We start from the raw sequence: 115343 nt of genomic DNA on the forward strand, positions 1-115343 counted from the left end.
CAAGCGCCGCAAGGTCTAGTCCCTTCTCACAGCCCTGCACGATAGGATCTAACTTAGCGTAGCCTGTATCGATAAAGTTTTTTTGGGGATATAGCTGCTGCAGACGCTTGAGGCGATATTCCCCCTCGACAAAGCGCACATCCATATCTGATTCGGACACTGTGTAATAGCAAGCTTTAGGCCCGATACCATGTTGCATCAGCGCCGTTTTGCAACAGCCCTTTAGCTTAGTGGCGGCATCAAAACTGTTGCCGAAGATCACCCAGCTCGGTTTCTCCGTCAGGTAGTAGGCCAATGCCTCTTCCTCAGAGTTAACCCACTCGACTTCTAACTCATGCTGCGCTACCAGCGCATCGAGGGCTGCCTGCTGATCTTGGCTGCGATAAATAACGAATCGCACCGCTTCACCCCGAGCCTTCAGCTCCTGCATAACGGGCAAATACTGCGGCAAGTAGTATGGATGCAGAACATCAAAACAGATCACTATCAATCTTCTCGCTGGTTATCGAAACCTAAGGTTTAGCTTGATTGTGCAGCGGCACCCCGCCACCAAACACTTATCAAGCAGACACTAAGTCTATCAATGGGCATACTGGCGCAGATTGTAACACATTCCATTAATACTACAGCCCATTTGTCGCGCAGCCGCGTGAAACCATGACAAAGCCCATGATATCGTGATCTGTCACCCACAGCTTGCCCATCCTCAAGAACAATTAACAAGGGCAAGGTTTTCAGTGTCATCAAAGCCATGTATCCTTAGGCCAACCTCATTATATCGGCTAGGGCACAATGTCTCTTATACCACTTGAGCGATTAGCACAGGCAAAAAGACTCCTCTTTATATCACCACTGGCACTGGGCGACTTTCTCTATCTCAAAACCTTTTTAGCGGCCCTTAAGTGGCAGAACCCGCATCTAGAGGTAGATATTTGGCTCGATGACAATCGAAATAATCAAGATAGCTGGCGCTTATCCCGCAGCAAGATCATGCTGCAATGGATAACAGCCGAGCCCGCTTTCAGTCGCAGCTATGGCTGCTGCGACAGCAAGGCGATGCAAGACAGTCAAATCGAGACCGCCAAGGCGCTAAATTATGATTTGGTGATCACTCACTCAGGTAGCAAGAGTGAACAGTTCTCCCAGCTCGCCAGGCGCATCAGTCCCAAGGGATTTATCGTCACAAGCCTGGCCAAGTCTAAATTTGGCGGGCTGCTCGATGCATGGTTTTTCCGTCACAGCGACAAGACCTTTAAGATAGACGTGGATGCCCTCGGCGAGCAACACCACATTACCGATCGCTACTATCAGCTACTGCACCGCATTACAGGACTCACAATGAAAAAGCAGGACTTTATGCCCTCTTTAACCATTGCCCCTGAATTTGTGCAAACGGTTAACGATTGGCTTACGAAACAGTTTAACGCTAGCGCCCAGGGCCCTGTGTATTTCCTCAACCATCTATCGACCAATAAGAAGCGTGACTGGCATCAATCACAACTCTTTGAATTGATTGCACGCATCACAGAGCAGTCACCCGACAGTCGCTTTATCGTCAACAGCACGCCTGAAAACTATGGGGCGCTCAAAGACGCTATTGCACAAGAGAAACAGCTGGCTAACTCGCATGTCGCCGTGTTTACCGTCGAGAACAATTTCTTCGAGCTTCCGGCCTTAATAGCCGCCGCCGATAGAGTGATCACGGTCGAAACCGCCATCATGCACTTTGCCACCGCCAGCCAGCGGCCGCTTATCGCCATGATGCGCCAGAAAAAACCTTACTGGGCACCGCCGGAAACCGCGACCTCAAAAGTCCTGTATGCCAATACGGGCAAGGGATATGTTAGCGATATTAGCGTCAATGAAGTGATGGCAACGCTCGCCCAAGTTCAAGCATCTTGTTTACCTTTAAGCTCATAACAGCCAAGGCCTAATTATGAAAAAAGCAATCTTCACTCTCGCCATTGGCGACAACCCCATGTATCGGGCTGCCATTTCGAGCTTCAAACAATATGCGGAAAAGGTCTCGGCCGATCTCATCATCTCAGATCGCCTTCACTACAAACTCCATGTAAATAATAAAAAATTTGATGCTAGTCCCGCCTGGTCTGAAAAGCTATATATGCAAGAAATCCTCAAAGAATATGATCGCGTACTCTATCTAGATGCCGACATGCTGATTTCTCCTTGGGCGGAAAATATATTTGAACAATGTCCCGAACTCGATACCGTCTACATGTTTAATGAGGGCGCGCACATTGATAGGTCTCAACAGGCAGCTCAAATTAATCAAGTGCTGGGCGACGTAGAATGGCCCATCGATGATGGCAAAATGATCTATTTTAATTCAGGCATGATTTTGGTTTCTAAGCAGGCTGGCCTGTTCGATAACGCTAGCGCAGAAGAGATGCAAAAGATCTGCAACGAAGTGAAGTTTTACGATCAAACCTATATCAATTATTTGATTCGTAGAGATAAAATCAAAAGTGTTTGCGTAGATAAACGCTTTAATCGCATGCCGCTATTAGGTGCTGAGAATTATCAGGAAGCAAGCTTCATACATTACGCAGGCAGAGGCTATCGCGGGAAGATTCCCATGAGAGAACTCAAGTATATTGCCGATTACTGCGACATGTATAAAGAGAGCCTATCAAGGTCAGAGATATTAGAATACAAGCAGCAGGCTTGGCACTGGTACATGCTGAAACAACAGCGAAAAACCAAGCTGCCTATCCCTCTTCTTAGCTGGATATTTGGTCTGATACACCCCTCTCAAAAATACTAATCACCAACACAAGAATGTAGGGGCAATTAATGTCGCCCCTACGCTCACCCTTTGCTTATATTTTATGCACACGCCCGATAAAAAAGCTCAACACCCCCTACAAAAAAATTACACTCTCAACTCAAAAACAACATAAAAACGAGTAAATTCGTATAGTTATAGATAATGAGTTATACAGAGTTTAGGTTTCTACTTAACTCACGTTTATGTCCACTAGCTTAATTATCACCACCTATAACTGGTCTGCAGCACTGAATGTCGTGCTCGCCAGTGTGGAAAAACAATCTTGCCTACCCGATGAGGTGATCATCGCCGATGATGGTTCAACGGCAGAGACAAGAGAGCTTATCGCCCGCCTAGCAACCGACTTTCCCGTGCCCCTGGTTCACAGCTGGCATGAGGATAAGGGCTTTAGGCTATCGACCAGTCGCAATCGCGCTATTCGCCTTGCCAAGCACGAGTACATCATAATGATCGATGGCGATATGGTTTTACACCCGCACTTTGTCGCCGATCACCTAGCCATAGCCGAGCCAGACTGCTTGGTTACGGGAAAACGCATCAAGATGGGGCCCAAGCTCAGCAGCAAGGTATTATCTGGAATGAGTCAGCCAAGTTTGCTTTCTCGCGGGATCGCCAGAGGACGGAAGCTCGCGCTAAGAAGCCAATGGCTCAGTCAGCGGTGCGGATGGGGTCAACCAGACTCGGTTGAGGGAATACATGGATGCAATCTTGGTTTTTGGCGTCAGGATGCGTTAGCAATTAATGGCTTTAACGAGGCGTTCGAGGGGTGGGGACCAGAGGATAAGGAATTCGCCCTACGGATGTTTCATAACGGCAAATGGCGTAAGCGGGTCAAATTCTACGCCGTCGCCTTTCATCTGCATCATAAGGAGAGTTGTCGCCAACAGCTAGAGGTCAATAGCCAATTATTTCACAGCACTTTGAAAAACAAGTCTATTCGCTGTGCCCAAGGCATTGCCGAACTGCCTAGTCTTTAACCGCACTCGAATCGTCAGCAGAGGGCAAGATAATCGGCGACAATCTTGTCGATATTGACCTTAGCTAAAATATCACTCTGGGCCAATGGCGGGTAACTGACCAACGCCTGATTAATCTTGCGACTCAAGGCATCAGCATCCCGTCGGGGCACTAGATACTGTGCAAGCTCGCCGGTCATTATCTCATCTGGGCCATGGGGACAAAGAGTGCTCACCACAGGCGTTGAGCAAATCAGCGACTCAATCAAAACTGTGGGCAAGCCTTCATAATCCGAACTTAACACCAGCAGTTTCGCCCCTTTGATCCAGGGAAAGGGATTAGCCTGAAATCCGGGGCAAATGATACGATCGGCCACGCCATGCTTTCTGGCGAGCTTCATCGCCTTCTTGGGGTTATTGCAAAGCAGCACCAGTGGCAAGGGATTGTCCATCTTGGCCAGCGACTTAAACAGTATGTCGTGGCGTTTCTGACGTGCGACGCGCCCGACATGAATAAGATAATCCCCCTTGGGAATATCCGGGATCTGCTCTTCAGCCTTTACCTTTATCGCTTCGACATCGAATGGATTATAGATGGTGCGCATGCTGCGGGGCGCGATACGCCCACTTTGTCTTATCTCTTGTTCTATCCCACGAGAAACAGTGATCAACGCTTGGCCGTTCAGTGCCCGCTTGGCCCTGAGCATAGTGAGATAAGCCAGAGGTCCAAGTTTACGCTCGCGCATTAACTCCTCTTCGATAGAGTTATGTACCACGATATAGAGCGGCGAGACCTCGGCGCGGGTCAACAACAAGTTACTCTTATCCAGATTAGACAAGATAAGATCGAAACAACCATAGGTTTGCTCGATTTCGTCGATCCACTGCTTTACCCGTGCGGAAGAACGACCCAGTCGCCACCAGGAGATGATATGCCGTTCGCGCGGTTCGAAACAGATATGCAGGGGAATATCATCGGGCAACCCATAGTCATATTGAGGCATGAGCACTAAGAGGTGGGGCTCATGCCCCTGACGTTTAAGCTCGGCGGCTAAAGTGAGCACAATTTTTTCTGCACCACCACCAGCTAGACTATCTATGACTAAGGCAATACGCTTAGTGCTCACCGGCCAGCCCTAATAATCTGGCGATCTCGGCCATACAGATATCCAGCCCCTTGGCATCGGCCTCGCTATCCATTCTGGCTGTGAGCTGCGCGACTGTCTGCGGTTCCAGCAGGCGCTGAGCCTGAGCAGACATAGTCTGTACATCGATATCACTACTAAGAGCTAGGCCTCGCTGCACGCAGCGCTGAATTCGCTTGGGTTGATCCTTAGAGACGGCCACCGTCAAAGTGGGCACCTTAAGCGCTATCGACTGTAACAGGGTATCGCCGCCGCTGAGCACAGCCCCTGCGGCACCATCGAGCAGATTGATAAATTCCAGGCTTGAGAGCTGCTCTATGGCTATCACGCCGTCAAGCTGAGGCAGACTTTTGGGATAGTTAGGGCCATAAACCATGACGCAGCGCATGCCCGTCTGTTGGTAACAGGCCTGGGCCACCTCGGCAAAACGCTCCGCCGCCAGGGTTGATCCCAAATAGTGTCCGCCAGAGCCTGCGCTATAGAGAAGATACTCTTTAGGCTGCAGGCCATATTTTTGCTGTAACTGACGCTGCAAACTCTCATCTGGCCGGGCAAAGATAGAACCGGTAAAGATAGGCTCAGCGCGGTTGATCAAATTAAGCTTCAAACGATCGAAGCGGCTGATATCGCCAATCACAAACTCAGGCTGCACCACCCAATGACTGTCGGTCACCAATGCCCGCTCCAACTTCATGCCGCGGGCGCGTTTACGCCTATGCTGGCTAACGAAAATCACTTTGGCGCCGCTACGATTAGCATGCTTGAGCTGCGCCTTACGTCCGGCGGCATCAAAGATCACCAGATCTGGCTTTAAACGCGAGACCAATTGATTGACCTCTTTCACTCGCTTGGTTGGGGTATCATTGACCAGATGGGTCGGATAGGGACAATCTTTGGCGTAGGGCGCATGGCTATTGAGCACAAACTCAATCTGGGCTTCAGGCCAACGACGCTTGATCTCATCGGCCACTATGGTGGAACGCATGTATTCACCTATCCCTTGTTCGCAGGAGACAGGTACAAACAAAAATTTTGGCGCCACTGACATCGACGATATCCCTAACAATGCATGGGGCAAGCCCATGCTCCTTGACAGCATGATCTAGCGGACTGTGATCCAACTGACCAATTAAACCTGAAGTCTACCATCATTGGCACTCTTGTTGCGAGAGACGATCAAATTGCTCAAGCACAGGCGCTACCTGAATCAACGCCATCAAATGCTCGCCCTTGGCGCGCGTCCCCCAAGGCACACTACCGCTTTTTTGCTGGGCAATCGCCTCTTCATAGACGCTGACCACATTGTTTAAACAGGTATATGGGCCTGTCCGCCCAGGATTAGAGTGGGCATAGAGACCGATAACCGGCGTGCCCTGAGTCACCGCCATGTGTGCAGGTCCAGTGTCTGGCGCCAACACTATGCTTGCCTGCTTGAGCAGCGCCAGCAGTTGCGTCAAGGTAGTTTTGCCCACCTGATTCTCTATGCGGGCATCGCCATGTGTGAGGATGGCCTCGGCTAACTCCCGCTCCATCGGTACAGGGCCACCGCATAGTATGACGCGATATCCCTGAGCCAAGGCATGGTCAGCCACCTGAGCGTAACGCTCTGGTAACCAGTTACGCTCGGCCTTACTCGCTGCCGCGCAGATCACTAAGGTTTTGTCGCCATCAGGGATCAAGCCTCTGGCAAACTCGGTATCTGCGGCGGGTACGGGAATGTCCCACTTGGGCTGAATATCTGTCACACCCACGGCCTTGGCAAACCCCATGAATCCCTCAAGCACATGGGGAGTCGCCAGGGGTTCAACTCTGTGATTCGTTACCAGCCACTGACCCTCTTTGGCACGAGCTCGGTCGAAGCCCACACGTATCTTAGCCGGGATGGCTAATGAGGCGAGTGTCGCCCTGAGTGCCACCTGCATATGCAGCAGCAGATCGAAACGACGTCCTTTAAGGGCGCTGCGCAGGTTAAAGTAGCTGCGCCAGCCTTGGGACTTATCGAAGATCACAAATTCTATATCCGGAAGATGCTTAAGCAACTGATACTCCACCTTGCCAATCACCCAAGTGATCTTAAGCTGTGGATATTGCCGCTGAATGGCCTGCACCATGGCCACCGCATGACACACGTCACCGATGGCAGATAAACGTAGAAGACACAAAGATTGGGCAGTCTGCAAATTCAAGCTCATATAGGGGCCATTGAGAGATTTAAGGGAGTAAGGATCCGCACCGAGTTTAATGTAGAATGTCCCTAGGTTCCATGATTAGGCCGCCATGGGCATAAAAAAACCAGTTTCGCGGCCGGGTGACAGGATGAAAATTCTCAACACGCCAATTCCAGATGTCAAACTGCTCGAACCTCAGGTATTCGGCGATGAGCGTGGCTGTTTTTTCGAAACGTTTCGCCAAGACGATTTCAAGCAACAGATAGCGGATCTCGACTTTGTGCAGGAAAATCAAAGCCACTCGGTGCAAGGCACCCTGCGAGGACTGCACTATCAACTGACCAGCCCCCAGGGCAAGCTTGTGCGTGTGGTTTACGGTGAGATCTTTGATGTCTGCGTCGATCTGCGCCGCAGCAGCCCAAGTTTTGGTCAGTGGACGGGGCATATCCTCTCTGCAGACAACAAGCGCCAACTCTGGGTGCCCCCGGGATTTGCCCATGGTTTCTATGTGCTCTCAAATCAGGCTCACTGCCTCTATAAGTGCACCGACTACTATGCGCCCAATGACGAGCACAGCATCAAATGGGACGATGACGCCCTCAACATAGCCTGGCCTTTGCTAGCCGAGCCATCGCCGATACTGTCAGCCAAAGACCTGGCTGCCAGCTCGTTTAGTCAGGCCGCATATTATGATTAAAGAGATGCATAACCCTCTCGCTCGGCGCCGTATCTTAGTCACTGGTGGCGCCGGTTTTATCGGCTCAGCCTTAATCCGTCATCTGATCGCCCTAGGCGATTGCCTGGTGGTGAACTATGACAAGCTCACCTATGCTGGCAACCTGCTATCACTCAAATCTGTGGCGCAAGATCCCAACTACCATTTTATCCAGGCGGATATCAATGATGGCGACACACTGGGCAAAGCCCTAAGGCAACACCAGATTGATCTGGTGATCCATCTGGCGGCGGAGACCCATGTGGACCGCTCAATCGAGGGGCCGCGAGCCTTTATCGACACCAATATTGTCGGCACCTTCGAGCTGCTGCAGCAATGTCTAGACTATTACCGCAACTTGCCGATAGAGATGGCGGCGCGCTTTCGTCTGCACCATGTCTCGACCGACGAGGTGTTTGGCGACTTGGGCGACTTAGGTGAATTGGGTCATGCGAGATACTTCAACGAGCAGTTCCCCTACGCCCCCAGTTCACCATACTCGGCCAGCAAGGCCGCAGCAGATCATCTGGTCAAGGCCTGGCATCGTACCTATGGTTTACCAGTTGTGCTATCTAATTGCTCCAATAACTATGGGCCCTATCAATATCCGGAAAAGCTCATTCCGGTTACCCTGCTCAACGCTCTGCAAGGCAAGCCTATCCCTATATATGGCGATGGCCAACAGGTTCGTGACTGGCTCTATGTCGAAGATCACGCCAAGGCGCTGTGCCTGGTCGCCGCAAATGGTGAAGAGGGAGAGAGCTATAATATAGGCGGCATGAATGAGATGACCAATCTCGATGTTGTCAGCCTAATCTGTGAGTTACTAAATCAAAAAGTCGCTGAAAAACCTCACACTATTAGCGATTTCAAACAGCTCATTCATTTCGTGAGCGACAGACCTGGCCATGATACCCGCTATGCCATCGATGCCAGTAAAGTCAGCCGAGCCTTGGGCTGGCAGCCGAGTGAAAGCTTTGCCAGCGGGCTTGAAAAGACGGTCAGCTGGTATCTCAAGCATCTGGATTGGTGCCAGGCCGTTACGGACCAGACACAATGAAACCTATCTTAGTGATCGGCAAACATGGACAGCTTGCCCAGGCCCTAAGTGCAACTCAACCAGAGCACTACCAGGTTGACTATCTTGGCCGGCAAGCACTGGATATCTGCAATCATGTCCAGCTCAGGCAGCGCATCACAGAAAAGCAATATGGAATAGTGATCAATGCCAGCGGCTATACTCAAGTCGACGCAGCCGAGACAGATAGCCAGGCCGCCTTCGAGCTCAATCATCTGGCGGTAGAGAACTTGGCCGAGCACTGCGCCAGACACGCCATTGGACTTATCCACCTCTCAAGCGACTATGTTTTTAATGGAGTATTCGATGGGCAGCTGCCAACACCTTACCGTCCGAGTGATACTCCCCGTCCTATCAGTCGTTATGGCGAGTCTAAATGGCGTGGTGAGCAGTCGGTGCTGAAGTACAACGAAGGCCATGCCTGCATAGTGCGGACCGCTTGGCTCTACTCTCCCTTTGGGCATAACTTTGTTAAGACCATGCTGGCCCTGATGCGCCAAGGCAAAGCGCTTAGCGTGATTGACGATCAGTGGGGCACACCCACCTCGGCCATCGCCTTGAGCCAATTTATCTGGCAGCTCACAAAGGTTTCGTCGCCGTCGCCCATCTATCACTGGAGCGATCTTGGCGTGACAACTTGGTATGAGTTTGCCCGACAGATTTCAGCTACCGCCAACGCCTTAGGCCTACTTAACCAAGCGGCAACCATCAACCCCATCAGCACTCAGGCCTATGGTGCGGCGGCGCCTCGCCCGCGATACAGCGCCCTGGATTGCAGCCAGTCCCAGGCGATTTTGCAAGCCAAAAGCTGGCAAGAGAATCTCTATCAGGTGCTACAACAAGTGTCGAAAGAGGGCTGACAGGGCGCCAATATCGGGTACAATCTTCCCTTAGCAAACATCCAAGCCCGTTGAGCCAGTGAATCTATGCAATTAAAACCTACCGATGCCGGCTATATCGCCTTTCGTCACCCCTCGCTCAAGGCGATCACCCCAGACTGGTTCACCTTCGATTACTGGCAAGAGCTGGGCGCCGTCACAGGTTCATCCAAAGGGCGTTACACCACTTGGTTTGTTAAGCCTCACCCCTTGGTGAGCACAGAGAATGAAGAGTGGGTACTCAGGCATTATTATCGCGGCGGAATGATGGAAAAAGTCAGCCGTGATGCCTATCTCTATACCGGGCTGAAACGTTGCCGGGCGATTGCCGAATTTACCCTGTTAGAACAGCTTTTCGAGGAAGGTTTTGCCGTGCCGGAACCCGTTGCGGCTCAGATAAAGCGCAGTGGCGTCCATTATCGCGGCGATATCATTATTAAACGCATTCCCGGCGCTCAAGATCTTGTCGCCGTGCTGAGCAAAACCCCCATGTCTGAAGCTCAGTGGCAAGCCCTTGGCACAAGCATTGCCAAGTTCCATCGCCGCGGCGTTTACCATGCCGATCTCAATGCCAAAAACATACTGCTGGCCGATGACACTTTTACCCTGATTGATTTCGACCGTGGTGAGATCCGCAGTCCCGACAGCAAATGGCAACAGGCCAATCTTGATCGCCTGCTGCGTTCCTTCAAGAAGGAGCAAGGTAAGTTACCCTCGCTGCATTTTACCGAGGAGAATTGGCAGCAACTATTAACCGGTTACGCCAAGCGATAAGAAAGTCGTTAGAAGCGCGCCCAAGCCAGGCGCGTTATGCATCGATCAAGTCACATGCAAGGGCTAGCTGCGCCGCCAACGCGCCCTTGTTAGTATCTACTACCTTAAGCCCTGCCTCTCTGGCCACAATATAGGCCGCCTTATCATCAAAGCGACTCACCAACTGCTGAGCCAACTCATCGGCTGACGACACCAGCTGTAATGCGCCAGCCTCTTGCAACAACTGGGTGATTTCGGCGAAATCCCAGTGATGAGGACCGACATAGACAGGCAAGCCCATGGCAGCAGGCTCCAAGGGGTTATGCCCACCGTTTTCAATCAGGGTGCCACCGACAAAAGCCTGATCCGCCGCGCCATAGAAACTGAGTAATTCGCCCATAGTATCGCCGAGCACCACCTGAGTGTGTTCATCCACCGTCTCTAGGTGACTGCGCCGCGCTAGTGTAAAGCCAGCCGCCTTGACCCGGCTGGCTGCAGCCTCAAACTGCTCCGGATGTCTTGGCACCAATACCAGTAATGCTTGAGGAAAGCGTATTAACAGGCTCTTATGGGCCTCTAACATAAGATCAAACTCACCGGGATGCACACTGCCCGCCACCCATACGGGTGTCTCCATTCGCTGCCACTGTTTCCTTAGCTGTTTAGCTTTCTCTAACAGTCCTGGCTGAATCGTCAGATCGAACTTAAGACTTCCCGTCACTTTCACCCGCTTGGCATCGACACCCAAGTCGATAAAACGCTGCGCCGCCTGGGTGGACTGGGCTGCAATCAGATCCAGTGAGCGCAACATGGGCAGCGACAATCTAGGGCGACTCTGATATTGCTTGGCCGACTTCTCCGACAACCTGGCATTGGCCAGCATCAGCTTAATGCCTCGCTTCTTAGCCTGGTGAATGAGGTTGGGCCAAAGCTCAGTTTCCATGATGATCAACTGCTTAGGCTGTAGCTGCCCCAAAAAACGCGCCACACACAAGGGCAGATCGAAAGGGAGATAACAATGCTGCACGCTGTCGCCAAAGGCTTTAATCACCTCTGCCGATCCGGTAGGGCTGGTGGTGGTAATGGTAATGTTCAATTTGGGGTAGGCGGCACGTATCTGCTTAATCAAGGGAATAGCGGCCAGAGTCTCGCCCATAGAGACAGAATGGATCAGCAGATCTGTCGCCTCAAGGGATGACAAGCCAAAGCGCTCCGACCAACGGCCTCGGTAATCAGGGCTCTTAAGGGCTCGAATGGACAGATATACCAGCAGTAACGGGGTCAGCAAATACAATAATGCTGAATATAAAGGACGATTCATATCAGTCGGCACTTGAATAGGGCAAAGGATTCATTAGGGTTAATAGTAACATAAGCCAGACAGTAAGCGTCAGATAAGCCAAATGAACCCTGGAGACTCGCCTGTTACGCGAAATATAAAATGGCAGAAAAACAGCGTGTTATTAGTCACTGGTCTGAGTAGCCATAGATTGACATTTGCCCGCTGGCTGTTAACTTTCAACTGGAGCCTTTACTCAATTCTATTCCATGGCCATTAACCGACCTCATTTAGGATCAAGATGAAAACCCGCGACAAAATCGTCCACGCCAGCCTAGCCCTGTTTAACGAACATGGCGAACGCAGTATCACCACTAACCATATTGCCGCGCATCTAGGGATTAGCCCTGGCAATCTCTACTACCACTTTCGCAATAAAGAAGACATTATTCGCTCCATCTTCAAGCTCTACGAACAACACCTGGAGTCAGGGTTTCAACCCTATGAAGGCAAGAAGGTGGATGTTGACCTCTTGATCGGCTACTTCGATGCTCTCTTCTATACCCTGTGGCAATTCCGCTTCATGTACGCCAATCTGGTGATCATTCTCAGCCGCGATGAGGTGCTTAACAAAGAATATACGGTTACTCATGAACAGGTACTTAAGCGGGCCACCAGCATCCTGACCCAGTTAAAACAAGATGGTGTTCTGGTGATCGACGACGAAGAGATCACCCCGCTAGCCGACACTATCCGTATGGTAGCCTGTTTCTGGATAAGCAACGAACTCACCCACTCAGAGACCACCAGGATCACCAAAACCTCCCTCTATGAAGGTCTGCTAAGGGTATTAATGATCTTCAAGGCTTACGCCAGCGAGTCGGCCAAACCTACCTTTATTCGACTAGAACAGCATTATAAAGCACTGGCCAAAGCGGAGCAGGAAGAAGACTAATCCTGCTTACCATGCCCTCTTCGCCGCCGATATTCACAGGCGGTGGTTGTAGCATTTCGCATTATTAATTGTTATGCGAAAGTTAAGTTAGCACTAGCTTAGTTAATAGCGCAAAAAAAAATGTGGCGCTGGCCGGGTTTAAGGTTAGAATTCGGCCAGCCTAGCGCTATTCGTATCCAGGGCCGAGCCTCTGCTGGCAAGCATGCCAGCGCAAAAAGATGGTTAAAACTGAACTAAACTTAGTCAGTCATTGATCAAGGTGACGCCAGACGACGACAAGCCTGACTTATGCGTAACAGATGGTTCCTAACTTATCGCCTTTACTCAAGTTTTGGATATTCCCCAAGACACAGGGCAAAGCATAAAAACTAAAATGAGACAAAAAAGAAGGAGACTACAGGTGGCAACGACCTCATTCTACGATCAAATCAATCAGCAGCTGGCTGAAGTGAAAGCGGAAGGCTTATACAAGAGCGAGCGCGTTATTGCCTCTCCTCAAAAGACTGAAATCGAAGTCAACGGCCATGAAGTGATGAACTTCTGCGCCAACAACTATTTAGGCCTGGCGAACCACCCAGAGCTGATCGCCGCTGCACAGCAAGGCCTGAACGACCATGGTTTTGGTATGGCGTCGGTGCGCTTTATCTGTGGCACTCAAGATATTCATAAACAGCTGGAAGCCAGCCTGAGTGAATTCCTCGGCATGGAAGACACCATACTTTACTCTTCTTGTTTCGATGCCAACGCAGGCCTTTTTGAAACCCTGCTGGGCGCCGAAGACGCCATTATCTCTGACGCTCTGAACCATGCATCAATTATCGACGGCGTGCGCCTGTGTAAGGCAAAGCGTTTCCGCTACGCCAACAACGACATGGCCGATCTGGAGACCCAACTGCAAGCAGCCAAAGCAGCTGGTGCCCGTCACATCCTCATCGCCACCGACGGCGTATTCTCTATGGACGGCGTGATTGCCAACCTAAAAGGAGTCTGCGACCTAGCCGATAAGTATGGCGCTCTGGTCATGGTCGATGACTCTCACGCTGTGGGCTTTATCGGTCAAAACGGTCGTGGTACTCACGAATATTGCGATGTGATGGACAGAGTCGACATCATCACAGGTACCCTGGGTAAGGCATTAGGCGGGGCGTCAGGCGGATTTACCTCAGCGAAGAAAGAGGTCGTCGACTGGTTACGTCAACGCTCGCGTCCTTACCTCTTTTCAAACTCGCTGGCACCTTCTATCGTCACCGCCTCAATCCATGTGCTGGAGATGCTAAAGTCTGGCCAGGCACTGCGCGAAGCCGTATGGGAAAACAGCCGTTACTTCCGCGAAAAAATGACTGCGGCAGGCTTTACCCTGGGCGGCGCGGATCATGCCATCATCCCAGTGATGATTGGCGATGCCAAATTGGCGAGCGATTTTGCTAACCGTCTGCTGGAAGAGAACATCTATGTGATCGGTTTCTCCTTCCCTGTAGTTCCTAAGGGTCAGGCACGTATCCGCACTCAGATGTCAGCCGCCCACACTCGCGAGCAGCTAGATCGCGCCATCGATGCCTTCACCCGCATCGCCAAAGAGATGGGAATTATCTAGGAGTCTATCGATGAAAGCCTTAAGCAAACTCAAGCCTGAAGAAGGCATCTGGATGGTTGATGCGCCAAAACCTGAAGTTGGCCACAACGATCTATTGATCAAGATCCGCAAGACAGCCATCTGCGGCACCGATGTCCATATCTACAACTGGGACGAGTGGTCGCAAAACACCATTCCTGTGCCTATGGTCGTTGGTCATGAATATGTAGGTGAAGTGGTCGAAATTGGCCAGGAAGTACGTGGTTTCCAGATTGGCGATCGCGTCTCTGGCGAAGGTCATATCACCTGTGGTCACTGCCGCAACTGTCGTGCGGGCCGCACTCACCTATGCCGCAACACCTCTGGTGTCGGTGTTAACCGCGAAGGTGCCTTTGCGGAATATCTGGTTATCCCAGCCTTCAACGCCTTTAAGATCCCCGACGATATCTCTGACGATCTGGCTTCTATCTTTGATCCTTTCGGTAACGCGGTACACACGGCACTGTCGTTCGACTTGGTAGGAGAAGATGTGCTGATCACAGGCGCAGGCCCTATCGGCATCATGGCCGCCGCCGTTTGTCGTCATGTTGGCGCGCGCCATGTGGTGATCACCGATGTGAACGAATATCGTCTGGAACTTGCCAAGAAGATGGGCGCAACCCGCGCCGTTAACGTGGCCAAGGAGAAACTGGAAGATGTGATGCAAGAGCTGGGCATGACCGAAGGGTTCGATGTCGGCCTCGAGATGTCAGGTGTTCCGGCCGCCTTCCACTCCATGCTAGATACCATGAACCACGGCGGCAAGATCGCTATGCTGGGTATTCCCGGCGGTGACATGGCCATCGACTGGAGTAAGGTGATCTTCAAAGGACTCATCATCAAAGGGATTTACGGCCGTGAGATGTTCGAGACCTGGTACAAGATGGCCAGCCTGATCCAATCGGGTCTGGATATCTCACCTATTATCACACATCACTACAATGTCGATGATTTCCAAGCAGGTTTCGACGCTATGCGTTCGGGCCAATCGGGCAAGGTTATCCTTAGCTGGGATTAATCCCTTAGCCTAAGCCATACGGGGCTGTACTCTCACAGCCCCGTGTTGCACACTTAACTTATCCCTCTTTATTCATTACAGGTTGATTATGTCTGCTTTCCAACACCTGAGTGTGAATCAACTCATTCAGATGCTCGACGAAAATAACCATGTGCAGGTAGTCGATATTCGCGACGGTGCCAGCTTTGAGGCGGGGCAGATCCCCGGTTCAACGAATCTCAACAACGAAAATCTGGCCCACTTTATCGGCGAAGCCGATATGGATAGCCCCTTGGTCGTGGTCTGTTATCATGGCATCAGTAGCCAAAATGCCGCGCAATATCTGCATGAGCAGGGTTTTGATGAGGTCTACAGCCTGGACGGTGGCTTTCAGGCCTGGCGAGAAGCCCACTAACTGCAAGAGGTCATCCTATGCTGGAACTTGGTCATCTTCCCAACGAACGTGCCGCACAGGCATTGATCGATTACCTTAAGGGACAGGGCATAGACTGCCAGCTACAGCATGCTGAGCATGGCGTCATACTCTCTGTAATGAAAGAACAAGACTATGGCATAGCCAAGCAGGAGTATGACCACTTTATTCGCAACCCCTATGAAGACAAGTATCTTAAAGCCTCCTGGGACAACGGCACCACAGGCACTAAGATAGATTATGGCGCACCGGGACTGCAGCTGGTTACTCAGTTTTTATCGGGTGCTGGCCCCTTGACCCTCAGCGTCATGCTCAGCTGCACCTTAATCTATCTCGGCTTTATCTTCGGCTTTGCCAATCCTATCTTCGAGGCGCTCTCCTTCTTTGGCGCCGACCCGGGCAGCGATGTCAGTCAGGTATGGCGAGTATTTACTCCGAGCCTGATGCACTTCTCCGCCATGCATATCATCTTTAACCTGCTCTGGTGGTGGTATCTGGGGGGCAAGATTGAAAACAAGCTAGGGGTGACTCCCCTTTTAACCTTACTACTGATCGCAGGCACCCTGCCCAACCTGCTGCAATATGCCATAGGCGGGCCTAACTTCGGCGGCCTGTCGGGTGTGGTCTATGCGGTTGTGGGTTACACCTGGATCATGGGCATCAAACGTCCCGAGAAAGGAATAGGCCTGCCCCCTGCCTACATAGGCTTTATGTTGGTCTGGTTAGTCTTCGGCTTCACCGACATGTTCGGTCTCTCCATTGCCAACGGGGCCCACATCGGCGGCCTGTTAGTTGGACTAGCACAGGGCTTTATCGACAGTCGTCGACGCACCTAATACCCGCCTAAGATCGAAAAAGGGACCTACAGTATGTGGTCCCTTCTTCAATTTACTGAAATTACGCCAGCTCAATCACCTTCTTCACCAGCTTTTCAATACCTATATGGGCCTGGGCAATATTCTCAGCCAACATATAGGCAGGTGTACTCACCAACTTGCGGGGCTCATCTACGACTATCTGCTCAACATTAGCATCCACATGCTCGCCGCCCATCAGGTTAAACGCGTGAGCCGTGTCGCTGTCGTGCCCTATCGTCCCTTTAGCTTTCTCGCCATAAAGCTTAGGGATCATCACAGGTGAAATACAGATAAAGCCAACAGGCTTATGGGCCTCAACGAATTCGTTAATAAAGGCCTTAACGCTAGGTACCACCTCACACTCGCTGCCAACCACGGCAAAATTACACAGGTTCTTCGCCGCGCCAAAACCACCAGGGATCACCAGTCCATCGAAAGCCTCGATATCCAACTCATCAGTCGCCTTAATATCGCCGCGGGCAATACGCGCCGACTCCACCAGCACATTACGATGCTCATCGGCCGCCACTTCCCCCGTCAGATGATTTACCACATGCATCTGCTGGATATTGGGAGCAAAACATTGATAGCTTACTCCGGCCTGAGTCAGCGACAGCAGGGTCAATACCGCCTCATGAAGTTCGCTGCCATCGAACACGCCCGCTCCGCTTAATAAAACAGCAAATTTTTTCATTAAAAACTCCTTTGATAGACCGAATAGTTTTAACAATCAAATAACAAAAGGCTTGATCTGATTATTTTTCATGCTAAGTTAGTTCATCGACTCTAACAAGGCCGAACCATTTCGCCAAGTCAGAGCATAAATATGGATGACAAAATAAAAAATCCACAAATTAGGAAATTTTACTCGGAAGTAATACCTAGTTCACAAAAAAATATAATACAAATAAAAATCAACAAGTTACATCACCCGCTTAAGTTCGTCGTCGTGATCCCAACTCGCTGAAACTTTTTTAGCTCACAGACTTATCCACAGGCTGCTGAGTAATTTGGCGTGGCCGAAATCGCCCTAATATGGCATGCTAGCGCCATCATCGCATACCGAAAAATAGATAACATTATGCCTAATATCGCTGAAAACCCACTCGTCCTTGTGGATGGTTCTTCCTATCTTTACCGCGCTTACTATGCACCGCCGCATTTGACCAACTCCAAGGGTGAAGCCACGGGGGCCGTATATGGCGTGATCAACATGCTACGCAGCCTGCTCAAACAATATAAACCAACCCAGATGGCCGTGGTCTTCGATGCCAAAGGCAAAACCTTCCGCAATGAGATGTATGCCGAATACAAGGCTCATCGACCGCCGATGCCGGACGATCTTCGCAGCCAAATCGAACCGCTGCATCGTATCATTCGCGCCCTGGGCCTGCCTTTGGTCTGTGTTCCCGGCGTTGAAGCCGATGATGTCATAGGCACCATCGCTAGACAGGCGAGCCAAGAAGGCCGCGCCGTACTGATCAGCACGGGCGATAAGGACATGGCGCAATTGGTGGATGAGCAGATCACCCTAATCAACACCATGACCAACACCATCCTTGGGCCTCAAGAAGTCAGCGAGAAATTTGGTGTCGGCCCAGAACTGATTATCGACCTATTAGCGCTGCAAGGCGATAAGGCCGATAACATTCCTGGCCTGCCGGGCGTTGGTGAGAAAACAGCGCTGGCAATGCTTAATGGCGTCGGCGGCATTAAGGAGATCCTCGCCAATCCAGAGAAAATGCCAGAACTCGGCTTTAGAGGCGCCAAGACCATGCCAGCCAAACTCGCCGAACATGGCGACATGCTCCAACTCTCCTATGAGCTGGCGACCATCAAGTGTGATGTCGAACTGGAACAAGACTGGCACCAACTCAATATTCAAGACGCCGATCGCGACGAACTGATCAAATGCTATGGCGAAATGGAATTTAAACGCTGGCTAGCCGAGGTGTTAGACAATAAATCAGCACCAGAAAATCAAGATGAGGCCGACGAAGCGCCGGCGCCTCAAACCGTGGATACTCAGTACGAAACCATTCTTACCTGGGAAGCTTTCGATGAGTGGCTCAAGGCGCTGACCACAGCGCCGCTGTTTGCCCTGGATACAGAGACCACCAGCCTCAACTATATGGAGGCCAAACTGGTCGGGCTATCTTTTGCCATCGAGCCAGGTAAAGCAGCTTACCTGCCACTGGCACACGATTATGCCGATGCGCCAGAACAGCTCGACAGTGAGCAGGTGCTCGCTAAGCTAAAGCCGATATTGGAAGACGCCAAGATACTTAAAGTCGGCCAAAACCTTAAGTATGACATGAGCATACTGGCAAATGTCGGCATCACACTTAGAGGTGTGGCCTTCGATACCATGCTCGAATCCTATGTGTTCAATTCGGTCGCGTCTAAGCACAATATGGACGACCTGGCACTGAAGTATTTAGGCCATAAGAACATCAGCTTTGAGGAGATAGCAGGTAAAGGGGTAAAACAGCTGACCTTTAACCAGATCTCACTGGAGACGGCCGCACCTTACGCCGCCGAAGATGCCGATATCACTCTTAGACTGCACCAGCACCTCTGGCCAAGATTAGAGAAGGCGGGAGAACTTGCCAGTGTATTTACCGACATAGAACTGCCTCTGGTCAGCGTCTTGTCACAAATTGAGCGCCAAGGGGTATTGATCGATAGCATGGTACTAGGCCAGCAAAGTGAAGAGCTGGCACGTAAGATCGATGAACTTGAGCAGAAGGCCTACGAGATAGCCGGCGAGCCATTTAACTTAAGTTCCACCAAACAGCTACAAGCCCTCTTCTTCGATAAGCTTGGCTACCCTGTGTTGAAAAAGACACCTAAAGGCGCACCATCCACCGCCGAAGAGGTATTGGTCGAGCTGGCACTGGACTATCCGCTGCCTAAGATCATCCTGGAGCACAGAAGCCTGTCTAAGCTCAAGAGCACCTATACCGACAAGTTGCCACTCATGGTCGATGGCAAAACCAGCCGGGTACATACCAGCTATCATCAGGCCAATGCCGCCACGGGGCGTCTGTCATCCAGCGAGCCTAACCTGCAGAATATTCCTATCCGCACCGAAGAAGGACGCCGCATTCGCCACGCCTTCGTAGCGCCAGAGGGGCGTAAAATCCTCGCCGCCGACTATTCGCAGATTGAACTCAGGATCATGGCGCACCTGTCGCAAGACAAGGGGCTACTTACCGCCTTTGCTGAAGGTAAGGATATTCATCGCGCCACCGCCGCCGAAGTGTTTGGTGTCGATTTCAGTGAAGTCACCAACGAGCAGCGTCGCCGCGCCAAGGCGGTGAACTTCGGTCTCATCTATGGCATGTCGGCCTTTGGTTTAGCACGCCAACTCGATATTCCACGTCACGAGGCCCAGCAATATATCGACATCTACTTTAAGCGCTATCCCGGCGTGCTCAAGTATATGGAGGACACGCGTGCCGCCGCTGCCGAACAGGGCTATGTGTCTACCCTTTATGGTCGCAGACTCTATCTACCGGCCATCAAGGATAGAAATGCCATGCGCCGTCAAGCAGCTGAGCGCGCCGCAATTAACGCCCCCATGCAGGGAACCGCCGCCGATATCATCAAGAAAGCCATGATCAATATTGCTCAGTGGATCGACCAAGATACCCAAGGGGAGATCACTATGATTATGCAAGTACATGATGAATTAGTGTTTGAGGTCGACGCCGACAAAGCCGAGTCGCTTAAGCTCAAGGTATGTGAGCTGATGGCTCAGGCAGCCTCACTCGATGTCGAATTACTGGCGGAGGCGGGCATAGGGGATAACTGGGAACAAGCTCACTAACTTTTGCCATCTCAATACCAAAAGCCTCAGCCCTGCTGGGGCTTTTTGATGGATAAAGGCCTGCCTTCTCGAAAATCTAGCCCTATCTCAAGGCTGAGCTGGAAAAATCACCAAAATTAGTAATATTTTTTCACCCAAGAGCGATTTTTAGCTAAACATCTCTTTTAAGGGTAATTTTGGTAATTTTCAGATCAAAAACCTGTGCTTTTATTGAGCACATTTTTAGACATCGCTCACATTATTGTCGTTTAATACAAAAAACAGTTTCCCATAATACGGCCAATGCAGTATTATTCTCTGCGTAGGGTACAGAGGTTAAGATGTTCTATCTTTCAGACCTTTTTTATTTCACGTTAAGTGAAAGCCAAATTCTGGCGCCCCAGCAAGTTACTTGCTGGGGCTTTTTTTCGTCTGAAATTTATTTTAGAGCAAATACTTTAAATGGATGGCGATTCAGGCTATCCTATAGTCATTGAGAGCTATTGGTCTTCGACTAATAGAACTTGAGTCTTGTTGAAATTTAGCTTCTCCCCAAAAGAGCTAATGTATTTTTTGCCGATGGTGTAACCGTCGGCATTTTTTTTGCCTTCAATAAACTAGGTATAAAAAAACGCCTCCTAAAATAGGAGGCGCTTCACTTGCCTATCGATATCACTACTCTTGTTCAGCGTCGGCCAAGGCCTCTACCAACCAATCTGGGTGGCACCACTCATTGAGTATGCTCAGCACCTTAGGTTTACCCGTTCCCTTTAGCGAGGAGAAAGGCTCAACCTTAACCCCATCACCAAAGTCGGCTAAGGCCTTACGTACCTCGTTAACCGTCTTCATCTTGGCGCTTTGGGCTAACTTGTCACACTTGGTCAGCAGCGCCAGTACGGGAATATTGCAATCCACCGCCCACTCAATCATCTGCATGTCGAGATCTTTGAGGGGATGGCGTATGTCCATCAGCACCACCAACCCACTTAAACAGGCTCTCTCTTGCAAATATTGGCCTAACGCTTGCTGCCATTTTTTCTTCATCGCCAATGGCACCTGGGCAAATCCATAACCCGGAAGATCCACTAATCGTCTGTGTTCATCGAGTGCAAACACATTAATTAACTGTGTACGTCCAGGTGTCTTACTGGTTCTTGCCAGGTTCTTCTGCTCAGTCAATTGGTTTAATGCGCTCGACTTCCCAGCATTAGAGCGACCAGCAAAGGCGATTTCGACGCCTACATCACCGGGCAAGTGTTCATCTAAATGCGCAATATCCGGCGCACTAATCAAAAACTTGGCCTGTCGAAAATCGATACGAGAATCAGTCACTACCCACTCCAAAAATTGTTATTTCTTCAGTTTAAATATCGAAGACTTGCTTACATTTGCACAATTTCGTGTAAAATATTACCCCGATCACATAAATCATATTTTATCACGCTTGCAGGTCACTCTCGTAAGCTCAGGACAAAAAATTTAACTAAAAGTTGGAACGCCATGAAAAAGTTAGCTATTGCGCTATCAATGTTAGCCACTCTATCAACTCCGGCTCTAGCAGCAGGTGATGCTGAAGCGGGAAAAACTAAAGCAATCATTTGTTCTGCCTGTCACGGTGTTGATGGTAACAGTATGATCGACATGTACCCCAAGCTTGCGGGTCAACAAGAAACCTACCTGAAGAAGCAGCTAACCGAATTACGTCAAGCTGCTCACACAGGCGGTAAAGAAGGCCGTAACGATCCTATGATGAGCCCAATGGCGGCAGCATTGTCTGATCAAGATATCGAAGATTTAGCGGCTTACTATACTTCGCAAACGCTTACCGTTAGCGAAGTAAAAGATGTGCCTGAACTTGGCGAACAACTATATAAAGGTGGAGATGCCGTACGTGGTATAACCGCATGTATCGCCTGCCATGGTCCAAGCGGCCAGGGTTCTGAAGCTGCCGGCTTCCCAGCAATTGCAGGTCAGCACGCTAACTACATCAAGATCCAGCTGAATAAGTTTCATGATACAACTCGTAACAACGACTTAAACGGCATGATGCAGGATGTTGCCAAGAAGCTTACTAGCGAAGACATCGAAGCATTATCTAAATATATATCAAGCATTAAGTAAATTATTGCTAGATAGTCAAAGGGTGGAAGTTTCCACCCTTTTTTACACTTCCAACTTTACGTTTACGTAAACTGTATAAAATTGGTGCTTGACATAGATCACAGATTTCGTTTTAATTGTGCCCGTACCGAGGTGAACCCAACTGTTTGTATAAAATCTATCTAATAACAATGAACAGATTTCGGTATGTAAAATCATTTAAGATATAAGAATAAAGTTAAGCAAAAATAATAATAATACTTAGACCACTCACTAAAAATAATAAGAGAAGTACTTCGCATCTGAAGTCAGGTCATTATGATTTAGTAAGGATATTGGTTAGGAAGGCCAATGCGCTAATTAGCATTTTCCTTACAGTTCAGAAAACAGTGGAACTGCTTACTGCTGAACTTAAAAGTAAACCTAACAAGGATGGTTTATTAGGCGTCAAAGATGACGATATGGATTGTGATGTGTCAAGAAGACCATCTACGGAAGCTGTGGTCAGGAAGGCGACAGGGAAAGAAAAAAAGCGTCTGGAAGACCGAAAACTAAAATAACTATGCATGGAAAGCAGATTAAAAAATAAGATGGAATCCGACTGGGAAAGTCGCATAGCAAGTAAGGATACTTGGAATCAGAATTGAGTACCTTTGGTACTTTTTGGAAGGCGACAGTCATACTGTCGCCTTTTTTTATATCTAAGCAAAAATACGCTTCTGTTTAGCCTTAGGCTAAAGTAAATTAATTAAGCGAAGACTGTCGAATCACTTTTATAGAGTCATGCCTCACCCATGCGAAGATGCCCCCTGTGCACTAGCGACAATACCTCTCCTTTCTATCAAGATAGAAAAAGATCTATCTATCGATGTAAACGTTGCATGCTCCTGTTTGCCGATGCCAGCTCCCACCTTCCCCCAAGCGCCGAATTGAAGCGCTATCGCTCGGCCAATAGTAAGCACAAACCGCTACAGCAATTCTTATCCAGCCTGATCACACAATGTGAGCAGCAGATTCAGGGGCCACTGCTTGGACTCAACTTCGGGCGTCTACTGGAGCAGCAGGCCATGGATGCCATCGAGGCAAGAGGGCATACACTCAATCAGTACGATCCAAACTTCGCTGCGGATCACACCCTGCTGCGACTAAAATACGACTTTATCTGCTGCTACCGGGTATTTGAACACTTTCGCTTTCCGGGAAAAGAGTGGCAGTTGCTCTGCTCGCTACTCAAACCCGGTGGATGGATGGCTATCAGTACCCAGTTACTCACGGAGTTACAGGGCTTTCCTAAGTGGCACCACAAGAACAATCTGACTCATGTCAGCTTTTATCAGGAAGCCACCTTTCAATATTTGGCACGCCAGGCCGAGTTTAGGCTATTATTCGCGTCAAAGGATCTCATTTTGGTGCAAAAACCAACAAGATCTGGTATAACACGCGACCCAAGTTCACTTATCTAACCACTAGGTTAAATAGGTTCACGATTTTTTGTAGTTGAGATTAACGTTATGTCCCGTAAAAAAACGCGCAAGATCAATGAGAATGCGCCAAAACGTCCACCCAGAACGAAGAAAGAAGACCGTGTCGTCACAGGTAAGAAGCGGAAGTCGGGTAATAAAGCGGGTAGTCGACATAACGAGCAGCAGATCCAGCAGCAACAATCGGGTGCAGCGCAAGCCAAAGATCCACGCCATGGCAGTAAGAAGCCGGTAGCGCTCAGTCTGCCAGCGACTGTAGCGGTCGAGAAAAAACCGAAGGCGCCTAAGATGAGTGATGAGCAGAAGCTGTTGAAGCTAGAGGAAGATCCAAGACTCAACAAACTTCTCGATATGATCGAAGAGGGCCGAGATCTCAATGCTGACGATCAAGCCTGGCTAGAGAAACAGCTCACCGAAATCGAGCGCTTGATGGAACGCTTAGGCATCTCAGAAGAAGATGACTTAGAGCATGTGATGCAAACCGCTGCCCGCTCTGACGACGATCTCCTCGATAAGTTCGAATCTGGCGCCGATCTGCTAAAAGACTATCAAGAGAAAAATTAGCCCTAAAGACGCACACAAATGGCATCAGTATTGATGCCATTTCTCTATCCCACCTAGATAAACACAAACCTGGATCTCAACATGACCACGACGTTACTCATCATTGGTGCCCTTATCATCCTAGGTCTTGGCGGCTATGCCCTGCATCTGCTGCTTAAGCTGAAAAAACAAACGCAGCAGCAGGCTGCCCAATTAGCCGCACAGCAGGCGGCCAGTGAAGCGCGAGAGAAAGAGTTGCTGGGCAATATTCACTATATTGCTGCCGCCATGCTTGAAGAGCGTTGTGAATTGTCCGAAGGAGTGATGCGTATCGGCAAGTTGTTTGAGATCTTAGGCCAGAGTGAACAGGTACAACATCAATACCCTGCTTTCTTTAAGCATTTTGATATCATCAAGACTCATCCCATCATGGAACAGCGCAAAGCGTTAGAGAAACAGCAGCGCATGAAGCTCGACTTCGAAAGAATGAAATCAGAAGCCGCACTTGAAGTCGAAATCACAGAAGAAGCCAAACTCCTGGTGAAAGCATACGCCCATCTCAGCCACTAACATTAGGGCGTGAGTCGGCGCACAAAAACGGCTTTAAACCAAGACATTTAAGCCGAAAACAAGGATATTCGTCAGCTAACATAAATTGCAGTGCCAATTTGCAACCTGGATCAATGTTATTCACTCAATAACATTGCATACTTCGCTAGTTGCTAATTTACCACCTTCGGAGGACACGCCTTGAAGCAGCCCACCCAAATTAGTTGGGATCAGTCAATGATCGAAAAATACAATTACAGCGGTCCCCGTTATACCTCTTATCCGACCGCTTTAGAATTTGACGACTCTTTCACCGAAGAAGATCTGCTCACCTCTATTGCCAACAGTAAGAGCAATAAGCTGTCGCTGTATCTGCATATCCCTTTCTGCGCCAAGCTATGCTACTACTGTGGCTGTAATAAGGTGATCACCCGCCATCAGCATAAGGCGGATCAATATATCGAGTACCTTGCCGCAGAGATCGTCAAGCGCGCTCCGCTGTTCAAACACTATCAAGTCACCCAGATCCACTGGGGTGGCGGTACACCGACTTTCCTCAGCCCTGAGCAGATCCTCAGACTGTCGGCACTACTCAAAGAGCATTTCAATATTGCCGACGAGGGAGAATACTCTATTGAGGTCGACCCTCGCGAAATCGAGCTATCCATGCTCGATACCTTAAAAGAAGCGGGCTTCAACCGCATCTCGGTCGGCGTGCAAGACTTTAACAAAGAGGTTCAGATTGCTGTTAACCGTGAGCAGGATGAACAGTTTATCTTCGACCTGATCGCCAAGGCGAAAGCCATGGGCTTTGTGTCGACTAACATAGACCTTATCTACGGCCTGCCGCACCAGACACCTGAAAGCTTTGCAGAGACCATGCAGCGAGTACTAGATCTGTCTCCCGATAGACTGTCAGTCTTTAACTACGCCCACCTGCCAGCACGCTTCGCAGCACAGCGTAAGATTAAAGATGAGCATCTGCCGAGTCCGCAGCAAAAGCTGGAAATGTTGCACCAAACTATCGAGACGCTGACCGGCGCAGGTTACCAGTATATCGGTATGGATCACTTCGCTAAGCCAGATGATGAACTTTCTATCTTGCAAAACGAAGGACGCCTGCACCGTAACTTCCAGGGTTATACCACCCAAGAAGAGTGTGATTTGCTCGGCCTTGGGGTGTCATCAATCAGCCAGATTGGCGATTGTTACGCCCAAAACCAGAAGGATATTCGTCCTTACTATGAATCGGTAGATGAGAAAGGTCATGCGCTGTGGAAAGGCTGCAAACTCAACCGCGATGACGAGATCCGTCGCGTGGTGATCAAGCAGCTCATCTGCCATTTCGACCTGGATATGGCCAAGATAGATCAGCAATTAGGCATTAAGTTTGAAGAGTACTTTGCCGAAGATCTTAAACTGCTCCAAACCTTTATCGACGACAAGTTGGTTGAGGTGAACGACAGAAAGATCACCGTTGGTGAAACGGGCCGCCTGCTTATCCGTAATATCTGTATCTGCTTCGACGTTTATTATCGCGATAAGGCACGTCAGCAGCAGTTCTCTCGGGTCATCTAACACCCGACAGACAAAAAAGCCGATGATTATTCATCGGCTTTTTCGTTTATGCCTCGGTTACGCCTTAGCGGCATAGAGTGCCTTACGCTCACTATCCGAGATAAAGGCCATTTCGACACCGTTGCGTTGCAATTGAGCCAGCTCAGCGTCGCTAAAGCCCATCTCCTGCTTCACAGTACGATATTCATGCTTAATATCGATCGCACTAACACCGGGATCATCGGTATTTAGACCAATCAAGACACCGGCCTCCATAAAGGTCCGCAGTGGATGCTCCTGGTAGCTGGTAACAGTTGAGGTATGCAGGTTACTGGTAGGGCAAGACTCGATTCCGATCTTATTCGCCACCAGGTACTCCATCAGCTTAGGATCATGGATAGCATTCACGCCGTGGCCAATACGGGTCGCACCAAGCTCAGTGATCGCCTGCCACATACTCTCTGCACCAGCAGCCTCACCAGCGTGGGCAGTAATGGCTAAGCCGGCATCACGCACTTTCTTAAAGTGGTCGTTAAACAGAGCACCAGGGAAGCCTAGTTCATCCCCCGCTAAGTCCATCGCCACCAGGTGCTGCCTATGGGCCAGTAGGGCCTCAAGCTCTTGCATACAGGCCGCCTGACCAAAGGAACGCGACATGATGCCGATCAGGTTGATCTTCACATCATGCTCCTTGATACCCGCTTTAACCCCATCGATAACGGCTTCAACCACACCTTCAATCGGTAATTTGTGGTTCATCGCCATATAGTAAGGACTGAAACGTAGCTCAGCATAATCGAGCCCAGATATCGCCGCATCGGCAACGTTTTCATAGGCAACACGTTTAACCGCATCAAGATCGGCAAGAACGGCAACCATCCAGTCTAGCTTTTTCAAAAAAGCGACCAGACTCGACTCTTTACCCTGAATTTGAACGAAAGGCGCTAAACCTTCTAAAGTCTCTGAAGGCAACGCTATGTTATGTTGATGGCCAAGTTCCCATATCGTTTCCACCCTGACGTTACCATCAAGGTGACGATGCAGATCCACCAACGGAATGGATGTATCAATCATATTTAACCCCTATGTGAACCCTTCAGCCAATATTATTTTTTGTTTGGTCTGAAGTTGTTGCAACTATAACACGCATTTTTTAGCGGCATGCATAACTTATGTTCAGCTTTCAATTGATCTTTGTTACAAGTTTTGCAGAAAATTTCTCCGCAATACGGGTGATCCCTAAAATTGAATATTGCATAATCATGACACCCACTCCTGGGCGAATAATAATCACAACAACAGGAACACTTATGTATAGACCCTTAGCTCCCTGCCTACTCATACTTAGCCTCAGTGCCTGCCAAATGGCTCCCTCTAACGATGCCGTCAATACACCTCAAGTCGCAACTCAAGGCAGCGAACAAGCACTACAGAGTATCATTAAAGATGCTTGGCAGCTTAGAGTAGAGTCTAGTCCAGAAATGGCCTATGCAAGGGGAGATAAGACTGCGGCAGGAAAACTAGAAGATCTTTCTCCGGAAGCGCTGGCGCGAATGAATACCGCTAATCTTGCCCTCTTGGCCCGCCTAACAGCATTAGATCTCTCGACACTGGATCAAGAAGCCCGTATCAACGCCCAGATACTGCAATATCAACTGCAAAACAGTGTCGATCTCTATCGTTTTCACGACCATTACTTGCCCATTACCGCTGAGAGTGGCTTTCACGCCTATATAGCCTCGATGGCCAAAGGCAATTTCAATACCGAAGAAGATTACCTGAACTACCTGAGCAAGCTTAAGGCACTACCTAAGTATTTTGACCAGCAAACCTACTGGCTCAAACAGGGATTAGCAGAGGGGATCACTCCCGCCAAAGTGGTATTAACCGGCTTCGAAGATAGTATTAGCGCCTTTATTGTGCCGGTTGATCAAAGTGGTTATTACAAACCCTTTACTCAATTTCCGAAGCACTTCACCACGGCACAGCGCGGCAAGATGGAAGCCGAAGGCAAGCGTTTAATTGAACAGCTTGTACTACCTAGTTATCAAGCCTTCTATGATTTTATGACCCAGGAATATATTCCTGGTGCAAGGCAGAGCATTGCGGCGGCAGATCTCCCCGATGGCAAAGCCTTCTATGAAAACCGCGTGCGCTATTACACCACTCTGCCGATGACCGCCGACGAGGTTCATCAACTTGGACTTAAAGAGGTCAAACGCATCCGCGACGAGATGCAGACTATCATCGACAAGCTCGGCTATCAGGGTGACTTTGCCGACTTTTTGCATTTCCTACGTACCGATCCTCAATTCTACGCCACCACGCCAGAAGAGCTGCTGAAAGAAGCCGCCTTTATCGCCAAGAAGGCCGACGCCATGCTGCCAAAGTATTTCGGCAAACTTCCGCGCACGCCTTACGGCATTCAAGAGGTTCCTGCAGAGATCGCCCCTAAATACACTACAGGACGTTATTCAGGCTCCAACAGTGATGATCAAGCCGGTTACTATTGGGTCAACACCTACGCCCTAGACAAACGACCACTCTATGAAATGGAGGCGCTCACCCTACACGAAGCCGTTCCGGGCCATCACCTGCAGATCTCCCTCAATAAGGAACTCACCTCGCTGCCCGAATTTCGTCGCTATAGCTATATCTCGGCCTTTGGTGAAGGCTGGGGACTTTACTCAGAGTATCTGGGGTTGGAAGGCGGTTTCTACCAAGACCCTTACAGCAACTTTGGCCGCCTGACCTATGAGATGTGGCGCGCTGCCCGCCTGGTGGTCGATACAGGCATGCATGCCAAGGGCTGGACTCGTCAACAGGCGATCGACTTTATGGCCAGCAATACCGCGCTGTCACTACACAATGTCACTACTGAGATTGACAGGTATATCTCTTGGCCTGGGCAAGCTCTATCCTACAAGATTGGTGAGCTGACCATTAAGCGCTTGCGGGCAAAGGCCGAAGCCGAGTTAGGCGACAAGTTTGATATCCGTGCCTTTCACGATGCCATACTCGCTAATGGCTCTGTCCCCATGGCAATACTTGAGCAGCAGATAGACGACTTTATCAAGACGCAAACCAAGCTGTAATGTGCACCTCTGGCGCCTGCGAAGGCGTCAGAGGACTCGCTTTGAGCACCTAGCATTAATCCCGATAAGATATCGTGCTACACTCTAGCTCTCTTTTCTTAATCTATGCGTCCAATGTCTACAGCCCTCGATTCAGTCTCCGTCCCAAGCTTCAGTTTCTCTAGCGAACAACAAGACAACAGCAAGCAGATAAACACCTTTTGGCAAGGAGTAAAGCAGGGCGAGTTGACGACAATCGATAATCTGAAGCTGGCCTACTGCGCTGCACTGAATCCAGATTCAAACCGGGCAATAGTGATCAGTAGTGGACGGGTGGAAGCCTATGTTAAATACCAAGAGCTCATCTTTGACCTCTACCAGTTAGGCTATAGCGTCTACGCTATCGACCACAGAGGACAAGGTCTCTCCTCCAGGCTAACCGATAACCCGCATCAGGGACATGTAGAAAAGTTTTCTGACTATGTACAAGACTTTGCGCTATTTATCGAAACCATAGTCAAAGCCAATCATCATGACAGCCTGTTCCTCGTGGGTCATTCCATGGGCGGTACCATTGCCACCCTGTATCTTCAGCAGGCCCCCCATGTGTTCAACGCGGCTGTGTTATCCGCCCCCATGTACGGCATCTGCCTACCCATGCCGAAGCGCTTTGTACGCTGGCTCGTTCAACGACTCGATAATGGCTCAACTAGGCAGCCAAACTATGTCTTGAGCGGCAAGAACTACTCTCCAGAGCCCTTCGAAGCCAATGATTTGACTCACAGTGCGATACGCTATCAAGCATATCGCCGCCTGTATGAAACCTATCCACAGCTGCAACTCGGCTCACCCACCAATCGCTGGTTAGCCGAATCCCTTGATGCCAGTGAACAAGCGGTGGTGGCGGCCAAGCATAGCCAAATACCCTTGCTTATTTTGCAAGCCGAAGAAGATTCTATTGTGGAAAACCAGGCACAAGAGGCTGCCGTAGGCGGACTATGTCAGCTTAAGGTAATCGCCAATGCCCGCCATGAAATTTTTATGGAATGCGATGGCGCCCGCAATCAGGCGCTCAGTTATCTCGCGGAGTTTCTCGACTCAAACGCTTGATTTAACGCGTTGCTCCGCCAGACGACCTAACAGTCTACTCAACTCCTCTCCTGGCATTGGACGATGGAAAAGATAGCCCTGGTATAAGTCACACTGGTAGCGTTGCAGCTGATCGAATTGAGACTGTATCTCAACCCCCTCTGCAACAAACGCCAGTCCTAGGCTATGGGACATATCGATCATGGCTTTCACAATAGAGGCTGACGCCTCGCCATTACCCATGTCCCTGATAAAACTAGCATCTAGCTTAAGTCGATTAAGTGGTAATTCTTGTAAATAACTCAGCGAACTATAGCCGGTACCAAAATCATCAACGGCAATACTGATCCCCGCCTCTCTAAGCAAGTTCATGGTTTGCCTAACCTGCTGCAGATCCGTAAGCAATACATGTTCAGTCAACTCAAGCTCAATATGGTGGGGGCTAACTCCCTGCTCAGTCAACAGCGCAAGCAAATTAGGGGCGAACTCATCTTGGTGAAATTGACGCGCGCTGACATTAATCGACACCATAGGGGCATTAATATTCTGTGCTTTCAATTCGCGAATAAAACGACAGGCCTCTAACAACACCCACTCACCTAACTCAATAATCAACGAGCTGCCTTCGGCTACAGGGATAAAGTCAGCCGGTGAAATAGCACCGTGTTGCGGATGATGCCAGCGTAACAAGGCTTCGACAGAGGCAATATCTCCCTTAGCGTTAATCAAGGGCTGATAGGAGAGTGACAATTGATGCCGCGACACGGCATGCACCAACTCGGTTCGGATCATTAAATTTTGAGCGGCTCGCTTATCCATCTCGCTGCAGTAAACCACACAGGCATCTCTTCCACTTTCCTTGGCTTGGGCTAACGCCATGTTGACTCGTTTGAACTGCTGCTCAGGCAAGATGCCTTCGCTGGGGTCGATAACCGCAATGCCGACACTCGCAGACAAGTTAAAGGTATGGCCACTAATATGGAAACTACGTGCGATCAACTGGCGCATCTGGCTCGCCAGAGCTTGAGCCCGACGCTGTGCTCCAAGCAGATCTTCAGGAAGCTTCTTCACTAACACCACAAATTCGTCAGCCCCAAGACGGGCTATCAGGGAGTTCGATGCAAAATAACTCGAAAGTCTGGCAGCGATCTGGATTAATAACCTATCGCCACCATGATGGCCCAATGCATCATTGACCACCTTAAAGTTATCCAGGTCCAACATAAAGAGTGCTGCACACGCGCCAGTGTCTTCTTGTTGGCTATAAAGTGCGTCCATTAATGCACGGCGATTGGCCAAATCCGTCAAGGGGTCATGTTTCGCCTGATGCAAGGCAGCCTTTTGATTGCGAATGTCTTCGGTAACATCTGAGAGCGTACCTATCATGCGGACGGGCTTCCCCTTCTCATCCCACTCTACCGTCATCCCCCTATCTAAGACCCAGATGTAGTGCCCCTGCTTATGGCGCAAGCGATGGACACTTTCAAACTCCTCGCTCTCCCCCCTAAGATAATCATTCAAATTATCAAAAATTGAGGTCTTATCTTCTGGGTGTAAGCGACTCTCCCAGCTGCTGAGTTCTGGCGCTAACTCTTCTGGGCCATAACCCAGCATATCCTGCCAGCGATCGGATAAAAACAAACTGTCATCTTCGAGATTCCAATCCCAAATCCCATATCGAGAGACCTCAACCGCAAATAACCACCTTTGTTCGCTGTCTTTAAGCTGTTTAGCACCTAGTTGAAATCTATCCTTAAACTGGCTCAAATTACTCGCTAGGCCATCCAACTCTATAAACGGCGAGTTCACTGAATCGCGCTTTACCTCACGCTGTCCAAGCGACGCGGCTTCACTGCTTAGCCGGCTAATTGGCAATAATAGAAAGTAATACAATAAGCTAAGCAAGACTAGAGTCGCAGACAAAGCTAACCCACCTATCCGCGCCAGACTTGCAAACACCTGCTCATCACTCGCAGCAAGCAAAGGTGCCATATCGTACTCAAGGTAAATAAGCTCGGGACGCTCAACAGACATTGGAGAAATAGCGGGAGTAATAGGGTAATAGGCTTGTATCGACTGGCGCTTATCGTTAAAAAAAAGGTTAGGCTGACCAATGGCTACACTCTCACCATGCACCTGGGTAGCATAACCGTCAATGACCAACTGCGCCGAACTGCCGCGCCACACACCATGGTTAGCAAAACGAATCTTGCCCTCACGATCGATCAGGGTATAAACAGAAAACCAAATATCACTGCCGATCAGCGCAAGTTCTTCTTCGACTCGAGAAAAGTCCTGTTTCTTGGCAGCCATACCCACTAGGTGATTCATTTTCATTAACTGTTGCGATAGGGCGACTATCTGAGCGTTAGAGACCTGATCACGCCCCTGTTGCCTTTCGATGAAGTAGGCTGTGGTGATAAAAATCGCAAACAGCAAGATACACACTAACGGTGCAAAAATAATTAGCGAGGGTCGTGAGAAATATTTCAGCAAAGCCACCACACCTAAAAGAAACGGTCATCAGACATCACACATCTTATCAATAGAGGATCTACTGCATGTGCTCGCGTCGATTATGCCACAATTAAGTTAGCTCGTGGCTAAACATTATTGCTTTTGAATATATGTATATGAGTACCAGTTTGAACCAGAGACAGAGTTCAGCACAAGACAGCTAGTAAATCATCCGTCCCCGCCTTACAAATCGCTACAAGGAAGCAAAAATCACTCCTACTAACTACTTGATTAAGATACGGCTCAGTTCCAATAGCGATGATTTAAAATCCTTTGCTAACTTTAAATTGGCAAGACAGAGTGAGGATAGGGCGACTAAAGCCCAAAACCAAAGAGCCCAGGCAAGGCTTATGAGCAAAAGAAGCTAGGGCTTTGCCTAAATATCACCGGACGCATATCGCGAAGCGATGTGCTCATGCGCGCGAAGTGTCAACGTAGCCGGGGCGGACGGGACTCGGATGCTTGTGCCTTCGACACGCGAGACAGGGTAAATAGGCATCGTCATAAGCCCTAAGTGCCGATAAGTAATCATTTTCTATATGACTAAGCTTCTTATCTCATGACGCACTAGCTCACGATAACCTAAATGTTTCAAAGCGATAAAACGAAAAAAGCCCTAGCATTTCTGCTAGGGCTTTCGTCTTAATGTTGGCGGAGCGGACGGGACTCGAACCCGCGACCCCCGGCGTGACAGGCCGGTATTCTAACCAACTGAACTACCGCTCCTTTAGTAAAACGCTTACGCGGGATACTAAATTAGGCGCCTGGAAATGACCTACTCTCACATGGGGAGACCCCACACTACCATCGGCGCGATTGCGTTTCACTTCTGAGTTCGGGATGGGATCAGGTGGGACCACAATGCTATGGTTTCCAGACAAATTCGGAAATTTAGAAAGCTGTACTCTTTATTCAAGAGCTAATTTGAGTTCGCACTTCAATCAAGTACTTGTATTCTTCTGATTCAGTAACCATTATTACGACCTCCATGGATGGAGGAAGTGCCAAGAAATGATTGGACTCATTTCCGGTACTTTGCAGTAAAAACCCTTTTGGGTTGTATGGTTAAGCCTCACGAGTCATTAGTACAGGTTAGCTCAACGCCTCACAACGCTTACACACCCTGCCTATCAACGTCCTAGTCTCGGACGGCTCTTTAGAGACCTTAAAGGTCTAGGGATGACTCATCTTAGGGCTCGCTTCCCGCTTAGATGCTTTCAGCGGTTATCGATTCCGAACGTAGCTACCGGGCAATGCCATTGGCATGACAACCCGAACACCAGCGGTTCGTCCACTCCGGTCCTCTCGTACTAGGAGCAGCTCCCTTCAATCATCCAACGCCCACGGCAGATAGGGACCGAACTGTCTCACGACGTTCTGAACCCAGCTCGCGTACCACTTTAAATGGCGAACAGCCATACCCTTGGGACCGACTTCAGCCCCAGGATGTGATGAGCCGACATCGAGGTGCCAAACACCGCCGTCGATATGAACTCTTGGGCGGTATCAGCCTGTTATCCCCGGAGTACCTTTTATCCGTTGAGCGATGGCCCTTCCATTCAGAACCACCGGATCACTATGACCTACTTTCGTACCTGCTCGACGTGTCTGTCTCGCAGTTAAGCTGGCTTATGCCATTGCACTAACCGTACGATGTCCGACCGTACTTAGCCAACCTTCGTGCTCCTCCGTTACTCTTTGGGAGGAGACCGCCCCAGTCAAACTACCCACCAGGCACTGTCCTCAACCCCGATTCAGGGACCAGAGTTAGAACATCAACACTACAAGGGTGGTATTTCAAGGACGACTCCACACAAACTAGCGTTCATGCTTCAAAGTCTCCCACCTATCCTACACATGTAGGGTCAATGTTCAGTGCCAAGCTATAGTAAAGGTTCACGGGGTCTTTCCGTCTAGCCGCGGGTATACGGCATCTTCACCGCAATTTCAACTTCACTGAGTCTCGGCTGGAGACAGCGTGGCCATCATTACGCCATTCGTGCAGGTCGGAACTTACCCGACAAGGAATTTCGCTACCTTAGGACCGTTATAGTTACGGCCGCCGTTTACCGGGGCTTCGATCATGAGCTTCTCCGAAGATAACCCAATCAATTAACCTTCCGGCACCGGGCAGGCGTCACACCGTATACGTCATCTTGCGATTTTGCACAGTGCTGTGTTTTTGATAAACAGTTGCAGCCACCTGGTATCTGCGACTCCCAGCAGCTTAGAGAGCAAGTCTCATCACCGCCAGGAGCGTACCTTCTCCCGAAGTTACGGTACCATTTTGCCTAGTTCCTTCAGCCGAGTTCTCTCAAGCGCCTTGGTATTCTCTACCCGACCACCTGTGTCGGTTTGGGGTACGATTCCTGCTAACCTGAAGCTTAGAAGATTTTCCTGGAAGCATGGCATCAACTACTTCAGTTCCGTAGAACCTCGTCATCAACTCTCAGTATTAGGTACCCGGATTTGCCTAAGTACCCTACCTACAGTCTTAAACGCGGACAACCAACGCCGCGCTAGCCTAGCCTTCTCCGTCTCTCCATCGCAGTTAGCAGAAGTACGGGAATATTAACCCGTTTCCCATCGACTACGCCTTTCGGCCTCGCCTTAGGGGTCGACTTACCCTGCCCCGATTAACGTTGGACAGGAACCCTTGGTCTTTCGGCGTGGAGGTTTTTCACCCCCATTATCGTTACTCATGTCAGCATTCGCACTTCTGATACCTCCAGCGTGGGTTACCCCTTCACCTTCAACGGCTTACAGAACGCTCCTCTACCGCACCAGCGCAAGCGCTAGTACCCATAGCTTCGGTGTATTGCTTAGCCCCGTTAAATCTTCCGCGCAGGCCGACTCGACTAGTGAGCTATTACGCTTTCTTTAAATGATGGCTGCTTCTAAGCCAACATCCTAGCTGTCTAAGCCTTCCCACATCGTTTCCCACTTAGCAATAACTTTGGGACCTTAGCTGATGGTCTGGGTTGTTTCCCTTTTCACGACGGACGTTAGCACCCGCCGTGTGTCTCCCGAGTAGTACTCATTGGTATTCGGAGTTTGCAAAGGGTTGGTAAGTCGGGATGACCCCCTAGCCTTAACAGTGCTCTACCCCCAATGGTATTCGCTCGAGGCGCTACCTAAATAGCTTTCGAGGAGAACCAGATATCTCCCGGTTTGATTGGCCTTTCACCCCCAGCCACAAGTCATCACCGCATTTTTCAACATACGTGTGTTCGGTCCTCCAGTTGATGTTACTCAACCTTCAACCTGCCCATGGCTAGATCACCGGGTTTCGGGTCTACACCTTGCAACTAAACGCGCAGTTAACACTCGGTTTCCCTACGGCTCCGCTATTCGCTTAACCTCGCTACAAAATGTAAGTCGCTGACCCATTATACAAAAGGTACGCAGTCACGGTCTCAAGAACCGCTCCCACTGCTTGTACGTATACGGTTTCAGGTTCTATTTCACTCCCCTCACAGGGGTTCTTTTCGCCTTTCCCTCACGGTACTGGTTCACTATCGGTCAGTCAGGAGTATTTAGCCTTGGAGGATGGTCCCCCCATATTCGAACAAGATATCACGTGTCCCGTCCTACTCGTTTTCACCTAAAGTTAGTTTTCATGTACGGGGCTATCACCCTGTATCGCTGTGCTTTCCAACACATTCCACTAACACCCTCTAGGCTTAAGGGCTAATCCCCGTTCGCTCGCCGCTACTAGGGGAATCTCGGTTGATTTCTTTTCCTAAGGGTACTTAGATGTTTCAGTTCCCCTCGTTCGCCTCATTAAGCTATGTATTCACTTAATGATGACAGCTTATGCTGCCGGGTTTCCCCATTCGGACATCGTTAGCTCAAATGCTTGTTACTAGCTCGCCAACGCTTTTCGCAAGTTACTACGTCCTTCATCGCCTCTGACTGCCAAGGCATCCACCGTATACGCTTAGTCACTTAACCATACAACCCAAATGAGTTTCATCTGAGTCGCATCGCAACTAATGGTTTCAACTTTCGCCAAAAGAATACTCAATGCACTTGATTAAAGTGTGTTTTGAGAACTCAATTATTTTTTCGCGCTAATGCTACAAATAATCACGTACAAGTACGTCACTATCCCTTTCACATTAACACTATCAGCTTTCCAAATTTTTAAAGAACAAGCATCGTCGCTCGGACGTGCCACTCGCTCTAACAAGAACAAGTTATCTGTGTGAACACTCAACAAGCACTAAATCAATCGTATAGGTAAGGAGGTGATCCAGCCCCAGGTTCCCCTAGGGCTACCTTGTTACGACTTCACCCCAGTCATGAACCACACCGTGGTAAACGCCCTCCCGAAGGTTAAGCTATCTACTTCTGGTGCAGCCCACTCCCATGGTGTGACGGGCGGTGTGTACAAGGCCCGGGAACGTATTCACCGTGGCATTCTGATCCACGATTACTAGCGATTCCGACTTCATGGAGTCGAGTTGCAGACTCCAATCCGGACTACGACGAGCTTTCTGAGATTAGCTCCACCTCGCGGCTTCGCAACCCTCTGTACTCGCCATTGTAGCACGTGTGTAGCCCTACTCGTAAGGGCCATGATGACTTGACGTCGTCCCCACCTTCCTCCGGTTTATCACCGGCAGTCTCCCTAAAGTTCCCGGCATGACCCGCTGGCAAGTAAGGATAAGGGTTGCGCTCGTTGCGGGACTTAACCCAACATTTCACAACACGAGCTGACGACAGCCATGCAGCACCTGTCTCAGAGTTCCCGAAGGCACTAAGCTATCTCTAGCGAATTCTCTGGATGTCAAGAGTAGGTAAGGTTCTTCGCGTTGCATCGAATTAAACCACATGCTCCACCGCTTGTGCGGGCCCCCGTCAATTCATTTGAGTTTTAACCTTGCGGCCGTACTCCCCAGGCGGTCTACTTAATGCGTTAGCTTGAGAACCCAGTGTTCAAGACACCAAATTCCGAGTAGACATCGTTTACGGCGTGGACTACCAGGGTATCTAATCCTGTTTGCTCCCCACGCTTTCGTACCTGAGCGTCAGTCTTTGTCCAGGGGGCCGCCTTCGCCACCGGTATTCCTTCAGATCTCTACGCATTTCACCGCTACACCTGAAATTCTACCCCCCTCTACAAGACTCTAGTTTGCCAGTTCGAAATGCAGTTCCCAGGTTGAGCCCGGGGCTTTCACATCTCGCTTAACAAACCGCCTGCGTACGCTTTACGCCCAGTAATTCCGATTAACGCTTGCACCCCTCGTATTACCGCGGCTGCTGGCACGAAGTTAGCCGGTGCTTCTTCTGCGAGTAACGTCACAGCTAAGTGCTATTAACACTTAACCTTTCCTCCTCGCTGAAAGTGCTTTACAACCCGAAGGCCTTCTTCACACACGCGGCATGGCTGCATCAGGCTTGCGCCCATTGTGCAATATTCCCCACTGCTGCCTCCCGTAGGAGTCTGGGCCGTGTCTCAGTCCCAGTGTGGCTGATCATCCTCTCAGAACAGCTAGGGATCGTCGCCTAGGTGAGCCATTACCTCACCTACTAGCTAATCCCACCTAGGTACATCCAATCGCAGAAGGCCCGAAGGTCCCCTCTTTTCCCCCGTAGGGCGTATGCGGTATTAGCAGTCGTTTCCAACTGTTATCCCCCTCGACTGGGCAGTTCCCTAGGCATTACTCACCCGTCCGCCGCTCGTCAGCAAAGAAAGCAAGCTTTCTTCCTGTTACCGCTCGACTTGCATGTGTTAGGCCTGCCGCCAGCGTTCAATCTGAGCCATGATCAAACTCTTCAATTAAAGTTTTGTTGAAGCTGAAAGCTTCGGCTCAATGAATTCTGATTCATTTAAACGACTCGGAAGAATCATCTAAATGTTTGTACATATTGCTATGAACATTCATCGTTGCATTGAGATATAAATCGTTTTCGATTAACTCAACACCTGTGAATGTCCACACAGATTTCTTGTTTCATCTTGTTAAAGAACGTTCGCCTCATACTGGAGTCCAGCGGGCTAGGGCTGCGTATTCTACGCTTCTCCCTGTCGGCGTCAAGTGATTTTTAAGAAGTTTTTCAACTTTTCACTCTTACCATCTGAAGGCTGTTATCATCGCTAAGCGACGCTGTTTGCCGTGTCAGTGGGAGCGCATTATAGGGAGCAGAAACTTTTACGCAAGGGCTTTTTTCAAGAAAAGTGCTACTTTTGCATTGTTTGCATGCTTTTTAGCCTGACCAGCTACTTTTTACCCATTATACTGGGCTATCCTCACTCTTTTAGCCGTTTTAAGGACCAAGCCGTGACAAAATCAATCCGTGCTTATAAGGGCGTCAGCCCGAAATTTGATGCCAGTGTATATATTGACGAGGCTTGCGTACTTGTCGGAGATATCACATTAGATACAGATGCCAGCATCTGGCCTTTGGTCGCCGCTCGTGGCGATGTAAATCATATAAAGATAGGCAAACGTTCAAATGTGCAAGATGGCACTGTGCTACATGTCACCCGTAAATCGGCATCTCGTCCCGAAGGACATCCACTCTTAATCGGCGATGACGTTACCATAGGTCATAAGGCGATGTTACATGGCTGCCGCGTCGGTAATCGTATCCTTATCGGTATGGGGGCCATCATCTTAGATGGTGCCATTATCGAAGACGATGTGATCTTAGGCGCAGGCTCCTTAGTACCACCGGGTAAGACACTCGAGAGCGGACACCTTTATGTAGGTAGCCCCGCCAAGAAGGTAAGAGCATTGACCGAGGCCGAGATTAAATTTTTACCGGAATCGGCAGACAATTATGTACGTCTCAAAAATGAATATATTGAAGAGGCATTACAGGATTTGCCAACCTAAGCAAAGATTGGGGAATTGCACTCGATCCTTTTGGCGCCGGAGGCCCGGCGCCAAGATACCCAGATTAAGGCAATATTAGTCGACTCGTTCGACCTGGATATGGCCTTGAACATCAAATGATTCCTGCTCAATTAACTTCTCGGCCTGCTCCTCAATGTCGAAGCGGTACTGCTCAAACAGCATGATTGCCTGCTCGCTGTTGTTAATCTTCTCTGCCGCAAGATGCTCCAATACCTTTTGCCCTATATAGCAGTCAATCACGACCCCTTGTTGCTGCGCCGTAAAATGGATCGCGTTTAAGCTAGGCTCCCAGCTTAGATGTTCGGTAAATATGATGCTTTGATTCATGGCTTTTCACCCCTATCGCCATTAAGGATCATGACGTTGCCGTTAACTCGCTACGCAACTTATCAATGACAGGTTGCACCTCGGGTTCAACCCCACGCCAGATGGCGAAACTTTTCGCGGCCTGCCCCACCAGCATTCCTAGCCCATCAATCGTCATGACAACCCCTAGATCACTCGCCCATCGATTAAAGGCGGTAACCTCACGGCCATACATCATATCGTAACACACCGAATGTGAGTCGATGATAGCCTCTGGCAGTGCTGGCAGCTCACCGCTCAAACTGGCAGAGGTAGAGTTGATCACCAGATCGAAGCTATGGGTCAGCTCGGCTAAGGTTTTCGCCTCGACAGCTCCATAAGTATTAAAGGTGGCCGCTAGCTGCTCCGCCTTACTCTGAGTACGATTATGAATTGCCAAAGACTTTATGCCGGCATTCAGTAACGGCAATATGGCACCACGGGCTGCGCCACCAGCACCTATAAGCAGCACGCTTTTCCCACTTAATGATCCTAGATGACGGGTTAAATCGGCAACCAATCCCAGGCCATCGGTGTTATCTCCCTTAATACGACCATCTGGTAACAGGCTCAGAGTATTGACTGCGCCGGCAAGCCTAGCCTCCTGTCCAAGACAGTCGCACAGGGCAAAGGCCTGCTCTTTGAATGGCAGGGTCACATTGGCTCCCTTACCACCTTCAACGAAAAAGGTCTGCAAAGACTCTGCAAAGCCATCCAGCGGCGCCAAAATCGCTTCATAGGAGACAGACTCTCCGGTAGAGGCTGCAAACATTTGATGAATAAAAGGGGATTTACTATGGCCTATGGGGTGACCAAACACCGCGTACCTATCCGGCGTGACCTCTTGCGTCATGGGAAACTCGTCTCTGTGACTCCTGATGCCCTCAGTCTACTTAGCTTTTCTCGCTAAGCAAAGGGCATCGCCATGCATTATCTTCACAGGCGTCCGGATTGATTGCTGACGGAGAATAGGCTAGTGTGCCGCTCAACGACACCCTTTAGAGCAAGAGATACGGCGAGAGAGTCAGATGAAGTGGTTAAAAAAGTTGATAACTAAACCTGCGGCCGAACGGGATCCACAGCAATCCAACGCCTACGATAGGATTGGTGGTGAAAAGGTTATTCGAGCGCTCGCCAAACAGTTCTACCAGCAGATGCAAACCAATCCTGAGACGCAGAGCTTACTTGCCATGCATAGCGCACCAATTGCCGAATCTGAGCAGAAGCTGTTTGAATTTCTGAGTGGCTGGCTAGGGGGCCCGCAGCTGTATCATCAACGTCATGGTCACCCGGCGCTACGTGCCAGACATATGCCCTTTAGCATAGATGAAGCGATGCGCGATCAATGGCTTCTGTGCATGGAGCGAGCCCTGGCGATAGAGATAAAAGAACCGCAACATAGAGAAGCGATCTACCAGGCGATATCCACACTGGCCGACCACATGCGCAACCAATGATGTTGTCGCTGTGATAGAAAAAGGGCTCAATCGAGCCCTTTGTTATTCTAGAGGGCTTACGCCTCTAACCACTCTCTTGGCGTTAGAAAATCTGTATAGAGTTTGGCTTCAGGGCTGCCAGCCTCGGGCGCGTAGGCATATTGCCAGCGCACCAACGGCGGCATAGACATCAGGATAGACTCGGTGCGCCCGCCGGTTTGCAGGCCAAAGAGTGTGCCTCTGTCGTACACTAAGTTAAACTCCACGTAACGACCACGGCGATAAAGCTGGAAGTCACGCTCGCGCTCGCCATACGCGGTCTCTTTGCGCTTCTTAACGATAGGCGCATAAGCTTTTAAGAAACCCTCACCCACCGCCTGCATAAAGGCAAAGCTGTTTTCAAACCCTGGCTCGTTAAGATCGTCGAAGAAGAGTCCGCCGACACCACGGGTCTCGTTACGATGGGGCAGGAAGAAATACTCGTCGCACCACTTCTTATATTTAGGATAAACGTCCTCACCGAAAGGCTCACATAACGCCTTGGCGCTCTGATGCCAAGCCACGACATCCTCTTCAAACGGGTAATAGGGGGTTAGGTCGAAACCGCCACCAAACCACCAGACAGGATCGGCGCCCTCTTTTTCGGCAATAAAGAAACGTACATTGGCATGGGTTGTCGGCACGTAAGGGTTATTGGGGTGGATAACCAATGAGACGCCCATGGCTTCGAAACTGCGTCCGGCCAATTCGGGGCGATGGGCTGTCGCCGATGCAGGCATGGCCGCCCCCGTGACATGGGAAAAGTTAACTCCCGCCTGCTCAAATACCCTGCCCTGTGTCAGTACACGACTCGTGCCACCACCGCCCTCTTCGCGCGTCCAGGAATCAGCCACAAATTTGGCCTCACCGTCGAGTTGTTCCAAACCGTCACAAATCCTTTGCTGCAGTTCGAGTAAGAAGGCTTTGACTTGAGTGGCATCGGGCTTCATAAAAATTCCTTGTTATGGTTATCGTAAAATTTTACCGCTAATCACATCGATAATGGTGGATGGCTTTGGCTCTGCACCCAAACTTCCTGCCACCAACCCATCTATCTTGCCATCAAACTGCCTGATCACCTCTTGCGCAGTCATGGCTGGATCTTCGCCGGTCAAGTTGGCGCTGGTCGAGACGATGGGCTTACCCAGGGCCTGGCATAACGCCTGCACGCCAGCATGGTTGGAGACTCGTACCGCCAGTGAATCGAACTGGCCACTCAACAGCTTGGATAACCCTGGCTGCTTGGGCATGATAAAGGTGAATGGACCCGGCCACTTGCTAAAGGCAAACTCTAGCTGCCGCTCAGTGAGCACAGACTGATCGATATAGGGTGTCAATTGAGAAAAGTCGCTGGCGACCAGAATCAATCCCTTTTGCCAGGGGCGCTGCTTTAAATCCAGCAGCTTCTGAATCGCCTCATCATTGTCGGGATCACAACCCAACCCATAAACGGCTTCGGTCGGATAGGCAATAACGCCTCCCTGCATAACCGTTTCAACTAGGGCACAAGGATCTTGCTGTAACATGTCATCTTACCTTGCAGTGTTCAGTCAGGGTCAACTTGACCATATTTGTCGAGATTATACAGACAAAGCTAATACGAACAATGCTGGAAAGCCGCTTAAGGCAGAGGACGTTTATACTTGCAAGCCTTTTGAGGACATTCGAGACGCATCCCCGCAGCGCCCTTGCGTTCAACCAAAAGACCAAAACCGCAGTCGGGGCAGGTTTCCTTCACCGGAGGGTAATTCACCAAAAACTTGCACTTAGGATAGGCACTACAGGCGTAAAAGCTTTTACCGAAACGGCTGGTTCTATGTTCCATAACGCCCTTATGACAGCTAGGACAGGGAATCGCCTCGGCCTGATCTTCCTGATCATGCTTCTCGATATGTTTACAGTCTGGATATCGGGTACAACCGATAAAAATACCAAATCGACCCGATTTTACCGCCAATTCGGCGCCACACTCCGGGCACTCAGAACCTTCGATCACCTGGGTCTCAATAGACTCATGGTGCACCAAGGGGCGGGTATAGTCACAACTTGGATAGTTGTTGCAGCCAATGAAACCACCATGCTTACTGTTTTTTACCGACAGCTCACAGCCACACTTAGGACAGAGTTCATACTCTTTCTCAAGCGCATGCTCGTGTGAACTGAACAGCTGATCATCTATCTTGGACATGGTTTTCTCTGCAAACTTGGATGCTGGCCATTTTACCAAGCTCGGCATCACCTTGGGAATCTAATCTAGGGTTAATTATAACTAGTCTTCTTTGTTGCATTGAAATATATTGTATACAAAACAACAAGGAGACTCTATGCTTCACCCATCACTTCGCGCGCTTTTACTTCTCGGGCCTAGCCTATTACTCGGCTGTAGCACAACCCCTCAGCAGCCAAGCCCTGCTTTCACTGACGAACTGCGCGCCTTGCCTCAACAACAACTCTTTAGTCATGATAATCCTTTGCTCGATAAGGCCAACTTCGAGCGGTCTGTGCAAGCCATAAACCAGCGTCAGGATGAGGAGAGCCTGGACGCTCTGCTCTATTACCTTAGGGCTTTTAGCTATTTCGGTCCCACTGATACGCTGACCGACACTGACTACGCCGCACTCACGAGTGCGCTGAGTCAACTGGGCAGAAGCAAGCTGATCGCTCAATCACCCAGATTGCAGGAGCATTTTGCCGTCACCCTATATCGTTACTACGACAATGACGAGCACGCCGAGCAGCTAGGTAGATTGTTGCCTTTGCTCAACCAGCAACTCGCACGCACCAGCAAGCAATCGCCGAGTCAGGCCTCAGATTATGCACTCTGGGAGACCTTGAGAGCCTATGGCATGCTACTGAACGTTGCGCGCAAACAACCTGATGGCGCACTCCATCAGCAATTGATTGCCGCCGAGCTGGATAAGCCCCTGTTCGACTATGCGGCCTCACCACTCAGTCTGCGCGATCAACAAGATTGGCCCAGAGTCAATGCCTATTGGGCACTGGGGTTATACCGTCTGGCGCTACCCAGCAGCGAAGAGGGAAAAACGACCGCAGCCGAACAGGCACTAGACGATGCCATGGCCAGGCTCGCCGAAAGGGATGTCGCCCAGCGGGGAGAGGCCGCCAAGACCACCTATACCTTGGGCTATCATGTTAATGCCTTCGCCGGGCAGGAAGCCTGTATAAACCGCAGCACGATTTGCCAGATCCCTGAGCTGTCGCAAATCTTACCGATACGCCATCAATGCTCAGAGAGCCTGTATATCTTGGCGCAAGATCTGACGCCAGGAGAACTGTCGATGAGCTGTACTAAGCTCACCTCGCAGGAGGCAAACTTTCATCAACTCCTCAAGACTCAACACCAAGCGACAGCCAATGACTACAATAATGCGCTGCAGGTTGTGGCCTTTAAAAACTGGAGTCAGTACAACGCCTATGGTCAGCTTCTATTTGATATCAGCACAGATAACGGCGGCATGTATATCGAGGGCACACCGTCGAACCCTGACAATCAGGCCAGCTTCTTTGCCTATCGCCAGTATTGGATTGCGCCCGAGTTTGCCATCTGGAACCTCAACCATGAGTATATCCATTACCTTGACGGCAGATTCGTGAAATATGGCGGTTTCGGCCACTTCCCTAGCAAGTTGGTGTGGTGGTCGGAAGGGCTGGCCGAATACGTTTCCAAGGGTAACGACAACCCATCGACCCTAAAGGTAATTAAAGCCAAACTCACTGAGGCACCGGATCTTAAAACCATCTTCGCCACTGAATATAAGGATGGCCTCGACAGAACCTACAAGTGGAGTTACATGGCCATTCGATTCCTGGCCGAACATCACCCTGAAGCTTTAGTAAAACTTAGTCACTACCTAAAGACAGATTACTTCGAAGGGTATGAAAAACTGCTCGATGAGCTAAGTAAGGAACAAGCGGCCTTCTCAACCTGGTTGACTGATCAGGTCGCCGATTTTAACGAGGGCGAAAGCGACAACACTCCCAAGATTAACAGACTCAATCGCTACGCCTATCGTGACTACCTGATACCGGCCCATCTTAAAATAAATCAAGCGCATCAACACTTTTAGCCTGCCATTAAAAAAGGAGGCCCAGGCCTCCTTCTCTATATCCGAATCGAGTCAATTAAGAGTGTAACCGACCATCTGGCTGTTCAAAGATCAGATCTTCCATCTGTTCATAGGCCGACTCATTACCCGGTACATTAAACAACACCATCAGGATCACCCACTTAAGATCTTCTAAAATCAGTGCTGGCTCATCCAGCTCCATTACACGATCGATCACCATCTCGCGCAGCTCGACATTCAGCACCTTAATCTGCTCTAAGAAGAGTAAGAAGCCACGACACTCAACGTCTAACTTATCCATCTCGGCCTGAGTATAGATACGGAAAGAGTGTTGATCATGATTACATAGGTAGGGTTGATCACTTTCTTGTAGCGACGCCAAGTGTTCCAACCAGGCCAACGCCTTGATGATCGCAGATTGATGAAAACCAGCGCGTGTCAGCTCTTGGGTTAACTCGTCTTCATCGACCAGTAATTCGACCTCACTGTGCACATAGTTTTCAAATAGATACATGAGGATATCGAACATGGCTAGCTCCTCTTAAGTCTTATATAACCACCGGGTACAGCTGAAACCCAACCTTGTAGTTCAAGTTCAAGCAACTGCTCTAATACTAGCTCTATCGTTTTTCCACTATGCTCGACCACCACATCTAATGGTGTGGCCTCATAACCTACACTAGCTAACAGCGAGGCAAATGGCAAATCAGAAGCTAACTCCTCCCCTATATGGTGACGACGATGCAACTCTTCAAGGTGAAAGTTTGATAAAGCTGCAACCTCTTCAATAATATCGGCGACGCACTCCACTAATTTAGCGCCATCTCGTAACAAATCATGACAGCCTTGGTGATCCCCTGCCAAGATATTACCCGGCACAGCAAACACCTCGCGACCCTGTTCAAGCGCCAAACGCGCAGTGATAAGCGAACCACTCTTACGCGCCGCTTCGACGACAACCACACCTAATGACAGCCCGCTAATGATGCGATTGCGCTTGGGGAAATTGCCGGCATAGGGTTTCACTTGGGGCCAAAACTCGCTGATCACACAACCCGACTGCTGAATCTTGTCATAAATGGGCCTATGACGCTTAGGATAGATAACCTCTGCACCGGTCCCAAGCACGGCCAGGGTTACTCCATTTGCATCCAGCACGCCCTGGTGCGCCGCGCCATCTATTCCAGCTGCCATACCACTGGTGACGCCAATTCCGCTCGCCGCCAACTCTTGCGCCAGTTGATAGCTTACCGCTAATCCTGATTGCGAAGCCGCACGGCTGCCAACCATGGCGATGCTAGGTAACATTAAGGCGTTGATATCACCTTTAACAAAAAGCACTGGCGGAGGATCGCAAATCTGTAGGAGTAGACTGGGATAGAAAGGATCTTGAGGGCAAAGCAGATGATGATGGGGCGCGGCGTCTTGCCAATCTAACGCTTGTTCGACCAGCGAAAAGTCAGGCGATAACGCCCCTTTTAATAGGCGCTCAGGCAAGGGCAATGCATCGGGTTCATGCTCCAGTCTTTGCCTGAGCTCCGCTACATCCATGTAGTTTAATAATTGTTTCACCCGGGCTGGTCCTAACCCGGGTACAGCACAAACAACTAGCCAATCGACCAGTTTTGTTTCAATGGCACTACTCGCTTGCTAACAGGGTATCCGGTTGCACCAACTTGTCATGCACGCGCACCGGCTTCTCATTGATCAGAATAAGCCCCATGCTGACTCGGTCAAATACCTTAAACACCATGAGTTTGCCACGATAGATATCTGGCATCTTCACTGCATTATCAGACGAGATACTGGCCAACATCTGTTCATAGGCACTGCGGTCGGTCGGCTGCACCGGCTTACCTTCACCGTCGATAACGACCTCGGCACCATCTCGGAAGATTGAGAACACATGGCCGGGCTCGACACCATCTTGGCTGCCACGGTCGATATAGACCACATCGAGTTTGCCCATGGCGCGCACATCTTTCTCTGAGGCGAGCACTGTACCCGGCGTCGTCGCGGCCTTAGGCATAAAGTAGGCTGACATCAAAGAGTCATCCTCAATAGGCAGTACCCGATAACCCGCCTTGGTCTCGCGCATATTGCTCAGGAGACGTACTTTAGAGACAGGTCCAGACTCGATCACTCGGCCGCTGGCAGCCAAAATCACCTCCAGCCCCAAATCATCGCCAGACTCTGCATCCTCAAACTGACGACCCTTGGCGTAAACACCAAATTTGTCACCCAGAGTCAGCTCACCTTGGACATAGATAACATCGTCAGTCACATGGTGCCTAGACTCACTCTCGCCGCCCATAACCATAGGTTGTTCATCGAACCACTCGTCGTCAACCACACGGTTTTGCACCAGATAGGGCTGAATCAGGCTAAGGTCTACGGCAGGAATCGCGCCACCTTTGGGCAAGACACGTCCTTCGGGACTCTTGCGAACATGAGGCTTGACGACCAACCTAGGTTCACCGTCGATAAAGACTAATGTCAGCCTGTCTCCTGGATAAATAAGGTGCGGGTTGGCGATCTGTGGGTTGGCCCCCCAGAGCTTAGGCCAACGCCAAGGGTCCTTAAGAAAATGAGCTGATATATCCCAAAGGGTATCGCCTTTCTGCACCACATACGAATCGGGATGACCGGACTTCAATGTCAAGGTATCCGCGACAACTAACGAACTACTAAAAATCATTAAACCGAGTAAAATTAGTCGTTTCATGGGGGTATCCATGCTGTTTGCCCTTTATATAGAGCTTTTACTGTTATTGAATGCCACTAAGGATTAAAATTAACCCATTAGCCTAAGTCAGTATAACCAACTGTCTCGAATTTGACAGACTTGTTAAGAGTTTATGTATGAGTTTACTAAAAGTTTTACGCTTCCCCGATGAGCGCTTACGCACGATTGCCAAGCCAATTACAGAATTTAACGCTGAGCTTCAGACACAAATCGATAATATGTTCGAAACCATGTATGAAGAGAAGGGAATTGGTCTGGCAGCGACCCAGGTTGATTATCATCATCAATTAATCGTCATGGACCTGCAAGATGACGTAGAACGCCCTAAGGTTTTCATTAATTTGGAGATAATTGAGAAAAGTGGCGATTTTTGCAACGAAGAAGGCTGTCTGTCGGTGCCTGGCATCTACGCCAAAGTCGACCGTGCCGAATTTGTCACCATCAAAGCGTTGGACAGAGATGGCAACGAGTTCACTTTAGAGGCTGATGGCCTATTCGCTATCTGCCTGCAACATGAGCTTGACCACCTCAATGGCAAACTGTTTGTCGACTACCTCTCGCCCCTCAAGCGTCAGCGTATCAAACAGAAACTCGAAAAAGCCGCTCGCCTCGAAGCCAAACAAGGATAAGCCTCATTTGAAACCACTCAAGATACTCTTTGCGGGCACGCCAGATTTTGCGGCACGCCATTTACAAGCGTTAATCGATTCAGAACATCCGGTTATCGGGGTTTACTCCCAACCAGACCGACCCGCGGGCCGAGGCAAGAAGCTACAGGCCAGCCCGGTAAAGGCTTTGGCACTCGAGCATGATATTCCCGTCTACCAGCCCGTGAGCCTGAGAAACGAGGAAGCCCAGGCAGAACTCGCTGCTCTCGGTGCCGACATCATGGTGGTTGTCGCCTACGGGCTTATCTTACCCCAGGTAGTACTCGACACTCCAAGACTGGGTTGTATCAATGTTCATGGTTCAATTTTGCCCCGCTGGCGCGGCGCAGCGCCGATACAAAGAGCACTCTGGGCTGGCGATGAAGCAACAGGCGTGACCATAATGCAGATGGATATCGGCCTGGATACTGGCGATATGTTGCTTAAGACCCACCTGCCTATCGAAGACAGTGACACCTCTGCCAGCCTTTATGAGAAACTGGCCGAGCAGGGGCCAAGCGCTCTGATTCAGGCGCTAGAAGGTCTGGCCGAAGGCAGTCTCACACCCGAGCCACAAGATGAAGCCTTGGCCAACTACGCCGAGAAACTCAGCAAAGAAGAGGCATTGATTGACTGGCGCAAGCCGGCGCAGCAGTTGTGGCGTGAAGTCCGCGCCTTTAATCCTTGGCCCGCCAGCCACTTTCCTCACCAAGATGCCGTGATCAAGGTATGGCAGGCCAGCGTGTCTCACGAAACAAGCCAGCAGGCCCCTGGCACTATCATCAGCGCGGATAAGCAGGGCATAGCGGTGGCCACTGGCGAAGGCGCGCTCATCCTTGAGGTGATACAGCTGCCGGGTAAGAAAGCCATGCCGGTCGCCGACATACTCAATTCCCGTGGTGACTGGTTTACACCTGGCACGCAACTGCAAGGTGTCGAGACGTCAGACGAGGCGAAGGCATGAAGAATCTACGTGCCCTAGCCGCTCATGTCGTCTTTCAAGTATTGGAAAAAGGGGTTTCTCTGTCGGTGGCCTTGCCGGAACAGCAACAGCGACTCTCGAGCGGCAAAGACAAGGCGCTACTGGCCGAACTCTGCTACGGCGTGATGCGCCACCTACCTCAGCTCGATAAGCTGGTGAGTGATTGCATGAGCAAGCCGCTCAAAGGCAAGCAGCGGATCGTGCACCAATTATTACTTGTCGGCAGCTATCAACTCTACTTTACCCGCATCCCGAGCCACGCGGCGATCTCTGAGACAGCCGAAGCCTGTCGTCAGCTCAAGTTTGAGGGACTGGTCAAGGTAGTCAACGGCGTACTGCGTAATCTGCAGCGTAACCAGAAATCACTGCCAGAAGATAATGAGACGCTAGCCTTTAACACTCCCGCCTGGTTGATCAAACGCCTCAAGGCCGCCTATCCAGACAGCTGGCAAGAAGTGATCGCCCAGAGCCATCAACGCCCGCCTATGTGGCTGCGTAACAATCAGTTATCCCAGAGCCGGGAACACTATCTGGCACAGCTGGCCGAACAGGAGATAGGGGCAACAGCAGGAATGAGTGACAACGCTATTCTGCTAGAGAGTCCAAAAGATGTTAGCCTGCTACCCGGCTTTGCTGACGGCGCAGCCTCGGTACAAGATGGTGCCGCTCAGTGGGCCGCCAGTCTGTTAGCTCCCCAAGCTAATGAGCTGATTCTCGATGCCTGCGCCGCCCCTGGCGGCAAGAGCTGTCATCTGCTGGAAAGTGAGCCAAGCATAGAGCTGGTTGCGGTCGATTTCGATGCCAAACGCCTGGAACGGGTGCAGCAGAACCTTGACAGATTAAACCTTAAAGCCAAGTTGGTGCATGGCGACGCCGCCAAGATAGACACCTGGTGGCAGGGCGATAAATTTGATCGCATCCTGCTGGACGCACCTTGCTCCGCCACAGGCGTGATCCGTCGTCATCCCGACATCAAGTGGCTCAGAAAGCAGGCCGATATCGAAGAGCTGGCCACATTGCAGTCACAAATTTTGGATCATTGCTGGCAGTGGCTCAAACCCGGTGGCACACTCTTGTATGCTACATGCTCAATTTTACCGCAAGAAAACGCCGAGCAGATCGACGCATTCTTAGCGAGAACCCAAGACGCAACCCTGGTTCCTATCGCACAACAGCAAAACCGCGATGACATTGGCTGGCAAATCATACCTGGCCAGGACAATATGGATGGGTTTTACTACGCTCGCTTGGTTAAGGGATAACGTTAGGCTATGAAAATTATCATATTAGGTGCAGGTCAGGTCGGCGGTACATTAGCGGAAAACCTGGTTGGTGAAAACAACGATATCACCATAGTCGACAATGACCGCGAACGGCTGCGCTCGCTGCAAGACAAGTATGACTTGCGCGTCGTGCTGGGCCATGGTGCCCACCCAGGCGTCCTCAAGGACGCCGGCGCCGAAGACGCCGATATGTTAATTGCCGTAACCAACAGCGATGAATGCAACATGGCGGCCTGCCAGATAGCTTATTCCCTTTACGGTACCCCCACTAAGATCGCCCGTATCCGCTCAGAACAGTACCTGGCGCTAAGAGACAAACTCTTTATCGACAGCGAAACCAAGCAAAGCGAAAATCGCCCGCGCGGTGGCTTCATCATAGATGAATTGATCGCCCCCGAGCAGCTAGTGACCTCCTACATTCGCCGTCTGGTGGAATACCCTGGCGCCCTGCAGGTGCTGGAGTTTGCCGAAGGGCGCTTAAGCCTAGTGGCTGTGCGCGCTTACTACGGCGGCCCCTTGGTGGGCAACGCTCTGGCTGCCCTGCGCGAACATATGCCTAATATTGATACCCGTGTCGCCGCCATCTTCAGACAAGGGCGTCCTATCATGCCACGCGGTACCACCATCATTGAGGCGGACGATGAGGTCTTCTTCGTCGCCGACAGCCGCCACGTGCGCGCCGTGATGAGTGAGATGCAGAAGCTGGATAATACCTATCGCAACATCATGATTGCCGGTGGCGGTAACATAGGGCTGGGCCTGGCCAAACAGCTGCAACGCAATCACGCCGTCAAGTTGATCGAACACAAACAGGAGCGTGCCGAGGCACTGTCGGAAAAACTGGAAAATACCACAGTTTTTTGTGGTGACGCCTCAGATCAGGAGCTGCTGCTCGAAGAGCATATCGACCAAACCGACGTGTTTATTGCGGTCACCAACGATGACGAAGCCAATATCATGGCCGCTCTGCTAGCCAAACGCATGGGCGCCAAGAAGGTGATGGTATTGATCCAACGTGAGGCCTATGTGGATATCGTCCAAGAGGCCAACATCGATATCGCCATCTCGCCACAACAGGCAACCATTTCGGCGCTGCTGACCCATATTCGTCAGGGGGATATCTGTAACGTCTACTCCTTGAGACGCGGCGCCGCCGAAGCGATCGAAGCCATCGCCCACGGCGACCCCAGCACCTCTAAAGTGGTGGGCAAGCAGGTCAGCGAGATCAAGCTGCCTCCCGGCACCACCATAGGCGCTATCGTCCGCGATGACGAGGTATTGATGGCCCACGACAAGACAGTTATCGAGCAAGGCGACCACGTGATCCTCTTCCTGGTGAACAAGAAGTTTATCGGCGAAGTTGAAAAACTATTCCAGCCTAGTGCATTCTTCTTCTAAGCCAAGAAGATGCAAAGACTCAACCCGAGATGCTAAATTACCGGCCGCTACTCTTCATCTTAGGCGTGTTTTTATCGACCCTGACCGCCTTTATGTTTATCCCACTGGTCTTCGCCTTAATCTATGGCGAAGAAACCGTGGGCGCCTTTATGATAGCCTCGCTGGTCACTGGCACCTGCGCCAGTGCCTGCATGCATCAGGGGCAAAGTGAAGATATTCGTCTGAATATCCGCGATATGTTTCTGCTCACCAGCCTGACCTGGTTTATCGTCAGCCTCTTTGCGGCCATGCCCTTCACCCTCTATCACGGCATCAATTACACAGACGCTTTCTTCGAAACCATGTCAGGGATCACCACCACGGGCTCTACCGTGCTCTCGGGCCTAGACAACATGGATCATAGTATTCTGATCTGGCGCTCACTGTTGCAGTGGCTGGGGGGATAGGCTTTATCGTGATGGCGGTGGCCATTCTGCCCTTTCTCAACGTCGGTGGTATGCGACTGTTTCGTACCGAATCCTCCGACTGGAGCGATAAGGCAGTGCCTCGCACCCAAGATATGGCCAAACACCTCTTCTATGTCTACATCATACTGACCGTCTGCTGCGGCTTGGCTTATCATCTAGCTGGCATGAACTGGTTTGAGGCGATCAACCATGCCATGACGACTCTCTCTACCGGCGGTTACTCCACCTCAGATAGCTCCATGGCAGCCTTCTCTAAGCCCGCGCACTGGGTCGGTACTATCTTCATGGCGGCCGGCGGCTTGCCTCTATTGATGTTCGTTCACAGCCTGTCCCAAAAGTCACTACGGATTTGGGACGATGCCCAGGTGAAGGGGTATCTCATTTTCCTGGCATTCGTCTCCTGTAGCCTGGCCTTCTGGCTCTATCATGGACACGATATGACAGCGGCCGATGCCCTGCGGCTGGCCAGTTTTAACGTGGTCTCAGTGGTCACCACCACAGGCTATGGCCTGACCGACTACACCGCCTGGGGCGCCTTGGCCAACGTGGCCTTCCTTTTCTTGATGTTTGTCGGTAGCTGCTCGGGATCAACCTCGGGCGGGATTAAAATCTTCCGTTTTCAAATAGCCATCGCCATCATGCGCGAGCAGTTAAAACAGCAGTTCCATCCCAATGGTATCTTCAAGGAGCGCTACAACGGCCGGCCCATTACCGAGGATATCGTGCGTTCCCTCGTCACCTTTATTTTGCTGTTTATGCTAGTAATCGTGCTGTTATCAGTGATCTTGGTATCGACGGGACTCGACCCCACCACTAGCTTCACCGGCGCGGTGACGGCGGTGACCAATGTGGGACCAGGGCTTGGGCCAGTGATCGGCCCGGCGGGGAACTTCTCCAGCCTGCCAGATATTGCCAAGTGGTCATTGGCCATCGGCATGCTGCTGGGGCGCTTGGAGATCCTGACGGTGGCAGTCCTCTTCCACCCCAACTTTTGGAAATACTAAACGCGATACAGGCCCCAAAGGGCTTGCTGCTCAGGGGTTAAGAAGGTCCAGGCCAGCACGCGGGTCAACTTGTTACCTTGAGCCATCTCTAGCGTCTTCACCTGTTTAACACCGACTCGCTCAAGCTGCCGATAACAGGGCTTAAGGTTTTCCTTCTTCGACACCAAGGAGGTAAACCAGAGGCACTGAGTCGCAAACGCCTGACTCTCGCGGATCATCTGGCTGAGAAAAGCCTGTTCTCCGCCTTCACACCAAAGCTCGGCCTTCTGACCGCCAAAATTCAACTTAGGCTTATTTGCAGCCACCTCATGACCTTTAGCCCGTTTATTGGCTGCCAGATTCTTCAGTTTACGGTCGCTGCCTCGACTCGCCTCTTCCAGCGAGCCATGAAAAGGAGGATTACACAGGGTCAGATCGAATCTGTCTTGCGCCGTGATGATACCGGTAAATATCTGCTTGGCGTCTCGCTGCTGACGCAGACTCAGCTTACCTTCGAGAGGAGGATTGTTATCTATTATCTGCGCAACGTTCGCCAAAGAGACAGGGTCTATGTCGCTGGCCACAAACCGCCAACCATAGACTTGACTCCCCAGCAGCGGATAGATGCCATTGGCACCCGTGCCGATATCAAGAACGACCACTCGCTCCCCTCTGGGCACCTTCGTCACATTAGCCACCTTGCCTTTGCCGCCCTTGTTCGAAGGAGCCGATTCGGCCAGCAGATCCGCCAGATAATGCAGATAATCCACTCGACCAGGAATAGGCGGGCAGAGAAAACCTTCGGGAATATCCCAATAGTTCAGCCCGTAATGCAGCCTAAGCAGCGCCAGATTGAGCAGTTTCACCGCCTTAGGATCGGCAAAATCGATAGACAAGTTGCCATAAGGGTTAGGGCGAACATAGGGCTTAAGCGCCGGAGTGGCCTCTACCAGCGCATTAAAATCATAACCCTTGGCGTGTAGATTACGCTTATGCAGCCCCTTGGGCTGACGGGGAGCCTTGTCTGATGTGGCCTTAAGCTTGGGCTTTGGGAGCGGCTTTGGCTTAGACGGCTTAGACGTCAACTTTTGAGAGACAGATTTTTTTGCGCCAGGGCGCGCAGGTTTGCGAGAGAGGGTCATCAAGAAGATCCCGGCTGCACACGCAGGCATGCAGCCCAAAAAACATTAATCGTACAGATATTTAGTAAACAGCAGATTGACGACAAGCGGCCGACCTATCTCCAGCTCCAACAGGCGGTTAAGCGTGTCATAACACTCGCGGCGGATCTCCTCTTTTCCCGTCAAAGATTTCACCTTGTCCTCAGTCTGCGCACCTAATATCTCTATGATGGCGGCGCGTAATAGCGGATCATGATGCTCTAAAACGATCAGATCTTCCGGCGCCTTGACCATCAACTCGACGCTGATCTTCACAAATCCCAACTTCTTACGGTTGGAAATATAGTTAGTCACTATATCTGGCTCGAAACCATAATAAGCATAGGTATCGATAACCTCTTCCTCTTCGGCAAAGACACCCAGACTCACTACACTGGTCACTAACAGCAGCATAAGCAGCGCAAACTTTTTCATATCAGACGAATACTCCGTTCATTATTTGATTGCCAACACCCGCTTTTCAGCTTGGCCGATACCTTATTAACGGCATTAAGACGTAAGGCTTTAATTACCGACATCAAAGCCTCATCGTGATAAACTGCTGAGGTTTTTGAGTATTGTACCGAGAATTTAATGAGTGTGACTAGGTTAAGCTTTCCCTATGGCGAATCCATTCAATGGCATTCACCGGATCAAATTCCCCAACTTCCCCCAACACCCTTTAGGGAATGGCTGTTAGCTTCAGGTAGTTTAACTCAAAAACTCAAGTCTCACTGCACCCAATTTGAGGTTAAGGTACTGGGCGAGGATATGTTATCGCCCTTCCCAGGCGAACTTCCCGAGCAACAACCCGCCTGGATCCGCGAGGTGCTGCTCTGTCTCGACAATATTCCCTGGGTATTTGCCCGCACCTTAGTACCCGGCACCATGATGGATAAGGCCCAAGATAACTTCTTAAACTTGGGCACCCGTCCCCTGGGCGAGCTGTTGTTTACCAGCGGCGACTTCACCCCAGGCAAGATAGAGGTTAGTCAGTTTACTGCCTGCAACTCCCTGGCTAATTTGCTCGACTCACTGAGTCAAGATAGCCAGCAGCCCCTCTGGGGACGCAGACGCTACTTTAGCCACCAGGCGCAGCAGTTGATCGTCAGCGAAATATTTCTGCCCAAAGCGCGACAACTGATCGAAAGACTGCCATAAAAAAACGCCTCTTAATGAGGCGTTTTTCTTTAGCTTCGACGCCGCAGACCCAGCAGCATCAGCAGGGATAAGCTGAGCCAACCAAGGCTACCACCTGAGTCCTGCTTAACTTCTGGCTCAACCACGGGCGGCTGCACTACCGGAGCGGTCACGGTCAACGTCAGGCTCTTACTCGACTGATTATTGGCCTCATCGTTTACCGTCAGAATGACAGTGTAAGCCCCACCTGCACTATAGGTGTGTGTCGGCGAGGTCGCCGTGCTCGTCTGTCCATCACCAAACGACCAGTGATAACTTAGGGTACCAACCCCTTGGCTAGACAGATTACTAAAGGTCACGGTCAGGTCGCTGGCCTGATAGCTAAATTCGGCCAACGGTTTGATCACCACGGTCACTTGCGTGTTAGCCGTTACCGACTCACCCGCACCATCGGTTACCACCAGGGTGACCTGATAGCTGCCCGATGACTGATATACATAGGTTGGCGCTGATGCTGTACTAGCGGCACCACTCACACCAAAGTTCCAGGCATACTGATAGTTGCCGTCACCACCGGTCACGTTAGCACTAAAGCTAACACTCACCCCCTGCTGTGAGATAGTGATCGCGGCATTGAGCGACTCGGGGGCTGGCGGCGGAGCCTGAGTACCGGAATACTCCAGGCGCACCTTGGCACTGCTGGAATCCTCACTCTGTGTCACGACCTCCATAGTCAGTCCCAATTCAGGCAATATGATGCCCGACTGCGGTTTCAGCGGCGCACTATAATCATGGCTATCATCGAACAGGCTATTGCCGGCCAGATGGGTATCACCAAAGAAGGTGGATTGATTGTATAGGCTAAAGGTGGCGTCACGGATCTGAGTCGCCGTGCCATTGGTGCCGATAAGCATCTGATCTGCATCGACCACACCTATCAGGCCGCTACCAGGATGGCTGCTGGAGTTGTTGTCTGACTCGTTAAAGTTCTCCAGCCACAACAAGACCCCTGGCTCATAGACATGGCTCTTCAAGCCCACATCGACGCCATTATAACTGCGCAGCTGCACCAGATAACGACGTGGCTTACCTGGGCGGGTATTATCGATACGGGCAAAGCCGCCGGTTAACGCCATAGCGCCCGCTTCTTCGGCGCCATCGCTATACACCACAGTATCACCGTCAAGCAGCTTCAGCTCATCGAATACAAAGCCATAGTCACCCACCGCCTCATCGGTAAAATAGACCACACTGATCTGGCGATCGCTGCTACCTGCGTAGGCACTTAGGTCAAAGCTCAATTCTACCCAGGCATCGCTGCCTTCGGCGCCCGACACATCGGCAGATTTCCCCGTGATGATATTTTTCGCATTATTGATGCTGTTACTCGCTTTAGTGAGATTGCCCACTAACGGCACATCACCCACCTTCACCTGCACATAGTCGTAATCAGTCTCGATACTCCAGTGGGCCTTCATCTTTAGCGTCAGCTTGCTACTGGCCGGAAAATCCAGGCTAAACGAGGCCGCAGTGCTGAGCAGATGGCCCTGACCCGAATAATACTGATAGCTGCCGGCATAGGGCTGCTTAAAGGGAATATTGTCTACCGGTAGGGGAATAGATATCTGGTTAACCTGATTGGCATTTACCGCCTCGACCAGCTGCACCTCCTGGCCACCAGCAGGGATAGACGCTAGGTCCACCTGAGTCTCATTTATCCACTTACCCTTGTACTTGTTTTGCAGATAGGAGCGGGCATAAGGGCTAAAGCCCACGGGTTCACTGCCAGGAATACTGCCGGTCCAGCTACCACCAGACATGATAGACCAGGAGCCGACGGGCGAGCCGTCGCCACTGTTACTGGTATCATATTCATCCGGCAGGCCAAGATCATGGCCAAACTCGTGCACTACCACACCTGCGGCGGCATCTATAGGTTGCACCGTATAACCAAACACCTTCTTACCTGTTCCCGGAATTTCGTAACCCGGTGACCCCCCCTCATAAACATAGAAACGGTGAGACCAGATGGCATCGTCTCCCAGCACGCCACCGCCGGCCTCTTCGCCAATGCTGGAATGAAACAACATCACATGGTCGATATCGCCATCGGCTTCATTGAGGTTGCCGTCGCCGTCGAGATCGTAGGGATCTTCCACGTCGAACGACGCAATTTCAGTTGGCGTCATGTTTGCCAGCGCCTGGGTGACAGCCTCTTTCACCAGCTCAGGCACCGCCATGTCATCATCGCCGTTGTTAGAGTCGTTCTGACCATAGTAGGCGGCGTTCTGGCTGGCGGTATACCAACCATAAACCTTACCTGTGAAGTAAAAGCTGCCGCCAGACTCCGCCTGATAATATTGATACCCGGTCAGCAAGTTTTGTCCTTGCGGCCCGGTAAAGCCTGTTGTCGAAAACATCAAATCCTGATAGTGCGACACGGGATAACTCGCGTAATACATAGGGGTGTCGGCGGCTGTGAGGCGATTGTTATCATGGGGCAGATCGGGAAAGTCGATCAACACGCCAAGCACCTTGACCGTCTTGGTGACATCCGCATCCGCCTGCGGCGAGGTAAAAGAGATCACACGTGTCTTTTGCTGCGCCTTCTCACGCAGACGCTGTTGTGATTCAAGCTTAGCCTGCACTACACCGCCTTTTTCCTGATAGCTCTTGGCTCTTTGGGTATAGGCCTGAACCGCGGCGCGCTTCTCTGCTTCACTGGCATCGGCTGCCAGCTCACCACGCTTTACCAACCAGTAGAGGATCTGCTGTTCGTTAATCACGCCTGCATCGGCAAGCCCTTTCATGGTGAGGGGCGCGGCATTGGCCTGTGCACCCACTAACAACAGCGCAAGGCTCAATGCGGATAACGCAACACGGTAACATTGTCTCTTCATGCTTAATATATTCCTTTATCCCAGACAGGGCTTAGCCCTGCTGGAGATCCTCAGGCTGACAGCCATCTCTAATCATTTTAGTGGGGACTTGGGAAGGGAGCGAACTCATCGCCATAGGCACTAACATAAACACGCGATGAGTTAAGTGGCCGCTGATTCGGCCTGCTGGGTGTTAACATTGGCTCTGCGGCAAACGTAACAACAACACCCAAGGTCCACCACAAGACATTAACAGTATTTTCCCCTATAGAGTAGAGCAAACATGCTATTTTCCTCTAAAGGGGTAGAGATCATGGCAGAGTACAGCAGAACCTGCGACGACTATTCAGCTTTATCATCACTCTCCGCCTCAATTAACCAGCTACGATAGATGAGCAGTAACACTGAGGCTGACCAGCTGAAGTTAGTGCAATGTAGGCCATCACCCGTGATGGGATCATAGTTCTCCCTAATGGGTGCCTGAGTCAGCACACCTTCGGCCTGATTCACCAATTGAATGGCGAGGCGCCGCGCCAACTCATCATAACCGTAACGGGAGACCCCTTGCAGGCCAAACAACGCCTGATCCAACCAAACGGGGCCACGCCAGTAGCGTGTCGGGGCAAACGTCGGGTTATCAGCGCTCACGGTGGGAAATGGCACCTTAGTCGCAAAACTTGATTGGCTGAGCTGGGTGGCGATCATTTGCTGCGCCTGAGCCTCGCTGGCGGCACCCGCCCACAGCGGCAGCCAGCCCTCGACCCCTTTACCCTCGGTTAACATCAGACGAGAGTGCTCTCCATGGAAACGTCTGTCGTAAAAAAAGCCGCTCTGAGCATCGAAAAACTCGCTGCGGATCCGCTCGCCCAACCGCTCAGCCTGCTGACGCCAGGTCGCCGCCTGGGTATCAAATCCCTGCAACTCAGCCATCTGCGCCAGATAGCCCTTCTCCGCATACAGGTAGCTGTTAAGATCCACCGACTCCTGAGAGATTGAGTAGCCAAGTAGTCGTCCCTTATCATCATAATTTTCCAACACTTTAAGCTCATCACTGATATCGAAGCGAGGGGCATTATCCATGCCAGACTCCCAGGCCGCCGCCTCGATCACCGCCTCTTTATCTGGCTTACCCGGCTCACCGTGGCGAGGATGGCGATTAGCACCATATTCCGCCAACCCATTGTGGTTATGATCCCGATTGCGATACCACCACTCATGATAGGCGACTAGCTGGGGGTAAAGCTTGGCGACAAAAGCCCTATCTTGGCTCTGTAGATAGATCTGCCACACGGCCCAAGCTGCCAGCGGCGGCTTGCCGTTACGCTCATTCCAGTTGCCCCCTTTGCCACCGCGGCTAGCCTCAGCGTTATAGAAGATAGCATCAGGTAGGTTACCCGCATCTTGCGGGCGCAGCGTGTCTTGCTCATCAAACTGATAGTCGAACATCGCCAGCACGTTCGACTTGGCCAGCTCTGGATCAAACTGTGCCAGCGCCACAGCCTGTTTCCAGCTGTCCCAGGCCCAGACGCCGTTGAACCACTTATAAGTCACCGAGGGGGTGACGGCGTCATGCAACAGGGCGCCCGCCGGACTGCGCCAGTTGTGCAGTAGAGTGACCATACTCTTGGCAGCTAAGCGCCTGGCCGCCAAGTCACCACCCAACATCAAGCTATCGAGTCGCCTCTGCCAGCTTGCTTGATTAGCACTCAGACGCTCGCTCACCGTCATCCAGTTTAACGGACCGGCACGCTCAGCCTCGTTCGTTGTATGAAAGTACCTGTGAGCGGCGCGAAGCGTCACACTCGCCCCTGGCGTTAAGGTTACAGGCTCACTGTCGGCGCGATAGCCCTGTTGGCCGTCCGCAGTGATAGCCACCGCCTGCTCAAATAGCAGCTGATAGCTGGCATCATCGAGCTGTATCTGCCAGGTTTGATCTATAGGGGTAAACTGCCAGGTGACACTGCCATCAGACACTAGTCGCTTGTCGATAAGACGATACTGCTTCAGCTTGGGGTGACTCTCGAAAGGCTTACCCGACCAGCTCAGTTGCCATGAGTGAGGAGTATCACTCAAGTTACGCAAATGGGTGGTAACTATGGCGGTGCGATTGTCGCTATAGTCCAGACGGGTAGTTAGCTCAAATAGCTCAAACACAAAGCGCTGAACCAGACCCCAGGGCTCGCTATAGATCTCAACCTTATTGGCCTGAGCCAGGTCGATGCGCTCCCCCGAATCGAGGGAAAACAGCTGCAAGCGTTGCAAGCTGTCGCTCAGGTGCAGGCTATATTCTTGGGCAATAAACAGCGGCCCGGTAAAGCTACCGTAATAGGCGGGTGTATCTGGTAAGTGAAAACCGTGCCAGGCACCTTGATCCATATAAACGGCAGGAATAGTTAGATTGCCTTGCTGATCGCGCTGTTCCATGGAGCTGGGCGTGCCACCATAGCTGAGCAGATCACGATAATCACGGCTAGATGCAGTAACCGATGAGCAAACGGTTATGCTAAGGGTGAAAGTGAGCAGCACGCCAAGCAGATAGATGGGACGCAACATGATGAGCCTTATTATTGGATACAATATCCAGATAATCCCAGAGTCCTACTTCAGATGCAAGGAGAATGAAAAAGCCAGAAATAGGAAGGCACGAGAACGAGCAATTAACTGCGCCTGGGCAAGCGTATGAGTCTTCATTTTGGCCACACACGGTGGCCAAAATGTATTTGCACAAGCTGTACCTTCGGGTCAATAAAGGCAAGCGTAACGCAAAGTTTAGTTGGTATGCTCGATATAATTAGCGACGCCGTCGAGGAACATCTGCACCGAGATCATCACCAACACCATGCCCATCAAGCGCTCGACTGCGGTCAGCCCCTTCTCACCCAGAAGCTTAGTAAACAGCTTATAGAAGAGCAGGATCACGGCGCTGGCCACCCAAGCGGCCAACAGGGCCAGAGTCCAGTCCAACATGCGAGAACTATCGGTATGAGCCAGCAGAATCAAGGCCGCCAACACTGACGGGCCCGCCATCAGCGGAATCGCCATAGGCACAATAAAGGGCTCTTCACCTGCTGCCAAGCCCACCACTCCACCAGGCTGAGGGAAGATCATACGAATCGCGATCAGAAACAGTATGATGCCGCCAGCAATACTGACCGATTCGGTGCGTAGGTTTAGAAAGCTGAGAATCGCCTCACCGGCAAACAGGAACAGCATCATGATGATCAGCGCAAAGATCAGTTCCCTCACCAAGACTCTGCGCCGCTTCTTAGGCTCAATATGACGAAGAATCGAGGCAAAAATGGGTAAGTTACCCAAGGGATCCATGATCAAAAACAACATTACCGCAGCAGAAAAGATATCCATAACTCAATATTCGTCAAAAGTTGAACCCATATTGTATAACTTATTGGCAATATTAAGCAGTAGATAAGACAACAAAAACTGCACGCGTTATAGCATTTTACGCCGCTATCGCGATCCTTGTTACCAACTGAGATGTAAATTCATCACATGCTCAGGTTATTTGTTCGATTGGCAGCCATAAGACTGATATACTAGCTGGCTTTCTAGGCTCCCTTGTTAACACTTATATGTACTATCTCGTCGCCAGTTGTATTGCACTCCTGCTAGGCCCACTCTTCTATCGTTTCTTTACGACAGGGACAGGTCTGCAAAAAGGCTTAGATGGTTTTATCTTCGTGTCTCTGGGCGGCCTGGTGCTAATCCATATTCTGCCTGAGCTGCTGGAACACGGCGGCTTTCTCTCAATCCTCTTTGTGATCATAGGCCTATGGGGCCCAACCTTGAGTGAGCGTCTGTTTCACCGCTACTCAGAAGTCACCCATAACCTCACGTTGACACTGGGTATCGGCGGCCTGCTGCTACACACCCTTACCGATGGCGGCGCCATGGTGCTGGCCCAGCAAGACGGTAACTCCAGCTTGCTGGCGTTGGGGGTGATTCTGCATCGCCTACCTGTAGGTCTGGCGATCTGGTGGTTACTCAAGCCTCAGGTGGGCGGACGTTGGGCCTCTATCGTTCTGGCCGGCATGATGCTGCTTACCGCCGTAGGCTATTTCGCTGGCGAACAGTTATTGGCACAGCTAAGCCTGGATAATACCGTCTATCTGCAATCCTTCGTCACTGGATCTATTTTGCACGTGGTACTGCATCAGCCCCACGGCCACAACATCAGCGACAGCCAGGGCAAGTATGAATATCAGGCCGGTATTGGCAGCCTACTGGGCATCGCCCTACTCTTTATTCTGCTTATGGTCGACTCAGGCGGTCACGACCACCATGAACATAGCCATGCCACCGAACAACTCGTTGAGTGGATGCTGACGCTGGCCCCTGTGCTGTTGCTCAGCTACAGCCTGGCCGCGCTGCGCTATCAATTTGGCCTGTCGCCGCAACATAAACGACTCAGCCAACGCTGGCTGCAACGCCTGGCAGGGCCAGAGGCTTTAGTGATCACTCTCCTGTTGTTAGGACCAAGCCTGGCACTGATCCAACTGATCGGCCTGACTTTGGTCGGCATCTTACTCACCCTGACCCGGGTCGAACCGACTGACCCCCATCAGGGACTTCCAAGCTCGGCCTGGCGATTTGGCTTTGCCCATCTGGTAGATCGCAGCGCCCCCTGGATAGTGCTCAGCCTGGTACTTGCCAATCTGATTGGACACCCATCGGTTCCCCTTTCTTCACCTTGGGTGCAAATTGGGGTCTTGTTGCTGCTTCTGCTGCCTATGCGCTTCTGTAACCTGGGTGGCGCCGTGTTGGCCCTGACCCTGGCCTACAGCGGCTGGAGTATGGAAGCCGTGATGCTGGTACTGCTGGCGGCACCAGTCTTTAATCTGGCGCAGCTAAAGCTGATGGACTGGGCCCAGCGTCTGGCACTGACTGGGGTGATTGGTCTCTGTCTACTGGGCACCCACTGGTTAATTCCAGAGTGGAGTCAGCTGCTCAGCCTTAGCGAAACGGTTAACCAAGTGAGTCTGGCTTTGATCTCCGCACTCTTTGCCGCCAGCCTGTTAAGACTGGGACCACGCAAGTTTATGGCGCGCATCATGCTGTGGAAGCCCAAGGGCCATGATCACAGCCATGCGCCTGCTAACAGCCACGAGCACACTCACAGTCATGATCACAGCCATGAGTCTGCAGCGAACAGCCACGAGGCACTTAAGCATAAACACGAGCACGGCCATCACTAAGAGATAGCTTTTCTCGCCGGTGGGGGCTAAGTTAAACACAACAGCCCCATCTGGAACCGCCTATGTGCATACTCTTCGTCGCCCTAGAGGTACATCCCCAGTATCCCTTGATCCTCTGTGCCAACCGAGACGAATTTCATCACAGACCCACAGAACCGGCTCACTTCTGGCCACCCGAGAATCAACTCCTGGCGGGTAAAGATCTCGAGGCCGGCGGCAGCTGGCTAGGGGTTAATCGCCGCGGTGATATCGCCGCACTCACTAATATCCGCGCCCCCGAGCTGCACGAGGCTAATCGCCATAGCCGTGGCGACTTAGTGATCAAAGCCTTGTCCCCCGCAGCCCCCATCACCACAGGCTGGCTTAAAGAGCACAGCCAACACTACAACCCCTTCAACCTGCTATTCGGTAGGGATCTGGAGCTCTACTGCTACCACAGTGTCAGCAAACAGGTTAAGGCGCTATCACAGGGCTTTCACGCCATCAGTAATGGCGCGCTTGATGACATCTGGCCCAAGATGGCCAAGGGCACTCAAGCCTTGGAACAGGAGGTTAATCGGGCTGAGACCATAAATATTGAGGCGCTACTGACCATCATGACAGATGAGCGTCAGGCGCCCGATGAAGATCTGCCTCAAACCGGTGTCGCCCTGGAATGGGAGCGACAGCTATCGGCCATCTATATTAAGCATCCAGAATATGGCACCCGCTCGACCTCCATCTTTCTACGAGACAAACAGGGAAAGTGTGAATTTATCGAAGTCAGGTACGATGGTAAGGGCAGAAACTTGGGTAGGCAGGTGTTTAAGTTTGAGGTATCCGCGAATCAACCGGACGAGGCTCGCCCGGCATACACTAACGCAATCTAATCAGAAGAGTGGTCGTGAGTAATCACCCACTTGTCGTCTATCTTCTCAAGCAAAAGGGTAAACACCCCATTAGGCTTATCTTTCACCCGGGTCAGCTGCCAGCGCCCTACGACGATGGCGGCATAATTGCTGAGCATCTTGGTCTCTTCTATGGTGAACGTGAGTTGCCCCAAGGTCTCCTTATCAGGGTAGTTTTTCTTATAAGCAGCTAGGGTCTCTGCCCAACCATAGCGGAATTTATTGCCTGAGACGAAACGCATCTTATCGCTCTGCCAGTAGCCTTGCATATAGGCATCCAGGTCGCCGCGATTCCATGCAGCTTCTTGATTGCGCAAAATATTGGCAATCTCATCAGTGGGTACTGCCTGCACTGGGAGTCCGAGTAGCAAGAGCAGTAAAATCCATCCATTTTTGTTCATCATCTTCTCCAGAGGGAGGCATCAGGGCCCGTTTAGTATATATTAAAAGCTAGGTAAGGCATTATCTTCTCTATAAAAATGCCTTAATGGACCTTATCAAATGAGCCTAATTTATGTTTCAAACCTTGTGTAAAGCGATCCTAAAACTCAGTGGCTGGACCATAGATGGCAGCCTTCCCAAGGCTGACCAATATATTACTATCGTAGGCCCTCATACCAGCAACTGGGACTTTATTATCGGGGTACTCGCCAGAGGGGCTTTGGCGCAAAAAATTCACTTCCTCGGCAAGCATCAATTGTTTATTCCCCCTTGGGGCTGGTTCTTCAAGGCCATAGGCGGGACACCTGTCGATAGGCGTAAAAACAATAATCTGGTCGATGCCGTGGCCCAACTGTTTCAGCAAGATCCCCATTTCAAGCTGGCTCTGGCCCCCGAAGGCACCCGCAGCCCGGTGACCCGCTGGAAGACAGGCTTTTATCATATCGCCACCAAGGCCCAGGTGCCCATAGTCACTGTAGCGCTGGACTTCGAGGGTAAGCGAGTGGTGATCCCCGAGGCGATAAACGTCACTGGCGATATCGATAAGGAGATGACACAAATTCTCGACTTTTACCGCACCATCAAGGGCTGCCACCCTAAGACTATCCCCGAGTATCACGCCTAAGTTCGTCCAGGCTCGATTGCCAAATCAGGCCGCACTGGTTATAGTGCGGCCACCTGCTGTTTTGTATACAATTTTTAGATGAACTTAGATACCTGGCTACTCTACTTGGCAGCAATCTTGCTGATTGCCATCTCACCCGGCACCATGGCGGTATTGTCGATGAGCCACGGCATCCATTTCGGCAAGGTACGTAGCCTGGCCACAGCAATGGGCAGCGTCAGCTCGGCGCTACTACTGATGTTTGCCTCCGCCGCAGGGCTAGGTGCCCTGCTGAGCGCGACCGAATATGGCTTTACCTTGCTGAAATATTGTGGCGCCGCCTACCTTATCTATTTGGGGATCAAACTGATAATGACCAAGGCCAGCGCTCAGGGGCTGGACTTACAGCACATTAAGGGGAAAGGCTCACCTAAACAGATGTTCAAACAGGCTTTTTTAGTGGGGATCAGCAACCCCAAAGATCTGCTCTTCTTTGGTGCCCTGTTTCCACAGTTTATCGATATCACGGCGCCCCAGGGGCCACAGCTCGCCATACTCGCGCTCACCTGGGCCCTGGTGGATTTCAGCTTTGTAATGATCTACGCCAGCATGGCCAATGTGCTGGCCCCTAAACTCAGAGCCAGCAACCGTCTGCATTGGTTCGACCGCACCAGTGGCGGCGTATTTCTTACCCTGGCCGCCATACTCGTCACCCGAGACTAACCAGCCCTAGTCGGCTGGGTTTGGCAACCTAAGTTACCGAATCAGACGGCTCCCTTAAGACTCCGCACGTCGGCGCCCGTTGGAGCCTGGAAGGCCCGCAGATTAAATTGCGGCAATATCGCATAGATATGATCGAAGATATCCGCCTGAATATCTTCGTAAACCGCCCAACGTGTATCGTTAGTGAAGATATAAATCTCTATCGGTAGCCCCTCAGTGGTTGGCGCCAACTGACGCACCAGCAGGGTCATCTCCTGATGCACCTTAGGGTGCTTGCGCATATATTCCAGCAGATAGGCCCTGAAGGTGCCGACATTAGTCAGATGACGGCTGTTCACCGGCATGTCACCGTCTTGAATATTAGCGTTAAACTCGGCAATCTCAGCCTGTTTGCGCGCCAGATAATCCTTGAGTAGGTTGATTTTCCCCAGGCGCTTAAGCTGCTCTTCGTTAAGAAAAGCAATAGAGTCGATATCGATATTCACCGCTCGCTTGATGCGTCTGCCGCCCGACTCCGACATGCCGCGCCAGTTCTTGAAGGCGTCAGACACCAAGGCATAGGCCGGGATCATAGTGATCGTCTTGTCCCAGTTCTGCACCTTCACCGTGGTCAGGGAGACCTCTTCCACCGCACCGTCGGCGCCGTACTTATCCATCTGGATCCAGTCGCCGGGACTGACCATGCGATTGGCCGCCAGCTGGATACCGGCCACGAAGCCTAAGATGGTGTCTTTAAACACCAACATCACCAAACCTGTGGCAACACCCAGGCCGCTAAGGAAATAGACCGGCGACTGCTCAGCCAGCACGGAAATCGAGATGATGATGGCAACGAAGAACATAAACAGCTTGAGCAGCTGCACAAAACTCTTGATCGGCAGACGACGGCTAATCAAGTTGATATCGGCAATCTCATTACCTGCGTCCAACATGCTAAAAACGGCGCGCACAAACAGCACTACGATGGCCACATCCAGCAATCTATCGGCCAAGCTGCTAAGCAGCGGATGTTCCACCAATGCTAGCGGCAGTAAAATATTAAGAATCAGGGCAGGCACCAGCTTAGCCAGCTTCTCCAGCACGCCATGCTTCATGAAGATATCATCCCAACGCACCCTAGAGCGCTGGATAACCATATTCATGGTGCTCACGACACCCCGTTTCACCACCAGATAGCCAATTAAGGCGATCAACAAGCATGCAAAGACCATAACGCCTGTCGACACATTGCCAGCCGGACTATTTATCCCCATTTGAGTCAGCCAGTGGGAAACCTGCGCGCGTAATTCTTGATCCAAAATACTCTCTCCCTTGTAAATTCACTTAAGGCGTCACAGCCGATAATGCCCGCATAACAAGTCCATTTCAGCGCACCAACAATAGTAACACAACTGCTTATTTTAAAAGCTTTTTTAGTCTATTTTATTGACTGTAATATAAAGATTCACAACAATCCATTTTCCCAAGAAAATGGAGACCTTGATGTTAAAGCCGCTGCTCACCTGTGTCCTACTGAGTATCACACCGCCATTGCTGGCCGCCACATACCAGGATGACATTTCCGCCCCGGCCCCTAAGACGGCCATCACACTGGATTATATCGCCGCAGACTCGGCACTCTATGGTATCACCATCGCGCCCAGTCATTATGACAGCAATTATGCCGACTGGGGTTACTACATGGGCTATGCCATGAGCCAGAAAGAAGATATTCAGCTTGAGGCCCCAAAAGAAGCCTATACCCAGGAAAAGCTTTGGCGTTTCGGCGTCAGCTATTGGCTCACCGACAGTCTCAGCCTCTATGGCGGGGCCAGTGCCTATACCTATGAGTATTCCCACACCAGCAATATCTCGCCGCGAATTGTCGGTGGAAAACCCATCTGGGAAACCCAGAGGGATACCCAATGGGGCGGAGAGCTAGGCGTACGTTTTCAACTCGGTCGCCATATGGTGCTCGGCCTAGGCTATGACTCCGCCAGCGAGTCAGCACTCTTTAGCCTGGGATACAGCAACTAAAATCCGCTAATCGCGACCCAGGCATATAGGAATTTACCGCGAGTTTGACTATGCTAGAGGCCACAGACAAACCGCTAAAACTGGTTAAATTCAATGTATAAAGCACTACAAAGCTGTGCCATCACGGCCCTCTTCCTCTTGATGGCGCCCGCCTTTGCAGCCGATAAGGCTGACGATGCCGTCGCACTCATCACCCTGGAAAATGGCGCTACCGTCAGACTCAATTCTGACTTCACCTGGGAATATGTGTTCCTGACGCCACAAGTCACAGAGGATGAGACAGCTAAGAGCGAGACCGTCGAAACTCAAGCAAATACACAAACTAATACAGAAAATCAGATACAAACAGCGACTGAACAGGTCAGTCAACCTGTCGTCCAGGCGGCCAAGGTGCAGCCGGTAGTGATCGCCAGCGGCCCGGTCGTGGGCAACGCCATGACGGCAACGGCCATGGATCACGCCAACCTACTGAGATCCACCGCCAAGGGAGGCGCCAAGGTAAGTTATCTCAAGAGCCAATGGGACAGCAAAGGCCGTCTGGGTCTGGATTTCGAGCTCAGCAGCAACAGCGAAGAGAATTATGTGATCATCGAGCTGGAGATCAGCCTGTTTGCCGACTCTGGCGAGCTGATTAAGACAGAGACAGCCAACGTGTGGCAGGCTATCTTCCGTGTACCCGAAACCTATTTGCGTAAGGGCCAGACCCGCAACAGCGAAACCTTGTGGATCGAAGGCATCGACAAGGCCCAGTGGAGCAAGGAGCTGATGACGCTGAAAATTGTGGATATGAGTTCGCGCTAACCCAACACCATTCAAACATAACAAAACAGGCCCTGGCGGCCTGTTTTTTGTAGGATCTATAAAGCCATTGTCTCAGGCATCCTGACCGCCACCATATGGCCGCGGGCACACACCTTGCCCTCAGCCGACAGGGTAATCTCCACCACCACCTTGCGAGGCTTCACCTCTGTGATCTCACCGACAAGCTCAAGTTCCACCCCCATAGGAGTCGGCGCCAGATAGTCTATGTTAAGGGCGGCGGTGACAAATCTGGGCGACTCATCTAAGCGCTCACCCGCTAGCTCAAGCGCCCTTTGTGCGGCCGCGCTGGCACTGCCGGTACCATGACAATCGATCAATGAGGCGATCAGGCCACCATAAACAAACCCTGGGATCGCCGTGTGAAAGGGCTCGGGGGTAAAATGAGCTATGGTCTGCTCACCGCGCCAGTAACTCTTAAGCTGATGACCACGTTCATTGTTGCGACCACAGCCGTAACAATGGCTTAAGTCATCCGGGTAAGCATCCTGAAAAGCGATTCCCTGCATAGTAAACTCCTCGACAAATTGGCCTTCTACGCTAACGAGATAGCGCCACCATGGCAACACAGACTTAAGCACTAATCACTTGTCACTATGCCGGTACGCCATCCAATAAAAAAGGGCCCTGTGGGCCCCTTTTAAGCAGCTTTGTTCACTAGAAGCTCGACAGAATACCTGCCGGCAGATAGCGATTATAGCTGGCGCTCAGTAGCAGCTTGGTAGCCGCCTCGATATCCGGACCGAAGAATCTGTCCTTGTCATAATAAGCCACCACCTCACGCAGCTCGGCCTTAGCCTGAGCCACAGCGGTCGCAGGTTGCAGCGGTGCGCGAAAATCCAAGCCCTGAGCCGCAGCCAGCAGTTCAACAGCCAGTACGCCACGGGTGTTTTCCGACATATCACGCAGACGGCGCGCCGCGAAGGTCGCCATAGAGACGTGATCTTCCTGGTTAGCGGAAGTTGGCAGACTATCAACCGAGGCAGGGTGTGCATAGGTCTTGTTTTCAGAGGCCAGGGCCGCCGCCGTCACCTGCGCGATCATGAAACCTGAGTTCACCCCGCCATTTTCCACCAAAAATGGTGGCAGCTTAGAGAGGTTAGAGTCGATCAACAAGGCGATACGACGTTCGGCAATCGAGCCCAGCTCGGCAATGGCAATCGCCAGGTTATCCGCCGCCATGGCCACAGGCTCTGCGTGGAAGTTACCGCCCGAGATGATATCGCCGGTATCCTGGAACACCAATGGATTATCGGTTACGCCATTAGCCTCGGTGGCCAGCACTTCGGCAGCGTGACGGATCTGAGTTAGACAGGCGCCTAATACCTGTGGCTGACAGCGCAGCGAGTAAGGATCTTGCACCTTCTCACAGTTCACATGATCTAAGCTGATCTCCGACTCTTCACCCAATAGGTGACGGAACACGGCGGCAGAGTCGATCTGTCCCTTCTGACCACGCGCAGCATGAATGCGTGGGTCGAACGGGCTACGGCTGCCCATGGCGGCCTCGACGCTCATGGCGCCAATCACCGAGCTGGCCGCAAACAGATCTTCGGCGTTAAACAGACCTTCCAGCGCCAGTGCCGTAGAAGCCTGAGTGCCATTAAGCAGCGCCAGACCTTCCTTCGCCGCCAGTTCAATGGGCTTAAGACCAGCGATCTTAAGGCCTTCGGCGGCCGAGATAAGCTGTCCCTTGTAGCTCATCTCACCTTCGCCCAGCATCGGCAGACACATGTGTGACAGCGGTGCCAGGTCGCCCGAGGCGCCTACCGACCCTTTCTCGGGCACGCAGGGGTAAACTTCAGCGTTCACCAGGGCGATCAGGAAGTTGATCACCTCGAGACGAATGCCTGAGAAACCGCGGCTCAGAGAGTTGATCTTCAGCACCATCATCAGACGCACTGTGGCATCTTGCATATACTGACCGGTACCGGCGGCGTGAGACAACACGATAGAGCGCTGCAGCAGCTGCAGATCTTGCTCGCCAATCTTAGTGTTGGCCAGCAGACCAAAGCCAGTGTTAATGCCATAGACGGTGCGGCCTTCGTCGATCACCTTCTGCACCAGGCCTGCGCTGGTGTTGATGTCAGCTACTGCGCTCTCACACAGCTCCAGACTCACCTTGCCACGACTGATGGCTCTTAGCTGCGCCAGGCTTAAAGTGCCTGGCTTTAATACTAAATGACTCATTGTTACAACCTCTTGTTATTATTCTTATCGGTTGAGCATAGGCAGATCTAGGCCCTGCTCCTTGGCACACTGCTTGGCGATCTCATAGCCCGCATCCGCATGACGCATCACGCCCGTGGCTGGGTCATTCCACAGCACACGGCCCAGACGCGCCTCAGCCTCATCGGTACCATCGGCAACAATCACCACACCCGAGTGCTGACTGAAGCCCATGCCGACGCCGCCGCCATGGTGCAAGGACACCCAGGTCGCGCCGCTTGCCGTATTGAGCAGAGCGTTCATCAACGGCCAATCAGATACTGCATCTGAGCCGTCCAACATAGACTCTGTCTCACGGTTAGGACTGGCCACAGAGCCAGAATCCAGATGGTCACGGCCGATCACGATAGGCGCCGACAGCTCGCCGTTTTTCACCATCTCGTTGAAGGCCTTTGCCAGACGCGCCCTGTCTTTCAGGCCGACCCAGCAGATACGTGCAGGCAGACCCTGGAAGGCGATGCGCTCGCGCGCCATATCCAGCCAGTTGTGCAGATGCGGGTTGTCTGGGATCAGCTCTTTCACCTTGGCATCTGTCTTGTAGATATCTTCGGGATCGCCTGAGAGCGCCGCCCAGCGGAAGGGACCAATGCCTTCGCAGAAGAGAGGACGCACATAGGCTGGCACAAAGCCCGGGAAATCGAAGGCATTTTCCACGCCCTCGTCAAACGCCATCTGGCGAATGTTGTTACCATAATCTGTGGTGGCCGCGCCCGCCGCCTGCAGGGCCAGCATGGCTTTCACCTGCACCGCCATCGACTGCTTGGCCGCCTTGACCACGGCCGCCTCATCTTTCTTTCGCATCTCGGCGGCGTATTCTAAAGTCCAGCCCTGTGGCAGATAGCCATTTAGCGGGTCGTGGGCCGAGGTCTGGTCGGTCACTACATCTGGCGTAACACCACGCTCAACCAACTCGGCGAAAACGTCGGCGGCGTTGGCGAGCAGTCCTACAGACACTGGCTTGCCGCTCTTGTTGGCTTCGTCGATCATCGCCAGCGCCTCATCCAGGCTAGTGGCCTTCTTATCCACATATCGGGTACGCAGACGGAAGTCGATGCGGGTCTCGTCCACCTCACAGGCCAGTACAGAGTAGCCCGCCATGGTGCCGGCCAGTGGCTGAGCGCCACCCATGCCACCCAAGCCGCCGGTGAGGATCCACTTGCCGCTGGCATCGCCGCCAAAGTGCTGCTTGGCCATGGCCACGAAAGTCTCGTAGGTGCCCTGGACGATTCCCTGAGAGCCGATGTAGATCCAAGAACCCGCAGTCATCTGGCCATACATGGCCAGGCCCTTCTTATCCAGCTCGTTGAAGTGTTCCCAGTTGGCCCAATGTGGCACTAGGTTAGAGTTGGCGATGATGACGCGTGGCGCATTGCTGTGGGTCTTGAACACGCCCACAGGCTTGCCCGATTGCACCAGCAGGGTCTCGTCTTCTTCCAGGCGCTGTAGCACCTCGATAATCTTGTCATAGCACTGCCAGTCACGCGCCGCACGGCCGATACCGCCATAGACCACTAGGTCTTCCGGGCGCTCGGCCACATCTGGGTGCAGGTTGTTCATCAGCATGCGCATCGGCGCCTCGGTGAGCCAGCTCTTACAGCTCAGCGTAGTGCCATGTGGCGCGATAATGCGACGGCTAGGGTCGTGTCTCTTATCCATTCTTGCTTACCTCATTTGTGCTGTCTTGATGACATTATTTTTATCTTTATGCAGTAACTCATTACCTGTGACAGTCTTAAATACTGCTTAGGGAAACAGGCCGTTCCCAAATAGGGTTATCGCTTTAACGGTTAAAGGTCAGGTGACCGCCGAGGCGGAAACGGCTGCCTGGATGCAACAGGCGAGCAAAACTCACCACCCCTTGACGGGACCAGGTACGACGCAGGATCTGCAGGCAAGGTTCGCTCTGGGTTATCTGCAATCGCTCGCGCTGGATGTCGTCGGCCACCACGGCCTCTATGGTGTGGCGCGCCTCGGTGAGCGGTGCCACGAAGGAGAGATATTCGTGGGGCGTCTGCAGGCTAAAGTCCTGGGCCAGATAGTCGGGTACCAACTGGGGATTAACGAAACGTTCTTCCAGTTGCAGCGGCGTCCCCTGCTCACAGTGCACCAATACCGAGTAGAACACCTCGCTGCCCTCCTCAAGCCCCAAAGCGATAGCAATCGGCGCCGTAGCCAGGGTTAGGGTCAACTCAAGTTGCTCCACGCTGTAACCATGGCCCCTGTCCTTGATCTCGTCGGCGATATTACGGATCGCCATCATGGAAGATTGCGACTTGAGCCCGGCCACGAAGGTGCCCAGTCCTTGGGAGCGCTCGAGCACGCCAAACTCGGTCAGCTCAGTCAGGGCACGCCGCGCCGTCATGCGGCTACAGGTAAACAGCTCGGCCAACTGGTTCTCCGATGGCACTCGGCTATGCTGCTGCCACTCGCCGGATTCCACCTTGGTCAAGATAAACTGTTTGATCTCTGCAAACTTGGGCGTCGCCATCTCTGCTCCTTGTGGGCTTGCCGGGTAGCTATTGCTCCTAGGCATCGCCGCAAACTCGATTACACTTTTCAAATGCTGAAAATTACCGCTATAATCCTAGCTTGTATATACAAGTAAATACAAGCTAGCTCACACAAATTTATTGCCGCCACCGTTAAGGTGCGCCAGTCGAGGGAAACATCATGTCTTGGGATCAGGTTTGGATTGACGTCAATATCGCCACTATGGACCCTGAAATTTCAGCGCCTTACGGTGCGATCACCGATGCCGCCATCGCCGTCAAGGAGGGCAAGATCGTCTGGATGGGTCCACGTAGCGAGCTACCCGAATTCGATGTCTTGTCAACGCCGGTTTACAGAGGTAAGGGCGGCTGGCTTACCCCAGGCCTTATCGACGCCCACACCCATCTGGTGTTCGCCGGCAACCGCGCCAACGAGTTTGAGCTGCGCCTACAAGGTGCCAGCTATGAAGAGATCGCCCGCGCTGGCGGCGGCATCATCAGCACGGTCAAGGCCTGCCGCGAGGCCAGCGAAGCCGAGCTGTTCGAACTGGGACGCCAACGCCTCAATGCCCTCGCCAAAGAAGGGGTGACCACGGTCGAGATAAAATCTGGCTACGGCCTGGACACAGAAACCGAGCTCAAGCTCCTTAGGGTCGCCCGCGAACTGGGCAAGCATCATCATGTGGACGTGAAGACCACCTTCCTCGGCGCCCATGCCATTCCGCCCGAGTACAAGGACGACAGCGACGCCTATGTAGACCTGGTGATCGACGAGATGCTGCCCGCGGTGATTAACGAAAACCTGGCCGATGCCGTGGATGTTTTCTGTGAAAATATCGCCTTCAGCCTGGAGCAGACTGAGCGCGTACTGAGCGCGGCCAAAGCGGCCGGACTGGATATCAAGCTACACGCCGAGCAGCTCTCTAATCTGGGCGGTTCAGCTATGGCGGCGAATCTCGGCGCCAAGTCGGTAGACCATATCGAATACCTGGACGAGGCTGGCGTGAAGGCCCTGAGTGAGAGCGGCACCTGTGCCACCCTGCTCCCAGGCGCCTTCTACTTCCTGCGGGAAACCCAAATGCCGCCTATCGACCTGCTGCGCCAATACGATGTGCCCATGGTGCTGGCCAGCGACTATAACCCGGGCTCGTCGCCGCTCTGCTCCAGCCTGCTGATGCTCAACATGGGCTGCACCCTGTTCCGCCTCACCCCAGAAGAGGCACTGGCGGGCATGACCCGCAACGCCGCCAAGGCGCTGGGAGTCGAGGCCACTGTCGGCGTGCTCAAACCTGGCATGCAGGCCGACTTCTGCCTGTGGGATATCACCACCCCCGCCGCCCTAGCCTACAGCTATGGGGTGGATGTGTGTAAGGAAGTGGTGAAAAACGGGAAGTTGGTTCATCAGTAAGATGATGAAGTAATCTTCTTGTTTTGTGCCCCTAAGGGTTTTGGTACCTGGCAAGTGAATGAGATAACCATGGCTTAATAGGTTATCTATCACCTGCGGTGGGCTAATGTGCAAGCACTCTTTTGGCACGGTGAGTGAAGCGCAGCTTCTAGCTCACGAACGAGAGGCATGGATGCCGAACTGGCTTTTAAACAGGGACGTTGTTCAAGCCCATCCCTGGGTGCTCTGCGGTGGCATCTGATGTGAATGGATTCACAAATGCAGCGATGACATGGATGTCAAAGAGCTGCCATGCCACCGAAGGCCAAAAGCGTGCTTACACCCGGTCATCTGTCTCTTCGATTTGACCTCAACTAATTCATCTATGAAATGCGATCAAATTTGGATATTTCTTTGTTCCTCTATCACTTATGAGTTTTCCTACTGTTGACCTAACAGATACAAAATCAGGTTAATCGAAGAGACGTTGAATAAGGTGTGTAGGTATGTCTGAGGGTATCGAAAACAGGGCCGAAAATGTTCCCAACATTTTTCGGCATTCCCAACATCCATGTCGGTCAGATGTTTTCGTTAAGCGGCCAGGGATGATGAGATGGACACCTCTTGTAAAGTCGGCGTCAAAAGCGCCATATTGAATTTGCGAGTTCAATATCAACAAAAGGTGTCCACTATGAAAGTTACTCTAATTGGTATCGATTTGGCAAAAAATGTCTTCCAAGTTTGTGGTGTGAATCAGGCTTGTAAATCTGTATTTAATCGTGCACTTCGTCGACATCAACTTATGGCGTTTTTAGCCCAATACCCTGATGCAATCATAGCTATGGAGGCTTGTAGCGGGTCAAATTACTGGGGAAGAAGCTTAAAAGCTCAAGGTTATCAAGTAAGGTTAATTCCCCCTCAGCATGTGAAGCCTTTTGTCAAAGGTAATAAAAACGACCGTAATGATGCCTTCGCTATTTGTGAAGCAGCGTATAGACCTAATATTCAATTTGTAGAGCCTAGAACGTTAGAGCAGGTTGATATGATGTTGGCGCATCGAATCAGAGAAAGGCAGGTCGATGCCAGAACAACATTGATTAATCAAATCAGAGGCCTGCTAAATGAGTATGGTATCGTTATTGCTCAAGGCAAAGAAAGCCTTAAAGCAGCATTACCTGACTTAATTGAAGATGCAGAAAATGAATTAACCGAAAGAGCTCGAGTCCACTTTACTCTGCTACACCAAGAGTGGAGCGCGATTGATGAAGCCATAAAGTCATCAGAAAAGGATATCAAACAGCAGGCCCAGGCTTCCGAAGGAGCTAAACTACTAATGCAAATAAAGGGAATAGGAGAAATTACGGCAACAGCCGTAGTCTCGTTTGCAGGTAATGGTTCGTCCTACAAAAACGGTAGACATTTTTCAGCAAACATTGGCTTAGTGCCAAAAGAGCATTCAAGCGGTGGAAAGCAGAGTCTTGGCGGGATAACGAAGCGAGGTAACCGTTACCTCAGGAAGCTACTTATTCAATGTGCTTGGTCGATTATAAGACACTGTAAAACAGCGCAAGACAGGCTGTCTGTTTGGGTTAAAACGCTTATCGAACGGCGAGGCAGTCACAAGTCTGCAGTCGCACTGGCTAACAAGTTAGCAAGAATTGTTTGGGCTATTCTATTTAAGAAAACGGAGTTCAGAGCGGTTTGACCTGTAAGTAAAACAAACCATGTACTGCTAAAAAGTAATGTAACAACAGGTAATACCGGCCTCTACAACACCTGAGAGAGTCCATGAACCTAAGAGTTCGGAGGGACGGTTAAGGCGTAGAGGCGCGGTTCTCATTAAGGCCAGAGCCTCTAATTGCTCATAAACAGGTCGGATATACGGACGCAGTAATATCTTTTGTTACTAACAAATTAGCTATTGAATCTATCGAGGTGTCCATATATGGCTTCACAGCGTCCCGAAGACGTACCTGCACATAAGCCCGCGGCAGGCGATTAGTAACAGTAAAGGTAAGAACTACAAATACCGATGCAAGTAATGGCTCCGGCCAAATCTAATAATTTTATATCCACGTCCTCGGCTAGGTTTCCCCCCCCTGATTTAAGCAAGCCAATGCTAATCCCCACCATTCTGGGTCTTAGGAAGACCTACCCTGACAACACTGTCCCCGTTGTATTGGCGGACACTTCACTGTGCCGTAGGAGCAGAAGACGCAGCAGTCGCCGGGGAGGGGCTTTAAAATCTCATGACAGCCCTGGCATTCGTAGAAGAATTGGCAGGCATCTTCGGGCATGGTCTCCACTTGCTTGTGACCACAGTGGGGACAGGTGATCTCGGATCTGAGTTGGATTGGATTTGCCATAAAAACCTCGTGCAAAGCTCTTCATTTCAAACGACAAGCATTAAGCCATCATCATTAGCAGGCTACAGGGCTATCTGACTTAGCTATCGGCCTAAGCTACGCCCATTAGAGGCAAATAAACAGCGCCGAGCTCACATTGCAGCAAGCAAGAATCTCGACTATTACCTAGCCAAAAAACACGCCGGACGCGAATGACGACACAAGATAGTTGCTCACTCGCTGTAAAGCAGAGTGATTCGGCATAAAACCGCCTGTAACGCCCGGGGGACTCTGCTTTGAGCATATTTCACTAGCAGCCAATTCTCACCCCCAACCGATAGCCACTATACCTAAAAGATCTCCCCTTGCTTGATCAAGAGTGATCAATTAGGAGTCACTATGAACAGCCATACATTCTCCCGCGCATACCCTTTGCTGATTGCCGGTTTAATTGCCGCCACAGGCTTAACCTATAGCCCAAACAGCCAGGCCGATCTACTGACCGATATCTGGAATAAACTCAAAATCACGGCAACAGATGCCGCCGACGCCGCAGAAGATGCCGGTAAAACCGTCACGAATACGGTAGACATACAAGGTAAGGTGCTGATTTTACAGAAAGCACAACAAAGTTTTAATGGCTATACCCAGCAGATGTTCGACATGATTGAAAACGCTGGCAGCGAAGGTCGCATGGTGATCCAACAAGAATTTGAGGGACTCGCGGCCTTTGGTGGCGCCAGCTGCTCAGGTGGCAGCGACTGCTACCGCTTTAAAAACGATCTTATCGCCTTCGTGAGCGATCTGGAGTCCACGGGTAACCTGCTATTTAACATGCAAGACAGCAGCCTGCTAGGCAACATCTACCACTTCGACCCCATGATCAACCTGATCGACGCCATGCCTGGCTACTCGCTTTATCCCCTCTACCGCGCCTTCACGGTCGACGGTGGTGCCTTCCAATCTGGATTCTTCGATGTATTTCACGAGATGACGACCCATCTGGAGACTTTAAGGCAAGGGCTCAGCCCCAATATCAATACCAGTCTCAGCATCAACAGCCTGGTAGGCGACAGCTGCCAGTTTATCAACGGTAATCCTGCCGAGTTTGAACAGGCGGCGTTCTTCGTCACCGCCGGCGCGGGCTCCATTAAGCTATTCGGTCAACTGCTCAAGGCGCTGGGCACCACCAAGATTGAACCTGTCGCTCAGGTGCATGGCTATGTGGGCGGCACAATAAAGAATAACCCTTTGAAGAAGTTCGGTGAGCTACTCAACGGTATCTCCTCGGCGGCACTGACGGCGGCCAATTACGGCCATAACAAGCTGAGATATTGCCAGACGCAAGCGATTCAGCAGCAGATCATCGCCAATCAACAGCAGGTGATCGACAATCAGAACCAGCTGCTACAACGCTTAGATAGAATGGAAAACAGCCTGCCTGCGGGTTGGACGAGAAAGGGTAACGAATAGTCACATAGAGTAAAGGGACGGATAAGCCAGTGTGCCAATACCGTCCCAACTGCACTGGAGTGTGCCGCTCCAGCAGAGCGGCACCTTGTACTAGCTTAAGTAACGCCTTAGGTCTGCCTAGTTTAAGGGCTTAAGGCTTACCATTGCCCTGCTTAAGCAGCAGCTCGGCCTTGGCACCGAGAAACACATAGATCCCCAACCCCACCAGCAAGCCAACCACGGCAAACATCATGCCGATGGCCGGCAGCACATACTCCATCTCACCCAGAGAGGCCTTAAACATGGTCAATAGCGCCTCGATAGAAACGGCAATTAAGATAGTGGAAATAAAGCGGGTGATGGTGCGCCGGGTAGAGCTGTGACGGAAGATATCCTTATGCATTAACACCTCTTCTTCGAGTATCGTCTTACCCAGATCGAACACCGCCAAGGCCAAGGTGATGAAGATGATGATGCTAAAGGGCTTAATGGAGCCACTGGGCACAACGCCTTGTGCCAATAAGGCGACAATATCCACGGTTGCCATGCTGATCAGCACGAACACCATGATAAACAGCCCCAGCACCAATGCCGAGTAAATGCCCTTAAACAGTGGTGTCGCCCGGCGTCTGGCTCTATCGCCCATCATAAATTCAATCAACTGGGTCAAGTTGATATCCACCACGATAAAGCCGCGGCCGCTATCGTCATCGATACGGTAAGAGGCCGACAAACACAGTTTGCCGCTGGCATTGGAGAGATAGGGTGTGGTGATCTTAAGGCGCTTGCTCTCCTGCGCCTTCGAGAAATAGGGACGATGGCTGCGGCTCAGGTTGCGCCCAACAGGAATAGCCTGCACCACACGATTGACTATGGCGACATTCTCGCTGATCTGCACTCCATCGCCGTCGAGCACATAAAGCAGCTCGATAAAGGGATAACTGTTGGCAATCTCAGCCATCGCCCGCACCCGAAAACCTGGGTCTGACAACATCAGGGGATCGCTTATCCCCACCAGAATCGACTCCATCAACTCTTTTACCAACTGCTCATGTTCATGGTAACGCTCGATCACGCTCAAATAACTCATTGCCGCCATAGACTGCTCTCCAAAGGTAACTATCCTGAGCGTTGCAACTATGACGCCAACCCCACTCGCCAGAGTGGTACCAAGGGCAAGACACAGCGGAAACATGGCTGCATGAGTGAAAACCTAAGCATAATAGGAGTTTGCAACTCGGAAAATCGATTGGATTAACGCTAGAGATCCACTCTGGCAGCGCCCAAACCCAACAGCATCTGCACCAAAAAAGGGCAAATGCGGATGGGTTTGGGCTGAACCTTATGGCTGAGTGTAAAAAGCTTATGAGAAGCTGTTAAGGCCGCTTCTGAGCCTCAAACGCAGCCAGACTCTCACTGTATTTGCGGGTCCAGAAGGGATGATCTGTCTTGGCCAACGCCAACTTCTGCTGCTCGATAGCCTGATCAAACATCTTCAGCTCGCCATAGGCCCGAGCCAAGGCATCGTGGGCAGTGTGGGACTCAGGGTTAGCCTCCACCGCCGCGCGGTAGATGCTGAGCCCCTTGTCGCTATCCTTGGCAAACTCGGCATCCGCCAAGGCGATCAGCGAATCGGTAGAGGGCACGGCAAAGCCATACTTCTGTTGCGACAGAAAACGGTAGTGGTCGAGGATCCCTTTGACGCCGCCCTTAGCAATTTCAGAGTCAGGCGAGAGCACCCTGTGATAGTCATCGAACAGCCACTCTATGCCATAAGCGGTCGCTAGGATTGGCTGTGTCATATAGTAGGTGCCGTCGAAACGCTTCACCTTATAGTGCAACGCCAGATGATTAGTCGTCTTGAGAAGCTCCTCGAAGGCAGCGAAATCTGCCAGCTGACGCTGCTCGAAATTGCTGTCACTGGTGGTTAGCATCAGGTAGCGCGGCTTGCCCTTAATGCGCTCCAGCTTCACGGCAGCGGATTTCATCACATAGGCAAAGTCGTCACTCAGTACTGGGCTTGCCGCCAAATAGGCATTAAACAACTCAGGCCGATTAAGCAGGGTGTAGAGCACCAAGCCGGCATTGCCGGTAAAGCCGTTCATGATACGAAAACCATTGGTGCGATACTTGGCATCAATGGTCGGCAGCAGCGACTGCTCCATGAAATCCAGCAAGGCGATACTGCCCTCCTGCTCAATTGCCTGGCTCTTCAGCTGACCTAAGGTCTCGTCACCATCGGGCGCCGTGACGATAATGGTCTCCAACCAAGGCCAGTCACCGTTATGGCTCATCCAGTCATGCATGCCATCCAGGTAGCCGCGACTGCGGGGATGAAAGTCGAACAGGAGCACATAGCGCTTATCGGGATTCTTACCGTAGCTTGGGGGCAGAGTGACATTAAAGGCAATGGGCTTTTCAATGTCCGGAGCCTTGACCAGCAGGGTCTCCAGATGAGGAGTTGCCGCCTGAACCAGGTTCAAGCTGCTGCCGAGCAGTAAAATAACGCCTACAATCCATTTATTTATCACGTGTATTCCTTTTTGTTGTTAAGTGATAACGCAACGCAAGCCGTTACCAGGTCGACATAAGAAAGTCTCTAATTCGCTCCCGGTCAGACTGACTATTACAGGAGATCATCTCACCGCAGGTACGCCCCCGCAGAGAGGTTCCCGTGCCGCTGACCGCATCGGGTACTCCACCACGCATGGTGGCAATATGGTAACTAAATACCTCTTCGATACTAGGTGCTCGCACTTCGATCACTTCCATATCATCAGTAGGCGCTTGTCTTGCAGTCTCCTTTACTGGCTGAACCTCTGCCTGACGCTTCACCTCCAGGGCCACCTCGCTGGCTTCTGCCAGCAGATTCAGCGTCGGCTCATGCCCCGCCTCATAGGCCTTGATCAGGTAAGCCTTGGCTTTCTCCTTGTCCTTTTCTACCAGCTCGCCTTCTATATAGAGCATCCCCAGCAGGTGAGCCGCCTCATTCAGATCGCCGCGATTGGCATCTCGCAGATAGCGCATCGCCTTGTCGATATCCCGGTTCTCGCCATCTTGCAAATAGAGAATAGCCGCCTTGTACTGGGCAAAAGGATTACCTAACTTGGCCGCGCGCCGATACCACTTGGTAGATCGCTCCATGTCGACCTGAGTGCCATGCCCCAAACGGTACATCTCAGCCAGGGTGTACATGGCATCGGAATGGCCGTAACGGGCCAGTGTCTTGTATTCTTTGAAGTGGTCGATGCACTCGCCACGCTCACAGCTCTCCAGCTGAGTAGGCAGCGGCTTAACGCTGATCTCGGCCGCAAGCGGCAAACAAACACAACTAGCTATCAATGCTATGCAGCTAAAAAAACCGCTATATTTTAATGTCATACGCCTTTCCCTGATCCTCTGACTTAAGCGGATTAGTATGATATTCAACCAAATACAAGTCAAACCTTGATCCGGCAAGGTCGATTGACCCTTGCTGTTTGTTAGTGCGGTAACTTGTCGGCGATTTATACGAGGCAGAGTCGGCGTGATGTAGTATTCTACATAAACTGGCGGTCACCCTTTACCTATCGCCTCCAAGCGCTGTCCCAAGGGGTGAGCTAAACGCATTGCGCTTTGTTGCTTGCCATTGACATAGCCAAACTATGTTACTTGGCTCATAAGCACAAATTAAACCTGAAAGAGAAACAGACCCTAGCCAAAGGGGCGTTTTCAGCTTAGGATCTGGCCTGTCGTATAAGCGGATCATTTCTATTAATACATAGTGGAGTAAGCCAACGTATGGGTATTCGAGCCATAGTTGTAGATACAGCAGGTACAACAACCGATCTGAACTTTATTCAGGACACCCTTTTTCCCTATTCGGCTAAGGTCCTTGCTGATTTTTTAGAAGAAAATCAAACTAATGTATTAGTCGATAACTGCATTAGCGATGTTAAAGATATCGCGCTTGAACCCGAAGCCTCACTAGAACGTGTCGTCGAGATCTTAGAACTGTGGATTGCTGAAGATCGCAAGGCGACTCCGCTTAAGACACTTCAAGGCCTGATCTGGAAACAAGGCTACGCCAAAGGTGAATTTAAGGGACATATCTACCCTGACTTCATCGACAGCGTGAAAGATATTAAGGCGCAAAACGTACGTCTTTACAGCTTCTCATCTGGCTCGGTAGATGCACAGAAACTCCTGTTCAGCCACAGCGATGGTGGCGACCTGACAGAGTACTTCGATGGTCACTTCGATACCCGTACCGGTAACAAGCTGTTTAAACAGGCTTACAGCAATATCATCAATACCATCAGCCTGGCGCCTAAGCAGGTACTGTTTATCTCTGACGTACTGGAAGAGCTCAAGGCGGCCGAACAGGCTGGCATGCGCGTGATCCAGATGGTGCGTGAGACCACTCAACGCACAGGCGACTACCCACAGATCGCCAACTTCAAAGAGTTGAGCCTCAGTTGATCCGCTTATAAACAGAAAAAGCACCGCAAGGTGCTTTTTTATCTCTGTTGCAATCGGAATTGGTATTCCCGGCAGATGCTGATATCTTAACCTAAAACTAAACACTTGTTTGAAAATTAAAGGTTAAGATATGGAGCAGTTCGTTAGCCAGTTTCCCTTTCATACCCGCATCTCGGTCGCCTGGGGCGAGATGGATGCATTGCAACACGTCAATAACGTGGTCTATTTCCGCTACTTCGAAACGGCACGTATCGACTTTTTTAACCAGCTGTTTCCACTAGATAAACTCTACAAATCCGGCATGGGCCCGGTGATCAGTGACAACCAGGCACGCTACAAGCGTCCGGTCACCTATCCCGATACGCTACTCGTCGGCGTCAGTATCAGCGACATCCATAACGATCGCTTTACCATGCATTATCAGGTGTTCAGCGAGCAGCAACAGGCTATCACCACCACTGGCTCCTCGGTTGCGGTTATGTTCGACTTTCACAAGCAAGCTAAGGCCGAGCTGCCCGCCGAGCTATTGGCCGTACTCAGAGATCACTGCGTTGACTAACAGCTCATACCAATCACAGTGAGTAAGTGATCGGGTACTTGCCATGATTGGTATTACATCTCTTCATTAAACAGCAAGACTATACCACCGCCACTCAGGCCGCTATTGATGTTGAGGGTGATGCCTATCCCTATGTTGCGCAGCCAGGCTGATAGCGAAGGGGTCTGCACCACCCAGCCTGCACCGAACTCGTAGTAGTGGCGCGTCCCCATGGGGTCGATGACATCACCGCTGAGGTCGATCCGCTTGGCCAGCAGGCGCATCTCGTTCTGACGGTCGAAGAAGTCTGGCAACCCATAATGAAACACCAGGGCGTTGCTCAGACGCCCGACCTGAGGCGTCACCGCCTGCATGCCATCGTCGGTCAGCAGGCTGCGGCCTATGCCGTATCTGAGGGTACTGATAAATTCCCACTTGTTCCCCATGAGGTCACCGGTATAGGTCAGCTCGGCATTGGGGTCGAACATGATGGCGCCATAGCTGGTGTTCACCAGCTTGTCGTCGAGAATGCCACTGACGCTGCGCAGCACGGGGTCGTTATAGATTAGGCGGTTTTCCAGCCAGATAAACTGCGCCCCCAGGCCAAAGACCGCCCGCCACTGCTCATTTATCTGATACTTCCAGCGATACTCGCCCGCCAGCAGGTAGCTGGTATCCTTGATCGGACTGCTGATGGTCTCATCCTCCAGCCCCTGTATGCTGTCGCTGGCGTGCACGTAGGAGAGGCGCACCTGGATACTTTGGGACCACTCGGGCGAGAGCGGCACAGTGTCGCTCTCCCAGGGCAAGGTGTAGGAGGTCAGCTGACTGCGCCGCTTGAGCGACTCTTCGTCACCGGCGTTGATATCGCCTATCTCACTCAGGTCCACTATGGTGTTGGGGTTGAAGTCGACTATGCCTAAGGTGATCAGGTTGGCGTCGGTCAGCACCATGGCGCTGGTGATATCACCCTTCACCTTCGCCTCTACCGCGGCGCGTATATCAGATTCAACCGCCAGCGTCGCCTGAGCATAGCTAAGCAACAAGCCAAAGGCCCATAAAGTAATCCTTTGTTTAACCCTCTGCTTAAACAAGGATTTCAGCCCCATTGTCCGTTTCTAATCATCATAAAACCATCTTGTCACTTATCTGCTTACCTGTGCTAACGTTAAGTTTAATCTAGCCTAATGAGAACGACACAATGAACCAAGAGACTATCTTACACCAAGCCGATCAACAGAGATTTATCTTATCCATTGCAGGTCATGACGCTGTACTAGAGTATCAAAAACAAGGTGACCAGGTAGATTTTACCCGTACCTTTGTGCCGGATCCGTTGCGGGGTCAGGGCGTGGCGGGACGTTTAGTCAGGCATGGATTAGAGTGGGCCAAGTCCCAGCAACTCACCATCAGTGCCAGTTGCTGGTATGTACAGAAGTTTTTGTAGCGCTATAGGTTATTCGCCAGTCAGGGCAAGTAGCGCCTGCTTAACGTCTTCACCTATAGGCTGACTCTTGTCGATGCTGTAGTCATAGTGCACTAGGGTCGTCTTGGCCTCTGCAGTCATCTTGCCACCTTGCCAGCTCTGCTGCGCCACCTCGAAACTGGCATTGCCCACACGGCTTACCCAGGTCTTTATCTCAACCGCCTGCCCATACTGGGTGGGTGAGGTGTAAGCGATGGTAAAGCCTGCCACGATCAGGTTCCACTCTGCCAAATTAAGCTCAGGATTAAAGAGCGTAAAGATAGGCTCACGCGCCGCCTCGAACCACACGGGCATCACGGTATTATTGATATGGCCCAGGCCATCGGTTTCGTTGAATCTGGGTTGAATCGTGAGAGTAAAAAAGCGTGCTGACACAGGGCATCCCTAAGGTTAAGTCGTTATTTTTATGGCAGAGACGTTAACTGAGAAGCCAGGGGGATGCAATATGGACTTTCGAACTAACTACCCCATAGAGTAAGGGCGCCTCATTGTGAGACGCCCTTTATATCACTGTTATTTAACGTACATGGCGTTAATTTCAGTGGCGTATTTGTGATAGATCATCTTACGTCTTAACTTCATGGTCGGCGTTAATAGCCCGGCCTCCATCGAAAAAGCCTCGGGCAGCAGAGTAAACTTCTTGATCTTCTCGAAGCCCGCCAACTCTTGTTGCAGATGTTTGAGGCGCTGCTCGAAATGCTCTACCACATGGGAGTGACGCAGTAATTCCATCGGCGACTCGTAATGCAGCCCCTTCTCTTTAGCCCAAGCCTCCAACGACTCGAAAGCCGGAACAATCAAGGCGGTCACATAGTTTTTAGCATCGGCGATCACCGCCACCTGCTCGATAAAGGGACAGCAACCCACCTTACCTTCGACCCGCTGCGGCGCAATATATTTGCCGTTTGAGGTCTTCATTAACTCTTTGATTCTGTCTGTAATAAACAGGTTACCCTGTTCATCAATATGGCCAGCATCGCCAGTCTTCAACCAACCATCTTCGAAAGTGTCGGCCGTCTCCTGAGGACGGTTATAATAACCGCGCATCACGGTATCGCCGCGTACTAAGATCTCGTTGTCTTTACCCAGCTTGATCTCTACCTCTGGCAGCGTCTTACCGTTAGAACCGGCGACTCTGTTATCCAAAGTGTTACAGGTCACTGTCGCAGTGGTTTCCGTCATGCCGTAGCCACAGAGCACAGGAATATCGATGGCATGGAAGAAACTGGCGACATTTTGATCCAGCGCCGCACCGCCGCAAGGCATAAACTTAAGCCTGCCACCCAGCACCTGTTGCAGCTTGCTGTAAACCAGCTTATGGGCCAGCTTCCACTGCGCCTTAAGCCACCAAGACGCCTTAGCACGGCCTTGGCTAACCTCAAACTGGCGCTGACCTACGGCCATGGCCCAGGCAAATAATTTCTTACGGGTATCGGGTGCCTTGCTCACCTTATCCTGCACCGCGCTATACACCTTCTCCAGGAAGCGTGGCACCACACACAGGGTGTGCGGGCGAATATCGACAATCGCTTCTTTGACTGCCATGGGGTCCTTAAGATAGACATTATGTCCACCCCGGCAGAGCACATAGAAGCTCCAACCGCGCTCAAATACATGGCTCAATGGCAGAAAGGCCAGCGACACATCGCCAGGCGTGAAAGGCAAAATGGTATCGTGTTGACGGATCACCGAGGCAATATTGCGATAATCCAGCATCACCCCTTTAGGGTCGCCCGTGGTGCCTGAGGTATAGATAAGGGTTAACAGATCATCCAAATCCTGCTTTGCCAAACGCTGGGCCAACTCGGCCTCAACCTCAGCGGTATAGGTTTGACTCAGTAACTGATCAAAATGAACAGCTGTTACCGCTTCACTCAATTCAACTTCAGAGTCGAACACCACGACTTGAGTCAGACTTGGACACAAGGCCACTAATTCACAGGCCATGCGATATTGCTCTGCATCACCAACAAAGATCAGCTTGGCCTGAGCATCATCGACAATATAACGCGCCTGCTCCAGGGTACTGGTGGGATAAACGGGCACGACAACCGCCTTGGCCTTAAGGGCCCCCACATCGGCACAAGTCCACTGTGGACAGTTTTGTGACAGTATCACTACCTTATCTTGAGCAGCAAAGCCAAAACGGATCAGTGCCTTAGCAACTTGATCGCCAATCTCATCGAAGCGTCGCCAGCTAACCTTCTGCCAAGGCGCGGATAAGCCATAACCTTCTAATGCAATGGCATCACCACGTTGTTGGCTCTGCGCCTGCATCAGGCTTATCGGATGATACTGTTGAAGCAACATAATTATTTGACCCTTTTAGCGTACACTTGTACCTGTTTTGCGGCATTTTACTGCAACGGCGGCCAAAAAATAAGAGTTTTTGCTCCAATAATGTTAATTAGAGCACAAAGCAGACCAGAGATGAGATCAGACGAGATGGTCTCGCCACAGCTTTTGCTTGCCCCACCAAAGCGTTAGCAGAGAAAAGGCAACCAGGCCCAAATCTATCGCTAGCCAAGCAGTAAGATCCCGCCCCTCACGCGCAGCCAGCAGGGCGGTCGACAGCCAGATCGCATGGCAGATCACCACTAACAAACTGAGAGAGATATGCATGGCATTGCGGGATGCGCAGCCTAGCCCCAGCAAGATGGCACATACGCTAAAGGTGCTTAAGACCAAGTGACACCAGATGATCAGGGTCACACTGTCGCTCAGCCAATAAGCGAAACTTGCCAATAGCGCCATGGTGAGAGTGATATAACCCAGTAAACGATATTGCCCTCTGGCAAAGGCCTCCACCATCCCCTGCTTACCGTCAAATCCCGGCAGTTTGTACAGGGTTTCAGCCGCGCGCCAGCGCTGAATACGGCTCCAATGTACCAAAGAGCAGGCAACCGCGCTGAACTGCCCCATGATGAAAAGGACCGGCAGCTCTATGCCCGCAACCACATTCACTAAACTCATCACTAGCGCCAGGCTTGGTAGCAGCACCAGCAACATGGAGAGCATAGGGCCGGTAAAGAAGTTCACAGGATGGAGCCATCTGTCCAGGCGCATCATCAAGTTATTGGATCCTAGATTCGGCAGCCAAAACCAGCCCATCTCCAAGCCATTAAGGTAGACAGAGCGGGCCTCCAGGTGCCAGACCACACGCTGCAGATCACAGCGAATAAGATAGATAAAACCTATGATGGCCACTGGCAGGCACCATAAGCTCAAGCTAGGCAGCATGGCGGTGATTTCGGGTAAGAAGGGCAGTAATAGAAACAGGCCAAAAGAGAAATAGAAACTCTTGATGTGCAACCGGCAGACATAAACAAAGGCAACCCCTGCCAGAGTTGCCACCCCTACCTGGGCGATGGCGCCCTCAATAGGCAAGATCAGCGCCGCAGTCAGCGAGATCAGGCTGGCAACGCCGCCGACCATCAGAGCTTGCCACTGAATGTTATCAGCATAACCCGGCACCAGGCTGGCCCATTCGGTCGCCGACAAACGGTTGAGTTGCCAGGCGATCGCCGCGCAGGTCGACACCTGTATCATCCCCAGCATAACGGGCATAGCGGCATATTTTTCCGCCACGGCCATCACCAGCAACATCACTAGCGCGAGTAGGCCAGTGCCAAGAAAACTGGCGCTGCCGACATCAAATAACCAGAAACGCCCCATGCCGCGCAGAACCTTAGGCATCATCTGTGTAACTCCATAAAGAGTTGTTCCAGATTCATCGGCGTCACCGTGTCGAAACAAGCGGCCATTGAGGGATCATAGTGATCCACCAGCAGCTTATCCTGCTGACGATTAAGCACCACTAGCCCGTCGGGCAACACTTGCCCCGGCTTGAGACTCACCAACTGGACACTCTCCCTCAGGGCATCGATCTCTTTGAAGAGCACCAACTTGCCTTTACGCATCAGGGCCACATGGCTGGCAACCCGCTCGAGATCTGAGGTGATGTGGGAGGAAAACAAGACAGCTGAGCCAGCATCTAAAGCCAACTCAAACAGATCTGACATAAACTCGCGTCTGGCAATAGGATCCAGGCTGGCGACTGGCTCGTCGAGGATCAAGAGTTTCGGACGATAAGCCATGGCCATGATCAGCGCCAGCGACTGACGCTGGCCCACCGAGAGGCGCTGCACCTGTTGCTGCCCATCGAGATCGAATCGGGCCAGCCACTCCTGCTCCAAAGACGTATCCCAGTTAGGGTAGAAACTGCGATGTAGCGTGAGGGCTCTCTCGACGCTAAAGCCTTCATAACCAAAAGGCTGCTGCGGCACATAGCCGATAAGCTCCTTCTGGGAAGAATTCAGATTTTCGCTGGAACCGCCCAGGATCTCTATTCGCCCCTGCGTCACGTTTAGTATGCCTAAGGCGCAACGCATCAGGGTCGACTTACCGGCGCCGTTTTGCCCCAGTAGGCCCACCACCATGCCAGGATAGAGGGCCATAGACAGCTCATCTATGGCTAACTTGTCGTCGAATGCCTTGCTGATCTCATGAAAGGCCAATATAGCTTGATTGCTCTCTTGCATCTGCATCTGTTCCTTTATTGCGCTTGCTGCCATGCCTTGGCAATGATGGTGTTGAGTTCATCCAGGCTAACGCCGAGTTGTTTAGCCTGAGCGATAAGTGAATTGACTTGAGGCGTCATCAAATCAACGCTGGAGGTGCCTTGGCTATCGCCACGTTGTGCCACCCTGGTCGGCTGACCACGACGACGCTCCAACCAGCCCTGTTCCACCAGCTGCTGAATGGCGCGAGAAACCGTCATTGGGTTAACCGTCAAATGCTCGGCAATCTGCCGCACCGAAGGCAATACCTCCAAGGGCTGCAACTGGCCGCCCACAATCAAGCGCACAATCTGATCGCTTAACTGTCGGTAGATGGGGTCACCATTACTGGGGTTGACACTAAGTAAATCTAGCATTAGTCTTTATTCACTGTATTAATACATTGATACACCGATACAGTATTAAATTAACATAGATACGATAAATTTCAACTAAGGAATCGGTATCATGCTTCAAGGAAAGGTAAAATTGATGGTCAATAGGCACCCCCACAGGCAGCGGGTTTTGGCGCTACTACTGCCCATTTGCATGGCAATACTCTTGCTGTCTCAGCCCACTTGGGCCAACCCAAAAGAAGAAGGCAAGACTGAGGCTTGCTATGTCGATGGTCTATCAGATCGTCTGCGTTGCGGCGTTATTACAGTGCCCGAAAACTATGACGCCCCCCAGGGAAAACAGATACAGATCCACTATCTGGTCCTACCCGCCATCAAGCCCAGCTTTGAAAAAGAAGCCCTGCTAGCCATCGCAGGCGGTCCTGGCCAGTCGGCCATAGATAACGCCGCCAGCTTCGACAAGATCTTTACTAAGGTGCGCCAGCAGCGCGATATTCTGCTGATCGATCAGCGCGGCACAGGTCTTTCAAACCCACTGACCTGCGACGGAGAGGGTTTCGAAGGCGGCCTGGCCTTTAATGAAGAGCAACTGGATATCGCCGCCGAGACCAAGGCCTGCCTTGATAAGCTTGATGCCGATGTCAGCCAATATGGCAGTGAAACCGCCCTCAAAGATTTCGAGGCGGTCAGACAAGCCCTTGGCTACCAAAAACTGCACCTGTATGGCATCTCTTACGGCACTCGTATGGCCCAGCTCTATATGCGCCACCATCCAGAAGCCTTGGCCACCGTCACCTTAGATGGTGTGGTCCCCATGCAGCAAAGTGTGATTAATATTGGCGATGCCATCACCCGCGCCATAGATCTGCTGCTAAAAGATTGCCAAAACAACGACCTGTGTCATCAACAATTCCCGAAACTTGGTGAAGAACTCGCCCAGGTTGAAACCCTGCTTAGCCAAGGTGCGGCGATCAGCCAGACACGCGACCCGCTAACCAATGCGCCCACTCAACTCGTGATGACCAAGGGCAAATTTATGGGCGCCATCCGCATGGCTCTCTACATGCCTAATGTCAGGGCACTACTGCCCCATGCCATCCATCAGGCAGCCCAGGGCAATTATCAGGCAATCACCGGACTTTACGCCCTTACCGTCAACAGCACAGGCATTGCAGCCGGCATGCACTCGGCCGTGGTTTGTGGCGAAGATTGGCACCGCTTTAGCGAGGCGGAGCGCGAGCGCTTAACACAGAGCTACTTCGGTAAAGAGATGATCAAGGCATTCGATCTCTCCTGCCCTATCTGGCAGATCCCACCTGTTAGCCTTGATTTTGCAGACCCCATTGCCAGTAGCCTCCCCACCTTATTGTTATCTGGCGAGATAGATCCCGCGACACCACCGAGCTGGGGCGAGCTGGCAACCGCAAAGCTGACCAATGCCAAACACTTCGTTGCCCCCTATGCCACCCATGGTGTGGCTTATCAGTCTTGCGCCAACACCCTTATCGCAGAACTGATCGGCAGCGGCAGCGTTGATGGACTCTCGCCAACCTGTTTAAACAATGATGTCAGTCGTAACTTCTACCTCAATGCCAACACGGTAGAAGCCATCCCGCAGGACACACTCAGCCAGAGCATCAGCCAGGCCAAGCTTAGTGACGACCAGCAGCAAGGAGTGCAACATGATTAAGGTATCGAATTTATCTAAGCGCATCGGCGAAGTGCAGGCGCTGAACGATCTGAGCTTCGAGGCCCTGGACGGCCAGATCACCGGCTTGCTGGGCCCCAATGGCGCAGGCAAGACCACCTGTCTACGCACCGTCTTTGGTCTGCTTAAGCCAGATCAAGGGATCGCCGAAATCGACGGCATAGATGTGGCCAAACAGCCTGTTGCCGCCAAGCAGCAGCTGGGACTGTTTCCCGATCCCTTCGGCCTGTATGAGCGCCTGACGCCCAGAGAGTACATTCGCTACTTTGCCGAGCTCAATGGTCTCTCCCGCGATCAGGCCAAGGCCGCCTCGGCCAAGGTGCTGGGCAAACTACATATGAATGATATTGCCGATCGTAAATGCAAGGGCTTCTCTCAGGGGCAGCGCATGAAGACGGCACTGGCCCAGGCGATTGTGCATGAGCCCACCAATATCATACTCGACGAACCGACTCGCGGCCTGGACGTGATGAGCACCCGGGTATTGCGTGACCTGCTAAAAGATCTTAAAGAAGCTGGACACTGTGTACTCTTCTCCAGCCATGTGATGCAGGAAGTTGCCGCCCTGTGTGATCGGGTGATCGTCATGGCCGAGGGACGAGTGGTCGCCGTTGGCAGCCCCCAAGAGCTCTGCCAACAGACAGGTAAGGACTCACTGGAAGATGCCTTTATCCAGCTAATCGGTACTGACGAGGGAATCGCAGCATGATCAGTTCAATTATTACTATGGTCAGAAAAGAGCTGACCGATGCCGCCAGAGACAAACGCTCTGTCATGGCCGGGCTCTATTATGCCATCGGCGCGCCGCTGATGATGTGTGGCATGTTTATGATCCTCATTGGCCAGATCACCAGCCCAGAGGCGCTCAACATCACCATCACCCATGGTGAGCGTGCCCCGGATCTGGTGAAATATCTCGCCAGCAACGAGATCAGCCAAGGCGAAGAGAGCGACCGCAAAGAGATAGAACTCGTCATCAGCCCTGACTACGCCGCCAACATGGCCAAGAGCCAGGCAGCCGAGATAGTGCTGATCGCCGACAACTCCAACGAGAAACTGCAGTCATCGATTCGCCGTCTGGAGAAGGCACTGCAACAATATAGTGCCGAGATGGGCAGCTTGCGACTTATCGCCCGCGGCATAGACCCTAAGGTGATGCAGCCCATCAAAGTTAAGGTGGAAGATCAGGCCACCTCTGATTCCAAGGGCGGAATGATCTTGGGCATCGCCATCTTCATGATGGTCTATGCGGTGTTTATCTCGGGCATGAACCTGGCCATCGACACCAGCGCCGGCGAGCGCGAGCGCAACTCCCTGGCACTGCTGCTCAGCCACCCGGTATCGACTCGCGATATCGTAGTGGCCAAGGTGGCGGCAGTTACTATTTTTGCCATGTTGGGGCTTATTCTCACCCTAGTGATCTCTAAAATCGCCTACGGCTTCGTGCCTTGGCAGGAGCTGGGCTTCTCGGTCAACATCAATGTCGACTTCATCCTCTTGATGCTGGCGATTGGCCTGCCCATCGCCCTGATGGCGGCGGCGCTACAGCTGTTTGTCTCCTTTATGGCCAAATCGTTTAAGGAGGCGCAGTCCTATCTCACCATAGTGCTGATCGTCCCCATGATGCTGTCGATGGCGGCGAGCTACAACATAGCCCCAGACACACTACAGTGGCTGCCGATATCGGGTCAGATGCAGGCACTGATCGCCTTCATCAAGGGCAAAGAGATCCCCATGCTGCAGCTGGCGCTCTCCAGCGCGATCACCTTTATCATCGCCCTGGCTCTGGCCTTTGGTATGGAACGCTCACTCAAGAGTGAAAAAATCGTCTTCGGACTCTAACCCCTACGGGCCTCCCAAGGAGGCCCAAACATGAGGAACCTGCTATGGATAAGCAACAAGTCGTCATGATCATCATGTTGGTGCTCGTGGCCGCAACCACCTTAAGTGAAATGTACAAGTACTACTTAAAACAGCAAAAGCGCAAGCAAGTGTCTGATAACACTGATGAGGTACTCAGGCTCAAGCAACACAATGAACAGCTGGAGCAAAGAGTCAGAGTGCTGGAACGCATAGTCACCGACAACGACTACCAATTGAAGCAGGAGTTTGAGACGCTCAGCCGCAATGCTTGAAGGCTTAAGCTTTTTCTCTTGTACCAGAGACCGCCTATGGTTTTATAATGGCGAAATACGATAAATCGCTTAAAAAATACAAGGTACAAGAGGATATAACCATTTCGTCAGCTGTTAAACGCACATTCGTTGGCCTGTTAGCCCTGAGTGGACTGTCGGGCTGCGCCAACGCATTGTGCGGCGCCCAGACAGATCACGCCACCAACCCGCTACAGAGAGAAAACACCCGCCTTGAGTGTGAGCGCCAAGTAATGAACGCCATAGACGAAAAAGAGCGCCAAGAGCAAAAAGAAAATGACGCTCTATTCAAGGCCCACATGGAAAAGCACACTAAGACCTCAAAGTAACGCTTGGACCTGCTCTGGCTCGACTCAAGCTCAGCCTCGGCGTTTGCCACAAACCAAGCCAGTCCGCTAGCAACAAGTGTGAGTGTTAAATTTTTGCCTATAGGCCCTCGGCGAGAGGCTGGTCAACTGAATGAACAGCTTTCGAAAGGAGCTGACATCTTCATAACCCACTCGGGCGACGATCTGCTCTAACGCCAACTCAGTGGTTTCCAACAAGCGTTTAGCCTCATCGACCCTCAGCCGCTGCATATAGCTGGCGGGGGTCTCATTAAGCGCCCGCTTAAAGCGGCGGATCAGAGTGCGCTTACCCACGGCAAACTTAGTGGCTACCTCATCGAGTAACCAATTTTGATTTAAGTTAGCCTGCATCCACTGCTGAATATTTCTGACCAACTCATCCTGGTGGTGCTCGGGGGTGATTGCCATGGTCATAAAGGGTTGCTGTGAACAGCGATTAGGATCGATCAGCAATATTTTAGCCATCTGCTGCGCCAACGACTCGCCCGCCAGCAGCCCAACCAAATGCAAGGCCAGGCTTAAATTTGAGGTGGTCGCCCCCGCGGTATGAAACTGACCGTCAGATACCACCAAGGAGTCCATGCAGAGCTTAACCCGCGCAAAATTACGCTCAAACATCTGTGACAACCACCAAACCGTTGTGGCTCGCCGGTTATCCAGCAGCCCTGAGGTCGCCAACATCAGCGTACCTGAACAATAGGCGGCGACAGGCTTACCCGTTTGCGCATAGGCTCTCAGAGGGGATAACAGGGGCAAAAAATCTTGCTGATATTGGTTAAATTCCGCCTTGTTGGTCACAAAGGCGGACGCCAGCACCACGGCATCGGCAGTTTGTAGCTGGGTATCGTCGGTCAAACCCATGGCCGCCAATTGGAAGCCTTGATTGGTGGTGATCGCCTTGCCATCGCCGGAGACGATATGGCAATGAAACAGGTCTTGAGTCGCATCAGGATTGAGCCTGCGATACAGGGCATTGGTAAAGCTAAATACATCAATCAGCCCCACTATGCCGCCGGCCACCACATTGCCCGCCGCCAGTATCATGATTGTCTTCATCCCTTCTCCCTCATCTAAGCACTTGTAACTTGTCACTTGTCACTTATCACCCTTATTTTGTCAATAATGACACTTCTGGCCTGTTTGTCGAGTTTTTATACTGACCACATTGCAAAAAGAAGGAGTAAGCAGATGAACACACGGACACTACACCTGATCCTAAGCCTGGGTTACTTGGGCATAAGCTGGACCCTGCTGCTATGGCTGCACTTTACCACCCAGCCCAACCTGTTCGGCCATTTTATTGCCATCCCCAGCCTGTTGTTATTTAGCGCCTTTAGCGCGCACCAGATCATCCGCAAGGGGCTATAAACGGGCAATAAAAAAGCCCAGCCAGAGCTGAGCTTTCTTGGATTCAGGTATGGCTTGCTGCCTATTTTGCCTTAGGTCTGAAAGGCTTGATCACTGACTCATCGCATTCCAGGTAAGGGCCTTCCATCAGATCGATGCAGTAAGGGATCGCAGGGAACACAGCGTCAAGACACTCACGGATCGACTTGGGCTTACCAGGCAGGTTGACGATCAGGCTGTCACCACGCAGACCCGCCGTTTGACGAGACAGGATAGCGGTCGGCACAAACTTGAGTGATTCGGCGCGCATTAGCTCGCCAAAGCCAGGCATCATGCGGTCACACACAGCCTCGGTTGCCTCCGGCGTCACGTCACGCTTAGCCGGGCCTGTGCCACCAGTGGTAACGATGAGACAACAATCTTGCTGATCGGCCATCTTAATCAAGGTCTGTTCGATAATAGGCTGCTCATCGGGAATGACTTCATAGACAGGCTCCCACTCCGAGGTGAGGTATTCCCCCAAGACCTCGATAATTGCCTTACCGGAAATGTCTTCATACACGCCTGCACTGGCGCGATCACTGACGGTAACTATGCCAATCTTTGCTTTTGCCATTCCACTTTTCCTTTGATTTTTTTGAGTCGCGAGCGGTGCTTGATGCCGCTCCATCGGTGCGCCCTAAAATAACATATTTTGTGCGTCACTAAAGCCGCCGAGACCGAATAACGCGATCCCATCGAGCAAAGCTAGGTCTGGCAGCAGGCAAGGGTCTCTTCCAGCAGATCGAGAAACGCCTGTTGATTGGCAATAATGGCTTCTAGATCGCCGCGCCGCGCATCTATCTCTACTTGTCGGGCAAGCTTTACCAGAGCGGTCATACTCAAGTTGCTGGCAGCGCCTTTGATGGCGTGTACACTTGAGCGAATGGCGTCGCAATCGGCCGAGTCTATGCCTGCGACAAAGGCATTTTTGTGGTGCAGCATCTCATCCACAAATACCTTTAGCACCTCATCGAGCAGCTCCTGATCGCCTGACATCAAGGCCAGGGCCCTGTCTCGATCAAACAGCGGATTGGCCTCCTCTATCGAAGCTGGTGCCACTTCTATTACTGGCTCATGGGTCATCGCAGATTCATAGTTTGGCTGACTCAGGGAGAACCAGCGATACAGACACTCTTTCAGTACCTCCAGCACCAAGGGTTTAGTCAGATAATCATCCATACCTGCACGTATACAATGCTCCCTGTCACCTTTCATCGCATTGGCAGTCAAAGCAATAATGGGCAGGGCGCAGAACTGACTGCCCCCTTGCCCCTCACGAATCGCCGCCGTCGCCTGAAACCCGTCCATCTCAGGCATCAGGCAATCCATCAGAATCAACAGATAGGGATTATCCTGCTTCGCCGACAGCAGCTCCAAGGCTTCTCGACCATTGTTAACCACATCGGCCTCAACGCCCAGTTGGTGTAACATCCCCAGTGCAACCATCTGATTGACCTTGTTGTCCTCCACCACCAGCACCTTAGGCTTGTCTGTCATACTGGGTTTAACAATCGGCTCTATGCTGGGCTCATACTCCTGTTCCAGCGGCTGATCCGACAGGGCGCGGATCAGCTGGCCAATGTTCAATGGCCGCCCCAGATGAGGCACTCTGGCATCTTGTTTCTCAAACTCTAATTGCTGCCAATGGGCGAGTAGCGGCAAGACTATGGCACTTTGCTCTTCGGCCAACTGGCGCCAACGACTCAGCTCGCCGGAAAAGGTCTCCCGCTCGGCGGAGAAACTATAAATGATGACATCTGAAGCGGGAATGGCTTGGTTCGCATCGAGAAATGTCACCTTAGCTCCCCAGCTGGTGAGCAACTCTCCTAGCATCTGCTCGAAGTCATTCAATTGGCCCATTAACGTGACTCGCTCAGGCGCCAAGCCTGTTCGCCAACCTTGATCCCCATCCGTTTGAGCTGGCTGCTGAGCCAGGGTAAAGCTAAAGATACTCCCCACTTCCTGCTGGCTCTCGACCGTTATCTCCCCCTGCATTAACTCACACAAGCGTTTCGCGATAGAGAGGCCCAGACCTGTGCCGCCAAACATACGGGTCGTCGAGCTGTCGCCCTGAATAAAGGGGTTAAACAACATGGCGAGCTTTTCTTTGGCTATGCCTATGCCGGTATCTTCAACCTCACAGCAAAATTGCAGCGCTCCCGACTCTGTTTTCCAATTTGACAACCTAAGGGCAATCCATCCCTCATCGGTAAACTTAATGGCATTGCCAATCAGATTCATCAAGATCTGGCGCAATCGGCTGGGATCACCCACCACATAGCGGTACTCTAATTGACTGATATCCAAGAACAAGGGCAGATGTCGTTCTTCTAACTTTAGCGTTACCGACTGCACAAACTGATCGATAAGCTCCACCAAGTCGAACTCGATTGCCTCAATCTCAAATTTACCTGACTCTATCTTGGAAAAGTCGAGAATGTCATTTAGCAGCGACAACAAAGACTCAGCGCTGGTGGAGGCCACATCCACATAACGCTTTTGCATTGGCGACAACTCAGTCTCAGCCAGCAGCCCTAAGATACCGATCACGCCATTCATCGGCGTGCGTAACTCATGGCTCATGCAGGCTAAGAAGTCCTCCTTGATCTTGGCGGCGACTTCCGCCTTCTCACGAGCCTCTGAGAGCGCCCAGTTATTGAACTCCATCTCTTGAGCGTAAGACTCGATTTTGCGCTCATTAATCTTCATCCGAGTCAGGTCTTCGACACAGACAAAGTATCCTTCAACCTTGCCGTCATCGCCGATGTCGGGCACATAGGTGATATGGAAAAATCTAGGCTGTTTCTGTGCATCTAAGGTTTCTGCCTCAAACACCTGCTTCTTGCCTTCAAGCACCCCCTGCTGATAAGGCTGGATCAGCTGATAGACATCCTGAGGTAATACCGCCTCGACCTTTTGGTCTAATACCTGCTCTTCTGACTTGCCAAACCATTGAAGGTAATGCTGATTAATAAAGCGATAGCGGGTTCTGGCGTCCACATAGGCCAACTGAATAGGAATCACATTGGTGATGTTATCGATATATCGCCGTGATTTATCCAGCTCTAACTGCTTCTGGTTACGGGCGCGGACGGCTTCGTTATAGCTGTTTACCAAGACACCAAACTCATCTTCATTGTCCAGGCGGATGATCTTATGGCCACCAAAGGCCTCAATTTGACGCCGAATACGGCGAATGGGATCAAGCAATACCTTGTGCTGCACAAAGAGGTTTACCACCAGTAAGATGGCAAAGCCTAGTAATAGAATGCCCACATAATGGAATAGCTCTTTAGAGCTATGTGCCTCGATGTCACTGGCATCGTATTTGACATAGAGTACATAGGCCCTAAGTCGCTGCTGCTCTGGCGAGATGAGATAAACCTGCTGCACCTTGTGCACCATGCTCCCCTTGCGCAACACCTCCTTGACACTCTGCTTATCGCTAACATGATTTATCATCTCGACCAACTCAGGCGCCAAGTTACCCGACAATGCTCCCCCCTGATATTGGGACAGATTATCGGCCACTATCTGCTTCAGGCGAGGATCGAATAACATCAAACGCCTGATACTGCCTTGGGCAGCGATACTATTAACGACTCGACGCATGTTACTAAAGTCAGTACTGACCTCAAGGGCAAGTCGAAGCGAGACAGAGACCTGAGCAATCTCATTATCCACCTGATGCTCGGTGCGCTCCAACATCTCCTCGTAATAGTAAAGGGCAATCAAACCAGAGATGATCAAGGCACACACTAAAGTAGCCAGATTCAGCTTATAGACAATGCCCTGGGCTATCTTGTCTCGATACTCGCGCAGCATAGACTAGTGCTCTTGATAAAAGAGATTATCGATATGAGCACAGTCGGATTCTATCGACTCTATCTTCACTAAGGTCTGACAAACACTATGACCCAAGGCCTTCAGCTTATCAGGCTGATGAAATAGCTTGTTTTGTTCATCACGACTAAGCAACTTGAGATCCATAAGCGCCGCCTCAAAGTCAGCCACCGGTAAACCTTCCCGCTGCGCCATAATCGCAATCGCCTCATCGGGATACTCTTGCAGATAGTCCATCGCCATCTGCCACGCCTTTTGGATCTGACCCACCAGCTCCGGATGCTTAGCCAATACCGCAGAGGAGATAGACAGAGTATCTAACACCTCCTCGGGGATCTCCTTGGTAGAAAATAGCTCTTGATAGTTACCTGTAGACTGTATCTCCACCGAGTAGGGCGGATAGGTTACCATAGCGTCAATCTTGCCAATGGCTAAAGCACTGGCTCCTGCACCCTGCTCCACATTGATGATCTTCACATCATCAAGCTGCATCTGATACAGATTTAATGCCCGCTCCAACACAAAGATCCCCAGCGAACTGACCTCACAACCTATGGTTTTGCCCCTAAGCGCCTGCATGTTCTCCACAGAATTAGGTGCAATAATCACATCACCACCATCGGAATAATCGGCTAACAGCACGACCTTAACGGGTTGCCCATCCAAGGCTTCCACCTGAATCGCCTCTATCATAGTGCTGGCAAAGCCATCGACATAACCGGTTAAGTAAGCACGCTGGGCATCGGACAAAGTTGAGACCTGTACCAGCTCAATGTTGGCGCCCACCTGAGTGAAAAAACCTTTCTGTTTCGCTAGGTATAACAGCTCATACCCAGGCCAAGGGTTCAGGGCTAGGGTGATCGGCTCCTCCACCTTCTTAGGTTCACAAGCGGTGAGCAGTAACGCTGTTAGCAACAGAAAAATTCCCTTTATCATTTTTATCATTCCTTAATCTTCTTCTACCGTAAGATAGGCACCGTCCTGATAGCAAACCACTCGGTTTCGTCCATCAGCCTTTGCCTTATAAACGGCCTCATCGGCCAACACCAAAAGGTGTGATAGATCGGCATTATGGTAGTTCGCGGTCACCACACCAAAACTGCCGGTCACCTCCAGTCCCATAGGTTTAAGTCGCGCCAACTGCTGACGGACATATTCCGTTTTCTCTCTTGCGATATCCAGGCCACACTCCATGAGGATCACAAACTCCTCCCCCCCCATGCGCGCCACCAGATCTTCTTTGCGAAAGCTCTCCTGTAGCAATTTAGCCACCGCCTGTAGCACGAGATCGCCAACATGATGACCATTGAAATCGTTGATTTTTTTGAAATGATCCAGATCCAGCATCACGATAGCCAATTCGCTTCGATGGCGAACCATGCTAGAAAGGCTCTGAGCGGCACGCTCAGCGAGAAAATGACGGTTATAAAGGCCCGTAAGTTGATCATGCAGCGCCATGAACTTAAGTTTATCGCTATGCTGCTTAAGCTGAATATGGGTGGAGACTCTGGCACGCACTATAGCTGGTCGTATCGGTTTAGTAATGTAGTCAACCGCACCTATCTCCAGCCCCTTCTGCTCATCCTCATCTGAGTCTTTAGCAGTCACAAAAATGATAGGGATATCTGCGGTCTCAGGATCTGCCTTCAACTGACGACACACCTGATAACCATCCAGACCGGGCATAATGACATCCAGCAGAATAATATCAGGCTTCTGTTTGGCTACCTTAAGACACTCTTCGCCGCTTTCGGCTGTCCAGACCTGATACATATCCTTAAGGCATTGCCTCATGATCAGGACATTAGTCTTAACGTCATCTACCACCAGCACTACTGATTGTTCGTCCATGCAATCCCCTAATCAGCCCAGGTCAATTAGCCACAATGTTTCAAAAGGATAGAGATATTTTTAAGTGTAGCAGAAAGGATTTTTTCATCCTGAAAACTCATGAGCGGCCCCATTCAATACGCAAAATCATCACTGGCATCAACGTAGAAACAAAAAGGCCAATCCTATGGATTGGCCTTTCGAGCAAGATACGCCTAGAAGCGATAGATTTAACCGATAACCGACTTAGTTTCCCACTGAATCACGTCATGGAGGCAAGAAAACGGCTACACAGCTAGGCCAACCGCGACACCAGATGCCCAGGCCCACTGAAAATTGAAGCCTCCGAGCCACCCGCTGACATCCATCACCTCACCTGCAAAGTAGAGCCCTGGCACCTTCTTGCTCTGCATATCTTTAGAAGAGAGCTCGTTAGTATCCACGCCACCTAAGGTCACCTCGGCAGTGCGATAGCCTTCAGTACCGTTCATCAAAAGCTGCCAGTTATGAAGATTATCTGCCACTTGGTCACGCTGGGCATGCACCAGCTGATTAAGTGCCATGTTGAGTAGTGCCTCATCGAACAACACCTCAACCAGTCGCTTGGGCAACCACTGGGACAGGGTATTACGCAGACTCTGCTTGGGGTGATTGGCCAACGCCTCGCTCAAGGCCTCTGCGGCATCGAGCTGAGGCAGCAGGTTAATCGAGATACTTTCGCCTGGCTGCCAGTAGTTGGAGATCTGTAAAATCGCCGGACCAGAAAGGCCTCTGTGGGTAAACAGCAGCGCCTCACTAAACTGAGTGCCGTCTTTAGCGGTAATGGTACTGGGCACTGCGATACCCGATAGCGGCTCAAATTTCTGCTTCTGCTCACTGTGCCAGGTAAAAGGCACCAGGCCTGCGTGAGTCGGCAACACCTTAAGACCAAACTGCTCGGCGATCTGATAGCCAAACGGCGAGGCGCCCAATTTGGGCATAGAGAGCCCACCAGTCGCCACCACCAAAGACTCACAGCGGTATGCACCCTTGCTGGTTTCCAGCATAAACAGGCCATCTTCCTGCTTGGTGATTGAGAGAATATCGGTACGCAGTTGCACCTGTGCGCCCGCCCACTCACACTCGGTCATCAGCATGGTCACTATCTCTTTGGCCGAGTCGTTACAGAACAGCTGGCCATGATCCCGCTGGTGATATTCGATGCCATGACGCTCAACCAACTCAATAAAATCTTGCGATGAGTAACGCGCTAAAGCCGACTTCACGAAATGGGGATTGGCGCAGATAAAGTTACCCGGTTCCACCTTAAGATTAGTAAAATTGCAACGACCACCGCCGCTGATCAAGATCTTGCGCCCCGCCTGTTTGCCGTTATCTAACACCAAGACATCTCGACCACGATAGCCCGCTGTCGCCGCGCACATGAGGCCCGCCGCGCCCGCACCGATAATGATCACGTCATGATGTTTCACTTAAATACCGCCTCAAACAAGTTAATAGCTAACGGACGCAAAGTCCTAACATCCACTAAGTAGATGGAATGGCGCAATATGTCTGGAACATTTTTGGCCTTGCACAAATCCCCTCTTTCACCGTACTTGGTGATCGGGGATAAATATGTCCATATACAAAAAAGGGCGCTATTTTAGCACCCTTTGTTCGATTTAGCATGAGTCGCCGATGGCCGCTATTCGCTGTCTGCCGTCTCCGACTTTTTCTCTCTCGCTAACAAGTCTTTGGCCGCCTCATGTGGCGTGCCGCCTTGATAGAGCACCTTATACACCTGTTCAGTGATCGGCATCTCGACACCAAGACGCTTAGCCAAGGTATAGACCTCTTTGGTATTACGATAGCCTTCAACCACCTGACCAATTTCAGCCTGGGCGGTATCGACATCTTTACCCTGACCTAGGGCTAAACCAAAACGACGATTACGCGACTGATTGTCGGTACAGGTCAACACCAGATCACCCAGACCCGCCATCCCCATAAAGGTAGACGGCTGAGCACCAATGGCTTCACCCAATCGTGTAAGTTCAACCAAGCCTCGAGTGATCAAAGCAGTACGGGCGTTAGCACCAAAGCCTATGCCATCTGACATACCGGCGCTGATAGCGATCACATTCTTTACTGCGCCACCAAGCTGCAGACCAATAAAATCGTCATTGGCATAGACACGCAACCGCTTAGGGCTGTGCAGCAGCTCGACCAGATCATTGGTAAAGGTTTCATCGGTACCAGCAACTGAGATAGCGGTTGGCAAGCCAGCCGCCAGCTCTTTGGCAAAAGTGGGACCCGACAAGACCGCCAACGGATATTCATCACCTAAGATTTCTCGCGCCACTTCTTGCAGCAAACGACCCGTTTCAGGTTCAAGACCTTTAGTCGCCCAGACAATACGCGCATCTTTGCGCAGCAGAGGCTTAGCCTGCTTCAGTACCAGACCAAATACATGGCTTGGCACCACCACCAACACATTGTTAGAGGCAGCGAGGGCGGTTGCAAGATCCGCTTCGGGAATCAAAAGGTCCGGTAATGCAATACCGGGCAGAAACGCCTCATTGGATCGATCACGCTTAAGGTTCTCGATATGATCGGGCTCATGGCCCCAAATAAGGGTTTTATGTCCGTTACTGGCTAGAGAAATAGCAAGGGCGGTGCCATAAGAGCCCGCCCCCAGTACCGTAATATCGGCAGTATTGTTCATGCGTAATTAAGCGTTCGCTTCTGCGGCTTCACCAGCAGCTTCGGCTTGCGCCTGACGCTGTTGAACATACTGTGCAAACAGCGCGTCAAAGTTAACTGGAGCCAGGTTTAGTTGTGGGAAAGTACCACGAGCAACCAGGCTACCAACAACTTCGCGAGCATATGGGAACAGTACGTTAGGGCAATATGCACCTAGAGAGTGAGCCAGTTGCTGTTCAGTCAGACCTGCGATAGCGAAGATACCAGCCTGTTGTACTTCACATAGGAAAGCAGTTTCTTCACCGTTTTTAGCCGTCACAGTAAGAGAAAGGACAACTTCATAAACATCATCAGCCAGCTTAGCGCTGCGAGTGTCTAGGTCTAGTTTAACTTCTGGGTTCCACTCTTTCTGGAAAACAGCTGGGCTGTTTGGTGTTTCGAAAGAGATATCTTTAGTGTAAACACGTTGAATGTTGAACTGTGGACCCTGTTGTTCGTTATTTACTGCTTCAGCCATAATTTCCTACCTAATCAATTTTGTTCGATTCATCCAATGAGAAGAATCATCTTTAGGGCCTTTGTTACTCGAGTCCTAATTTAGACCTCAGCCACCATCCCGATTTAGTATTCCTTAAATCTCACCTATGGGTGGATTTAAGCCATTTTTTATAAGAGATGACACTCTAATCAAAGATGCTTTACAAAAGCAATCCTTGTGTGGGTTATCTTTTGGTTTTGGCAACAGGTAAGTTATTTTGTTGCCATTCGCTCATCCCACCCTTGAGGTTATACACAGACTCAAAGCCTGCTTTAACCATCAATTGAGCTGCTTGCGACGAGGTCATTCCTGCATTGCATACCATTATAATGGGACTGGCTTTGAACTTTTCAAGGGCAGATGTCTGATTATTTTTAATTTCAGACAAAGGCAGGTTAATCGCATCAACGATATGACCTTTTTTAAACTCTTCCTTGGAGCGCACATCAACCACCTTGGCGTCTTGTTTGTTAATTAACAAGGTTGCTTGCTGATGATCTACTGTTTTCACTTTTGAGATACTAGACTTAAAAACGCTCACGATAAGCGCTGCAAACAAGCCCACCCAGGCAAGACTTAGCATAGGGTTGGCTTTAAAAAATTCGATATATTCTTGCATTATTTTCGGCCTACTTCTGTGGCTTTAAAGACGGTTTGGGCTGAGAGTATAACCGATTGTCAAAGCAGATTGCAGCATGTTGTTCATCCCAGGCGGGAGGCTGATATTGAGAGAACCCTTAATTTGTGACGGGCTCGATAACTGCTATCGAAGTAAATCGCTTTTTGATCGCCCTCGTACGTAGTAATATTTATCCAATTTCAGAATTCTAGTTTTCTTTTTAACGTTAATAGGTACCACCATGACGACACGCAAACGCCCATTGGCACTGCTGATCCTCGATGGCTGGGGTTACCGTGAAAATACCCATATGAACGCGGTATATCACGCCAACACTCCTGTCTTAGATCGCCTCAACAAAGAATACCCCAATAGCCTGATCTCAGGCTCGGGGCTGGATGTCGGCCTGCCCGACGGCCAAATGGGTAACTCAGAAGTCGGCCACATCAACATAGGCTCTGGCCGCGTGGTCTATCAAGAACTGACCCGCATAGGCAAGTCAATTGAAGATGGCGAGTTCGACCATAATCCAGCCTTTGTCGAAGCGATCGACAAAGCTATCGCTGCAGACGGTGCGGTGCATATCATGGGCCTGCTCTCTCCGGGCGGCGTTCACAGCCATGAAAGCCATATTCAAGCCATGTGTCAGATGGCCGCTAAGCGTGGCGCTAAGAAAGTTTACTTACATGCCTTCCTCGATGGTCGTGACACTCCACCGAGAAGCGCTAAGTCTAGCCTGGCACATTTCAATGAGATGTTTGCCGAGCTGGGTACCGGCCGTATCGCCTCGTTAATTGGCCGTTACTACGCCATGGACAGAGACAACCGCTGGGATCGTGTCTCTCAGGCCTACGAACTAATCACCCAGGGCAAGGCGCTGCACCAGTATCAAGATGCCGTTGAGGCCCTTGAAGCCGCTTATAGCCGTGATGAAAACGACGAGTTTGTTGCCAGCTCGGCCATTACAGACGCAGACGGTCAGGTCGCCAGCCTGAATGATAACGACGCACTGATATTCATGAACTTCCGCGCCGACCGCGCACGTCAGATCACCCGTAGTTTCGTCGATCCGAACTTCGACGGCTTCGAACGTGCGGTAACGCCTAAGATCAACTTCGTCATGCTGACCGAGTACGCCGCCGATATTAAGGCCGCTATTGCTTATCCTTCGGTGGATCTGGTCAACACCCTGGGCGAAGTGCTGCAAAACAACGGCAAGACGCAGCTGCGTATCTCGGAAACCGAGAAGTACGCCCACGTCACCTTCTTCTTTAATGGCGGCAAAGAGGAGCCATTTGAGGGTGAAGAGAGAATTCTTATCCAATCGCCTAAGGTCGCTACCTATGACCTGCAGCCAGAGATGAGTTCGACCGAGTTAACCGACAAGTTGGTTGAAGCCATAGAATCAACCAAATATGACGTGATCATCTGTAACTACCCTAACGGCGATATGGTGGGCCATACCGGTAACTTCGACGCGGCGGTTAAAGCCTGTGAAGCGGTCGACACCTGTATCGGTCGTGTCGTTGAAGCGCTGGCCAAGGTAGATGGTGAATGTTTGATCACCGCTGACCATGGTAACGCAGAGCAGATGACAGATGAGCAAACTGGTCAGGCCCATACGGCACACACCAGTGAACTCGTGCCGCTGATCTATGTTGGCCGTAAGGGTGAGATCTCGCCAAACGGAAGATTAAGTGATTTAGCACCAACCATGTTAACCTTGATGGGACAAACTGTGCCGTCAGAGATGACAGGGCGCTCTATCATTACCCTAAGCGAGTAACGACTCTTTGCTTAAACGATTTGGTTTCTATAAAGCCAGCATACTTGCTGGCTTTATCATGCTCTCTTGTACTGTTCAGGCCGCTGACCTGAAGCAGCGTCAATCCGAACTCGAAGCCATCCAGAAACAGATAAGCAGCCAGCAATCGGCCCTTAAAGACACCAGTCGTCAACATGAAAGTCTGATAGATCTCCTCAAGAAAGATGAGCAAGCCATCGCCGAAGCCGCCAAGAAGGTCACCCGGACCCAGGCATCACTGGCACAGACAGATGAGAAACTGGCCGAGTTAAACAGCCGTAAGACAGAATTAGATAACCTAAAGAAGAAACAACAAAAAACCCTATCGAATCAGTTAGCCAGCGCCTACCTGGCAGGCAACCACGACTACACTAAAATGCTGCTCAATCAGCAGAGTCCGGCAACCATAGAACGACTACTCGCCTACTACCAATTCCTCAACAAGGCGAGAATGGACTCCATAGAGCAACTACAGCAGACAATGACAGAGCTGACGACTATTGAGTCAGAGCAAAAGACCCAACAAGCTAAGCTCAATGAGCTGATCCTCAATCAACAGCAACAGGCCAAGGTTCTCACCCAAGAGCAGCACCAGCGTCAACAGACCCTGAAACAGATTGAGCGCACCCTTAACTCCCATGGTGCCAAGTTAGAACAACTACAAATTGAAGAGGCCAGTTTAAAACGCGTTGTCGAACAAGCCCTAAAAGCGATGAAAGACAACCCTAGCATGGAAGGACTGTCGAGCCGTCAAAAGCTAAGCTGGCCAACCAAAGGACGCATTCGCGCCGGCTTTGGTAGTCGCCGCTCCGGCGAAGTGAAATGGAAAGGGGTCATGATGGCCGCGCCCGAAGGGCAGAATATTAATGCCATCGCCTCAGGCAAGGTGATCTATGCCGACTGGCTCAGGGGCTTTGGTATGGTGATGGTCGTCGATCATGGCAAGGGCTATATGAGTCTGTATGGTCATGCTCAAACACTACTCAAAAATGCCGGCGACAGCGTCAACAAGGGCGAGACCATAGCTTTGGTTGGTCGCTCGGGTGGACAAACAGAACCTGGCCTATACTTTGAAGTAAGGCATAAGGGGCAAGCCGTCGATCCTGCGAGATACTGCAGGCGATAATGCGACAACGACCCCGAGTGATGGGGGAGGTTGTCCATGTCTCAATTAATTCGTTATTTCAGCTGCGTCGCCTTAGGCCTGACGCTTGGTCTCTCCATCACTTTGTTTGGCCACGAAAACGCCAAAGAGTACCAAGCTAAGGTCAACTACCCCTTACTGATCGATATCATCAGCACTATCGAAACCTACTATGTCGATAAACTTTCCCAGGAAGAGCTAATCCAAGCCGCCATCGATGGGGTATTCGCCAAGTTAGATCCTTATTCAAACTTCCTCGACAGCCAGGCCTTTTCCGATATCAAGGATGCCAATAAGGGGGAATACTTTGGCTTTGGTATCGAGATAGCCACAGATCAGAATCAGGTGACCATCATCAGCCCCTTTCCCCATTCACCGGCGGCCAATGCTGGGATTCAGCCAGGGGATCGCATTATCAAGGTGAATAACGAAACCGTTACGGCTAAGCAATTGGATAATGTACTCGAGGAGATCAAATTCCACAGCAAACACAATCTGGCCATCAACCTTTCCCTCAGCCGCGCCAACTCCGAGACCCTTTTCGATGTGACTCTCACGCCCAGCCTGATTGACGTTAATTCAGTTGAAGCCAAACTCCTCGACAACGGCGTTGGCTATATCAAGCTCTCCAGCTTTCAAGACGATTCTACCGAAGATTTGATCAAGCAGCTCACAGAGTGGCAAAACCAGCCCATGACAGGCCTGATTTTAGATCTACGCAACAACCCTGGCGGCTTATTAGATCAGGCCATTAAGATAGCCGACATTTTCCTCGCTAAGGGGCGAATAGTGTCAACCAGGGGCCGCTTCTTCGACGCCAACTCAGACTACTTTGCCTCGCCACAAACCATGTTCTCCAAGTTGCCGCTTACAGTATTAATTAACAAGGGATCGGCTTCTGCCTCCGAGGTACTGGCCGCGGCGCTGCAGGAGAATAAACGCGCGACCCTGATAGGCGAAAAGAGCTTCGGTAAAGGCACAGTGCAAAGCCTTATCCCAACTCTGATAGAGGGTAATGCCATCAAGCTCACCATAGCCCATTACACCACCCCTAAAGGACAAGACATACATGCCATTGGCATTGCGCCGGATATAAATATCCCCAGCGAGACTATGACTGCCGAGCAAAGTATGCCTATAATCCCTGAGCAATCACCCCATGATGACCTTGCCCAGGATCAGATAGTCCAATCGGCAATCTCATGGATAAAAACAAATAGTTAGTGAATAAAAAAACAGTGCGCTTATTACTCTTATTAGCTGTCTTATTTACCACACAATTCGTCAACGCCGCCCAGGTCTCCATCATCATAGATGATATCGGTTATCGTCAAACCGACGAGGCCGTATTGGCGCTGCCAACTACCGTTACCCTTTCCGTGATACCCCACACGCCACTGGGCGAAAAGCTCGCTGCTATCGGCCATAGTAAAGGTCATGAGATCATGCTGCACCTGCCCATGCAAGCCCTCAACGGCAAGGCTCTGGGACCAGGCGGACTCACTAACCAAATGAACGAAAAAGAGTTCAAACAAGCGGTTCAAGACGCGTTTGAAAGCATCCCCTATGCCCGCGGAGTCAATAATCACATGGGCAGCCTGTTAACCCAACTCGAAGCACCTATGAGTTGGCTAATGGAAAGCCTCAAGCAAAAAGAGAGTTACTTTATCGATAGCATGACCACGAGGTACAGCAAGGCGGGAGAGGCTGCCGACAAGCAGGGTATTCCTTTGTTAAGACGTCAGCTATTTTTAGATAACGATGTGTCGCCACAGGCATTAGAGAAACAGTTTAACCAGCTGATAAAATTAGCAAATAAAGAAGGTAAGGTGATAGTGATAGCTCACCCTTACCCTGAGACCATACGCTTCTTGCAGGCTAATCTACCTAGGCTTACCGATGAAGGGATCAACTTAGTTAACTCATCGAGACTCTTGCCTTATCGCATCGCACAAAAACAACAAAATACCGGCGATAAGGCACACTTAAGATAGAGAATTAGATCTCTAATACTGGAATGGAAAGGTCAGGCAAAAGCGCCTTAAGCTCCTCACGGTTACTAACAATGTCTGCCAGAGTGTATTGATCTAGCACAGCCAGATAAGCATTCACCGCCTCAGCTAATACACCTTTTAGCTGGCATGCAGGTAAAAAGCGACAATAAGGCTTGCTACAATCAATGGGCGAGAGCGAATTCTCCAGAGTACGAACCAAGGTGCCAATATTAATCTGATCGGCAGGCTTACCTAACTTGAAACCACCGGCCTTGCCGCGCACCGTATGCAAATATCCCTCTTTACCAAGATGATGGACAATTTTAGACACATGGTTCGCCGACAGATCGAACACTTCTGTGATCTCCGCAATTCTGAACAGAGTGTCTCTTTCTGGCGATAAGGCCAGGTACATTAACGTACGAATACCAAAGTCTGTATAACGAGTTAACTGCATAACCAACCTTCTAAGATTGCGTCGCCGCTTCTAAAGATGTTATCAACCAAAGTGCTTCCTCTGCCGTTGAGCCGCAAACTTCCGGTTCGGCAATGAAGCGATCACACAGCGCCGGACGCTCAGGATGACCGAATATCTTGCAAAGATTCTGCTCATCTAACTGGATGCAACGCATCCCTGCCGGTTTGCCTTGGGGCATACCGGGAATAGGGCTGGTGATCGACGGCGCTATACAACAAGCACCACATCCGAGACGACAATTCATAGCGCATTATACCCATATTTGCGTAGCTTGTTAGTCATTAAGATCACAGCCTCAATCTGAGATCTCATAAAGCTTAGCCTCACCTAATAGTAAAAGAGATAAAACCGAGATTTCCTTATATCGCAAGGTAAACAAAGAATCTCACCCCCCAGTAGTTTAAGCCCCTTATTCAGTCCTCAAATGGATGGCTGTAGCTGCGAGCTAAGGTGCAAGGCGCCTGTTATGCCAGCTTCGAGTCATACATCAGATATTTACTCAACGCTCATCTCACATGGGGGAGTAAGACATCCGTTTATCAAGCGAAGCTTGATGGATGGCAGGAGCGCGAAGCAGCTAGACTACGAGCTGAGGGTCTAATGAATAAAAAGGAAAGGCGCCTGTCATGAGCTTCGAGCCAGAGACTAACTCCGTCAATCTCACATGGGGGCGAAAGGCATCCGCTAATCAAGCGAAGCTTGATGGATGGCTGGAGCGCGAAGCAGCTAAGCTGCGAGCTGAGGGGGCCACACTGCGTAAGCAGCTTTGGGCTGCATGTGAAGGAGGTGCTTTCGCGAAGCGTATAAACGAAAAAATCCCCAACACAGTGTGCTGGGGATTCTTCGACTCTCTTTCGAGAATAAATAGGCGTCTGGAAATGACCTACTCTCACATGGGGAGACCCCACACTACCATCGGCGCGATTGCGTTTCACTTCTGAGTTCGGGATGGGATCAGGTGGGACCACAATGCTATGGTTTCCAGACAAATTCTTACTGGTTAATTCTTCGTCTGACGGCATTGTTTCCTCGCTACAGTGCTCATGTACTCCAGTACACTCCGCGCTTCGCTTCGTCACGGCTTTGTCAGCCAAACAATTACCTGCGTAATTAACCAAAATAGTAAATTTAGAAAGCTGTTTGAGTTCGCACTTCAATCAAGTACTTGTATTCTTCTGATTCAGTAACCATTGCTTACGAAACCCTTTTGGGTTGTATGGTTAAGCCTCACGAGTCATTAGTACAGGTTAGCTCAACGCCTCACAACGCTTACACACCCTGCCTATCAACGTCCTAGTCTCGGACGGCTCTTTAGAGACCTTAAAGGTCTAGGGATGACTCATCTTAGGGCTCGCTTCCCGCTTAGATGCTTTCAGCGGTTATCGATTCCGAACGTAGCTACCGGGCAATGCCATTGGCATGACAACCCGAACACCAGCGGTTCGTCCACTCCGGTCCTCTCGTACTAGGAGCAGCTCCCTTCAATCATCCAACGCCCACGGCAGATAGGGACCGAACTGTCTCACGACGTTCTGAACCCAGCTCGCGTACCACTTTAAATGGCGAACAGCCATACCCTTGGGACCGACTTCAGCCCCAGGATGTGATGAGCCGACATCGAGGTGCCAAACACCGCCGTCGATATGAACTCTTGGGCGGTATCAGCCTGTTATCCCCGGAGTACCTTTTATCCGTTGAGCGATGGCCCTTCCATTCAGAACCACCGGATCACTATGACCTGCTTTCGCACCTGCTCGACGTGTATGTCTCGCAGTTAAGCTGGCTTATGCCATTGCACTAACCGTACGATGTCCGACCGTACTTAGCCAACCTTCGTGCTCCTCCGTTACTCTTTGGGAGGAGACCGCCCCAGTCAAACTACCCACCAGGCACTGTCCTCAACCCCGATTCAGGGGCCAGAGTTAGAACATCAACACTACAAGGGTGGTATTTCAAGGTTGACTCCACGAGAACTGGCGTTCCCGCTTCAAAGTCTCCCACCTATCCTACACATGTAGGGTCAATGTTCAGTGCCAAGCTATAGTAAAGGTTCACGGGGTCTTTCCGTCTAGCCGCGGGTATACGGCATCTTCACCGCAATTTCAACTTCACTGAGTCTCGGCTGGAGACAGCGTGGCCATCATTACGCCATTCGTGCAGGTCGGAACTTACCCGACAAGGAATTTCGCTACCTTAGGACCGTTATAGTTACGGCCGCCGTTTACCGGGGCTTCGATCATGAGCTTCTCCGAAGATAACCCAATCAATTAACCTTCCGGCACCGGGCAGGCGTCACACCGTATACGTCATCTTGCGATTTTGCACAGTGCTGTGTTTTTGATAAACAGTTGCAGCCACCTGGTATCTGCGACTGCCGTCAGCTTAGGGAGCAAGTCCCATCACCAACAGCAGCGTACCTTCTCCCGAAGTTACGGTACCATTTTGCCTAGTTCCTTCAGCCGAGTTCTCTCAAGCGCCTTGGTATTCTCTACCCGACCACCTGTGTCGGTTTGGGGTACGATTCCTGCTAACCTGAAGCTTAGAAGATTTTCCTGGAAGCATGGCATCAACTACTTCAGTTCCGTAGAACCTCGTCATCAACTCTCAGTATTAGGTACCCGGATTTGCCTAAGTACCCTACCTACAGTCTTAAACGCGGACAACCAACGCCGCGCTAGCCTAGCCTTCTCCGTCTCTCCATCGCAGTTAGCAGAAGTACGGGAATATTAACCCGTTTCCCATCGACTACGCCTTTCGGCCTCGCCTTAGGGGTCGACTTACCCTGCCCCGATTAACGTTGGACAGGAACCCTTGGTCTTTCGGCGTGGAGGTTTTTCACCCCCATTATCGTTACTCATGTCAGCATTCGCACTTCTGATACCTCCAGCGTGGGTTACCCCTTCACCTTCAACGGCTTACAGAACGCTCCTCTACCGCACTAGCGCAAGCGCTAGTACCCATAGCTTCGGTGTATTGCTTAGCCCCGTTAAA

The 115343-nt window shown here is 51.2% G+C and carries 99 protein-coding genes, 1 tRNA gene, 5 rRNA genes and 1 pseudogene (2 of these 106 running past the window's edge); 51 read left to right on the forward strand and 55 right to left on the reverse strand.

Features of this window, described 5'->3' with window-relative positions; genetic code table 11:
* On the reverse strand, positions 1 to 484 hold the start of the coding sequence (locus tag CFF01_RS18305) for a CDP-glycerol glycerophosphotransferase family protein (protein ID WP_198387095.1). The gene continues 587 nt to the left of window position 1, outside the view; only the first 484 of its 1071 coding nucleotides appear in the window; the start codon lies at positions 482 to 484; its stop codon lies beyond the left edge, outside the window.
* 308 nt (positions 485 to 792) lie between these two features.
* On the opposite strand from CFF01_RS18305, the gene CFF01_RS18310 reads away from it, so the two are divergent.
* The 3 genes from CFF01_RS18310 to CFF01_RS18320 all read left to right on the forward strand — a co-directional run bounded on the left by CFF01_RS18310 (position 793) and on the right by CFF01_RS18320 (position 3786).
* Entirely contained in the window at positions 793 to 1920 is a 1128-nt protein-coding gene (locus CFF01_RS18310) for a glycosyltransferase family 9 protein (protein ID WP_052125828.1), read from the forward strand.
* A gap of 16 nt (positions 1921 to 1936) precedes the next feature.
* Entirely contained in the window at positions 1937 to 2785 is an 849-nt protein-coding gene (locus tag CFF01_RS18315) for a glycosyltransferase (RefSeq protein ID WP_088905746.1), read from the forward strand.
* Positions 2786 to 2991: 206 nt separating this feature from the next.
* Positions 2992 to 3786, forward strand: coding sequence for a glycosyltransferase family 2 protein (locus CFF01_RS18320; protein ID WP_088905747.1), 795 nt, complete (start codon positions 2992 to 2994; stop codon positions 3784 to 3786).
* A 14-nt stretch (positions 3787 to 3800) separates the two neighbouring features.
* Here the strand turns inward: CFF01_RS18320 and CFF01_RS18325 are convergent, their stop codons facing one another.
* From CFF01_RS18325 to CFF01_RS18335, 3 genes are all read right to left on the reverse strand, one after another.
* The gene (locus CFF01_RS18325; RefSeq protein ID WP_088905748.1) at positions 3801 to 4892 is read right to left on the reverse strand and encodes a glycosyltransferase; all 1092 of its coding nucleotides are present in this window, start codon (positions 4890 to 4892) and stop codon (positions 3801 to 3803) included.
* Complete coding sequence (locus CFF01_RS18330; protein ID WP_088905749.1) at positions 4882 to 5958, reverse strand: glycosyltransferase family 9 protein; 1077 nt, start codon at positions 5956 to 5958, stop codon at positions 4882 to 4884. The genes CFF01_RS18325 and CFF01_RS18330 overlap by 11 nt, the downstream gene beginning before the upstream one ends.
* 100 nt (positions 5959 to 6058) lie before the next feature.
* On the reverse strand, positions 6059 to 7102 hold the full coding sequence (locus CFF01_RS18335) for a glycosyltransferase family 9 protein (RefSeq protein ID WP_088905750.1): 1044 nt from the start codon (positions 7100 to 7102) through the stop codon (positions 6059 to 6061).
* Positions 7103 to 7226: 124 nt separating this feature from the next.
* Here CFF01_RS18335 and rfbC point away from each other — a divergent pair, with 124 nt between their 5' ends.
* The 4 genes from rfbC (at position 7227) to CFF01_RS18355 (ending at position 10523) form a co-directional block, all read left to right on the forward strand.
* The gene (gene rfbC, locus CFF01_RS18340) at positions 7227 to 7775 is read left to right on the forward strand and encodes a dTDP-4-dehydrorhamnose 3,5-epimerase (RefSeq protein WP_088905751.1); all 549 of its coding nucleotides are present in this window, start codon (positions 7227 to 7229) and stop codon (positions 7773 to 7775) included.
* Positions 7776 to 7779: 4 nt separating this feature from the next.
* Entirely contained in the window at positions 7780 to 8853 is a 1074-nt protein-coding gene (rfbB, locus tag CFF01_RS18345) for a dTDP-glucose 4,6-dehydratase (protein ID WP_232479478.1), read from the forward strand.
* The gene (gene rfbD / locus CFF01_RS18350; protein WP_088905753.1) at positions 8850 to 9731 is read left to right on the forward strand and encodes a dTDP-4-dehydrorhamnose reductase; all 882 of its coding nucleotides are present in this window, start codon (positions 8850 to 8852) and stop codon (positions 9729 to 9731) included. Before rfbB ends, rfbD begins: the two co-directional genes overlap by 4 nt.
* A gap of 66 nt (positions 9732 to 9797) precedes the next feature.
* Entirely contained in the window at positions 9798 to 10523 is a 726-nt protein-coding gene (locus CFF01_RS18355) for a 3-deoxy-D-manno-octulosonic acid kinase (protein ID WP_088905754.1), read from the forward strand.
* A gap of 34 nt (positions 10524 to 10557) precedes the next feature.
* Here the strand turns inward: CFF01_RS18355 and waaA are convergent, their stop codons facing one another.
* Positions 10558 to 11823, reverse strand: a complete 1266-nt coding sequence (gene waaA / locus CFF01_RS18360; protein ID WP_088905755.1) for a lipid IV(A) 3-deoxy-D-manno-octulosonic acid transferase — start codon at positions 11821 to 11823, stop codon at positions 10558 to 10560.
* 259 nt (positions 11824 to 12082) lie between these two features.
* Here waaA and CFF01_RS18365 point away from each other — a divergent pair, with 259 nt between their 5' ends.
* The 5 genes from CFF01_RS18365 (at position 12083) to glpG (ending at position 16614) form a co-directional block, all read left to right on the forward strand.
* Positions 12083 to 12736 carry a TetR/AcrR family transcriptional regulator gene (locus tag CFF01_RS18365; RefSeq protein WP_033540369.1) on the forward strand — a complete coding sequence of 218 codons (654 nt, stop codon included), beginning with the start codon at positions 12083 to 12085 and terminating at the stop codon, positions 12734 to 12736.
* Positions 12737 to 13136: 400 nt separating this feature from the next.
* Complete coding sequence (locus CFF01_RS18370; RefSeq protein ID WP_088905756.1) at positions 13137 to 14330, forward strand: glycine C-acetyltransferase; 1194 nt, start codon at positions 13137 to 13139, stop codon at positions 14328 to 14330.
* A gap of 10 nt (positions 14331 to 14340) precedes the next feature.
* Positions 14341 to 15366 carry an L-threonine 3-dehydrogenase gene (gene tdh, locus CFF01_RS18375; protein ID WP_033540371.1) on the forward strand — a complete coding sequence of 342 codons (1026 nt, stop codon included), beginning with the start codon at positions 14341 to 14343 and terminating at the stop codon, positions 15364 to 15366.
* Between the two features lie 88 nt (positions 15367 to 15454).
* Positions 15455 to 15760, forward strand: coding sequence for a thiosulfate sulfurtransferase GlpE (gene glpE, locus CFF01_RS18380; protein ID WP_088905757.1), 306 nt, complete (start codon positions 15455 to 15457; stop codon positions 15758 to 15760).
* 17 nt (positions 15761 to 15777) lie between these two features.
* The gene (gene glpG / locus CFF01_RS18385; RefSeq protein ID WP_088905758.1) at positions 15778 to 16614 is read left to right on the forward strand and encodes a rhomboid family intramembrane serine protease GlpG; all 837 of its coding nucleotides are present in this window, start codon (positions 15778 to 15780) and stop codon (positions 16612 to 16614) included.
* A gap of 61 nt (positions 16615 to 16675) precedes the next feature.
* Here glpG and elbB read toward each other — a convergent pair whose 3' ends face one another.
* The gene (elbB, locus tag CFF01_RS18390) at positions 16676 to 17329 is read right to left on the reverse strand and encodes an isoprenoid biosynthesis glyoxalase ElbB (protein WP_033540374.1); all 654 of its coding nucleotides are present in this window, start codon (positions 17327 to 17329) and stop codon (positions 16676 to 16678) included.
* A 387-nt stretch (positions 17330 to 17716) separates the two neighbouring features.
* On the opposite strand from elbB, the gene polA reads away from it, so the two are divergent.
* Positions 17717 to 20467 (forward strand): DNA polymerase I, encoded by a 2751-nt coding sequence (gene polA / locus CFF01_RS18395; protein WP_088905759.1) that lies wholly within the window; start codon positions 17717 to 17719, stop codon positions 20465 to 20467.
* Between the two features lie 654 nt (positions 20468 to 21121).
* Here polA and yihA read toward each other — a convergent pair.
* Positions 21122 to 21778, reverse strand: a complete 657-nt coding sequence (yihA, locus tag CFF01_RS18400) for a ribosome biogenesis GTP-binding protein YihA/YsxC (protein WP_033540376.1) — start codon at positions 21776 to 21778, stop codon at positions 21122 to 21124.
* Between the two features lie 168 nt (positions 21779 to 21946).
* On the opposite strand from yihA, the gene CFF01_RS18405 reads away from it, so the two are divergent.
* The 5 genes from CFF01_RS18405 to hemN all read left to right on the forward strand — a co-directional run bounded on the left by CFF01_RS18405 (position 21947) and on the right by hemN (position 26697).
* The gene (locus CFF01_RS18405; protein ID WP_033540377.1) at positions 21947 to 22567 is read left to right on the forward strand and encodes a c-type cytochrome; all 621 of its coding nucleotides are present in this window, start codon (positions 21947 to 21949) and stop codon (positions 22565 to 22567) included.
* Between the two features lie 773 nt (positions 22568 to 23340).
* The gene (locus CFF01_RS18415) at positions 23341 to 24009 is read left to right on the forward strand and encodes a methyltransferase domain-containing protein (protein ID WP_033540379.1); all 669 of its coding nucleotides are present in this window, start codon (positions 23341 to 23343) and stop codon (positions 24007 to 24009) included.
* A gap of 48 nt (positions 24010 to 24057) precedes the next feature.
* Entirely contained in the window at positions 24058 to 24591 is a 534-nt protein-coding gene (gene yihI / locus CFF01_RS18420) for a Der GTPase-activating protein YihI (protein ID WP_088905761.1), read from the forward strand.
* 81 nt (positions 24592 to 24672) lie between these two features.
* Positions 24673 to 25140: a DUF2489 domain-containing protein gene (locus CFF01_RS18425; RefSeq protein ID WP_033540381.1), complete on the forward strand. Its 468-nt coding sequence runs from the start codon at positions 24673 to 24675 to the stop codon at positions 25138 to 25140.
* A gap of 180 nt (positions 25141 to 25320) precedes the next feature.
* Positions 25321 to 26697, forward strand: a complete 1377-nt coding sequence (gene hemN, locus CFF01_RS18430) for an oxygen-independent coproporphyrinogen III oxidase (protein WP_081953858.1) — start codon at positions 25321 to 25323, stop codon at positions 26695 to 26697.
* Between the two features lie 57 nt (positions 26698 to 26754).
* On the opposite strand, the gene add is transcribed toward hemN, so the two are convergent.
* The gene (gene add / locus CFF01_RS18435; protein WP_088905762.1) at positions 26755 to 27750 is read right to left on the reverse strand and encodes an adenosine deaminase; all 996 of its coding nucleotides are present in this window, start codon (positions 27748 to 27750) and stop codon (positions 26755 to 26757) included.
* A 290-nt stretch (positions 27751 to 28040) separates the two neighbouring features.
* On the opposite strand from add, the gene CFF01_RS18440 reads away from it, so the two are divergent.
* Both CFF01_RS18440 and CFF01_RS18445 read left to right on the forward strand, forming a co-directional pair.
* Positions 28041 to 29771: a DUF885 domain-containing protein gene (locus CFF01_RS18440; protein WP_408640524.1), complete on the forward strand. Its 1731-nt coding sequence runs from the start codon at positions 28041 to 28043 to the stop codon at positions 29769 to 29771.
* A 114-nt stretch (positions 29772 to 29885) separates the two neighbouring features.
* Complete coding sequence (locus CFF01_RS18445) at positions 29886 to 30860, forward strand: alpha/beta fold hydrolase (RefSeq protein WP_088906005.1); 975 nt, start codon at positions 29886 to 29888, stop codon at positions 30858 to 30860.
* Here the strand turns inward: CFF01_RS18445 and CFF01_RS18450 are convergent.
* The 5 genes from CFF01_RS18450 to CFF01_RS18470 form a co-directional block, all read right to left on the reverse strand.
* Complete coding sequence (locus CFF01_RS18450) at positions 30849 to 33287, reverse strand: putative bifunctional diguanylate cyclase/phosphodiesterase (RefSeq protein WP_232479578.1); 2439 nt, start codon at positions 33285 to 33287, stop codon at positions 30849 to 30851. The genes CFF01_RS18445 and CFF01_RS18450 overlap by 12 nt on opposite strands.
* 718 nt (positions 33288 to 34005) lie before the next feature.
* A tRNA-Asp gene (locus tag CFF01_RS18455) sits at positions 34006 to 34082 on the reverse strand.
* Between the two features lie 36 nt (positions 34083 to 34118).
* Positions 34119 to 34234 (reverse strand): 5S ribosomal RNA (rrf, locus tag CFF01_RS18460).
* 183 nt (positions 34235 to 34417) lie between these two features.
* Positions 34418 to 37310 (reverse strand): 23S ribosomal RNA (locus CFF01_RS18465).
* Positions 37311 to 37599: 289 nt separating this feature from the next.
* A 16S ribosomal RNA gene (locus tag CFF01_RS18470) occupies positions 37600 to 39144 on the reverse strand.
* The 16S, 23S and 5S rRNA genes sit together here with 1 tRNA gene alongside, the layout of an rRNA operon.
* Positions 39145 to 39643: 499 nt before the next feature.
* Here CFF01_RS18470 and CFF01_RS18475 point away from each other — a divergent pair.
* The gene (locus tag CFF01_RS18475) at positions 39644 to 40201 is read left to right on the forward strand and encodes a gamma carbonic anhydrase family protein (RefSeq protein WP_088906006.1); all 558 of its coding nucleotides are present in this window, start codon (positions 39644 to 39646) and stop codon (positions 40199 to 40201) included.
* A 75-nt stretch (positions 40202 to 40276) separates the two neighbouring features.
* Here the strand turns inward: CFF01_RS18475 and CFF01_RS18480 are convergent, their stop codons facing one another.
* Entirely contained in the window at positions 40277 to 40549 is a 273-nt protein-coding gene (locus CFF01_RS18480; protein WP_033540443.1) for a DUF1488 family protein, read from the reverse strand.
* Positions 40550 to 40577: 28 nt separating this feature from the next.
* Positions 40578 to 41420 (reverse strand): shikimate dehydrogenase, encoded by an 843-nt coding sequence (gene aroE, locus CFF01_RS18485; RefSeq protein WP_088905765.1) that lies wholly within the window; start codon positions 41418 to 41420, stop codon positions 40578 to 40580.
* Between the two features lie 175 nt (positions 41421 to 41595).
* On the opposite strand from aroE, the gene CFF01_RS18490 reads away from it, so the two are divergent.
* Positions 41596 to 42024 (forward strand): group II truncated hemoglobin, encoded by a 429-nt coding sequence (locus CFF01_RS18490; RefSeq protein ID WP_088905766.1) that lies wholly within the window; start codon positions 41596 to 41598, stop codon positions 42022 to 42024.
* 56 nt (positions 42025 to 42080) lie between these two features.
* Here CFF01_RS18490 and hemF read toward each other — a convergent pair whose 3' ends face one another.
* From hemF to CFF01_RS18505, 3 genes are all read right to left on the reverse strand, one after another.
* Entirely contained in the window at positions 42081 to 42992 is a 912-nt protein-coding gene (gene hemF, locus CFF01_RS18495) for an oxygen-dependent coproporphyrinogen oxidase (RefSeq protein WP_088905767.1), read from the reverse strand.
* An 18-nt stretch (positions 42993 to 43010) separates the two neighbouring features.
* Complete coding sequence (locus tag CFF01_RS18500; RefSeq protein ID WP_088905768.1) at positions 43011 to 43568, reverse strand: L-threonylcarbamoyladenylate synthase; 558 nt, start codon at positions 43566 to 43568, stop codon at positions 43011 to 43013.
* A 95-nt stretch (positions 43569 to 43663) separates the two neighbouring features.
* Positions 43664 to 44230, reverse strand: coding sequence for a DNA topoisomerase family protein (locus CFF01_RS18505; protein ID WP_033540493.1), 567 nt, complete (start codon positions 44228 to 44230; stop codon positions 43664 to 43666).
* 136 nt (positions 44231 to 44366) lie between these two features.
* Between CFF01_RS18505 and CFF01_RS18510 the strand changes: the two genes are divergently transcribed.
* Complete coding sequence (locus CFF01_RS18510; RefSeq protein WP_088905769.1) at positions 44367 to 46130, forward strand: collagenase; 1764 nt, start codon at positions 44367 to 44369, stop codon at positions 46128 to 46130.
* Positions 46131 to 46185: 55 nt separating this feature from the next.
* Here the strand turns inward: CFF01_RS18510 and CFF01_RS18515 are convergent, their stop codons facing one another.
* The 3 genes from CFF01_RS18515 to CFF01_RS18525 form a co-directional block, all read right to left on the reverse strand.
* A complete protein-coding gene (locus CFF01_RS18515) occupies positions 46186 to 46659 on the reverse strand; it encodes a DUF494 family protein (protein ID WP_033540449.1) in 474 nt (157 codons plus the stop codon).
* 2 nt (positions 46660 to 46661) lie between these two features.
* Positions 46662 to 47702: a DNA-processing protein DprA gene (gene dprA, locus CFF01_RS18520; RefSeq protein ID WP_456299953.1), complete on the reverse strand. Its 1041-nt coding sequence runs from the start codon at positions 47700 to 47702 to the stop codon at positions 46662 to 46664.
* A 67-nt stretch (positions 47703 to 47769) separates the two neighbouring features.
* On the reverse strand, positions 47770 to 48867 hold the full coding sequence (locus CFF01_RS18525) for a LysM peptidoglycan-binding domain-containing protein (RefSeq protein ID WP_088905771.1): 1098 nt from the start codon (positions 48865 to 48867) through the stop codon (positions 47770 to 47772).
* Between the two features lie 125 nt (positions 48868 to 48992).
* On the opposite strand from CFF01_RS18525, the gene def reads away from it, so the two are divergent.
* The 5 genes and pseudogenes from def to CFF01_RS18550 all read left to right on the forward strand — a co-directional run bounded on the left by def (position 48993) and on the right by CFF01_RS18550 (position 54657).
* Positions 48993 to 49505: a peptide deformylase gene (gene def / locus CFF01_RS18530; protein ID WP_011867530.1), complete on the forward strand. Its 513-nt coding sequence runs from the start codon at positions 48993 to 48995 to the stop codon at positions 49503 to 49505.
* Between the two features lie 7 nt (positions 49506 to 49512).
* Complete coding sequence (fmt, locus tag CFF01_RS18535) at positions 49513 to 50487, forward strand: methionyl-tRNA formyltransferase (protein ID WP_088905772.1); 975 nt, start codon at positions 49513 to 49515, stop codon at positions 50485 to 50487.
* Entirely contained in the window at positions 50484 to 51767 is a 1284-nt protein-coding gene (gene rsmB, locus CFF01_RS18540; RefSeq protein ID WP_088905773.1) for a 16S rRNA (cytosine(967)-C(5))-methyltransferase RsmB, read from the forward strand. The genes fmt and rsmB overlap by 4 nt, the downstream gene beginning before the upstream one ends.
* A 9-nt stretch (positions 51768 to 51776) precedes the next feature.
* The gene (gene trkA / locus CFF01_RS18545; protein ID WP_033540455.1) at positions 51777 to 53186 is read left to right on the forward strand and encodes a Trk system potassium transporter TrkA; all 1410 of its coding nucleotides are present in this window, start codon (positions 51777 to 51779) and stop codon (positions 53184 to 53186) included.
* Between the two features lie 29 nt (positions 53187 to 53215).
* Positions 53216 to 54657 (forward strand): annotated as a pseudogene (locus tag CFF01_RS18550) (TrkH family potassium uptake protein).
* Here the strand turns inward: CFF01_RS18550 and rlmF are convergent.
* Both rlmF and CFF01_RS18560 read right to left on the reverse strand, forming a co-directional pair.
* Positions 54654 to 55778, reverse strand: a complete 1125-nt coding sequence (gene rlmF / locus CFF01_RS18555) for a 23S rRNA (adenine(1618)-N(6))-methyltransferase RlmF (protein ID WP_088905774.1) — start codon at positions 55776 to 55778, stop codon at positions 54654 to 54656. The pseudogene CFF01_RS18550 and the gene rlmF sit on opposite strands and share 4 nt — an antisense overlap.
* A gap of 45 nt (positions 55779 to 55823) precedes the next feature.
* Positions 55824 to 56231 carry a flagellar basal body-associated protein FliL gene (locus tag CFF01_RS18560; RefSeq protein ID WP_088905775.1) on the reverse strand — a complete coding sequence of 136 codons (408 nt, stop codon included), beginning with the start codon at positions 56229 to 56231 and terminating at the stop codon, positions 55824 to 55826.
* 159 nt (positions 56232 to 56390) lie between these two features.
* Between CFF01_RS18560 and CFF01_RS18565 the strand changes: the two genes are divergently transcribed.
* On the forward strand, positions 56391 to 56957 hold the full coding sequence (locus CFF01_RS18565) for a chorismate--pyruvate lyase family protein (protein ID WP_088905776.1): 567 nt from the start codon (positions 56391 to 56393) through the stop codon (positions 56955 to 56957).
* A gap of 29 nt (positions 56958 to 56986) precedes the next feature.
* On the opposite strand, the gene CFF01_RS18570 is transcribed toward CFF01_RS18565, so the two are convergent.
* From CFF01_RS18570 to CFF01_RS18580, 3 genes are all read right to left on the reverse strand, one after another.
* Positions 56987 to 59836, reverse strand: a complete 2850-nt coding sequence (locus tag CFF01_RS18570) for an immune inhibitor A domain-containing protein (RefSeq protein WP_088905777.1) — start codon at positions 59834 to 59836, stop codon at positions 56987 to 56989.
* A gap of 321 nt (positions 59837 to 60157) precedes the next feature.
* Complete coding sequence (locus CFF01_RS18575) at positions 60158 to 62368, reverse strand: MGH1-like glycoside hydrolase domain-containing protein (RefSeq protein WP_088905778.1); 2211 nt, start codon at positions 62366 to 62368, stop codon at positions 60158 to 60160.
* Positions 62369 to 62584: 216 nt separating this feature from the next.
* Positions 62585 to 63178, reverse strand: coding sequence for a YhgN family NAAT transporter (locus CFF01_RS18580; RefSeq protein ID WP_033540462.1), 594 nt, complete (start codon positions 63176 to 63178; stop codon positions 62585 to 62587).
* A gap of 227 nt (positions 63179 to 63405) precedes the next feature.
* Here CFF01_RS18580 and CFF01_RS18585 point away from each other — a divergent pair, with 227 nt between their 5' ends.
* Together CFF01_RS18585 and CFF01_RS18590 are read left to right on the forward strand one after the other, a co-directional pair.
* Positions 63406 to 65028, forward strand: coding sequence for a ZIP family metal transporter (locus tag CFF01_RS18585; RefSeq protein ID WP_088905779.1), 1623 nt, complete (start codon positions 63406 to 63408; stop codon positions 65026 to 65028).
* A gap of 62 nt (positions 65029 to 65090) precedes the next feature.
* Positions 65091 to 65897: an NRDE family protein gene (locus CFF01_RS18590; RefSeq protein ID WP_088905780.1), complete on the forward strand. Its 807-nt coding sequence runs from the start codon at positions 65091 to 65093 to the stop codon at positions 65895 to 65897.
* Here the strand turns inward: CFF01_RS18590 and CFF01_RS18595 are convergent.
* Positions 65894 to 66316: a YybH family protein gene (locus tag CFF01_RS18595; protein ID WP_088905781.1), complete on the reverse strand. Its 423-nt coding sequence runs from the start codon at positions 66314 to 66316 to the stop codon at positions 65894 to 65896. The two genes, CFF01_RS18590 and CFF01_RS18595, sit on opposite strands and share 4 nt — an antisense overlap.
* Positions 66317 to 66429: 113 nt before the next feature.
* Between CFF01_RS18595 and CFF01_RS18600 the strand changes: the two genes are divergently transcribed.
* Positions 66430 to 66981, forward strand: coding sequence for a lysophospholipid acyltransferase family protein (locus CFF01_RS18600; protein ID WP_088905782.1), 552 nt, complete (start codon positions 66430 to 66432; stop codon positions 66979 to 66981).
* Positions 66982 to 67059: 78 nt separating this feature from the next.
* Positions 67060 to 67683 (forward strand): LysE family translocator, encoded by a 624-nt coding sequence (locus tag CFF01_RS18605; RefSeq protein ID WP_088905783.1) that lies wholly within the window; start codon positions 67060 to 67062, stop codon positions 67681 to 67683.
* Between the two features lie 41 nt (positions 67684 to 67724).
* On the opposite strand, the gene CFF01_RS18610 is transcribed toward CFF01_RS18605, so the two are convergent.
* Positions 67725 to 68981: a mechanosensitive ion channel family protein gene (locus CFF01_RS18610; protein WP_088905784.1), complete on the reverse strand. Its 1257-nt coding sequence runs from the start codon at positions 68979 to 68981 to the stop codon at positions 67725 to 67727.
* A gap of 184 nt (positions 68982 to 69165) precedes the next feature.
* On the opposite strand from CFF01_RS18610, the gene CFF01_RS18615 reads away from it, so the two are divergent.
* On the forward strand, positions 69166 to 69699 hold the full coding sequence (locus CFF01_RS18615) for a hypothetical protein (protein WP_033540469.1): 534 nt from the start codon (positions 69166 to 69168) through the stop codon (positions 69697 to 69699).
* 93 nt (positions 69700 to 69792) lie between these two features.
* Positions 69793 to 70500, forward strand: a complete 708-nt coding sequence (locus CFF01_RS18620; protein ID WP_088905785.1) for a DUF3157 family protein — start codon at positions 69793 to 69795, stop codon at positions 70498 to 70500.
* 56 nt (positions 70501 to 70556) lie between these two features.
* Here CFF01_RS18620 and CFF01_RS18625 read toward each other — a convergent pair whose 3' ends face one another.
* From CFF01_RS18625 to hutC, 4 genes are all read right to left on the reverse strand, one after another.
* Entirely contained in the window at positions 70557 to 71027 is a 471-nt protein-coding gene (locus tag CFF01_RS18625) for a PaaI family thioesterase (protein WP_088905786.1), read from the reverse strand.
* A 148-nt stretch (positions 71028 to 71175) separates the two neighbouring features.
* A complete protein-coding gene (hutH, locus tag CFF01_RS18630) occupies positions 71176 to 72708 on the reverse strand; it encodes a histidine ammonia-lyase (protein ID WP_088905787.1) in 1533 nt (510 codons plus the stop codon).
* Between the two features lie 24 nt (positions 72709 to 72732).
* A complete protein-coding gene (gene hutU, locus CFF01_RS18635; protein ID WP_033540473.1) occupies positions 72733 to 74403 on the reverse strand; it encodes a urocanate hydratase in 1671 nt (556 codons plus the stop codon).
* 124 nt (positions 74404 to 74527) lie between these two features.
* A complete protein-coding gene (gene hutC, locus CFF01_RS18640) occupies positions 74528 to 75235 on the reverse strand; it encodes a histidine utilization repressor (protein ID WP_088905788.1) in 708 nt (235 codons plus the stop codon).
* Positions 75236 to 75417: 182 nt separating this feature from the next.
* Here hutC and hutI point away from each other — a divergent pair, with 182 nt between their 5' ends.
* Positions 75418 to 76644 (forward strand): imidazolonepropionase, encoded by a 1227-nt coding sequence (gene hutI / locus CFF01_RS18645; RefSeq protein ID WP_088905789.1) that lies wholly within the window; start codon positions 75418 to 75420, stop codon positions 76642 to 76644.
* 670 nt (positions 76645 to 77314) lie between these two features.
* The gene (locus CFF01_RS18650; protein WP_088905927.1) at positions 77315 to 78328 is read left to right on the forward strand and encodes an IS110 family RNA-guided transposase; all 1014 of its coding nucleotides are present in this window, start codon (positions 77315 to 77317) and stop codon (positions 78326 to 78328) included.
* Between the two features lie 436 nt (positions 78329 to 78764).
* Here CFF01_RS18650 and CFF01_RS19335 read toward each other — a convergent pair whose 3' ends face one another.
* Positions 78765 to 78989: a GDCCVxC domain-containing (seleno)protein gene (locus CFF01_RS19335; protein WP_088905790.1), complete on the reverse strand. Its 225-nt coding sequence runs from the start codon at positions 78987 to 78989 to the stop codon at positions 78765 to 78767.
* A gap of 378 nt (positions 78990 to 79367) precedes the next feature.
* Between CFF01_RS19335 and CFF01_RS18660 the strand changes: the two genes are divergently transcribed.
* Complete coding sequence (locus CFF01_RS18660) at positions 79368 to 80441, forward strand: hypothetical protein (protein WP_033540477.1); 1074 nt, start codon at positions 79368 to 79370, stop codon at positions 80439 to 80441.
* 130 nt (positions 80442 to 80571) lie between these two features.
* On the opposite strand, the gene CFF01_RS18665 is transcribed toward CFF01_RS18660, so the two are convergent.
* From CFF01_RS18665 to CFF01_RS18675, 3 genes are all read right to left on the reverse strand, one after another.
* The gene (locus tag CFF01_RS18665; protein ID WP_033540478.1) at positions 80572 to 81519 is read right to left on the reverse strand and encodes a PDC sensor domain-containing protein; all 948 of its coding nucleotides are present in this window, start codon (positions 81517 to 81519) and stop codon (positions 80572 to 80574) included.
* Between the two features lie 277 nt (positions 81520 to 81796).
* Complete coding sequence (locus tag CFF01_RS18670) at positions 81797 to 82951, reverse strand: alpha/beta hydrolase-fold protein (RefSeq protein ID WP_088905791.1); 1155 nt, start codon at positions 82949 to 82951, stop codon at positions 81797 to 81799.
* A 43-nt stretch (positions 82952 to 82994) separates the two neighbouring features.
* A complete protein-coding gene (locus CFF01_RS18675; protein ID WP_088905792.1) occupies positions 82995 to 83801 on the reverse strand; it encodes a tetratricopeptide repeat protein in 807 nt (268 codons plus the stop codon).
* Between the two features lie 399 nt (positions 83802 to 84200).
* Here CFF01_RS18675 and mtnC point away from each other — a divergent pair, with 399 nt between their 5' ends.
* On the forward strand, positions 84201 to 84881 hold the full coding sequence (gene mtnC / locus CFF01_RS18680; protein ID WP_033540481.1) for an acireductone synthase: 681 nt from the start codon (positions 84201 to 84203) through the stop codon (positions 84879 to 84881).
* 130 nt (positions 84882 to 85011) lie between these two features.
* Positions 85012 to 85440, forward strand: a complete 429-nt coding sequence (locus CFF01_RS18685) for an acyl-CoA thioesterase (protein WP_088905793.1) — start codon at positions 85012 to 85014, stop codon at positions 85438 to 85440.
* Between the two features lie 53 nt (positions 85441 to 85493).
* Here CFF01_RS18685 and CFF01_RS18690 read toward each other — a convergent pair whose 3' ends face one another.
* On the reverse strand, positions 85494 to 86528 hold the full coding sequence (locus tag CFF01_RS18690; protein ID WP_232479479.1) for a Solitary outer membrane autotransporter beta-barrel domain: 1035 nt from the start codon (positions 86526 to 86528) through the stop codon (positions 85494 to 85496).
* Between the two features lie 92 nt (positions 86529 to 86620).
* On the opposite strand from CFF01_RS18690, the gene CFF01_RS18695 reads away from it, so the two are divergent.
* On the forward strand, positions 86621 to 86866 hold the full coding sequence (locus CFF01_RS18695) for a GNAT family N-acetyltransferase (protein ID WP_088905794.1): 246 nt from the start codon (positions 86621 to 86623) through the stop codon (positions 86864 to 86866).
* 9 nt (positions 86867 to 86875) lie between these two features.
* Here CFF01_RS18695 and CFF01_RS18700 read toward each other — a convergent pair whose 3' ends face one another.
* The 5 genes from CFF01_RS18700 to CFF01_RS18720 form a co-directional block, all read right to left on the reverse strand.
* Positions 86876 to 87280 carry an acyl-CoA thioesterase gene (locus CFF01_RS18700; RefSeq protein ID WP_088905795.1) on the reverse strand — a complete coding sequence of 135 codons (405 nt, stop codon included), beginning with the start codon at positions 87278 to 87280 and terminating at the stop codon, positions 86876 to 86878.
* A 138-nt stretch (positions 87281 to 87418) separates the two neighbouring features.
* Positions 87419 to 89215 carry an AMP-dependent synthetase/ligase gene (locus CFF01_RS18705; protein ID WP_088905796.1) on the reverse strand — a complete coding sequence of 599 codons (1797 nt, stop codon included), beginning with the start codon at positions 89213 to 89215 and terminating at the stop codon, positions 87419 to 87421.
* A gap of 126 nt (positions 89216 to 89341) precedes the next feature.
* On the reverse strand, positions 89342 to 90604 hold the full coding sequence (locus CFF01_RS18710; protein WP_088905797.1) for a hypothetical protein: 1263 nt from the start codon (positions 90602 to 90604) through the stop codon (positions 89342 to 89344).
* Complete coding sequence (locus CFF01_RS18715) at positions 90601 to 91446, reverse strand: ABC transporter ATP-binding protein (RefSeq protein WP_198387097.1); 846 nt, start codon at positions 91444 to 91446, stop codon at positions 90601 to 90603. The genes CFF01_RS18710 and CFF01_RS18715 overlap by 4 nt, the downstream gene beginning before the upstream one ends.
* A gap of 14 nt (positions 91447 to 91460) precedes the next feature.
* A complete protein-coding gene (locus CFF01_RS18720; RefSeq protein WP_033540486.1) occupies positions 91461 to 91841 on the reverse strand; it encodes a GntR family transcriptional regulator in 381 nt (126 codons plus the stop codon).
* A 91-nt stretch (positions 91842 to 91932) separates the two neighbouring features.
* On the opposite strand from CFF01_RS18720, the gene CFF01_RS18725 reads away from it, so the two are divergent.
* From CFF01_RS18725 to CFF01_RS18745, 5 genes are read left to right on the forward strand one after another with little or no spacing between them, the layout of a single operon-like run.
* Complete coding sequence (locus CFF01_RS18725) at positions 91933 to 93510, forward strand: alpha/beta hydrolase (protein WP_408640498.1); 1578 nt, start codon at positions 91933 to 91935, stop codon at positions 93508 to 93510.
* Positions 93503 to 94237 carry an ABC transporter ATP-binding protein gene (locus CFF01_RS18730; RefSeq protein WP_033540487.1) on the forward strand — a complete coding sequence of 245 codons (735 nt, stop codon included), beginning with the start codon at positions 93503 to 93505 and terminating at the stop codon, positions 94235 to 94237. Before CFF01_RS18725 ends, CFF01_RS18730 begins: the two co-directional genes overlap by 8 nt.
* Positions 94237 to 95370 carry an ABC transporter permease gene (locus CFF01_RS18735; protein WP_033540498.1) on the forward strand — a complete coding sequence of 378 codons (1134 nt, stop codon included), beginning with the start codon at positions 94237 to 94239 and terminating at the stop codon, positions 95368 to 95370. The genes CFF01_RS18730 and CFF01_RS18735 overlap by 1 nt, the downstream gene beginning before the upstream one ends.
* A gap of 44 nt (positions 95371 to 95414) precedes the next feature.
* The gene (locus tag CFF01_RS18740) at positions 95415 to 95663 is read left to right on the forward strand and encodes a hypothetical protein (RefSeq protein WP_088905800.1); all 249 of its coding nucleotides are present in this window, start codon (positions 95415 to 95417) and stop codon (positions 95661 to 95663) included.
* Positions 95664 to 95710: 47 nt separating this feature from the next.
* Positions 95711 to 96010 carry a hypothetical protein gene (locus CFF01_RS18745; protein ID WP_088905801.1) on the forward strand — a complete coding sequence of 100 codons (300 nt, stop codon included), beginning with the start codon at positions 95711 to 95713 and terminating at the stop codon, positions 96008 to 96010.
* A 66-nt stretch (positions 96011 to 96076) separates the two neighbouring features.
* Here the strand turns inward: CFF01_RS18745 and CFF01_RS18750 are convergent, their stop codons facing one another.
* Positions 96077 to 97084, reverse strand: coding sequence for a GlxA family transcriptional regulator (locus tag CFF01_RS18750; protein WP_088905802.1), 1008 nt, complete (start codon positions 97082 to 97084; stop codon positions 96077 to 96079).
* Positions 97085 to 97216: 132 nt separating this feature from the next.
* Between CFF01_RS18750 and CFF01_RS18755 the strand changes: the two genes are divergently transcribed.
* Positions 97217 to 97396 carry a hypothetical protein gene (locus CFF01_RS18755; RefSeq protein ID WP_033540491.1) on the forward strand — a complete coding sequence of 60 codons (180 nt, stop codon included), beginning with the start codon at positions 97217 to 97219 and terminating at the stop codon, positions 97394 to 97396.
* Between the two features lie 61 nt (positions 97397 to 97457).
* On the opposite strand, the gene mog is transcribed toward CFF01_RS18755, so the two are convergent.
* From mog to CFF01_RS18800, 8 genes are all read right to left on the reverse strand, one after another.
* The gene (gene mog / locus CFF01_RS18760) at positions 97458 to 97991 is read right to left on the reverse strand and encodes a molybdopterin adenylyltransferase (RefSeq protein ID WP_033540824.1); all 534 of its coding nucleotides are present in this window, start codon (positions 97989 to 97991) and stop codon (positions 97458 to 97460) included.
* Between the two features lie 131 nt (positions 97992 to 98122).
* Positions 98123 to 101242 (reverse strand): ATP-binding protein, encoded by a 3120-nt coding sequence (locus tag CFF01_RS18765; RefSeq protein WP_088905803.1) that lies wholly within the window; start codon positions 101240 to 101242, stop codon positions 98123 to 98125.
* Positions 101243 to 101245: 3 nt separating this feature from the next.
* On the reverse strand, positions 101246 to 102196 hold the full coding sequence (locus CFF01_RS18770) for an ABC transporter substrate-binding protein (protein WP_232479480.1): 951 nt from the start codon (positions 102194 to 102196) through the stop codon (positions 101246 to 101248).
* Between the two features lie 12 nt (positions 102197 to 102208).
* A complete protein-coding gene (locus CFF01_RS18775) occupies positions 102209 to 103111 on the reverse strand; it encodes a diguanylate cyclase (protein WP_033540826.1) in 903 nt (300 codons plus the stop codon).
* Positions 103112 to 103377: 266 nt separating this feature from the next.
* Complete coding sequence (locus tag CFF01_RS18785; protein WP_088905806.1) at positions 103378 to 104562, reverse strand: BaiN/RdsA family NAD(P)/FAD-dependent oxidoreductase; 1185 nt, start codon at positions 104560 to 104562, stop codon at positions 103378 to 103380.
* 215 nt (positions 104563 to 104777) lie between these two features.
* On the reverse strand, positions 104778 to 105797 hold the full coding sequence (gene gpsA / locus CFF01_RS18790; RefSeq protein WP_033540828.1) for an NAD(P)H-dependent glycerol-3-phosphate dehydrogenase: 1020 nt from the start codon (positions 105795 to 105797) through the stop codon (positions 104778 to 104780).
* 6 nt (positions 105798 to 105803) lie between these two features.
* Positions 105804 to 106292 carry a protein-export chaperone SecB gene (gene secB, locus CFF01_RS18795; protein ID WP_033540829.1) on the reverse strand — a complete coding sequence of 163 codons (489 nt, stop codon included), beginning with the start codon at positions 106290 to 106292 and terminating at the stop codon, positions 105804 to 105806.
* A gap of 205 nt (positions 106293 to 106497) precedes the next feature.
* Positions 106498 to 106932 (reverse strand): rhodanese-like domain-containing protein, encoded by a 435-nt coding sequence (locus tag CFF01_RS18800; protein ID WP_033540830.1) that lies wholly within the window; start codon positions 106930 to 106932, stop codon positions 106498 to 106500.
* A gap of 241 nt (positions 106933 to 107173) precedes the next feature.
* Here CFF01_RS18800 and gpmM point away from each other — a divergent pair, with 241 nt between their 5' ends.
* The 4 genes from gpmM to CFF01_RS18820 are packed head-to-tail and all read left to right on the forward strand — an operon-like array spanning position 107174 to position 111874.
* The gene (gene gpmM, locus CFF01_RS18805) at positions 107174 to 108718 is read left to right on the forward strand and encodes a 2,3-bisphosphoglycerate-independent phosphoglycerate mutase (RefSeq protein ID WP_088905807.1); all 1545 of its coding nucleotides are present in this window, start codon (positions 107174 to 107176) and stop codon (positions 108716 to 108718) included.
* 58 nt (positions 108719 to 108776) lie between these two features.
* The gene (locus tag CFF01_RS18810) at positions 108777 to 109862 is read left to right on the forward strand and encodes a murein hydrolase activator EnvC family protein (protein WP_088906008.1); all 1086 of its coding nucleotides are present in this window, start codon (positions 108777 to 108779) and stop codon (positions 109860 to 109862) included.
* A 36-nt stretch (positions 109863 to 109898) separates the two neighbouring features.
* Entirely contained in the window at positions 109899 to 111104 is a 1206-nt protein-coding gene (locus CFF01_RS18815) for a S41 family peptidase (RefSeq protein WP_033540833.1), read from the forward strand.
* A gap of 14 nt (positions 111105 to 111118) precedes the next feature.
* Positions 111119 to 111874, forward strand: a complete 756-nt coding sequence (locus CFF01_RS18820) for a divergent polysaccharide deacetylase family protein (RefSeq protein WP_088906009.1) — start codon at positions 111119 to 111121, stop codon at positions 111872 to 111874.
* Between the two features lie 4 nt (positions 111875 to 111878).
* Here CFF01_RS18820 and CFF01_RS18825 read toward each other — a convergent pair whose 3' ends face one another.
* From CFF01_RS18825 to CFF01_RS18840, 4 genes are all read right to left on the reverse strand, one after another.
* Positions 111879 to 112331: an Rrf2 family transcriptional regulator gene (locus tag CFF01_RS18825; protein ID WP_033540834.1), complete on the reverse strand. Its 453-nt coding sequence runs from the start codon at positions 112329 to 112331 to the stop codon at positions 111879 to 111881.
* A 10-nt stretch (positions 112332 to 112341) separates the two neighbouring features.
* Positions 112342 to 112596, reverse strand: a complete 255-nt coding sequence (locus CFF01_RS18830; protein ID WP_081953874.1) for a YkgJ family cysteine cluster protein — start codon at positions 112594 to 112596, stop codon at positions 112342 to 112344.
* Positions 112597 to 113222: 626 nt separating this feature from the next.
* A 5S ribosomal RNA gene (gene rrf / locus CFF01_RS18835) occupies positions 113223 to 113338 on the reverse strand.
* Positions 113339 to 113568: 230 nt separating this feature from the next.
* Positions 113569 to 115343: ribosomal RNA gene (locus tag CFF01_RS18840) — 23S ribosomal RNA — on the reverse strand (it continues 1118 nt past the right edge of the window).

The organism is Shewanella marisflavi, from assembly GCF_002215585.1.
Classification (GTDB): domain Bacteria; phylum Pseudomonadota; class Gammaproteobacteria; order Enterobacterales; family Shewanellaceae; genus Shewanella; species Shewanella marisflavi.

Excerpts from the sequence above, each read along its gene's own strand:
- CFF01_RS18310 (WP_052125828.1), top strand. The coding sequence starts at position 793 with ATGTCTCTTATACCACTTGAGCGATTAGCACAGGCAAAAAGACTCCTC.
- CFF01_RS18315 (WP_088905746.1), top strand. The coding sequence starts at position 1,937 with ATGAAAAAAGCAATCTTCACTCTCGCCATTGGCGACAACCCCATGTAT.
- CFF01_RS18320 (WP_088905747.1), top strand. The coding sequence starts at position 2,992 with ATGTCCACTAGCTTAATTATCACCACCTATAACTGGTCTGCAGCACTG.
- CFF01_RS18330 (WP_088905749.1), bottom strand. The coding sequence starts at position 5,958 with ATGTCAGTGGCGCCAAAATTTTTGTTTGTACCTGTCTCCTGCGAACAA.
- CFF01_RS18335 (WP_088905750.1), bottom strand. The coding sequence starts at position 7,102 with ATGAGCTTGAATTTGCAGACTGCCCAATCTTTGTGTCTTCTACGTTTA.
- rfbC (WP_088905751.1), top strand. The coding sequence starts at position 7,227 with ATGAAAATTCTCAACACGCCAATTCCAGATGTCAAACTGCTCGAACCT.
- rfbB (WP_232479478.1), top strand. The coding sequence starts at position 7,780 with ATGCATAACCCTCTCGCTCGGCGCCGTATCTTAGTCACTGGTGGCGCC.
- rfbD (WP_088905753.1), top strand. The coding sequence starts at position 8,850 with ATGAAACCTATCTTAGTGATCGGCAAACATGGACAGCTTGCCCAGGCC.
- CFF01_RS18355 (WP_088905754.1), top strand. The coding sequence starts at position 9,798 with ATGCAATTAAAACCTACCGATGCCGGCTATATCGCCTTTCGTCACCCC.
- waaA (WP_088905755.1), bottom strand. The coding sequence starts at position 11,823 with ATGAATCGTCCTTTATATTCAGCATTATTGTATTTGCTGACCCCGTTA.
- CFF01_RS18365 (WP_033540369.1), top strand. The coding sequence starts at position 12,083 with ATGAAAACCCGCGACAAAATCGTCCACGCCAGCCTAGCCCTGTTTAAC.
- tdh (WP_033540371.1), top strand. The coding sequence starts at position 14,341 with ATGAAAGCCTTAAGCAAACTCAAGCCTGAAGAAGGCATCTGGATGGTT.
- glpE (WP_088905757.1), top strand. The coding sequence starts at position 15,455 with ATGTCTGCTTTCCAACACCTGAGTGTGAATCAACTCATTCAGATGCTC.
- glpG (WP_088905758.1), top strand. The coding sequence starts at position 15,778 with ATGCTGGAACTTGGTCATCTTCCCAACGAACGTGCCGCACAGGCATTG.
- elbB (WP_033540374.1), bottom strand. The coding sequence starts at position 17,329 with ATGAAAAAATTTGCTGTTTTATTAAGCGGAGCGGGCGTGTTCGATGGC.
- polA (WP_088905759.1), top strand. The coding sequence starts at position 17,717 with ATGCCTAATATCGCTGAAAACCCACTCGTCCTTGTGGATGGTTCTTCC.
- CFF01_RS18405 (WP_033540377.1), top strand. The coding sequence starts at position 21,947 with ATGAAAAAGTTAGCTATTGCGCTATCAATGTTAGCCACTCTATCAACT.
- CFF01_RS18415 (WP_033540379.1), top strand. The coding sequence starts at position 23,341 with ATGCGAAGATGCCCCCTGTGCACTAGCGACAATACCTCTCCTTTCTAT.
- yihI (WP_088905761.1), top strand. The coding sequence starts at position 24,058 with ATGTCCCGTAAAAAAACGCGCAAGATCAATGAGAATGCGCCAAAACGT.
- CFF01_RS18425 (WP_033540381.1), top strand. The coding sequence starts at position 24,673 with ATGACCACGACGTTACTCATCATTGGTGCCCTTATCATCCTAGGTCTT.
- add (WP_088905762.1), bottom strand. The coding sequence starts at position 27,750 with ATGATTGATACATCCATTCCGTTGGTGGATCTGCATCGTCACCTTGAT.
- CFF01_RS18440 (WP_408640524.1), top strand. The coding sequence starts at position 28,041 with ATGGCTCCCTCTAACGATGCCGTCAATACACCTCAAGTCGCAACTCAA.
- CFF01_RS18445 (WP_088906005.1), top strand. The coding sequence starts at position 29,886 with ATGTCTACAGCCCTCGATTCAGTCTCCGTCCCAAGCTTCAGTTTCTCT.
- CFF01_RS18480 (WP_033540443.1), bottom strand. The coding sequence starts at position 40,549 with ATGAATCAAAGCATCATATTTACCGAACATCTAAGCTGGGAGCCTAGC.
- aroE (WP_088905765.1), bottom strand. The coding sequence starts at position 41,420 with ATGACGCAAGAGGTCACGCCGGATAGGTACGCGGTGTTTGGTCACCCC.
- CFF01_RS18490 (WP_088905766.1), top strand. The coding sequence starts at position 41,596 with ATGAAGTGGTTAAAAAAGTTGATAACTAAACCTGCGGCCGAACGGGAT.
- hemF (WP_088905767.1), bottom strand. The coding sequence starts at position 42,992 with ATGAAGCCCGATGCCACTCAAGTCAAAGCCTTCTTACTCGAACTGCAG.
- CFF01_RS18500 (WP_088905768.1), bottom strand. The coding sequence starts at position 43,568 with ATGTTACAGCAAGATCCTTGTGCCCTAGTTGAAACGGTTATGCAGGGA.
- CFF01_RS18505 (WP_033540493.1), bottom strand. The coding sequence starts at position 44,230 with ATGTCCAAGATAGATGATCAGCTGTTCAGTTCACACGAGCATGCGCTT.
- CFF01_RS18510 (WP_088905769.1), top strand. The coding sequence starts at position 44,367 with ATGCTTCACCCATCACTTCGCGCGCTTTTACTTCTCGGGCCTAGCCTA.
- CFF01_RS18515 (WP_033540449.1), bottom strand. The coding sequence starts at position 46,659 with ATGTTCGATATCCTCATGTATCTATTTGAAAACTATGTGCACAGTGAG.
- CFF01_RS18525 (WP_088905771.1), bottom strand. The coding sequence starts at position 48,867 with ATGGATACCCCCATGAAACGACTAATTTTACTCGGTTTAATGATTTTT.
- def (WP_011867530.1), top strand. The coding sequence starts at position 48,993 with ATGAGTTTACTAAAAGTTTTACGCTTCCCCGATGAGCGCTTACGCACG.
- rsmB (WP_088905773.1), top strand. The coding sequence starts at position 50,484 with ATGAAGAATCTACGTGCCCTAGCCGCTCATGTCGTCTTTCAAGTATTG.
- trkA (WP_033540455.1), top strand. The coding sequence starts at position 51,777 with ATGAAAATTATCATATTAGGTGCAGGTCAGGTCGGCGGTACATTAGCG.
- rlmF (WP_088905774.1), bottom strand. The coding sequence starts at position 55,778 with ATGACCCTCTCTCGCAAACCTGCGCGCCCTGGCGCAAAAAAATCTGTC.
- CFF01_RS18560 (WP_088905775.1), bottom strand. The coding sequence starts at position 56,231 with ATGAAAAAGTTTGCGCTGCTTATGCTGCTGTTAGTGACCAGTGTAGTG.
- CFF01_RS18565 (WP_088905776.1), top strand. The coding sequence starts at position 56,391 with ATGAGTGTGACTAGGTTAAGCTTTCCCTATGGCGAATCCATTCAATGG.
- CFF01_RS18570 (WP_088905777.1), bottom strand. The coding sequence starts at position 59,836 with ATGAAGAGACAATGTTACCGTGTTGCGTTATCCGCATTGAGCCTTGCG.
- CFF01_RS18575 (WP_088905778.1), bottom strand. The coding sequence starts at position 62,368 with ATGTTGCGTCCCATCTATCTGCTTGGCGTGCTGCTCACTTTCACCCTT.
- CFF01_RS18580 (WP_033540462.1), bottom strand. The coding sequence starts at position 63,178 with ATGGATATCTTTTCTGCTGCGGTAATGTTGTTTTTGATCATGGATCCC.
- CFF01_RS18585 (WP_088905779.1), top strand. The coding sequence starts at position 63,406 with ATGTACTATCTCGTCGCCAGTTGTATTGCACTCCTGCTAGGCCCACTC.
- CFF01_RS18590 (WP_088905780.1), top strand. The coding sequence starts at position 65,091 with ATGTGCATACTCTTCGTCGCCCTAGAGGTACATCCCCAGTATCCCTTG.
- CFF01_RS18595 (WP_088905781.1), bottom strand. The coding sequence starts at position 66,316 with ATGAACAAAAATGGATGGATTTTACTGCTCTTGCTACTCGGACTCCCA.
- CFF01_RS18600 (WP_088905782.1), top strand. The coding sequence starts at position 66,430 with ATGTTTCAAACCTTGTGTAAAGCGATCCTAAAACTCAGTGGCTGGACC.
- CFF01_RS18605 (WP_088905783.1), top strand. The coding sequence starts at position 67,060 with ATGAACTTAGATACCTGGCTACTCTACTTGGCAGCAATCTTGCTGATT.
- CFF01_RS18615 (WP_033540469.1), top strand. The coding sequence starts at position 69,166 with ATGTTAAAGCCGCTGCTCACCTGTGTCCTACTGAGTATCACACCGCCA.
- CFF01_RS18620 (WP_088905785.1), top strand. The coding sequence starts at position 69,793 with ATGTATAAAGCACTACAAAGCTGTGCCATCACGGCCCTCTTCCTCTTG.
- CFF01_RS18625 (WP_088905786.1), bottom strand. The coding sequence starts at position 71,027 with ATGCAGGGAATCGCTTTTCAGGATGCTTACCCGGATGACTTAAGCCAT.
- hutH (WP_088905787.1), bottom strand. The coding sequence starts at position 72,708 with ATGAGTCATTTAGTATTAAAGCCAGGCACTTTAAGCCTGGCGCAGCTA.
- hutU (WP_033540473.1), bottom strand. The coding sequence starts at position 74,403 with ATGGATAAGAGACACGACCCTAGCCGTCGCATTATCGCGCCACATGGC.
- hutC (WP_088905788.1), bottom strand. The coding sequence starts at position 75,235 with ATGGCGACGCCCAAGTTTGCAGAGATCAAACAGTTTATCTTGACCAAG.
- hutI (WP_088905789.1), top strand. The coding sequence starts at position 75,418 with ATGTCTTGGGATCAGGTTTGGATTGACGTCAATATCGCCACTATGGAC.
- CFF01_RS18650 (WP_088905927.1), top strand. The coding sequence starts at position 77,315 with ATGAAAGTTACTCTAATTGGTATCGATTTGGCAAAAAATGTCTTCCAA.
- CFF01_RS19335 (WP_088905790.1), bottom strand. The coding sequence starts at position 78,989 with ATGGCAAATCCAATCCAACTCAGATCCGAGATCACCTGTCCCCACTGT.
- CFF01_RS18660 (WP_033540477.1), top strand. The coding sequence starts at position 79,368 with ATGAACAGCCATACATTCTCCCGCGCATACCCTTTGCTGATTGCCGGT.
- CFF01_RS18665 (WP_033540478.1), bottom strand. The coding sequence starts at position 81,519 with ATGGCGGCAATGAGTTATTTGAGCGTGATCGAGCGTTACCATGAACAT.
- CFF01_RS18675 (WP_088905792.1), bottom strand. The coding sequence starts at position 83,801 with ATGACATTAAAATATAGCGGTTTTTTTAGCTGCATAGCATTGATAGCT.
- mtnC (WP_033540481.1), top strand. The coding sequence starts at position 84,201 with ATGGGTATTCGAGCCATAGTTGTAGATACAGCAGGTACAACAACCGAT.
- CFF01_RS18685 (WP_088905793.1), top strand. The coding sequence starts at position 85,012 with ATGGAGCAGTTCGTTAGCCAGTTTCCCTTTCATACCCGCATCTCGGTC.
- CFF01_RS18690 (WP_232479479.1), bottom strand. The coding sequence starts at position 86,528 with ATGGGGCTGAAATCCTTGTTTAAGCAGAGGGTTAAACAAAGGATTACT.
- CFF01_RS18695 (WP_088905794.1), top strand. The coding sequence starts at position 86,621 with ATGAACCAAGAGACTATCTTACACCAAGCCGATCAACAGAGATTTATC.
- CFF01_RS18705 (WP_088905796.1), bottom strand. The coding sequence starts at position 89,215 with ATGTTGCTTCAACAGTATCATCCGATAAGCCTGATGCAGGCGCAGAGC.
- CFF01_RS18710 (WP_088905797.1), bottom strand. The coding sequence starts at position 90,604 with ATGATGCCTAAGGTTCTGCGCGGCATGGGGCGTTTCTGGTTATTTGAT.
- CFF01_RS18715 (WP_198387097.1), bottom strand. The coding sequence starts at position 91,446 with ATGCAAGAGAGCAATCAAGCTATATTGGCCTTTCATGAGATCAGCAAG.
- CFF01_RS18720 (WP_033540486.1), bottom strand. The coding sequence starts at position 91,841 with ATGCTAGATTTACTTAGTGTCAACCCCAGTAATGGTGACCCCATCTAC.
- CFF01_RS18725 (WP_408640498.1), top strand. The coding sequence starts at position 91,933 with ATGCTTCAAGGAAAGGTAAAATTGATGGTCAATAGGCACCCCCACAGG.
- CFF01_RS18730 (WP_033540487.1), top strand. The coding sequence starts at position 93,503 with ATGATTAAGGTATCGAATTTATCTAAGCGCATCGGCGAAGTGCAGGCG.
- CFF01_RS18740 (WP_088905800.1), top strand. The coding sequence starts at position 95,415 with ATGGATAAGCAACAAGTCGTCATGATCATCATGTTGGTGCTCGTGGCC.
- CFF01_RS18745 (WP_088905801.1), top strand. The coding sequence starts at position 95,711 with ATGGCGAAATACGATAAATCGCTTAAAAAATACAAGGTACAAGAGGAT.
- CFF01_RS18750 (WP_088905802.1), bottom strand. The coding sequence starts at position 97,084 with ATGAAGACAATCATGATACTGGCGGCGGGCAATGTGGTGGCCGGCGGC.
- CFF01_RS18755 (WP_033540491.1), top strand. The coding sequence starts at position 97,217 with ATGAACACACGGACACTACACCTGATCCTAAGCCTGGGTTACTTGGGC.
- mog (WP_033540824.1), bottom strand. The coding sequence starts at position 97,991 with ATGGCAAAAGCAAAGATTGGCATAGTTACCGTCAGTGATCGCGCCAGT.
- CFF01_RS18765 (WP_088905803.1), bottom strand. The coding sequence starts at position 101,242 with ATGCTGCGCGAGTATCGAGACAAGATAGCCCAGGGCATTGTCTATAAG.
- CFF01_RS18770 (WP_232479480.1), bottom strand. The coding sequence starts at position 102,196 with ATGATAAAGGGAATTTTTCTGTTGCTAACAGCGTTACTGCTCACCGCT.
- CFF01_RS18775 (WP_033540826.1), bottom strand. The coding sequence starts at position 103,111 with ATGGACGAACAATCAGTAGTGCTGGTGGTAGATGACGTTAAGACTAAT.
- gpsA (WP_033540828.1), bottom strand. The coding sequence starts at position 105,797 with ATGAACAATACTGCCGATATTACGGTACTGGGGGCGGGCTCTTATGGC.
- secB (WP_033540829.1), bottom strand. The coding sequence starts at position 106,292 with ATGGCTGAAGCAGTAAATAACGAACAACAGGGTCCACAGTTCAACATT.
- CFF01_RS18800 (WP_033540830.1), bottom strand. The coding sequence starts at position 106,932 with ATGCAAGAATATATCGAATTTTTTAAAGCCAACCCTATGCTAAGTCTT.
- gpmM (WP_088905807.1), top strand. The coding sequence starts at position 107,174 with ATGACGACACGCAAACGCCCATTGGCACTGCTGATCCTCGATGGCTGG.
- CFF01_RS18810 (WP_088906008.1), top strand. The coding sequence starts at position 108,777 with ATGCTCTCTTGTACTGTTCAGGCCGCTGACCTGAAGCAGCGTCAATCC.
- CFF01_RS18815 (WP_033540833.1), top strand. The coding sequence starts at position 109,899 with ATGTCTCAATTAATTCGTTATTTCAGCTGCGTCGCCTTAGGCCTGACG.
- CFF01_RS18825 (WP_033540834.1), bottom strand. The coding sequence starts at position 112,331 with ATGCAGTTAACTCGTTATACAGACTTTGGTATTCGTACGTTAATGTAC.
- CFF01_RS18830 (WP_081953874.1), bottom strand. The coding sequence starts at position 112,596 with ATGAATTGTCGTCTCGGATGTGGTGCTTGTTGTATAGCGCCGTCGATC.